Source organism: Natrinema thermotolerans (assembly GCF_031165565.1).
Classification (GTDB): Archaea; Halobacteriota; Halobacteria; order Halobacteriales; family Natrialbaceae; genus Natrinema; species Natrinema thermotolerans.
Genome location: NZ_CP101873.1, coordinates 2,289,098 through 2,401,889, shown reverse-complemented (window position 1 = coordinate 2,401,889; position 112,792 = coordinate 2,289,098). Strand labels below are relative to the sequence as shown.

The window sequence follows — 112,792 nt, the reverse complement described above, 5'->3', positions numbered from 1 at the left end:
CGCCGACGATCCCGTCCGCCGGTCGGGGGCCCGCCCCGGCGACCGCGTCTGCGTGACCGGCACCCTCGGCCGCAGCGCAGCCGCGCTCGAACTGTTCGGTCGGGGCCACGCCGAGCGGGCGAACGAACTCTTTCGGTTCGAGCCGCGGATCGCCGCCGGACGGGCGCTCGCCCCGCACGCGACGGCGATGATGGACTCGAGCGACGGGCTGGCCCGCTCGCTGCATCAGCTGGCCGAGGCCAGCGACTGCGGGTTCGCGATCGAGTCCGACCGCGTGCCGATCGACGACGCCGTCCGCGAGATCGCCGACGGCGACGACGACGCGCTCGAGCGCGCGACGACCTTCGGCGAGGACTTCGAACTCGTCGCGACCGTCCCCGCGGACGCGCTGTCGGCGGTCCGGTCGGCGACCGACGTCCCGCTGTCGGTCCTCGGGACGGTTCGGGAGCGCGACCACGGGATCAGTATGGACGGCGAACGGCTGGCGGACCGGGGTTACACGCACGGGTAGGCGCCGGCGACTGACGGCGACGGCTCAGCCGATGACCATCACCGGAACCGGCATGAAACAGAGCAAGCCGAGCCCGAACGTGACGACGCCGAGGACGGTCCGGCCGGTACCGAGGCGGTCGTCCCGGATCGGCGTCGCTGCCCCCGCCGACGCGAACACCGTCGTCAGCAGCCCCCAGATGATCCAGACCGAGACCGCGTTCATCGTGTACTCCTGGACGTAGTAGAGATAGCCAGCAAGAACGAACAGCGCGCCGGGGACGAGCGCGGCCACGGTGTCGTGGAACTCGCCGGTCATCGCCCGCAAAATGTGGCCGCCGTCGAGTTGGCCGACCGGGATCAGGTTCAGAAACGTGACGAACATCCCGACCCACGCGCCGATGACGACCGGGTTCACGCCCGTCGTCGGGTCGTCACGATACAGCGGCTGGTCGAACGCCGCCGCGAGCAACTCGAGCAGCGGGGGGTACCCGAGTTCGATCCGGACCGCGTCGGGGTTCTGGAGCAGCGCCGGATCGACGGTCACGGGCGGCAGGTGGAGCCCGATCACGCTCACGACGACCGTCGCGACCAGCCCCGCGAGCGGCCCGGCCACGCCGATATCGAACAGCGCCTTCCGGTCGGGCATCCGGCCTTTCATCCTGATGACTGCGCCCATCGTCCCGATGAGCGTCGGGATCGGAATGAAGTAGGGCAGCGAGGCCTCGACCCGGTGGTACCGACTCATGACGTAATGGCCCATCTCGTGAACCATGAGAACGCCGAGGATCGCCAGCGAGAACGGCCACGCGTGGAGGAGATCGGTCGGGTTCGCGAACGGGTCGAGCGCCGGATACCACCACCACGAGCCGACGAACAGCGTTGAGGCGACCGTCGCCAGCAACAGCACGACGTTCGTCCAGGGGATCCCGTCGATGCCGCGGGTCGCCGGCTCGGCGACGAGAACGTACTCGCCGTGGCGGCGTTCGAACTCGAGGTCGTAGCCCCGGTCGTTGAACGCCGGCCAGAGGTCGCGCATGACCCGCTCGGGGTGGGTCAGCGGGTCGCCGTAGTACACTATCTGATCGTCCTCGCGCCGGACTTCGTAGACTGCAAACACCGACTCGATCCGATCGATCGGCGGTCCGTCCGCGGGGGAACGGCCGTCACGTTCCGTGCCGTCGAAGCCGGACCGGTCGCCGTCGTCCATCATCCGTGGTTCGACTTGGGGCCGTATAAAACGACTGTCGTCGGCAGCCGAGTCCGTTTCTCGTGGGTTGGACGTGGCTATCGGCGAGCGGATAGGGATATGGCTGTCGGCGGGAAAACGAGTACGAACCGCGTCGTCGGTAAACGCGTCAACGTGTTCGGAACGTCGTGCCGGATAGCGTCGGTGGCGCGTCGGCACGCGGGAGCGGACTGCGGGGACGGGCGGACCGGTCGAGCGTCGGTACGGCGTTACGCGGGAGCGACACGCCACGTCGTCGCGCTCGTGTACGACCACTTCTCGATCTCGAGGTCGCTGACCGAGTCGGAGAGCTTGACCATCAACGCGCCGATCTCTTTGGGCGACATCCCGACGTCGTCCGCGATGAACTTGCCTTTGAAGTACAGCTCGCCGTCTTCGGCACGTTCGCGCAGGTAGCGTTTCAGGCGGCGTTCCTTGCTTTCCGTGGAGGGTTGGGCTGTCGTACTCATCGACGATTCTCCCTTGTGGCGGCGACCCGTTATAAAGAAGGGTTGGTTAGCCCCGTTTCGATTGTGTTCAGCTATCCGGAGGGTAATAGACGTTTTATGTTCGGTAATAGAACTATTATCGAGCCGCTCAGATCCCGTTAGACGTTTTAAAACCGATTCTAACATATTATCTTCGGCTCGATAGACATGGTGAGTTCAATGTCGTCTTTCCCGACCGTTTCGCCCGTTCAGCCCGGTCGGTGAACGACGGGAACGATCACGATCGCTCGTGGACCCAGAACTCGTCCTCGACCGTGACCTCCTTCTTGAACAGCGGGACTTCGTCTTTCAACCGGTTGATCCCGTCCTCGACGGTCCGGAACGCCTCCCCGCGGTGACCGGCCAGCACGACGACGAACACGATGTCCTCGCCGTCCTCGACGATCCCGGTTCGGTGGTAGAGTTCGACCGCGAAGACGCCGTCCCGCGACTCGAGGTCGGCCTCGAGGGCGGCCAAGCGCTCGTCGGCGACGCCCTCGTACTTCTCGAACTCGAGGTACTGCGTGCGCGCGTCGTCCGCACTGTCTTTCGCTCGGACGCGGCCGGTAAACGTCGCGATCGCGCCCGCGCGGTCGGCCGCCGACGATCCCTTGACTCGGGCCACCAGCGACTCGAGGGTCCGGTGGGGCTCGGCCGCCTCGAGGTCGTCGACCAGCGCCGCGAGGTCGAGACCGGCGGGCCCCTCGACGGTCGCCAGCACCTCGCCGGCGGCCTCGCGGTCGGACTCGTCGCCGCCGACGAGGACCGAGGGGTACTGCAGCGAGGGGACGCCGACGACGACCGCGTACTCGCAGTCGGTCGCCAGCCGGTCGAGGGCGTCGCGGACGCCCATCCCCGTCCCCGAAGCGGTCCAGTCGCCGTCGACGCCGAGGTCGTAGGTGACGTCGCCGCCGCGCGTCGCCGACTCGCGCACCTGCGTCCCGTCGGCGATCGTCGCGTCGTATCTGACGACCCCGACTCGCCCCCGCTCGGAGAGCCGGTCGACGGTCCGGTCGACGACCGCCTCGAGCGCGTCGCCGTCGGCTCCCGCGTCTCGAACACCGAGTACGTGCATGGCTAGACTGTGGGCAGGTCGGGCTTTGTAGCTGTCGACGAAATCCCCGCGGCCGGGGGGTCATCGCGGTCCGGACACGGAGCCTCGAGCCGTCGAACGCTGGTCCGGAATTTTGGGTCTCGATCGCGAACGGTCCGTATGGCGCTCCGAATCGGCTTCACCGGTGACGTCATGCTCGGGCGGCTCGTCGACGAGCGCCAGCGGAGCCGCTCGGTCGACGCGGTCTGGGGAACCACCCTCGAGCGGCTCCGCGGACTGGACGGGCTGGTGTGCAACCTCGAGTGCGTCCTCTCGACGCGGGGCCGGGAGTGGCAGCGCACTCACCGTCCGTTTCACTTTCGGGCCGACCCCGACTGGGCGATTCCGGCCCTCGAGCGCGCGGGTGTCGACGTCTGTGCGCTGGCGAACAACCACGTCCTCGACTACGAGGAGACGGCGTTACGGGACACGCTCGCCGCGCTCGACGACGCCGGGATCGGCCGCACGGGTGCGGGGGAGACGCTCGACGAGGCGCTCGAGCCGGCAGTACTGACCATCTCCGACCCCGGGGCGAACGGCGAGGTTGGAAACGGGCTCGACCTCGCGGTCGTCTCGGTGACCGACAACACGCCCGAATACGCCGCCGACGCGGACTCGCCGGGAACGGCCCGGGTCGAGATAGACGCCGACGATCCGGAGACGCGACGGCTCGTCCGGGACGCCCTCGAGCGGGCGCGCGAAACGGACCCCGATCTGGTGGTGGCCTCGCTGCACTGGGGGCCGAACATGGTGACGGAACCGCCGGACGCCTTCCGCGAGTTCGGCCGCTGGCTGGCCGAGGCGGGCGTCGACTTCGTCCACGGCCACAGCGCCCACGTCTTGCAGGGAATCGAGGTCTACGAGGGGACGCCGATCTGTTACGATACGGGCGATTTCGTCGACGATTACAGGGTCGACGAGGAGTTGCGCAACGACCGCAGTTTCCTGTTCGTCCTGCGTGCGACGCCCGAGGGCCGGCTCCGCGACCTCCGATTGTCTCCCACCGAGATCGACGGCTGTGCGGTCCACGAGGCGAGTCCGGACGCGGCCGCGTGGGCCCGGGATCGGATGCGCGAGTTGTCCGCCCCGTTCGGGACCGAGTTCGAGCGCGAGGGCGACGGGCTCGTCCTGTCGCTCGAGGGGTGAGACGGTTTCCTGTCAGTCAATACCGGTGTACCCGCGACCGTCCTGCGGGTACACCGGTAAACAGTGACAATACTCCGTATGAGTCGCGACGGCCGCCGGCGTCGGCGACCGGCTCGAGCGGTGTGTCACCACGCCGTCCGGGCAGTTGACAACCCTTAAGATAGCAACTCCGCTACACCGGGGTAGTATGAAAGTGGTCGTCTCCATCGGCGGGAGCGTACTCGTCCCCGAGCCGGGCGCGGATCGGGTGGCCGAGCACGCCGCCGTCATCGAGGATCTCATCAGCGAAGGCTGTCGGATCGGGGCCGTCGTCGGGGGTGGCGGCGTCGCCCGCGAATACATCGGAGCCGCTCGCGACCTCGGGGCCAACGAGATCGAACTCGACCAGCTCGGGATCGACGTTACCCGACTCAACGCACGCCTGCTCATCGCCGCACTCAGCGAAGAGTCGGTGACAGCGCCCGCACTTGACTACGAGGAGGCAAGCGAGGCGCTTCGCCGGGACGACATCTGTATCATGGGCGGGGTCGCGCCGGCCCAGACGACCGACGCGGTCGGGGCCGCCCTCGCGGAGTACATCGACGCCGATCTGCTGATCTACGCCACGAGCGTCCCCGGTGTCTACAGCGCCGACCCCAACGAGGACGATGACGCGACCAAACACGATCGGCTCTCCGCGACGGAACTGGTCGACGCCATCGCCGGCCTCGAGATGAACGCCGGTGCCTCCGCGCCCGTAGACCTGCTGGCGGCGAAGATCATCGAGCGCTCGGGGATGCGGACGATCGTCCTCGACGGCACCGACCCGGACCGGATCGCCCGCGCCGTTCGGGACGGCGATCACGAGGGGACCGACATCGTCCCCGACGGTGCCGGCGCGGAACCGACCTACTGGGCGGCCGACGAGCAATGAGTGCCGACGGCGACGCCGACGAGGAGACCGGCGACGCGGCGGCGTCGGACGCGATCAGTCCCTACACGCTCCAGAGCGAGGAGGCAAGCGAGACGCGCCACGCGTTCTGGGCCGACACGGTCGCGGACCGCATCGAAGCGCGCGATCCCGACGAGCCGATCGTCGTCAAAGGCGGCATCTCACCGTCCGGCGTTCCTCATCTGGGCAACGTCAACGAGATCATGCGGGGCTACTTCGTCGCCGAGGTGCTTCGGGACCGCGGCCACGAGGTCCGACAGGTCTTCACCGCCGACGACCGCGACCCGCTCCGGGGGCTGCCCCGGACCCTCTGTGACCTCGAGGGCAACCTCGTCGATCTCGGCGAGGTCGACGCCGGCGCGCTCGGCCGGAACCTCGGCGCGCCCTACACCGATATCCCGGACCCCTTCGGCTGCTGTGACTCCTACGGCGACCACTTCGCGACGATCATCCAAGACAGCGCCGACGCACTCGACGTCCCGATCGAACTGGTCTCGAACACCGAGCTGTACGAGTCCGGCGAGTTCGAGGCCGTGACCCGGTTCGTCCTCGAACACCGCGAGCGGGCGAGCGAGGTCCTCTCGACGTACCAGGACAAAGTCGACGCGGACGGCGACTACGTCCCCTTCAACCCGATCTGCGAGGCGTGTGGGAAAGTCACCGAGACGGTGACGAGCGTCGATCTGGCCGGTGACGAACCGACCGTCGACTACCGCTGTACCGACATGGAGGCCGGCGACCAGACGATCGACGGCTGCGGCCACGAGGGTACCGCCACGCTGCGGGAGGGGAAGCTCCCGTGGCGCTTCGAGTGGCCCGGCCAGTGGCAGCTGCTGGGCGTCGACTTCGAGCCCTTCGGAAAGGACCACGCCGAAGGCTCGTGGCCGAGTGGCCAAGACGTCGCCCGCAACGTCCTCGAAATCGAGCCCCCTGTGCCGATGGTCTACGAGTGGTTTACCCTCGACGGCGAGCCCTTCTCCTCCTCGGCCGGCAACGTCATTCTCGTCTCGGACGTCTTGGAACTGCTCGAGCCCGAAGTCCTGCGGTACTTCTTCGTGAAGGATCCCGTGAAGGCACGCGACTTCAGCATCGAACACCTCGACCAGCTGGTCGACGAGTTCGACCGGCTCGAGGCGATCTACTTCGGCGAGATCGAGGCCGACGAGGACGAGCGGGCATTCGCCGAGCGGGTCTACCCCTTCATTGTCGAAGAGCCCCGCGAGGAGCGAATCCGGCTGCCCTACACCTTCGCCGCGGTACTCGGGATGTTCGACGATCCCGACCTGCGCGAGGACGTCGCTCGCAAAGAAGGCCACATTCCCGACGATGCGCCCGAGTGGGCCGTCGAGGAAGCCCTGGATCGGGTCGAGCAGGCCCGCAACTGGGCACGGCGTACCGGCAACGAGTTCGACTACGAACTCAAACGGACGGCGATCCCGGACCACGACTTCGACGCGGCGACCGAGGACGCGCTGGCGGAGTTGGCCGACTTCATCGAAGCGGGCCACGAGCCCGACGAGATCCAGGGCGAGATCTACGAGACCGCAAAGCGCCACGACGTCGATGTCGGCGACTTCTTCGCGGCGGGGTACCGGCTGTTCTTCGACGAGGACCAGGGGCCGAAGCTCGGTCCGTTCCTCGCGAAGGTCGACCGGGAGTTCGTCGTCGCGCGGCTCCGGCGGGAGCGCTAGGACAGACAAAAGCCATTTGAGAACGCCCGCCCGAGATAGTACCGATGGATCACGGTTCCCTCGGTTTCGTCTCGCCCCCTGCAATATACGGCTCCGAACTCCTCACGTGGGTCCTGATCGGTCTCCTCTGCTACTGGGCCGCGATCGTCGGCCTGCGAAACGCGGGCCGGCTGCCGGACTACGTCGGCACGCAGGGACCGATCCTCACCCTCCATACCAAACGCGGTCGTGCCCTCCTCGACCGCCTCGCTCGCCCCAAACGGTTCTGGCGGGCGTGGTCGAACCTCGGCGTCGGCATCGCGCTGGTCGTGATGATCGGGATGTTCGTGTTCCTCCTGCAGGCGGCGATCACCGCGCTCTCGACGCCGGAGATGGCGACATCCGCCGTTCGACAGCCGCGAAACGTCCTCGTGATTCCCGGCGTCAACGACTTCCTCCCGCTGTCTGCCACGCCCGGGATCGTCTTCGGGCTGCTCGTCGGCCTCGTCGTCCACGAGGGCGGCCACGGCCTGCTCTGTCGCGTCGAGGACATCGACATCGACTCGATGGGGATCGCGATGCTTGCCGTCCTGCCGGTCAGCGCGTTCGTCGAGCCCGATCAGGAGAGCAGCAAGTCTGCCTCCCGCGGCGGCCAGACCCGGATGTTCGCCGCCGGCGTCACGAACAACTTCGCGATCACGCTGCTTGCCTTCGCCCTGCTTTTCGGCCCCGTCGTCGGCTCGATCGGGGTCGCCTCCGGTGCCGCCGTCGGCGGCGTCGCATCCGACTCCCCCGCCGCCGACGCCGGGATCGAACCCAACGACCGCATCACGGCGATCAACGGCACCGCCGTCGAGGGCAACGACGACCTCGCGGACCGCCTCGAGGCGACAAGCGGCGAGCAGATCGCGATCGAACTCAACGGCGAGGAGACGGAGACCGTCGACCGATCCCTGCTCGTGACCGCGGCGATCGACGACGGCCCGACCGGCCTCTCGACCGGCGACGAGATCCGCGCCGTCGACGGGCAAACGATCGCGACCGAACGCGGCTTCTTCGACGCCGTCGGCGAGAACGAGCGCGTGAACCTGACGATCGATCCCGCCGACGGCGGCGACCGAATCGAGCGCGAGGTGACCGTCGGAGCCGCCGTCTCGGTCGTCGAAGACGAACCGCTCGAGGCCGAGACCGGACCGACCGACGAGACGATGGTCATCACCCGGTTCGATGGCGAACGCGTCCACAGCTACGCGGAGTTGGCCGACCTGCTCGAGGACACCGAGCCCGGACAGGAGGTCGCGGTCGCGGGCTACATCGGCGACGAACGGGGAAGCTACGAGGTGACCCTCGACGAGCATCCGCGATCCGACAGCGGGTTCCTCGGCATTCAGCCGTACCAGGGAACGTCCGGCGTGGCGGTCAGCGACATCGGGGTCCAGCTCTATCCCGCCGACGAGTACCTGGGGCTGCTCGGCGGCGATGGCGACACGCGGTTCGGACCGATTACCGACACGTTCCTCGGGAAGGTGGGGCTGGCAATCCTACTGCCGGTGATGGGCGTCAGCGGCGCGCTGCCGTTCAACTTCGCCGGCTTCACCGGCGGGATTCAGAACTTCTACGAGGCACAGGGGCTCCTGGGCGCGTTCGGCGACGGGACCGTCTTCCTGCTGGCGAATCTGCTGTTCTGGACCGGCTGGATCAACCTCCAGCTTGGCTTTTTCAACTGCATTCCGGCGTTCCCGCTGGACGGTGGCCACATCCTCCGGACGAGTACCGAGGCGATCATCTCGCGGCTCCCGATCGAGGCGACCCGTGGGATGGTCCGGGTCGTGACGACGACGGTCGGCGTGACGATGCTCGTGAGCTTCCTCCTGTTGCTGTTCGGGCCGCAGTTGGTCTCGGGGTAGCGAACGACCGTCAGGCCCGCGACGTCACTCCTCGTACTCGACGCCGTGGCGCTCGTAGAACTCCTCGGGCGTCGCCTCGAGGCGTTCGAAATCGGTATCGAAGTAGTGTTCGTAGTGGCGGACGACCTGTTCGACGACCCAGCGGCTGAACGCCTCGTCGAAGTGCCACTCACCCTCCATTGGGGGGATGTCGAACCGATCGTCCGTCGAGAAGGCGGCATAGACGTGGAAAAAGCCAAGAATGACGTCCGCGAAGTCGCGGGCCTTCTCCGCGCCCGTTTCGCGCCGCTCCTCGAGTTCCGCCCGGCCCTCGGCGGTCAGTTCGAAGTACTTTCGGTCGGGTTCGTCCTCGCGTTCGATGCGCTCGGCCCAGCCCTTGTCCTCGAACTTATAGAGGATGGGGTAGACCGAGCCGTAGGATGGCTCCCAGTGACCGCCGCTGATCTCACAGATCTCCTTCAAGATCTCGTATCCGTACCGTGGTTTCTCCGCGAGAAGCTCGAGGACGAGATAGGCGATGAGTCCTTTCGGCGGGCCACTTTTCCGCATGTGTCTCGGGGATAAAACGGACGGCGCTAAAGGGTTTCGGTCACGCCGAGTTCCGACGGTGCAGGTTCGGTACCGGTTGATCTGGCGGCGGCGGTCGGGGCCGAAACTGTCAACCGAAATCCGGTCCTTCTTGAGCGCCCGGTTCCAACCCGCAACTATGGAACGACGGCGACCACCGCAGACCGAAGAAGGCTGGTACGTTCTCCACGATTTCCGGTCGATCGACTGGGACGCCTGGCGGGCCGCCCCGGAGCGGCGACGCGAACGGGCCATCGAGGAAGGCATCGACTACCTCGAGGCCAGCGAGGCCGTCGACGACGCCGACGAGGGCGATTCGGCGACGTTCGCCGTCCTCGGCCACAAGGCCGACCTGCTCGTCCTCCATCTCCGTCCCACCCTCGGCGACATCGACGCGCTCGAGCGGCGGTTCGAACACACTGCGCTCGCGGAGTTCACCGAGCGAGCCGACTCCTACGTGTCGGTCACGGAGGTCTCGGGCTACATGTCCGAGGACTACTTCGACGAGGACAGCGAGGTCGAAGACGCCGGCCTCGAGCGCTACATCGAGTCCCGGCTCAAACCCGAGATTCCCGACAGCGAGTTCCTGAGTTTCTACCCGATGAGCAAGCGCCGCGGGCCGGACCACAACTGGTACGAACTGCCCTTCGACGAGCGGGCGGACTACCTCGCGAACCACGGCGAGATCGGCAAGGACTACGCCGGCCGCGTCACCCAGATCATCACCGGTAGCGTCGGGCTCGACGACTTCGAGTGGGGCGTGACCCTGTTCGGTGACGACCCGACCGACGTCAAGGAACTGCTCTACGAGATGCGCTTCGATCCCTCGAGTTCCCGCTTCGCCGAGTTCGGGCGGTTCCTCTCGGCACGGCGGTTCCCACCGGCGGACCTCGGGGCCTTCCTCGCCGGCGACCGCGTGCCGGCCGAGGGCGAGACGTCCCACCCTCACGCCAGCGGTGACGCCGAGGGACACCACGGCGGCTCCGACGGACATCATCACGGCGACGAGTCGGGATCGGGCCACGGCGACGAGAGCGGCGGCGTCCGCGATGAACTCGAGGACGAGGGCATCTACGCGGGCCAGCCCCACGGCGAGGACGTCCACGCAGTCGTCCTCTACTCGGCGGCCGACTCCGACGAGCTGTTCGCGGAGGTCGACGGCTACCGGGAGAACTTCGACCACTACGACACCCACGTGAAGACGGCGGTCTACGAGCCCCAGGATACGGACAGCGAAACCGCCGTCGTCAGCCTCTGGGACACCGAACGGGCCGCGAACACGGCCGCCGGATTCCTCGCCGAGTTACCCGAAGTCGTCCGACAGGCCGGTGACGACGAGGACGACTCGTGGGGGACGATGGGGATGTTCTACACCGTCAAACCGGACCACCGCGGGGACTTCGTCGAAACCTTCGACGACGTCGGTGGCGTCCTCGCCGACATGGACGGCCACCGCAAGACCGACCTGCTGGTCAACCGCGAGGACGAAAACGACATGTTCATCGCCAGCCGCTGGGACTCCCGGGACGACGCCATGACGTTCTTCCGGAGCGACGCCTTCTCCGAGACCGTCGAGTTCGGGCGGGACGTCCTCGCGGACCGGCCGCGACACGTCTTCCTGGCCTGAGACGGACCCCAGTCGTCTCCGCCAGGACGGCCCGTCATAGGTGTGGGACAGTCTCACCGGTACCGACACGGGTTGATCGGTCCCGTTCATAAGGCGGATCGATGAGTACGACGCAGGAGTCGTTGCCACGACGAACGTGGGAGCAGTATCGCTCGATTCCGATCATCTACCGTATTGCGGTCGCGTTCGTCCTCGGGACCGCACTCGGGGCCATCGCCGGCGAACGCGCTGCCGTTCTCAGTCCGCTTGGCGATCTCTTCTTGCGGCTGCTCGAGATGCTGATCATCCCGTTGATCGTCTTTACGCTGCTTGGCGGGATGCGCAAGCTAACGCCGTCGAAGCTCGGGAAGGTCGGCGGGCTGACCGTCGCACTCTATGCCGCGACGACGACGATCGCGGCCCTGATCGGGCTCGCAGTCGCGAACCTGTTCGATCCCGGAACGGCCGTGGAGTTCACCGGTGGCGAGGCCCAGCAGGCCGAACCGCCGTCGGTCTCCGAGGTCGCCCTCGGTATCGTCCCCGAGAATCCGCTGGCCGCGATGGTCAACGGCGAGATTCTGGCGACGATCTTCGTCGTCATCGTCTTCGGGTTGGCGTTGACGATCGTCCGCGAATCGACGACCGAGGAGCCGATCGCGGACGCGATCGACGGCTTCTTCGCGTTTATCGACGCCGGCACGCAGGCGCTGTTCACGATCGTCTGGGGCGTCATGGAGTACGGCGTCGTCGGCGTCTTCGCGCTCATGGCCGCCGCGATCGGGACCGAAGGCCTGGGCGCGATCGTGCAACTGGGCGCGCTCGTCGGCGTCATCGCGATCGGCATCGCGATCCACATGACCGTCACCTACCTGGGCGTGATGACCGTCGGTATCCTCGGCCAGTCGCCGCTTTCGTTTCTCAACGGCGCGAAAGACGCGATGGTGACGGCCTTTACGATCCGTTCCTCGAGCGGGACGCTGCCGGTGACGATCACCGACGCGGAAACGAACCTGCGCATCGACGAGTCGGTCTACGGCTTCGGCCTCCCGCTCGGGGCGACGATCAACATGGACGGGGCGGCGATCAGACAGGCCGTCACGGTGGTCTTCGCCGCGAACATGGTCGGCGTGTCGCTCGGTCTCGGCGATCAGTTGATCGTCCTCGCGACCGTGATCCTGATCAGTATCGGCACCGCCGGGGTCCCCGGGGCCGGGCTCATCATGCTGACCGTCATTCTGAACGCCGTTGGACTCCCCCTCGAGATCGTCGGCTTCGTCGCGGGCGTCGACCCGATCCTCGGCCGGATCGCGACGACGAACAACGTCACCGGCGACCTCGCGGTCGCGTCGGTCGTCGGCAAGTGGACCGACGGGATCGATCTCACGGAGGGTGTCTGGGCCGACGGCTCGCAAGCCAGTGGCGACGGCGAGGACAGCGTCGCAGCCGGTGACTGATCAGGGACTCGAGTCCGCCGACTCGTCGTAGAAGAAGTAGGCGGCGATCCCGGCCAGGCCGAACGCGAGGGTCACGAAGGGCCACTTGCCGGGGTCGCGCCCGGTCAGATAGCCGTGGGCGGTTACGAAGATCGCGAAGCCGACGTGAGCAGCCAGCGTCGCCGCGAGAAACGCCTGTGGTTCCATTACCGGGTACTTCGACGCGGCGGTCAAAGCCGTTACGAAGCAACAGGAACGGCCACGTCAAGGGCGGTACCGTGGCCGGGAGGGCGGCTCACCGCACTCGCGGTGAGTCGCCCGACTCGGGGGAGGGCAGGCCGCCGCCCGATACCGACCGCGAGTGAGTGTCGACGGCACGAACGAGCGGACCGACGACTGATGTGAGCGAGGACTGGAAGGACGAGCGAACGGAAAGAGGAGTGTTTTTGATCGAAATTTTACCGAGGGACATCGCGAGCGAGGCGCTGTTCGCCTCGCTCGCGATAGACCGCAGCGTAAAATTTCGTTAGTCGAAATCGTGATCCGGGTCGTCCTCGACTTTCCGCTTCATCGAGTCGCGTCGTGCCTTGGCGTCACGGCCGGTCGCCTCGAGCAGGAAGTCGTTCTTGATGTCGACGGCGTCGGCCGCGGCCTCGAGTTCGTCGGGGCCGAGTTCGGTGGGGTCGCGCTCGTTGAACTCGACGCCGAGTTTGTCCTTCTTGCCGGAGTACTCGACGGCACCGACGACGATCTTCTCGAAGACCGGGTTGTCCGGCTCGTCGATGAGGTAGAGGTCGCTGCCCTTGTACTCCTCGGTGCCGGTGATCGGGCCGAAGTAGTCCTCGACCGTCGACTCCATATCCGGAATGCGCTCCTCGAGATATTCACCGCGACGCATCTTGTACTCCTTCATGGATTGGGAGAAACACGGCGGCGCGTTTACCTCTTTTCATAGCCAACGATTCGATCCGCTGACCTGTCAGGGATCGCTCGAACGGCGGTATCACGGACACGAGACCCGTGACCGTCGCGGTTGCACCGGGAAATCGGGATACCGGTCGTATCAACGCCGCTCGCGTTCGCTGAGATATCCCTTCCGGCAGTCGGGACAGATGTCGCCGGCCCGCAACGAGCCCCGATCGCCGGCGGCGACGTACTCACACCGGGGGCAGTAGAACTCGGTCGGCACGTCCTCGCCGGGACCGCTGTCGCCCTCGGCGGGCGTCGGGACCGACTCGGCTCGCTCGATGCCGGTCCCCGGTTCCGACGCGACGTCGGCGGCAGCCTCGGTCGCGTCCTGCGTCGGCGGCTCGGCAGTCACGGAGCGGGCGTCGGCAGGGGCCTCGGCGGCGTCAGCACCGCCGACGGGGTCGTCCGGCTCGTCGTCGAGGAGGACGGCGTCGTCCTCGATCGCGGCCGGATCGACCTCGGCACCGGCGTCGGCCGCGTCGTCGGCACCTGCAGGGCCGTCGTCGGGCCAGTCGGTCGGTTCGCCGGTCTCGTCCGCCGGCGGACCGACGTCGTCGGAGTCGGGCCACTCGCCGCGTTCGCGGTCACGGTCGGGATCGGCGGCCGGCTCGTCGTCCTCGAGGATCTCGCCGTCGTCGGTGACTGGATTGCCGTTCTCGTCGGTCGGGAGATCGATCTCGTCGTCGACTCCGGCCGGGTCGGGCTCGGCCGCCTCGAGGTCAGGGGCGGCCGGGTCGGCCGTAGTCGGGCCGGCGTCGTCCGTGTCGGCCGGACCGGCGGTTGCGGGGCCGGCGGCCGCCGTCGCGGGTTCGTCGGCATCGATGAACTCGGCGTCCTCCTCGCCGTCGATCGGGTCGGAGTCGGACGCGAGTGCTGGTTCGGGCGGTTCGGTATCGGGCTCGGCGGGGGGCGAGTCGGCGTCCGTCCCGGCGGAGAGGCTCGTTACTTCGGTGTTCTCGCTGATGACGTTGCGCTCGCCACAGCGGGCACACTCCTCGTACTCCTGGACGGTTACGACGACCTCGCTGCCCCGTTCTTCGCGCTCGCGTTCGACCTCGTCCTCGCCGAAGTCGTGTCCGAGCAGCGAACATCGCAGGACCATTGTCCCACCGTACCGACCGGTCCCATAAAAAACGTACTGGTGAACTACCCTACTCGCTCATGGCTGCCGCTGTTCGCTCCTTGAGGGGAAGGCTTCCTGCTTCCACGACGCGCTTTGCAGATACAGGCGTATCCACAGGGAGCGCAGTCTCCACAGGCGTTGATTCGGAGTGTCCCACTCCTACTTTTTCGAGGCCGCGAGAAAGAATGTTCCACGCCGCGTTCGCGTCCCTGTCCGCCTCGAAACCGCAGGCAGGACAGGAATGTTTACGAACCCACAACGGCTTTCCCGTCGAGACGCCGCACGACGCGCACTCCTTGGTCGTCCCTCTCGGGTTAACCGCTACGAAGTGCGTTCCTTCGTGTTCGCACTTATATTCGAGCAACGAGAAGAACATTCGCCACGCGGCGGAGGCTGTGTTGCGGCTGTTCGACGGCGATTCCATCATCCCTTTCACGTTCAGGTCTTCAACGGCTATGAGGTCGTACTCCCGTGCGTAGTAGTTCGAGAGTTTGTGCAAGAAGTCACGGCGCTTTCGTCGCAGATCGGCGTGACACTCCGCGACCCGCCGCCGTTGTTTCTCCCAGTTGTTCGACCCGTGTTGCTTTTGCGAGAGTTTCCGTTGCTCACGTTCCAAGCGGTCACGCTCATCGGAGAGGTTGAGGGACCCGACCGCCATGCCGTCGGTGTCGTGGGCATACTTGAGAATTCCCACGTCGATCCCGACGCACTCTTCGGGATTCTCGGGCGGTTCGGGTGGCTCACAGTCCATTTCGACACCGAACGTGGCAAACCACTCGCCCGTCGGTTCCTTCTTGATTGTGACCTGCTTGAGTGTCGCGTCGTCGGGGATGGATCGGTGGAGTTTGATAGGAATGTCCGCGAGTTTCGAGAGTGACAGCACAGCCTGACCACCCTTCTTGTCGAGTTTGAAGCCAGACTGACTGTACGTGAAACTGCGAAACTCCCGTGGAGGCTTCCACTTGAGTTGACCGACGCCGTAGCCGTTCTCCTTGAGTTTGGAGAGTCCTTTGAGGTTGTCGAACAGGCGTTCCACGACGGTTTGGAGAACCTTCGAGTACACGTCTGAGAGGCCGTCCCACCATTTCTTGAGATCGGGAACCTCCGACCGCAGGGTGGTCATGGACGGCAGTTCGCCGTGGTTCTCTTGGTACTCGTTGAGGCGGTATAGCGTGTGGTTATACAGTTGCCTACAAATGTCTCGGTGGCGGTCCAACTCCTTACGGTGGGCATCGGACGGCTTGAGATGGTACTTGTAGGCGTAGTACATGGCGTTACTCGCGTTGGTTCTCGACGTACTGTTTCAGCATATCCAGCGACACTTGCTCCGTCGAGATGAGGCAGTACGAGTCGTCCCAGAACGAGTCTCGCCACAGTTCGGTTTTCAGTTCGTCCGCGTACTCGTTGCGGATACGGCAGGCGATCGCACCTTTGACCGTGTTGATGAACTTCACGAGGTCTGTGATTGGTTTCGCTCGGAACAGGATGTGTGCGTGGTCGTCTTCGCCGTCGAGGTTCGTCAGTTCGACGCTGTAGTTGTCCGTGAACCCGCTGATGACCTCGTGGATAAATTGGGTTCGCTCCTCGGTTAGCACTCCGCGCCGATACTTCGTGGTGAGTATCGGGTGGTAGCGTAGGGAATACGTCAAGTGCGCTCCCAAGTCGAGGTCATAGCTCATTGGTCCCAGTTAATACTATATAACATCCTACTGAAAAATATTTCGGCTGCGTGGGCCTGTGGGCCTGCTACCGAATCGTGTATGAAAACCGTGCGGCGTTGACGAGACGCTTCGCGTCTCGTTCGCGCACGAGAGCTTCGCTCTCGTGAACGCTGTATCCCCTCCCTGCTCGCGCCTTCTTTCGGTTGGCGCACGCTGAGGAAGGGGATTTAGCGCCTACTTTGAGCTAAGCGAGTTTTTCGGTCGTGACAGCGGTCTGAATTCCGGCCGACTGGCAGGCGGATCGGACCGTGGGCTCGAGGAGGCGGGTTCGGCGGCGGCGTTCGTCGCTGTCGGAACGACAAACGTCAAATCCCGGGTCGTCGAATAGACACACGGATGAGAGCAAAGCGGGAGTACCGGAACCGGGAGAGGACGGAGGTGGCGGTACTCGACGCCTTGGTCGACCGCGCCGAGGACGGAATGACGGTCTTCGAACTCCGGGCGGCCGTCGAGGTCGACATCGACGAACTCGAGGACGCCCTGGCGACGCTCAAAGAGGACGACCTGATCGCTGTCGACTCGGGCTCGGAGACGGTGATCAAACCCGCCGACCGCGTCGTCCCCGACGAGCCGACCGACGAGGACGACGACGAGTCGTTCGGCGAGTGGCTTCGCGACCGGCTGCCTTTTTGAATCGAAACGCCTGATACGGTCAGGCCCCAGGGAGTATCCATGAGCGTCATCGAGTCCATCCACGAGGATCACGGGGCCACGTTCGGGGAGCGCGCCGACCGGACGATCGTCGACCACTTCGGGCGGCCCGAGCGGACCCACCGGGCGGTCCGCAACGGCGTCGGACTGTTCGAACCGGCCTACGGCGTGATCGTCGTGGACGGCGACGATCGCGTCGAGTACGTCGACAACGTGGTCTCGAACCGGGTCCCCGCCGAGGACGGCGAGGGCTGTTACGCGCTCGTCCTCGACCCGCAGGGCGGGATCGAGGTCGAACTCTACGTCTACAACGCGGGCGAGCGGCTGCTGCTTTTCACCCAGCCCGAGGCCGCCGAACCGCTGGCCGAGGAGTGGTCGGAGAAAGTGTTCATTCAGGACGTCGGCATCCGGGTTGCGACCGACGAGTACGGAATCTTTGGCATCCACGGCCCGCAAGCCACCGAGAAGATCGCCAGCGTTCTCAACGGGGCCGCCTCGCCCGACCGCCCGCTTTCGTTCGTCCGCGGGACGATGGGCGACGAGGGCGTCACGGTCGTCCGAACCGACGCGCTGACCGGCGAGGAGAGTTTCGACGTGATCTGTGCGGCCGACGACGCCGAAGCGGTCTACGACACGCTGCTCAACCACGGCCTCAACGCCGCCCCCTTCGGCTACCGGACCTTCGAGAGCCTCGCGCTCGAGGCCGGGACCCCCCTGTTCCACACCGAACTCGAGGGGGAGCTGCCGAACGTCCTCGGCCTCCGCAACGCCCTGGACTTCGAGAAGGGCTGTTACGTCGGTCAAGAGGTCGTCTCCCGCGTCGAGAACCGCGGTCAGCCGAGTCGACGGCTCGTGGGGCTGACGCTCGAGGGCGAGACCGTCCCCGAGGGCGGCGCGGCCGTCTTCGACGGCGATGCCTCGGTCGGCGAGGTGACCCGCGCGGGCGAAAGCCCGATGCTCGAGGATGTCATCGCGCTCGCCGTCATCGACTACGGCCTCGAGAGCGACGAGCTGACGGTCCGCGTCGGCGGCGAGGAAGTCGCCGCGACGCGGACCGAGCTGCCGTTCGTCGAGGGCTCGAATCGGTCGGCTCGGCTCCCCGAGTACCAGTAGGCGGGACGACGGATCCCGCGTTCGGAGCCACTGTTATATACCGCGGACTCGAGGAACGACGCATGTCCGGAGACGCCCTCGAGCGGGATCTGCTGGACCGGGAGCCGGACGATCGGATCCGCGTCCTCGACCCGGACGGCGCCGTTGTCGCACCCGAACTCGAGCCGGCCCTCGAGGCCGAGACGCTGCGGTCGATGTACCGGGACATGCGGTTTTCCCGCCGGTTCGACGAACGGATGATCAGCCTCCAGCGGCAGGGACGGCTGGGGACCTACTCCTCGCTGGCCGGCCAGGAGGGGTCCCAGATCGGGGCGACCTACGCGCTGGCTGACGACGACATGCTCTCCTTTCAGTACCGGGAACACGGGGCGCTGGTCGTGCGGGGTCTGCCATGGGAGTACCTGCTGTACTGGATGGGCCACGAGGACGGCAACGCCGCGCTGGCCGAGATCGACGTCTTCCCATTGAACATCTCGATCGCCGCCCACCTGCCCCACATCGTGGGCTGGTCGTGGGCCGCGAAGCTGAACGGTGACGACCGGGTTGGCGTCGCTCACTTCGGGGACGGTTCGACCTCCGAGGGGGACTTCCACGAGGCGCTGAACTTCGCCGGCGTGTTCGACACGCCGACGGTCTTTTTCTGTAACAACAACCAGTGGGCCATCTCGGTCCCGCGGGAGCGCCAGACCGCGAGCGCGACCATCGCACAGAAGGCGACGGCCTACGGGTTCGCGGGCGTCCAGGTCGACGGCATGGACCCGCTCGCGACCTACGTCGTCACGAAGGCCGCCCGGGAAAAAGCCCTCGAGTCCGGCGACGAGCGGCGACGCCCGACGCTGATCGAAGCGGTCCAGTACCGCTACGGCGCGCACACGACGGCCGACGATCCCGATGTCTACCGCGACGAGTCGGAGGTCGAAGAGTGGCGTGAGAAGGATCCGATCGACCGGTTCGAAGCCTACCTGCGGGATGCGGGCGTCCTCGACGACGACCAGATCGAGGCGATCGAGAGCGAGATCGAGGAGACGCTGGCCACGCTGGTCGACCGCGCCGAAGACGTGGCGGGCGATCCCGGCGAGATGTTCGAGTACACCTACGCGGAGCCGACGCCGCGACTCGAGGCCCAGCGCGAGTACCTCGCCGACCTGCGGGACCGCCACGGCGACGATGCGTTACTCGAAGACGAGTGAACATCTGGGGCAGCGTATAAAGGCCGCAGTGGGACAGGCAAACGGCTACCCGGACGTCGTCGCAACCCCCAGTCGATATGGGACTCGAGCAGCCGTCCCGGGAGGCAAGCTGGGAGGGTACGGTGCCGAACGCGGTCGACGGGCGGGTCGTCGGACTGGTCGTCGTGACGGCTGGCCTCGCGGCGTCGATCAACGTTCCCTACGGCGGCCTCGCGATGGCGGCCGCGGCGTTCGCGATCGTGACCGGCCTCGGCCTCGCCTGTCACCTGCTCGGCGAACGAAAGCTCCGCCGGATCACTGACGACCTGGTCGAGCGGTGGGTCGCTGCCGGCGGCGAGATCGAGGGCGTCACCCGCGCCGCGACGGGAACGAGGACCGAGTGGCGCGTTCACACACCCGAGGGCGACATCGTCATCGGCGGGGTCGCGCTGGTGCCGATCGCCCGCCTCTCCGTGGAGTGGCGGGGCATCGCCGACACGATGGCCGCCAGCGAGGCCGAGGAACGGATCGACAGCCTCGCCGAGAGTCTCTACAGGGAGATCTTCGAACTCGGGTCCGCGAGCCAGCGGTCGTAGCGCGATCCCGTACGACCGCTCGAGGGGGCGCCGGCCGGGTTTTCAGTCGAACAGTTCCTCGTGGCGCTGGGCCAGGTTCGTGTACTCGCCCGACGAGTAGTCGTCGAGGATCGCCGCCGCATCGATCCCGGTGTCCTCAAGCGGCGTGATCTCCGCGGGGACACCGCGGACGAACGAGTCAGGCGGGATCGTATACTCGTCGGGGACGACGGTGCCGGCGGCGACGATGCTGCCGGTGCCGATCGTCACGCCGGTGTTTATCGTCGCGTTGAACCCGATCAGCGATCGCTTCTCGACGGACGTCTCGTTGAGGACGGCCCCGTGGCCGACCATGACTTCGCTCGCGAGTCGCGAGGCGTGGATCGTCGCGTTGTCCCCGACGTGCGTTTCCCGGCCGATCCGGACGGGACCGACGTCGCCACGTAGCACGACGCCGGGCCAGACGCTCGCGTCCGCCGCAACCTCGACGTCGCCGACGAGGGTCGCCTCGCTGCTAACGCGGGCCGTGTCGTCGATCATCGGCCGGTCGTCCTCGAACGCGTAGGTCCTGCTGTCGACCATGTGTAATAGTATCACTATCGCACCCATAATACCGAATCACGATCACCGTGACAGTCGTCGATGCGTTGTCGACGGGACTCGAGCGGCGGAGCGAGCGTCCGGGACCCGCTCGAGCGACGGGCAAGCGAGCCGAAACGGAGGCGGATCCGTGGCCTCGCCTGCCGCGATGACTCGATCAGGACTCGATTTTCTCGACGATCTCTCGAGCCTGGTCTTTCGCTTTGTCCTCGCCGACGTGTTTGTCGATCAAGACGCTGGTGACCTCCCAGTCGTCTTCGCCTTCGATCTTTCCAGTTCTGACCTCGCTGCCCTCGGAGACCGATTCCGCCGGCTGTGTCGCCCAATCGGGTGTCCTGATTTCGTCGTACCGGTCGGGATCACGGAACCGAACGTGAATGTACTCGTCCGCCGTTTCGACCTCGGTGATCGCCGGCGCGTCAGCCATACTCGGCGCTCCGTCGCCACCGTGCCTACGTATTGCCCCTGAATGTGCGCCGTAAAGACCGCGCGGTCGGCGCGTCCCTCGGTCGGCCGGCAGCGACGTGGTCCGTCGCGAGAACGCGGATCGCTGGTCTCGCACCGGCATAGTCGAGATTACACGCGCGACGCCGAGATGCTCACACTCGAGTCACGACCGCGAGCGAGGCTGCTGACCGACGCGGAGAAGAAAAGGCCGGACCGATCGGCGGCGTTCAGAACGTCTCGAGGTAGCGGTCGAGTTCCCAGTCGGAGACGTCGACGAGGTAGTCCTCGAACTCCTGTCGCTTCGCTTCGACGAACTTGGGCGCGACGTGGTCGCCCAGCGCGTTGTAGATGGCCTCGTCCTCCTCGAGGGCGTCGACGGCCTCGCCGAGGTTCGAGGGCAGCGTATCGATGCCGTACTCCTCGCGTTTTGCCTCGTCGAACTCGTAGATGTTCTCGCGGACCGGGTCGGGACAGTCGAGGTCGTTCTCGATGCCGTCGAGGCCGGCGTGGATCATGACGGCGAGCGCGAGATAGGGGTTACAGGACGGGTCGGGCGAGCGCAGTTCGACGCGCGAGGCCGCCGGCGTTCGGGCCGCCGGTTTGCGGATCAGGGCAGAGCGGTTGCGGTCCGACCAGGCGACGTAGACGGGCGCCTCGTAGCCGGGCACCAGGCGCTTGTAGCTGTTGACGGTCGGGTTCGCGATCGCCGTAATCGCCGGCGCGTGTTCGAGGATCCCGGCGGTGAAGGCGTGGGCCTCGTCGCTCAGGTTGAACTCGTCGTCCTCGTCGTGGAAGGCGTTCTCGCCGTCCTCGGTGAACAACGAGAGGTGGGTGTGCATCCCCGAGCCGTTGATGCGCGGGATCGGCTTGGGCATGAACGTCGCGTGCAGGTCGTGCTGGGCGGCGATCGCACGAACGACGGTCCGGAAGGTGCCGACGTTGTCGGCCGTCGCGAGCGCGTCGTCGTAGGTGAAGTTGATCTCGTGTTGGCCCTCGGCGACCTCGTGGTGGCTGGCCTCGACCTCGAAGCCCATCTCCTCGAGCCCGTAGATAATGTCGCGGCGGACGTCGCTGGCGAGGTCCTTCGGTGCGAGGTCGAAGTAGCCGCCGGCGTCGTTCGTCTTGGTCGTGGCGCGGCCGTCCTCGTCCTCCTCGAACAGGAAGAACTCCGGTTCGGGCGCGGCGTTGACCATGTAGCCCATCTCCTCGGCGCGGTCGAGTGCGTTCTTGAGAACGCGGCGCGGATCGCCCTCGAAGGGTTCGCCCGTGGTCGTGTCGTAGACGTCACAGATCATTCGGGCGGCGGCGCTGTCGTCCTTCTGGCGCCATGGGAGGATCGCGAACGTCTCGGGGTCGGGCTTGAGTCGCATGTCCGACTCCTGAATGCGAACGAAGCCTTCGATAGAAGAACCGTCGAAGTAGATCCCCTCGGTGAAGGCCTTCTCGGCCTGGCGGGCCGGCACGGAGACGTTCTTGACCGTGCCCAGAATGTCGGTAAACTGTAGTCGGAGGAAGTCGACGTCTTGCTCCTCGATCTCGTCCAATACCGCTTGTTCGGTGTCAGAGAGGTTTCCGCTTGTCATCTTTCTCGTCGTATCCTCGTAACCAGTATACTAAAGCACTACCGTTCCGTGCAAATCTTCGCTCTCCCTCTCGAAACTGCATATTCGTAAATTTCTAAAGGGCACAGTGAGTGGGTGTACCTGATGACGTACGAAAATCTCGATGCAAAACTAGTGAATGCACTTCTCGGCGACGGCCGGGCGAGCCTGCGAAGCCTCGCGGAGGAACTCGACGTGTCCGTGACCACCGTCTCGAACCACCTCTCCGATCTCGAGGAGCAAGGCGTGATCGAGGGCTACACCCCGCGGGTGGATTACGACGCGGTCGGCTACGACGTGACCGCCGTGATCCAACTGCAGGTCGAGGGGAACGCCCTCCCGGACGTCACCGACACGCTGCGCGATCACCGCCAGATGACCAGCGTCTACGAGGTCACCGGCGACTACGACGTGATCGCCATCGGCAAGTTCGAGGACACCGACGGGATGAACGACCAGATCAAGCAACTGCTGACCGATCCCGATATCAAGGCCTCGAACACGAGCGTCGTTCTCAACGCCGTGAGCGAGAACGAACAGTTCGAACTCGAGGTCGAGGACGAGGAGTAATCGGACGGGTCTTTTTGAACACTCCACAACCGGGGCAGTGGCGACACTAAACGACGGGCAAGATCGGCGAGTGAGCGGTTCGAAGAACCCGAACGACGCCTTTACCGCGAGCGAACGCAGTGAGCGAGCGGGCCGACGACTGATGTGGAGACCCGCGTAGCGGGTCGGAACGGAAGGAGGAGTGTTTTTATACTAAATTTTGCCGAGAGCGCGGCTTCGCCGCGCTCGCAGAGCAAAATTTAGGTTCACATCATGCCGCCCATGCCGCCGCCCATGCCGCCCATGCCGCCGGCACCGCCGGGGCCACCCTCTTCGTCGTCGCCCTTGTCGGTGGAGAGGTCGCCGGCGGAGATGATGTCGTCGATCTTGAGAACGAGGTTCGCGGCCTCTGCGGCGGAGGTCACGGCCTGTTCCTTGGCGTGGGCCGGTTCGACGACACCGGCCTCGAAGGTGTCCTCGACGTCGCCCGAGAAGACGTTCAGGCCGGCCGTGATCTGGCCGTCGTCGTGGGCCGCACGCAGGTCGACGAGCGTGTCGATCGAGTCCAGTCCCGCGTTCCCGGCGAGGACGCGCGGGACGAGTTCGAGCGAGTCGGCGAAGGCCTCGACGGCCAGCTGTTCGCGACCGGAGACGGAGTCGGCGTAGTCGCGCAGACGGCCGGCGAGTTCGACCTCGATGGCACCGCCGCCCGCGAGGACGCGGCCGTCGGAGACGGTCTGTGCGACGACGTCGAGCGCGTCGTTGACGCCGCGCTCGAGTTCGTCGACGACGTGGTCGGTCGAGCCGCGCAGCAGGAGGGTGACGCCGTGGGCGTCCTCGCCCTCGACGTAGAAGAGTTCGTCTTCCTCGTCGCGGGTGACGTCGCCGAAGCCGAGGTCATCGGCGGTCGCGCTCTCGAGGTCGGAGACGATCGCCGCGCCGACGACTTCCTGGAGGAACTCGAGGTCGGACTTCTTGGCGCGTCGCACCGCGAGGATGCCTTCCTTGGCGAGGTAGTGCTGGGCGAGGTCGTCGATGCCTTTCTGGCAGAAGACGACGTCAGCGCCGATGTCGGCGATTTTGTCGACTTTCTCCTGCAGCTGTTTCTCCTCGCGGTCGAGGAACTTCTGGAGCTGGTCGGGGTCGGTGACCGAGACCTCGGTGTCGACGTCGGTCTCCTCGACTTCGATCGCCTCGTCGAGCAGGAGGATGTCGGCGTCCTCGACCGAGTTGGGCATGTTGTCGTGGACGGGGTCCTTGTCGACGATGCCGCCCTCGAGGAGGTCGGACTCGCCGGCGCTGCGACCCGTCTGGGTCTCGATGTTGAGGAACTCGAGGTCGACGACGTTGTCGCCGTTCTCGTCCTCGACGGTGACCTGCCGGATGGCCTCGACGATGAGTTCGGCGAGATACTCCTTGTTGACCTCGGTGCCCTTGCCGGTCATCGAGGTCTCGGCGGTCTTTCGGAGGAGTTCCTCGTCGCTCGTGTCGATATCGGTCGCGATGTCGTCGATCTCCTGGCGGGCCTGCTCGGAAGCGAGGTGGAAGCCCTTGATGATCGCCGTCGGGTGGATGTCCTGCTCGAGGAGGTCCTCGGCGTTCTTGAGGAGTTCGCCGGCGATCGCGACGGCGGTCGTGGTGCCGTCGCCGGCCTCGTCTTCCTGCGTTTCGGCGACCTCGATGATCATCTCGGCCGTCGGGTTGTCGATGTCCATCTCCTTGAGGATGGTGACGCCGTCGTTGGTGATCGTCACCGATCCCATGGAGTCGACGAGCATCTTGTCCATGCCCTTCGGGCCGAGTGTGGATCGAACGGCTTCAGCGACCGCACGGGCGGCGCTGATGTTGTAATCCTGCGCGTCCTTGTCCTTGACGCGCTGGGAGTCCTCGCTCATTACGATCATCGGCTGCCCCTGCTGCATTCGCTGACTCATAGTCACTCGATCGATTGATTGTGATTCTACATAAAGCTTTCTCAATCGTCGCAGTCGACCGTACCAGTCCGGCGGCCGATTTGCCGACGAAAACCGCCACAGTGTACGGGATTGACGACCGATTTCGCCAATCGGATCGGCTCGTGAATCGTTCCCAGCCGGGGGTCGGCACGGTGCTTTTATATTAGATAGTGTGTGGCGACGGGATCCTCGTTCGGACCAGCCGATGCCACCCCTCACGACGACGTCGAAAACCCGTCTCACGACCCTCGTTTGGGACCGACGACTGAACCGCTGATCCACCGGTCCGGAAAGCCGTGGTTTTACGGCCGAAACGATACCCGACCCGGCGTCGGTTGGCGAATAAATACTGACTCAGCATCGAGTCAACACAACGGAAGGGTTATGCCGGTAGTCACGTATTACCACTCGAGCATGGACGAGTCCCCGTCCTTTCCCGAATCGTTCGACGACCCCCGGATCACCCCCCAGTTCTGCCGCCGGCTCCCCGGACCGGACGGCGACCTCGTACTCGTCGGGGTCGTCCACGACCACCCTGCAAGCGTCGCGCGCGTCGAGCGGGTCCTCGAGCGGATCGAGCCCGAGACGGTCGCCCTCGAGTTACCGGCCATCGCCGTCCCGCTGTATCGCGTCTACGCCCGTGATCGCGCCGACGACGCGGCGTCGCCGCGGTTCGGCGGTGAGATGAGCGCCGCGATTCGGGCCGCACCCGAGGCCGATCCCGTCGGGATTGACGCGCCGAACTGGTCGTTTCTCAGACTGCTCGTCCGGCGGCTGGTCGCCGACCGCGTCTCGGCCGGGACCGCCCGGCGCGTCCTCGCGAGCGTCGGCGGCGCGACCCGCGAGGCACTCGCCTGTCGGGTCGCCGCGACGCTGACTCACGCGACCTCGATGACGGTCGTCCCCGGCACGAAGGCCGAATACGACTGCGACCGCGACGACTCGCCAGAGCGACAGGCCGACCACGAGCGTGCCCACGTGGCCGGCGTGCAGGCGCTACTGGGCGGCGTCGATACCGACGGAACGGCGCTGTCCTATCGCGACGACACGCGCGAGCAGTGTATGATCGATCGCCTCGAGGATCTCCGGGCCGAGTCGGGCGACGTCGTCGCCGTCGTCGGCGTCGATCACCTCGAGCGGCTCGCGACCGACCTCTCGAGCTGACGAAGAAACGGTTGTTTTCAGCGCCGGGTCGGCGGTTCGATCAGGATTTCACCGTCGCCCCTGACCGTGACGTGGTAGCCATCGACGACGAACGAGAGCGCGCCGCCGGTCCGGGGACTGCCGTTGTGACGCGGTCGGAAGAGCCTGTCCAGCGCGGCGGGATCGACGGTATCGTACAGCGCGACGCGGCCGTCGGTGACGTCAACGCCCATGCAGTCGGCCAGCGCGTGGATCACGGTCGTGCTGAGCGTCGCCGGGCCGGCGGGATCGTGCGAGACGCGATACAGGGGCGGAGAGCGAGACCGGGCGGCGGCGGAAGCGTAATCGTTCATTGCGGTTCGTCTGCGTCCAGTCCTCACTTGAGAACCAAAAACGTAATCGTTTATTACTGCACCAATCTGGAAGAGTGACGGAGGAACAGTAGTTAGAACTCGAGAGTATCCACGAACTAGAAACGAAGTGTGCAGTCGAGTTGCGACGGGGCACCGAACGGCGACAGTGAGTGCCGATGCCGGATCGTCGAACGGGTCCCGGATCGATCCGCGTTCGAGAAGGGCACCAGTCCGTGCCGGCGTTTATCGGCGCAGTGCGGACACGCAGTTCCAGCAGTACGTAAACGCCTGATCGCCCTCGTTGGGCGCACCGCAGTGGGGACAGCGGGTCGGTTCGCCGTCGACCACCGCCCGGTCGTCGGGGACCGGCTCGGCGTCGACGTCGTCGGACGCGTGCGGATACCGGTCGGAGCCCGGCGAGGAACGGACGCTCGCGCGGTTCGGATCGGCCAGCGACGGCGTCCGCTCACCGTCGCCGTCGTCGCGCCGGGCGTAGAGATAGTACAGTAACAGGTGTAACAGGGCAAACAGCGCGATGTATCCGATGAGCCAGCCCCACAGCTCCATCACCGTGACATATGTTCTCGAGGCACTTGGCTATTCCCCGCCGTCCGAATCGAAGACAGTTCGAGAAACGGGACCTACTCGGGTGGCTGAAGGTCCCGGCCGAACTCGTCGAAGACCTCGAGGTCGTCCGGGATATCGTACTCGATCCGCCGTTGTGCCTGACGGCTCGTGCCGGCCTCGTCGACGGGCGTGGCGACGTCCTCCCAGCCGGGCTTGATCTTGACGCTCGTGGCGGGCATCCCGATCGCGATGTGGTGGGCGGGGACGTCGTTCTGGACGATGCCGCGCGCGCCGACGATGGCGTTTTCGCCGACCTTGCAGCCGGCCCGGATCATCGCGTCGTAGGTGAGCCGAACGTCGTCCTCGACGATGGTGTGGTAGTTGCGGACCTCGGTCTGGTCGACGACGTCGTGGTCGTGGCTGTAGACGTGGACGCCGTCGGAGATCGAGACGCGGTCGCCGATGGTGAGTTTCCCGCGGTCGTCCAGGTGGACGTCGTCGTGGACGACCGTGTTGTCCCCGATCGTGATGTTGTGGCCGTAGGTGAAGGTGATACCCTTGAAAAACCGGCAGTTGTCGCCACACTCCTCGAAGAGGTGGTCCGCGAGCATCCGCCGGAATCGCAGCGCGAACTCGACGTTGTCCGCGATCGGGAGGCTGTCGAACTGCCGCCAGAGCCACTGGAGGTGCTTCGAGCGGCGGAACCGCTCCTCGTCCTTCTCGGCGTAGTACTCGCTCTCGAGCGTGGTGTTGCAGGGATCGTAGCTCTGCAGGCGGACGCGTTCGGCCGCCGACACCGACTCGCCGCGCTGCCAGCGCTCGTAGGCCTGGCGGTCGCCCGAGAGGTCGATCAGGACGTCTTCGACGATCGAGCAGGTGTCCTCGTCGCTCGCAAGCCGTCGATCGACCTCGTCGATGAACTCGCGCATCCCCGATTCGGCCTCGTCGGGGAGCGACACGTACCGCTTTGTCATACCCCGAAGTATTGCCCGCCGAGTTGATAGGGGTTCGGTTGTCCGGTCCCGGTTGCCGGACCCACTGGCACGCGTGTCACCGCGATTCGTTCTCGGCCTGCCAGCTAGCGAGCAACAGGACGGGGATCGCGAGCGCGACGACGACCAAGACGACGCCGACGACGACGCCGCTGATCGTCAGCCGATCGGTCGCGAACTCGAGGGAGCGACCGGCAAGCAGTCCGATCGGAAGCAGTGCGAGGACGACCCCGAACAGGATCAGTCGGGGATTGCGGCTGCGAGCGGCGGCCATACCGTAGCTGCCGGCCGCGGGCAAATAACGATTCGCCTCGCCGACGCGGTCCCGCCCGAACCCGTTCGGACCGAACCCTCGAGCGTTCCGTTCACCATAAGTTCCCCCACTACGAAGGGGTCGATATGCAACACAGCGAACTGGGCGACTCCGGCGTCGAGGTCAGCGAGGTCGGCTTCGGTGCGTGGGTCGTCGGGACCGACTGGTGGGGCGACCGCTCCGCGGACGACGCCATCGAGATGGTCCAGTACGCCGTCGATCAGGGGATCACCTACTTCGACACGGGCGACGTCTACGGCCACGGCGACAGCGAGGAACTGCTCGGCGAGGCACTGGCCGAGGTCCGCGACGAGGTCACCGTCGCCACCAAGGTCGGCTACGACTTTTACAACAACCCACAGGCCGGCCACGGGGAACTCCCCAAGGAGATGGATCCGGAGTACCTTCGGGACGCCGTCGAGGGGAGCCTCGAGCGGCTCGACATGGACTCCGTCGATGTCCTCCAACTCCACAACGCCGACGTCGACGAGATCACCCCCGACGTCCTCGAGCTACTGGACGAACTCGAGGAGGAGGGCCTGATCGACGCGACCGGCCTCGCGCTCGGCCCCTCGATCGGCTGGCTCGCCGAGGGCGACCTCGCTATCGAGGAGGAGTTCGACTCCGTCCAACTGGTCTGGAACGTCCTCGAGCAGGAGGTCGGGAACCACTTCCTCGAGACGATCGAGCGGACGGGGTCGTCGACCAGCCTCATCCCCCGGGTGCCACACTCCTCGGGCATTCTCAACGAGCAGGTCACGCCCGACACCGAACTCGGCGAGGGCGACCATCGGGGCTTCCGCCCCGACGAGTGGTACGAGACCGGCTGGGAGAAACTCGAGCAGCTGCGCTTCCTGGAACGGGACGGCGAACGCACGATGGGCCAGGCCGCGATCGCGTGGCTGCTTTCCCACGACCCCGTCGCGACCGTGACGCCGACGTTCCGTACGAAAGGCGACATCGACGAGTGGGCGGCCGCCAGCGACGTACCCAAGCTCACCGACGAGGAGATGACCCGCGTCGACGAACGCTACGCGAACGACTTCGACATCGACCGCGACGACGGGATGGACGCGCTGCGGTCGTCGGTCGACGGGGCAGACATCGAGTCGGCCGGGCTGGACAAGCTCGCCGCCGACTGATCGGGCACAACGGCGTTTTTCGAACCCAGACCGGCACGTTCAGGCCGGCATCCGGAGCGCGTACAGGATCGCGAGCAGCCCCGAGAGCTGGCTCGCCTGACTGCAGACCGCAAGCAGCGTCTCCGAGAGGAACGGGAGTATCGCGTAGAGGATCACGAGTAGGAACGGGACCGCGAGCGCGAACAGGAACCCGACGGCGATCACCAGCATCGGCCGGCTGTCGTTTCGCCGGTAGCCCCGATAGGCCTGATACGCGATGAACAGCCCGATGACCGCGCTCAGGATATCGGTCGCCTGCACGAACGTGGCAACCCACTCGGCGGGCGAGGCCTCCCAGAGCTGCAGCGGGAGCGAGCGCACGTCAGATCCCCTCTATCAGGTCCGTGAACCGGTCGGCCATGTCCTCGCGACGCTCGATACGGAGGGTCAGTTCGCCGCCCTCGAGATCGACCGTGATCCGCTCGAGGTTCGTCGAGTAGACGGTCCGATGGTGGCCGCCGTCGGGGTCGGGCCTAGTCCGTTCGACGAGGAGACCGCACTCCCGGAGGTCCTCGAGCCGTCGATACACCGTCGGTTGGGACGCGTCGCAGTGGGTACTCAGAGTAGTCGCTGACATGGGTTCCTGGCTCGTTTGGGTGAGGATCGTGCGCACTGTCGGGTCCTCCAGCAGGGTCCCGACCGTCTCGACGTCCGGCTCCTCACTCACGGTACGGGTCTGTACCGAGAACGAACATAAAGGGATTTTCACGACTGCAGCCGCTGCAGTCGTGCGAGACGGGCTTTCCGTCCGGCCCCCGTCCGTGAGCATACGATGTCATCGACCCGAACTACCGGACGGCTCGAGCGGTTCCGTGATCGATTCCGCCGCGTCGCGACGCGGCTGGCGACGCTGTGTGCGAGTCCCGTCGGCGGCCGGCTCCGGCCGACCGCGGCCGGCGGGCTCCTCGTCGTCCTCGCGAGCGTCGCGGTGAGCCTCGCGTCCGCGCCGATCCTCGGAGACAGCGTTCGGATTCGCTGGTCGGTCGGGACGTACTACGGCCCGGAATACGCGCCGACGGTTCTCGCGCTGACCGCCGCGTCCGGCCTCGTGGCGGCCGCCTATCTCGGACTGCGTGCGCTCGGGACGGCCCTCGAGGGCACCGAGGCGTTCGATCGCCGGCGCGGGTACTACGAACTGTGTGTGCTGACGGTCCTCCTGACCCTCGTCCTCGGCCAGATCGCGTTCGTTACGGCGAACGTCCTGTAGCGGCTCGAGTCGACCGATCGGGCAGTGTCTCGAGTACGGGTACCGAACACCGCCGAACGGTCGAATCCGAACTCCTGCGATCGGCCGTCGGGCCGTGATCGTGGGGATCGGCGGACCCACGTATATACGACCCTCTATATCTGGGTCGTCTCCCTATCGGGGATGGAGCCGAAGGTCTAGTCGTCGAGGACACCACCCACCATGACACCGTACGAATTCACCTGCCCCGACTGTCGCCAGGAGATGGCGGTGACCGAGCCCGTGCGAGAGGCGACGTTGGCCAACGGCTGTCCCGTCTGTGGCCGGCCCGTCGCCGACGATCACTTCACACCGGTCGCCGGCAGCACCGAACGCGCGGATCCGGCATAGATCGCTCACCGATGCGACGACCCGCGTCTCGAGCCCCGTTCCTATCTCACCGACCCGGCCCCGTCACGGCGGTCACGGGTACTCGCCCGAAGCCGGCCGTCGAATAGCTCCCGATCGGTAGCCGCTCGTCACCGCGTCCCGACTCGAGTCTCACGGGGTGGCAAACGTACACGTAAGCCGTAGTATTAATGTAGCAGACTCACAGACGGCTGTGCATGTTTCACAGTGCGGTGAGAGCCGAATGAGTTTGCAGCGTGTTCTGGAACGAGTCGGATCGGTGACGAGCAAGTATTTCGTCGTCTGGGTACTGGTCGTCTCCCCGCTCGCGCTCTACTCCCCCGAGACGTTCACAGGCGGTACGAGGCGGATGCCCCGACCCTTGAGGTCGGGGAGGAAGCCGACACTCGATGAAACTCACCACGCTCGATAGCAGGACCAACCCCTATCCATACGTAAAATTTTATTAGGCAATAGGAGTAAATTTGAACCACGGATGGACGACGCTCCACGACGCACCGTGCCCATCAAGCTCGACGTGCCCGAAGAGCGTCGTGGCGACCTCCATCAAACCAAGAAGCAATTCCTGCACTGCGCCAATCGCACCAGCGAGTGGGCGTGGCGCTACGACGACTACTGTGTCACCAGCAAGAGCAAAGCCGAAAACGCCCTGTACGACGAGTTGCGCGAGGAGACCGACCTCACCGCGAACCTCGTCCAAAAAGGCATCCGCCGCGCCATCGAAGCCGTCGATGCAGGCGTTGAGAAACTCAAGGACAGCGAGAAGACGAGTCAACCCGAGTTCGACTCGTGGAGTGTCGTCTACGACAAGCGGAGTGCGACGTTCAACGACGACCACGCCACGCTGTCCACGCCGAACGGCAGAGTCACCGCTGAATACGCCCTCCCACCAAAAGAGGAGCGAGAGGGGACGCCATTTGGACGGTACTACGAGAGTGACGACTGGGATGCCTCAAGCGCCACGCTCCAGTACGACGAGCAGGACGACACGTTTTACCTGCACATCACGCTGAAGAACCCCGACTACGTGGTTGACGGAACAGAACGCCAAGAAGCCAGTCACGATGATGACGCCCCCGAGAACGGAGTGGTTCTCGGCGTGGACTTGAACGTGACTGGCGCGTTCGCCGTCACCTCAACTGGAGAGTTCATCGGCAGTGCGGACTACCTCACCCACAAGCGCGACCAGTACGAGCAACGCCGCGCCAAACTGCAACAGGCTGGCACTCGCTCCGCGCACCTCACGATTCAGTCCATTGGCAGTCGGTTCTCGGATTGGTCGTTGGACTGGTTGCACAACAGAGCGAACGACCTCATCGCGGAAGCCCACGACGCGGATGTGGACGGCATTATTTTCGAGAACCTTGACCATATCCGCGAGAACATCGCTAATGGGTCGAAGTTCCAGCAGTGGGCCTACAGCAAGTTCGTGGAACTCGTGGAGTACAAGGTTGAATCCACGGCGTTGTTCGTGGATACGGTGAATCCTGCGTACACGAGTCAGCGGTGTAGTCACTGTGGGTTTACCCACGAGGACAACCGCGACGACAAGCAGTTTGCGTGTCAGTCGTGTGGGTATGAGGTGAACGCGGATTACAACGCGGCGAAGAACATCGCCAACCGATACTGCGGGTATATCCATCGCGGGCAGAAGTCTCGCGGTGGATGGGCCACTAGTCAACTGACCCTCAAGTCAGGGGCGCTGAACGTGAACGGTGATTACACGCCTGCCGAATTACTCGGTTAGAACGGGAGTCCACCGACAAGCCTCGGGGCTTGACCCCGAGGCGGTTGACCCCGATCGCACCCTACATCACACCGCTGCTGGGCATCATCATGCTCGGGATGGGGTTGACGCTGACCCCCACGGACTTCCGTCGCATCCTCGAGCGGCCGCGGGACGTCTTCATCGGCGCAATGAGCCAATGGCTCCTGATGCCGACGATCGCCTACGTCCTCGTCGGCGCGCTTGGGTTGCCGGAGGAGATCGGTCTCGGCCTGATACTCGTCGGCGCGGCCCCGGGCGGGACCGCCTCGAACGTGATGACCTATCTCGGGCGCGGCGACGTCGCGCTCTCGGTGTCGATCACGTCGGTGACGACGATCGCCGCGCCGCTCGTGATGCCGGCGTGGATCGTCCTGTTGGCCGGCGAGTCGATCACCGTCACGTTCATGGATATGGCGACGTCGATCGTGCAGGTCGTTTTGCTCCCGGTCGTCGGGGGCCTGGTGCTGCGCTACGTCCTCGACGAGTACGCGCCGGCGCTTGCACAGGCCGGACTCTCTATCTTCCCGGCGATCAGCGTGATCGCCATCGTCGCCATCGTGGCGGCGGTCGTCGGCCTCAACGTCGAGACGATCCTCGGCGCGAGCGCACTGGTCTTCCTCGCGGTCGTGTTGCACAACGGCCTCGGGCTCGGGGCCGGCTACGCGGTCGGTCACGCGGCCGACATGGCGGAGGATCGAGCGCGAGCGTGTGCGTTCGAGGTCGGCCTCCAGAACAGCGGCCTGGCCGTCGCGCTCGCGACGGCCCACTTCAGCGCGGGTGCCGCACTGATCCCGGCGCTCTTTAGCGTCTGGCACAACGTCTCCGGCCCGGCGCTGGCGACGCTGTTTACCTACCTCGACGGGGACGCGCCGGTCGGGGACGAGGAACCGGTCGCTGCCGACTGATACGGATTGCTGTACCGATTTCCCGACACAACCGACGCCAGGTCGCGGTTGCGCCGGCAACGACCGACAGGAAACCGTATGAAGCCGCCGAGATTCGTCCGCGATCCGACCGAGAAATCCCCTTAAGCTCCTTGAATTGCATCCATGACAGATTTTTATAGTGGCACGGTATGCTATACTGTACCATGGCCGACGTCACGTACGTCCGGAAGGCGTGTGCCTACATCACGCGCGGCTCGAGCGAGCTACTGGTCTTCGAGGGGCCGGGCCACGACGGGCTCCAGATTCCCAAAGGCACCCTCGAGCCGGGAGAATCCCCGCAGGAAGCGCTGTTCCGGGAAGTCCGTGAGGAGAGCGGACTGGGAACGCTGAACGGCGCGCAGCATCTGACGACCGACGTCTGGACCCGACGCGAGGAACCGCCGAAGCGCTACGTTCGGCACTTCTTCCACGCCACGGTCTACGAACCGCGAGATCGGTGGACCCACACCGTCACCGACGGCGGCGGCGAACACGGCTCGGAGTTCGAGTTCCGCTGGGTCCGGCCGGCGACGGCGGGGGAGTTCGCGCTCGATCTCGACGAGTACGTCGATCTGCTCCCGGTCGCCGCGGGGGCCGAACCGGCCTCGAGCGCCTCGGACTGATCGCCGGTCGCGGATCGCGTTCCGGGCGGACGCTCCCAGTCGCGCCGCTCTCGAGCGCGAGCGCACCGAAAACGCGGACCCTATTTCGAGAGTGCCCGCTCGACGGCTTCCGCCACGTTCATCGCCTTTGCAGCGAGATCCTCGGCGACGAGTCCGTCGTCGACGGCCGCCTCGAGGTCGTCCGCGTCGACGATCTCGACGGTCCCGTCACGCTGCCGGATCACGTCGACGTAGAGGTCGACGTACCGCGCGGTATCCGGAAAGAGTTCGACCGGCGTACAGACGTTGACGTAGGTCCCTTTCGGCGTGCCGTCGGCCGCCTTGTAGGTCGTCGGATACCACCACCGACCCTCGCGGAACTTCGTCACGGCCACGTCGCCCGACTCCTTGGGCACCCCGAGCGCGTCGTAACTGCCGCCGCCGCTCATCGACCGCTCGAGGGTGAGCTTGCCCTCGGGGTCCCAGTCGGTGACCTCGCCACGACCTAACGAGATGAGCCGGCCATCGGGTTTGCCGTGGCCGATCTCGAGGCGGTCGCCGTTCGTCGGGCCGAACTGGCGGGCGACCGCGGCGAAGGGGAAGGCGTCGTCGTCGGTCGTATCGGCACCCAGCGAGCCACAGACCGCCTCCGCGAAGTCGACCGCGGCGCTGGCGGCCCGATCGGCGGCCTTCGACCGGTGATGGCCCGGCATCGTCGTCTCGACCCGCCGGCGGACGCCGTCCAGTTCGAATCGGGTCTCGCGGCCGAACCAACACCACTCGGTCCGCCGGGGTGTGGCGAGCAGTCCCGGCTCGCCGGGCTCGGCCGGCGCGTCGGCGAGCGCATCCTCGAGCGCCCGGGCCAGGCTCGCGGCGTCCTCGAGGGCAGCCCCCATCGCCTCGAGGTCGGCGTCGGCCGCGGCGTGTTGCCAGCGCAGTCCCCACCCCTCGGGGATCTCGACCGAGAGCAGGTCGGTCATGCCGACCAGTTCCTCGGCGCGCTCGCCGCGCAGCGCCGCCGAGACGCCGCTGCGATCCTGCGAGAGCGTACAGAGCCCGCCAGCGACCTCGAGAGTCGGTTCCACGAGCGGGCGGTCGTCGTCCCACGGCGGCGCAGGCTCGCTGACCTGCACGCGATAGCGGTCGCCCGCGTCGACGTAGCCGTCGACGGCGTCGTACGCGAGATAGCCCCGCCGGCCCTCGCCCAGATCGACGACCGCGCCGCCTCCGCCGCCGGCCTCGAGGACCTCGGCGTCGAAGACCGCGCCGCGGGGGATCTCGTCGTCCCAGCGGAAGGCGTCGATCGCGAGGGCCGTGAGTTCGTCGGCGACCGTCTCGACCGCGTCGGGGTCGCCGGAAATCTCGACGCCCTGCCGATCGCGGGTCGTCTCGACCGTCGCGTCGGCCGGCGCGGCGTCGAACGACTGGTCGAAGCGCTCCCGAATCGGCTCGGAGGCCTGCACGACCTCGCAGTCGGCCTCGCTCAGCAGTTGCGTGACGGCCGTCGTGTAGATGCCGCGGACTCGAGCCGTCGTCATCGCAGCCTGTCGCGGTCGGCGGCGAACCGCACCCGGTCGTTGATCGTCGGGCCGAGGGAGAGTTCGACGACGTCCTCGTCCAGAAGTCGGCCGCCCTCGACGTAGACGCCCCACGTCTCGAACCGGAGCCAGCCCCGCATCTCGTCGCCGTGGGTCGTGATGTCGGCGTAATCGACCGCGTGTTCCGGATACGCCGAACTCGAGTGGGCCATGTCCATATCGGAGTAGACGGTGTCGTGGTCGTCGAAGAACGCCTCGAGCGCCGCCGCGTCGTCCGCGACGGCCTCGACGACCGCCTCGGAGGCGGCCCGGAGGTCGTCGGTCTCGAGGCCGGCGTCCCGAAGCGCCCGCTGGGTTCGCTGGTCGAAGTGCATGGGCGTCGGTTCGGACGGGAGGCCTTTGTGGATTCCGAGTCCGAGCGATCGGCGTTTTCGGGACCCGGCACGTCGGACTGGCCAGGACAGGTCATCGTTCTGACGACGGGGAGAGACAATGCTGGCAGGGGTTCCGATCGAGGCAACCGACCGATACCTGCTCGTTCGTACACCCTTTCCCCATCCATTAGTAATTATTTGTAGTGAATTTTCATCCGGGAAGAATGATACACCATCACTGGAAAATAAATATCCGAGCGCGACGGACCCAGACCGTATGTTCAGGATCGATGATTTTATTGTGTAAGTATTGCCAGGGTGGGTATGGCGATCACACTCAGGCAGCTCTACGATCGATATCGATCCGTTCCGATCATCTACCGCATCGGCGTCGCGTTCGTCCTCGGCTCGCTCGTCGGCCTGACGGTCGGCGAACCGGCAACTCGGCTCGAGCCGCTCGGTGATCTCTTCGTCCGACTGCTCCAGATGATCGTGATTCCGATCATCGTCTTCACGCTGCTTATGGGTGCCAGACGGCTCTCGCCGTCGAACCTCGGGAAGATCGGCGGGCAGGTCGTCGCGCTGTATCTGGTCACGACCGCGATCGCGATCGGTATCGGGCTGTTCGTCGCGAACCTGATCAATCCCGGGACCGGGCTCGAGGTGGCCGACGCGACTGTCGAGACCAAAGAGGCCCCCGACATCGTCGAGGTGTTCATGAACATCGTGCCGACGAACCCGGTCGGAGCGATGGCCGCGGGCGACGTTCTCCCGACGATTTTCTTCACGATCGTGTTCGGGCTCGCGCTGGCCTATCTGCAAGACGAGTACGACGTCAACTCGGCCGTTCACGAGGGTGCCGAAACGGTGTTCGAACTCGCGGAAACCGGCGCGGAAGCGATGTTCAAGATCGTCTGGGGCGTCATGGAGTACGGCGTGATCGGCGTCTTCGCCCTGATGGCGACGACGTTCGGGAACGCCGGAGTCGACGCGATCGCCCCGTTTGCCAAGCTCATCGGCGCGCTCGCGATCGCGGTCGGCCTCCACATCGGCGTCACCTACCTGCTGATCATCCAGTGGGGACTGCTCCGGGAATCACCGCTGGATTTCCTCCGGGGCAGCAAGGAAGCGATGGTAACCGCGCTCTCGATCCGCTCCTCGAGCGGAACGCTGCCGGTCACGATGAACGACGCCGACGAGAACTTCGGCGTCGACGAGGAGGTCTACAGCTTCTCGCTACCGCTGGGCGCGACGATCAACATGGACGGGACGGCGATGTATCAGGGCGTCGCGGCAGTCTTCGCCGCTAACATGGTCGGCCAGACCCTGACCATCGGCGAACAGTTCACCGTCGTCGCGACGGCCCTCCTCGCGAGCGTCGGTACTGCCGGCGTCCCCGGGAGCGGCCTGATCATGCTCACCATGGTCCTCACGCAACTCGGCCTCCCGCTCGAGGTCGTCGGCATGGTCGCGGGCGTCGATCCGATCCTCGACCGCCTGCGGACGATGAACAACGTGACCGGCGACTTGGCAGTCACGACGCTCGTCGCCGGCTGGAACGACAAGATCGACCGCACGGCCACCGTCTGGTCGGAGACGGACGTCCCGGACTCGACGCCGGGCACGACCGACGACTGAGACGGCCGTCGGGACACTGGACGACGGGGCGCCGCCGGTTGCCGAACCTATACCCGGCCGGCAGCCATACCGTCGCTCATGCAACGCAGGCGAGACCCGGTCGAACGCGCCGAGGAGCGGTCCGGAGACGGGTCACTCGACCTCTACGATGTCTCGACGTGGAACCCGCGATCCGTCCCGGATCTGATCGCGTATACACTCTACAACGCGGTCAGCTACGGGTTTCGGGCGATCGTGTTGCTAACCGCGATCGTGATCACTCTCTCCTTGCTCGTCTCGCCGGCCGCGCTCGTCGTCGAGGACCCGTATCTCGCGGGCTTTTTCGCGCTTTCGCTCGTCCCCGCGGGACTGCTCGCGGCGTATATCTGGTACGCCGATATCACGACGGCGGAACCGCTACGGCTGCTCGTCGCGACCTTTCTGCTGGCGATCCTGTTCGCGACGTTCGCCGCAGTCGTAAACTCAGTGACGCGGCCGCTGTTCGGCGTCGGGGCCGTCGGGAGCCTCCTCTTTTTCTACCTGATCGTCGGCCCCGTCGAGGAGACGGTCAAACTGCTCGCCGTAAAGGTCTTCGCCTACCGGAGCAGCAGTTTCGACGCCGTGATCGACGGCGCGGTCTACGGTGCCGTGGCGGGACTCGGCTTCGCGGCCATCGAGAACGCGATCTACATTGGCCGGGTCGTCGGCGAGGCGGAACCCGAGGCCAGCCTCCTCGCGACGGCGGGCGGGATCGCGACCGTCCGGGCGCTGGCCGGCCCCGGCCACGTCATCTACTCGGCGATCGCGGGCTACTACCTCGGGCTGGCGAAGTTCAACCGCGAGTACGCCGGCCCGATCGTCCTCAAAGGGCTGCTCGTCGCCGCGTTCGTCCACGGCACGTACAACGTGACCGTCGGCATCGTGCCCGGGCAGGTGGCCAGCGCGCTCCCGATCGGCTACGGGGTCGCCTTCGTCGGCTACGTCGTGTGCTACGATCTGGCGGTCGGCTACTACCTCTACCGAAAGCTCGCACGCTACCGCCGGACCTACCAGACCGTCACGAACGACGCCGTCGCCGACTCGCGGCCGGAACTGACCGAGTTCGACCCGCCCCAGCGCTGACCGGGCCGGGGCGGGGCGACGAGAACCGTCTCGAGAGCCCCGCTCAGTCGAACCGCGCTTCCAGCAGCCGTTCGACGTACTTCGCGAGGACGTCGACCTCGAGATGGACGGGATCGCCGGGCTCCTTCTCAGCAAGCGTCGTCAGGTCGTAGGTCGTCGGGATGATCGCGACGGTGACCCGGCCGTGTTCCTCGTCCAGGTCCGCGACGGTCAGGCTGATGCCATCGAGCGTGATCGACCCCTTCTCGACGACGTATCGGTCGAAAGCCGCCGGGAGGTCGAACTCGAAGAACCAGTCCTCTTCGACGGACTCGATATCGGTGACGGTGGCGACCGCGTCGACGTGCCCCTGGACGACGTGGCCGTCGAACCGGCCGTCGGCCGGCATCGCCCGCTCGAGGTTGACCGTCTCGCCGGTCTCGAGGTCGCCCAGATAGGTCCGCTCGACCGTCTCGGTCGCGAGGAAGACCTCGAACCACTCGCGCTCGCGGAACTCTTCGACGGTGAGACACGCGCCGCTGACGCTGATGCTCTGGCCGTGTTCGAGCCCCGTCGCGACCTCGTCGGCACCGATCCGGAGCCGGAGGCCGTCGTCGGTGTGTTCTCGTGCGACGATCTCGCCGGTCTCCTCGACGATCCCCGTGAACATAGCCGCAACTGACGGGCGACGCGTCAAAGCCGTTCCGGGTCCGCCTCGAAGGCGTCGGCGGCGGGAACGGTCCGGACCCCGGTGAACTCGAAGCGCGCGCCGCCGGCCGCGCTTTCGGTCACGTCGATCCCCCAGTCGTGGGCCCGTGCGATCTCGCGGACGATGTTCAGCCCCAGCCCCGTCCCGTTCTCGCCGGTCGTCCACCCCGGCTCGAGGACGCGGTCGCGGTCGGCGAGCGGGATGCCCGGCCCGTCGTCGGCCACGGCAAACCCCCCTTCCGAGAGCGCGACCGTGACCGTGACGTCCGGACCGCCGTGTTCCACCGCGTTGCGAAAGAGGTTCTCGAACAGGTTGCGGATCCGACTCGAGTCGGCATAGAGGAGGCCGTCGGATTCGACCCGCAGCGTCGCATCGGCGGTCGCCACGCAGTCCCAACAGTCGGCGACGATCGTATCGAACTCGAGCGGCTCCGCGTCGTCGACCTCGTACCCGTCCCGGACCATCGTCAACACGTCGTCGACGATCCCTTCCATCCGGTCGAGGGCGGCTGCGATCTCGTCGCCATGGGTGGCCACGACACCGGTCCGCTCGCCCTCGAGCAGTCCCTGGGCGACGTTGAGCGGGTTCCGGAGGTCGTGGGCTACGACGCTCGCGAACTCGTCCAACCGCTCGTTCTGGCGCTCGAGATCCCGCTCGTAGGACAGTCGGTTGAGTGCGATCTCGGCGTTGACCGACAGCACCGAGGCGAGTTCCTCGTCGGACGGATCGAACGTCCCCACCGCGGGATCGACGACGCTGATCACGCCGTGGTCGCCCATCGGGTGGTACATCGCGGATCGCGCGTCGCCGCGGTCGTACCCATCCTCGAGGGCCCGAACGTCATCGAACCGGAGCGACTCGCCGCTGTCGTAGACGCGACTGACCGGAGCCGACCCGTCGATCGGGTACATCGGACGGTCGCCCATCTCCGTTTCGGCCCCGTCGGTCACAGCGGCCGGCCGCAATCGGTCGTCGTCGGCGAGCCGGACCACGTTGTACTCGTAACCGAGGATCGTCCGCGCGGCATCGGCGACGAGGGCGGCGATCTCCTCACGACCGTCGGCGGCGATCAGCTGCCGCGTCGCCGAATGGAGCGTTCGAAGCTGTCGCTGGTACTCTTTCCGGTCGGTCACGTCGCGGAAGACGCCGGCGATCAATCGGCGGTCGTACAGGTCGAAGACGTGAGCGTTGATCTCGACGGGGATCCGCTCGCCACCGCTGGTCTCGACGTGGATGTCGGCACCATCCGGAAACGCATGTAAGATCGATCGATCGGAACTGGGGCCGGCGACGTATTCTTCGAAAAGCGCCCGATAGCGGTCGGCCTCCCCGGACGGGTGGAGGACGGTCTGTGGCCGCCCCACGAGGTCACAGGGCTCGTACCCGAGCAGATCACCGGCCCGTTCGTTCACCTCGACGATATCGCCCGTCGCCGCGTCCGCGACGACGACAGCGTCCGGGACTGCCTCGAGGATCGTCTGGTACTTCGCGCGGAGCGTTTCCCGGTCGCGAACGTCCCGGACGGCGGCCATGACCTCGCATCGGCCGCCGCTCTCGATCGGGCTCAGGCTGATGTCGATGGGAATCTCCGAGCCGTCCTTCCGCCGGCCCGAGAGGTCCAGTCCGGCACCCATCGGGCGGGTCTCGGGATCGGCGATGTAGGCGTCGCGTTTGGCGACGTGGCCCGCTCGAGCGGCCTCGGGAACGAGGGTCTCGATCGGTTCGCCGACGAGTTCGGACGGATCGTAGCCGAACAGATCGGTGACGCGGCCGTTCGCGTAGGTGATACGTCCGTCGCGGTCGGCGACGACGATCGCGTCGGGCGAGGCTTCACAGATGGCTTCGTATCGCTGTCGCGGGTCCTGATCCATGGGTGGCGGTCGGTTTCGGAGCCGATACCGAAACCACGATTCCCGACAGGTTTCAATCTTTTAGTAAATTATCCGAACGTCCAACGGCAAACGAAACGCCCGACGAGAGACGGCCACGGCGATCGGTCAGCGTGCCTCGTCGCCGTGTTTTTACCGGTCGCCGCCCTACCGCGTATCGATGGCCGGTATCATCGAGACGATCAAGTTCGCGGGCACGCTCGTTCTCGCCTTGCCCGCGGCCCTCGCCGGACTCGACCTGCTGTTGCTCCGCGGCCAGACCGCGTTCGGCGTCGCGCTGATCGGGCTCGCCGTCGGCCTCGTAGTCGTCCAACACTGGCTGACGACGCCGACCGACGTGCCCGAACTGCTGGCCGAGCGGGTCGTCGGGACGGTCGCGAAAGAACCCGACTCCGAGACCGACGACGAGCCGTAGGACCGCATCGGGACCTCGGTCGGTCAGTCGAGCAGCGACGCGGGCGACAGCGACTGAGACGGGGCGGCGAGCCACTCGGGCCGCTCGCCCTCGTCGGAGACGACCAGCACGTCGGCGATCCGGATCCGACTGTCCGGACCGACCTGCCCGGCCACGTCGAGTCGGACCACGGAGCCGGGACCGACCTCGTCGCCGCCCGCGAGGGGGCGCTCGCGGGGCTCGAGCCCCGCGCCGGCGACCGCGGTCGCGACCGTCTGCTCGGTATCGAACCCGAACGATCGGACTTCGGCCTCGAGGTCGGCCGCGACGGCCGTCACCGACTCCGGGCCGGCGGTCAGCATCGACCGCGCCGAGCGAAACGACTGCGTGACGGCGACGTGGACCCGACGTTCCCGGCCACCGTCGCCGTCGACGACCAGCGTCCGGACGAGCCCGCCGTAGTAGCCGGCCGGTTCGCGGGGTGCGGCCGCGAGGACGATCGGCTCGCCGGGCCGGAGCGGTTCGTCGGGGGCGCGACTCGAGTCCGGATCGACTGCGGTATTGCCGGCCGGAAACCCGCCCGCACCGACGATCGCCTCGTCGATGGCGGTCCGCAGGTGGGTGGCCGTCAGCGGTTCGGGGTCGGCTCCGTCGCCGCCGTTCTCGCCCGCTGCGAGCCGGCCGTCGACGACCGCCGACTCGGCCAGCAGCGACGCCGCCTGCCGAATCCCGGCCGCGGCCGCCCGCTGGGCGGCGGCGATGCGCTCGCGCTCGCCGGCCGTTTTCGTCGCTCGCGCCCGCTCGAGGACGTCCGTCGAGGCGAGGTCGAACCCCGCCCGCTCGAGATAGAGCGCGGCGTCGTGTGGGACTCGCGGCGGCGTCAGGATCGTTCCCTCGAGTCCGCGGTTGGCCAATGCCGACGCCAGCCGCTCAGCGGGGTGGCCGCCGCCCTCGGCGCTCGAGCGGACGAGCCACTCGTCGGCGGTGCCGTCGTAGGCCACGGCCGTCGTGTCGGCCGGCCGGTCGCAGGCGTAGCGAATCCCGGGATCGCGGTCGACGCCGGCGTGAACGAACGCGGCGCCGTCGCGGTCGACGAGGGCAGTCGAGAGGACGTCGGCCGCGTGGCGCCGGCGCTCGCGGCCGAGTTCCGTGCCGTCGTCGAACCCGGGCCTGTCCGTCGCGCCGTCGGCGTTCCCACCGGTCACGGCGCTTCGGCTTCGGCCTCGAGATCGTCGGCCTCGGCGTCGGGATCGGGCTGTTGGGCCTGCTCGACGAGTTCCTCGAGAGTCATGTCGGTCAGTTCGTTCTCGAGGAGGACGTCGACCGGCAGCGTCGGCGCGCCGTCGACCAGGTTCTCGAGGAGGACGAGTCGCTCGCGGGCCCGCGACATGCCGACGTAGAAGACGCGGCGTTCGTTGTCGGTCAGCACGGGCACGGGCGAGGTGGTCTTGGTGAACTCCTCGCAGCCGGGGATGTCGGTGGGGTCGTCGACGGTGGCGACCATCTGCTCGACGACTTTCTCGGTGAGGTCGGTGCCGACGAAGACGTGGTCGGCCTCGCGGCCCTTCGCGGAGTGGATCGTCCCGACGCGGACGCGGTCGGTGTCCATCCCCTGGTACTCGCCGATGGCGAAGTACGAGCGGACGCTTTTCTTCTGGAAGTTGGTAACCTTCCGGAGCATGTCGGCCGCCGAGCCGGGGCCGGGCATGAACGGCGCGTGGTCCTCGACGACATCGGCGGGAATCATGAGGTCCTCGAGATCGTCGATACCCGCTTCTTCCTGTCGATCGTCGATCTCGTCGAAGAGGTCGTCGCGTTCCGCGGTACCGAAGGCCGACTCCTGGAGCATGTCGGCGAGCCGGCGGGCCTGCAGGCCGGTGACGTCCTCGCCGGCGTCGATGGCCTCGACCGCCCGGACGTACTGGGTGAGTCGGTCAGTCCACATCCGCTGGTCGGTCAGCGAGGTGAAGGGGACCCCTTCGGTGATGAACTCATCGATGAATTGGAACATCTGGTAGCGGGCCCGGAACAGGACCATGATGGTACCGTCGCCCTCGACGAGGGTTCGGCGGACGTTCCGGACGACGTCGAGCATCGAGGCGTTGGTACGGGCCTCGACGGCACCGCCTTCCTTGCGGGGCTTGAGGTCCTTGTCCTGTCGGGTCTCGATGTGACGGATCTCCTTGTTGACCGCGTTGAGGACGTTCGAGGGCAACCGATAGGAGTTCGGCAGAATGATGTCCTCGTCGACTTCTTCCTCGAGCAAGAGCGCGGGGTCGGCACCCTGCCAGGAGTAAACGACCTGGTCGTCGTCGCCGGCGATCAGGACCTGCTCCATGTGTGGTTTCCACTCCTCGTAGACGTCGTACTGCAGGGTCGTGATGTCCTGGAACTCGTCGATGACGAGGTAGTCGACGTTCGGGAGCAGGGAGCGCTGTTTGACCCGCTCTAACATGTCCGCGAAGCCGATCTTGCCCTCTTCGCCCTTGTAGGAGCGCCAGCCACGGATCGCCTCGGGAACATCGATCCGGTCGTCGTCGCTGGGCCAGGTCGGGGTGTACTTGTTACCCTCCTGAGCGTTCGGGTCGATTTCGGGCGGGAGCCGGACCTCCTCGTCGTCCCACTGGAAGGGGACGTCGTACCAGTCCGAGACGTCGCGGCTGGTCCGCTGGAGCCACTGGCTCGTCGCGATGACCTTGTTCCCGATCGTCGTCGAACGGGCGGTGCGTCGCCCCGCGCCGGAGTACTCGTCCTCGTACTCGATGCCGTACTGCTCGCAGAACCCCTCCTTGTCGGATTCGCCGATGACGTCGCTCCGGGAGAGATCAAGCAGTTCGTAAGCTTTCGCGTGCATCGTACAGACGTTGCCCTGCAGCGCACGCGGACTCTCGTCGAGGCGCTCGGCTAACCGCTCGCGAACCTCTTGGGCCGCCGCTCGCGTATACGAGACGACCAGAATATCCCGAAAAGTGACCCCGTCCTGCTCGAGGATCTCCTCGACGTGGTCCAGCAAGGCGGTCGTCTTCCCGCTTCCCGGACCGCCGAACAGGCGGGTAACCGTCGTGTCCGTCGTAGTCATTGTAGCTGTACAGGAGCGCGACACCCATAAGTGACGTGGGTTTTCGGCGACAGAAGCCGACGACGACGCGACGATCAGGGATCGCGTGGGGAACGGGCGTCTCGAACCTCGGCACCGTCGCGTATCTTGTCCTGACAGTCCGGACAGACGCGGGGATCCTCAACGCCGCGGGGCGTAAACACCCGGGCGTACGTCTCCGTGACGAACGCACCGCAGTTCTGGCATTCCGGCATAGTTCTCCTCAATACGCTATCATCTGTAACCCATTATAATTGTGTCGAATACGCACTGATAAAAACACTACACGGAACGCGAATTTATCGACGGGACGGTCGCAACGGGCTCGAGTCAGCGGTCGATCCTACGGCGTTGGCTCCCACCCACAGACGCTACAGGAGTTGGCGGACGTCTCGTGAAGGCCACCGCAGTCGGGACACTGCTTCTTGTTATACTCCTGCTCCCACCCTACTCGTTCGACCGAGTGACCGCGGTCGGACAGGAATTGGTCGATGACGTCGTCACCGGCGTCATTGGGTGAGGTTGCCATATCCATGTGAACACAACCCACAGTATTAAATCGAATGGTGGCTGCTAATCCTGCCTCCTTCGCGATCCCACACGTCGGCCCCGCGGCCACGGAACCGACCGCGACCGACTCGGCCAGCCGTCGCCCCCTCTCGAGTCGACCCGCGGACTTTTCTCGCTCTCGAGCCTACGACGACGTATGAGCGACCTGCGTCTGGACGCGACCCAACTCGATCGCTACTCGAGACACGTCATCATGGACGAGATCGGCCCTGAGGGCCAACAGCGGCTGCTCGAGGGGTCGGTGCTGATCGTCGGCGCGGGCGGGCTGGGATCGCCGGCGATTCAGTATCTCGCGGCCGCCGGCGTCGGCCGATTGGGGATCGTCGACGACGACGTCGTCGAGCGCTCGAACCTGCAACGCCAGATCGTCCACGGCGACGACGACGTGGGGCGACCGAAGGTCGACAGCGCGGCCGACTACGTCGCGGCGCTGAATCCCGATATCACCGTCGAGACCCACGAGACTCGCGTCACGGCCGACACCGTCGCGGACCTCGTTGCCGACTACGACATCGTGTTAGACGCCAGCGACAACTTCGCTACCCGGTACCTGCTGAACGACCACTGCGTCCTCACCGAAACACCGCTGTTTCACGGCGCGATCTACCGCTTCGAGGGCCAGCTCACCTCCTTCACGAACGAACGCGGCGGCGACGAGCCGCGGCCGTGTTACCGGTGTATCTTCTCCGAAGCCCCCGAACCCGGTACCGTCCCCGACTGCGCGACGACCGGCGTCCTCGGCGTCCTCCCCGGGACCGTCGGCTGCATTCAGGCCACCGAGGTCGTCAAATACCTGCTCGGGAAAGGCGACCTGCTCGAGGGACGGCTCCTGCTGTACGACGCGATGGACATGAGCTTCGAGGAAGTCCCCGTCCAGCCGAACCCGGCGTGTCCAGTCTGTGGCGACGACCCCGAGATCGAGTCGGTCTCGGACGTGGCCTACGAGGGGACCTGCGAGATTTCGGCCGACTGAGTTCTGACGGCCATTCAACGTACTCCTCGAGTCGGCACGCAGTCCGGTCGCAAAGGTGAAACCTGCTCCGCCGTCACCCGCTCGAGGCGGTGCGGCCGAGTCTCGATCGGACGACGGCGGGCAGTCGCAACGTGCCGGCGACGGCGAGACAGGAGGCGAACGCGGTGGTCCCGAGCTTGCCGCCCGCCCCGGACAGGGACGGTGCGACCGCGAAGTAGACGAGGCCACAGAGGCAGCCGGCGGCGGCGACCTGTCCGGTGGTCGCCAGCCGCTCGTCGCCCGACATCCCGGCGAACGAGGCACAGAAGGCGACCACGGCCAGCGTCGACCCGAGCGACGGAAAGAGCGAGGGGAACGCGATGCCAGCGACGAGCCCGACCGCGGCAGAGGCGACGACGGAGCTGGCCCCACCGCGGGTCCGGAGCGCGACGGTCGCGACCGCCGCGACGCCAGCGACGAGGACGACTGCCGGAGCGAGTCGCGGCTCGAGTGCGCTGGCGGCGGCGTAGTCAACGTCGAGCAGGGCAACCGTCGTGATGCAGCCAAAGAGCGCGATCGTCCCGTACTTGCCGCCGAAGCCGTCGAACGAGCCGGCCGTCGCGACGAACGCGAGCCCGGCGATCACGCCCGCGACCGCGACCGGCTCGAGGGAGGGAAACACCGCCGGCGAGGCCATTCCGACGAACGTCCCGCAGTAGGCCGGGCCGTCGATCCGGGGGAGGCCGACCCCGACGAGCAACCCGACCGCGGCGGCGGCCACGACCGGGCCGAGGCCAGCGCGAACGCTCAGGACGTACGTGACGACCGCTGCGGCTGCGACCGCGAGCGCATCGACGGCGTCCGCGCGAGCGAGCCCGCTCCCCTCGAGTCTCGAGAGTCGCCGTCGCTCCGTCGCGGCGACGACGGTCCCGGCGAGCCCGACGCCGAGCGGCACCCAGACCGCTCCGGCGTGGAGGTCGGGCGGCGCACGGACGGCACCGAGGAGCAACGCGGCCGGCGTCACGAGCAGCGCGAGGTAGCCGGCGAGTCGAATCGGACCGTACACACTCCCACTCTCCCGAGGGGGTCCGAGAGGGTTACGGTTCGGAAAATCGGGGTCCGGCTGTCGGGTCGCGGGCGCGACGGTCGACCGATCCGGCCCCGCGAGTCGCCCTCAACTCCGCAACAATCCGCCGTCGATCGGGACCTCGGCCCCGTTGACGAAACTCGCCCGCGGGCTCGAGAGGAAGGCGACGACGTCGCCGAGTTCCCGCGGGTCGCCGATGCGATCCGCCGGGATGTCGTCGGCCATCGCCGCCAGCCCCTCCTCGTAGTCGTCGTAGGTGCCGCGCTCGACGCCGGCCTCGATGAGTTCCTCGATCCGGGGCGTCTCGATCGTCCCCGGCAGGACGGCATTGGCCCGGATCTCGGGCGCGAACTCCCGCGAAATCGTCTTGACGAGGCCGATCACGCCCCGGCGGACCGAGTTCGAGAGCAGGAGGCCGTCCGCGACCTCCCGGACGGTCCGGGAGGTGATGCAGGTGATCGATCCGTACTCGGACTCGAGCAGGGGCTCGTAGGCCTCCTCGAGCGTCCAGACGACGCTCATCACGAGCAGGTCGTAGGCCTGGTACCAATCCTGTTCGTCGGTCTCGCGGAAGGTCGTACTCGGCGGGCCGCCCGAGGAGGTAACGAGGTGATCGAGCCCGCCGAAGGCGTCGACCGTCTCGCCCACGAGCCGGGAGACGTCATCGGGGTCCGTGAGATCGGTCTGGACGGCGAGGACGTCGCCCGTTCCCGCCGCTTCGAGGTCCTCGCGGGCCGCGTCGAGTCGCTCGGCGTCGCGGCCACAGATCGCCACGTTCGCACCCTCCTCGGCGAGTGCCTGCGCGCTCGCGAAGCCGAGGCCGCTCGAGGAGGCTGTCACCAGCGCCGAATTGCCGTCGAGGTCGAAGTCCATACCCGACGACACGGGAGCGGCCTACAAATGGGTCGGGGAGCCGGCAGCTATAGTAGCCGCTGAAACGATTCACACACTGATCGCAACGCCGTCGTTCGATCAGGTGTGCAATGACTTTCAGTGGCTACTATAGCAACGCCGTCACTCCTGATGGCGAACGCGGACCATCCCCTCCGACGTGACGCCGACGATCAGCGGCGTCGAGATCTGCCGACCCGAAACGGCCGAGCCCGCGGCGTCGCTGACGATCTTCATCAGGTCCGGCGCAGTGTGGTCGACCTTGACGCCGGCCTCGTCGCAGGCGTCGTAGACCATCTGGGGAACGTCGTAGAGGTCCGTCCCGGCGGCGACGCGAACCCGGACCGGTGCCCGAAGCGCCTCCGCGAACGCGACCGTCTCGCGGGCCTTCTCGACGTTCTCGCGGGCGCTCGATTCGATCGAGGAGACGTTCGCCCGCGAGGTTCCGAGTTCCGCGGCGATGTCGGCCTGCGAGACGCCCCGCTCGCGCAACGCGAGTACCTGTGCCTGCCGATAGGTCAACACGCTGGTCTCGGGGTCGAAGCCGATCTCCGCGAGGAGTTCCTCGACGTCGTCGATCACGGCCATCCCCTCCCGCGGGAGCCGCAGGCTCGCGTGGACATACCGGGAACTAATCGGCGGTGGGATCAAAGCTTCCACGGTCCCAGCGCGGGTTCCGGATCGCCGGGGAGAACGAGCGGGGAATCAGTCGGCCGATCGTCCGGACGCGACGCGGTCGTCGTCGGTCGGCGTCCCGGTGACGGTACCGTGGGCCCGACGGGCCAGCGAGCGGGCGAACCGGAAGACGTTCGCGGGGCCGTCGCGGGGGCCGGGCGAGCGATAGCAGACGATCAGCGACCACATCGTCGCGACGCCGAGCGAACCGAGCGCGGAGAAGCGCATCCCCATCGTCGCGTAGGTCACCGCGTAGATCGCCCCGATGGTCATCGAGGGAACGCTCGAGCCGAGCGGAATGTTCGCCGTCACGTCCCGAACGGTCGGCGCGAGAAAGACGATCGAGAGGACGCTACCGGCGAGGAACACGAGATCTTGCCACATCATACGCATTCCTAACTCGGTGTCGAGTAAATACTTCTCGGTATTGCAGCGGCGACCGTACGGGGAAAACAGGGACAGCAAACCGTCTCAGTACTCGAGGTCCCAGCGCTCCGCATCGGCCGCTGCGAGGCGTTCGCTCACGCCGTCGGCGAGTCGGTACTCCCCGCCCTCGCGGACGACGGTTCCCGCCCGTTCTACGTGTTCCAGATGCGCGTAGGACTCGCCGGGGCCGTGGAGGATGTGGATCCCCTCGAGGTCGCCGAACAGGTCGGCGCTGACCGTCCAGGCGTCGCAGGGCCCCTTCCGGTCGAGGGCGTCGAGGACCCGCCAGGAGCGCTCCTCGTGGTGATCGATGATATGCCGAGCGCGGTCGGCGGGGTCGTCGATCGGATCGCGATGGCCCGGCCACGCGCGGTCGTAATCCGCGTCGACGATCCCCTGCAGCGCCCGGAGGTAGCGCTCGAGCGGCCGGTCGACGCGGACGTCCGCGCCGCCGACGTTCGGGGTATAGACCGGCAGCAAGGCGTCGCCGGAGAAGACCTCGTGGCCGCCCTCGAGATCGGCCTCGAACATGCTGAGCCCGGCCGCGTGGCCGGAGGTGTGGACCGCCGTGAGTTCGGTGCCGTTAATCGAGAACGTGTCCCCGTCCTCGAACGCCGTGACGGTCGGCGTCTCGACCGTCGTCTCGCCGTCGGCCATCCGCTCGAGCAATACCTCCTGTCGGTCCTCGGGCATCCCCCACTCCTCGAAGTACCCCCGCTGGCGGTCGTACATCGTGTCCCAGGCGTCCTCGTCGCCCTCGACCAGCGCCGCGTCGTTCTCGTGAACGTATACGTCGGCCCCGCTCTCGGCCTGAATCTCGCCGGCCAGCCCGCAGTGATCGTGGTGCCAGTGAGTCAGGAAGATCCGGTCGATGTCGGAAAAGGCGAGCCCGCGGTCGGCAAGCGCCGCCTCGAGTTGCTCGCGCGTGGTCGCCATCCAGTCGCCGGTGTCGATCAGGGCCGTTTCGGGGCCGTCCGCGAAGAGGTACGCGTTGTTGTCGCCTTCGAACGCCGAGTTCGATAACGAGATGCGTTCCATGGGGTCATATCGCACGGGGGCCGAGAAAACGTTATCTGAAGCGGCACATCGGAAGGCCGGGGCTCAGCTATCGTCTCTGAAGCGGCAAAACCGCCGTCTCGGATCGACTGTCCACTCGCGGGGCTTACGAGCCCCAGAAGTTGTCGCGGCTGCCGAGTCGCTCGCGCTCGGGACCGCCGTCGGCGTCGTCGGCTGCGGCTTCGTCGGCAGCATCGCCGTCAGCGGCATCGCCATCAGTGGACGCGTCGTCGTCCACGTCGTCCTCGTCGGGTTCCATCGGCAGCAACTCGAGTTCCTCCGCACGGGCGTGATTGCTGTGAACGCGGGTGATCTCGACGCGAGCGCGAGCCTCCGGCAGGACGCCGTCGACCATGACGATGAAGCCGTCCTCGGTCCGCCCGACACCGGCACCGCTTTCGTGCATGTCGACGACGTCGATGACGACTTCCTGGCCCGCCTTGACCGGCTGGGTCTTGAGGTCCTCTATCGGCTGATTGTAGTGGTTACACCACTCCTTGCCACCCCGGTCACCGTAGTGTTGACACCCCATCCCCGAGATCCGTTCGGAGAACTCCGGGCAGTCGTCGGCGAGTGGACAGTCTGCCATGCACGCCACTACCAGCGGTGGCGTTAAACCGTTTCCGTCTCGTGGATCGACGGCGGGGCGAAACGTTGGAAGTAAAGAGCGGGGGGCGAGGCTGCACCACTAACAGTCACCGACGGAAAGTGAAAACATGGTAACGAAACGACGCCTGGGTGACGTGCGGTTTCGAAAAGGTTTACGGTATGGACGTAGCAGTGACAAACGATGAAAATTCTCGTAACGGTCAAAGAGGTGGCGACCGTCGAAGACGAGTTCGAAATCGAGGGAACTGAAATCGCACAGCAGTACCTCGGTGCCGACTTGAACGAGTGGGACGACTACGCGATCGAGGAAGCCGTCCAGCTCCAGGAGGACGGAATCGCCGACGAGGTCGTGACTGTCACGATCGGGCCGGAAGACTGCGAACAGACCATCCGACAGGCGCTCGCGAAGGGCGCCGACCGCGCCGTCCGCGTCTGGGACGACGCGCTGGAAGACGTCGACCTGCTCGACGTCAACGCCAAGACGGAGATTCTGAGCGCCGTCATCGAGGAGGAAGACCCCGACCTCGTCCTCTCGGGCGTCCAGGCCGGCGACGACAGCTTCGCCGCGACCGGCGTCTCCGTCGCCGAGAACATCGGCTTCCAGTGGGGTGCCGTCGTCAACCACCTCGAACACGATCTCGACGACGGGATCGCCTCCGTGCGGCGCGAACTCGAGGGCGGCGTCGAGGAGCTGACCGACATCGAACTCCCCGCGGTGCTGACGATCCAGACCGGGATCAACGAGCCCCGCTACGCCAGCCTCCGTGGCATCCGACAGGCACAGCAGAAACCGATGGACGTCAAGGCGCTCGCCGACATCGGCGTCGACGAGAGCACGATCGAGACCGAACTCGAGCTGACGGACATGTACGAGCCCGAGAGCGAGAGCGACGTGACGACCTGGGAGGGAAGCGCCGACGAGACCGCCTCGGAGCTGGGTGAACTGCTCCGCGACAAGGGGGTGGCACAATGACGGACGTCCTCGCAGTCGCGGACCACCGCCGCGGCGAACTGCGCGACGTCAGCTACGAGATCATCACCGCCGGTCGCCAGCTCGCCGACGAGACCGGTGGCGACCTCCACCTCGCGGTCATCAGCGGCACCGTCGACGAGTTCGCCGACAAGCTCAACCGCGAGGGCGTCGACGCCATCCACACCGTTTCCCACGGTGAGGAGTTCAACCACGACGTCTACTCGCAGGCGATCACGCAGCTCTACGACGACCTCGCACCCCAGTTCGTCGTGACGCCCAACAGCGTCAACGGGCTCGACTACGCGCCGGCCATCGCCAACGAACTCGACCTGCCGATCGTTACCGACACGGTCGATCTCGAGACCGACGGCGAGACCCTGATCGCGACCCGCGAGATGTACGGCGGGAAAGTCGAGACGACCAACGAACTCGAGGGCGACGCGATCGTCACGATCCGCGGCGCCGAGTGGCCCGCCGCCGAGGGCACCGGCGACGCCGCCATCGAAGCGTTCGACGCCGACATCGACGAGGACGCGATCGGCTCCACCGTGAGCGGCTTCGAGGAAGTCGGCGGCGGAGACGTCGACATCAGCGAGGCCGAACTGCTGGTCTCAATCGGCCGCGGGATCGAGGAAGAGGAGAACCTCGACCTCATCCGCGATCTGGCCGACGCGCTCGGCGCGACGCTGTCCTCCTCGCGACCGATCGTCGACAACGGCTGGCTACCCAAGAACCGACAGGTCGGCCAGTCCGGGAAGGTCGTCACCCCCGACGTCTACATCGCCATCGGGATCTCCGGCGCGGTCCAGCACGTCGCCGGGATGAAGGGCTCCGATACGATCGTCGCGATCAACACGGACCCCAACGCGCCGATCATGGACATCGCCGACTACGCGATCGTCGACGACCTCTTCGACGTCGTCCCCGAACTCATCGAAGAGTTCGAAGGCTGAGCAGGCATCAACCACGGTTTAGTTGATTTTTTGCGAGTGGGCGGAACACGCTGAACGGCTCTAACGGAGACTGTAGACTTTACCGGGGCAAGAAGTAGTACCGCGAGCGAACGCAGTGAGCGAGCGGCCTTTTTTGGTCGAGATTTTTTGCGCGAGTGGTGAGCGAAGCGAACCCGAGCGGAAAAAAGGTCGGTACAAAAGGTCGGTGTTGATCCGTTAGCTACTTTTTCACCCCATCCTAAGCGCGGGTGATGGAACTGCTGGAGCGGCGACGGGCGCTGATCGAAGAGCGTCTCGTCGAGGTCGTCGAGGGGCTCGAGCCCGAGACGCTCAGCGATGAGGTCCGCCACGTCGCGCTCTCCGGGGGGAAGCGCGTTCGACCGATGGTGACCCTGCTGGCCTGCGAGACGGTCGGCGGGCGGGCCGAGGACGCGGTCGAGTTCGGCGTCGGAATCGAACTCGTCCACACGGCCTCGCTGGTCGTCGACGACATCATCGATCGATCGGAACTCCGACGCGGGACGACCAGTGCGTGGGCCGAGTTCGGCCACGGACCGGCGATCATCACGAGTGACGGCCTGCTCGGGGAGGCGTTCGCACTGTTTTCGGCGGATCCCGACGCCACTCGCGTCGTCGCCGATGCGATGGTCGAACTCGGCGTCGGCGAGGCGACCGAACTCTCGGCCCAGCCGGAAAACGAGGACGAGTACATGACGCTGGCCCGCCGCAAGACCGGCGCGCTCTTTCGGGCCGCAGCCGAACTCGGCGCGATCGCCGCCGACTCCGATCCCGTCACCGTCGAGGCGCTCGGCGAGTACGCCGAACGCGTCGGGGTCGCCTTCCAGATCAGAGACGACGTGTTAGACGCCGTCGCCGATCCGGAGGAACTCGGCAAGCCGACCGGCCACGACGCCGCTTTGGAGCGGCCGTCGGTCGTCCAAGTGACCGACCTCACGCCCGAAGCAGCCAATGCCCGCGCCCGGACCGAGGCCGATCGAGCGATCGATGCCCTCGAGCGGGTCGAGGTCGCCGATCCGGAGGCCCGAGAGTATCTGCTCGAGCTGGCGGAGTTCGTCGTCGAACGCGAGCGGTAAGGCGGTCAGACTCGCTCCGCGCCTCGCCTGTCTTCCTCCCGCTCTGAGTCCGAAAAGCGCGATTCCGCGACGGCGAAGGTGAGCGTACTGACGATACCCAGCAGTGTCCCTGCCGTCAGCGCCGTCGCGAGGAAGGTGAGTTCGACCCGGTCGAGGAAGAAGGCACTCACCGCCTGGAGAACGACGGCGATCGAGAGGACGTAGAAGGGGGCGTTGAGGTAGCGCCACTCGAGCGAGCCGGCGATGTACTCGTCGGTGATCTGGCCGAGGCTGGTCGTCAGCCCCGCGACGGCGAACCAGCGGATCGAGCCGTTGAGAAGCGCGGCCAGCATGACCGGGACCCCGAGGTCGCCGGCGGTCGATTCCCGGACCGCCTCGAGGGTGTCGAGTCCGTTGACGCCCCCGAGGACGAACAGGGCGGCGGCGACGACGTAGGCGAGCAGGGTCGTCCGGCCGGCGTACAGCGACCGGCGGGCGCGTTCGACGCTCGCGTCGAGGCGATCGCCCAGCCCCAGCCCCCGCGAGATGAGATAGAGCCCGAGCAGGGCGGAGGTCGTCCCGAGGACGAACCCCGGCATATCGAGGACGGAGCCGAACAGGGCAAGGGGGTAGATCAACAGGAGGATACCAAGCGGAATGAGGACCGTCCCGCGGGTCTCGGGGTCGTCCAGCACTTGCTTGATCGTGTAGTACATCGACTCGAGGTTCTGTGCCTGCCGGACGACGACGCGGCGGACGCCGTCGATCGGGACTCGCGAGCGGATGATCGGAATGACGGACTCGTCCTGTGCGCCGTCGGTAACGACCAAGGCGGTGACGTCTTCCCCGGTCGAGAGGCTCGCGAGAACGGTGTCGACCTCGTCCCCGACCTCGCGGTTGGCGCTGACGTCGCCCTCGTCGTTGCCGGTGACGACGGCGACCTCGACGCTCTCGTCGCGGTCGGCCAGATCGTCGTAGACGTGTAACCCCTGAAAGATCACGTTGACGTCCGAGTCCTCCGGGTCCGCGGTCGCGAGAGCGACGGCCGCCTCCTCGACGGGCTCGCGACCGATAACCGGCGTCGAAAAGCCGGTCTTGCGCCCGAGGTCATCGTCGAGGTCGACACAGAGGACCAGCAGCATCAGTCGGACGTTCGAGGGCGGGGTATTTCCATCTTCTGGGGACGGAAGAATACGCTCGAGGGGCTCGAGGGCGGCACGGGTGTCGTGGTCCGCGACTCCGCTCGAGGATCGGCGACCGACGCCCGTCGACCACCGACCCTACGTCGATCGGGCCGATGTCGTCCCGCCGGTCGGCACGGTGATGTCCCGGAACTCGAACCGCGCACCGCCGTCGTCGCCGTCGCACGCGGCGACGGTCCAGCCGTGGGCCTCGGCGATCCCCTCGACGATCGCCAGTCCGAACCCGGTCCCCCCCGCCGCGGTCGTGTGGCCGAACTCGAACAACGACTCGCGATCGGCCGGCAGCCCCGGTCCCGTATCCTCGACGTAGAAGCCGTCGGGACGGTCGCCGCTGCCGGCAGACTGGGGCTCGCGCTCGAGCGGGCCGACGGTGACTGTCAGCCGATCGGCGTCGTCGCCGCCGTGTTCGACGGCGTCCTGACGAGGGCGGGAGTCAGGGCTCGTCGAGCCGTGTTCGACAGCGTTTCGAAAGAGGTTCTCGAGCAGCGATCGAACACGGGTCTCGTCGCCGTACAGCATCGGATCGGTTTCGATCTCGAGGCGGGCATCACCGGTGTCGACGGTCGCCCAGGCCGCTTGGGCCGTGTCAGCGAGCGAAAACCGCTCCTCGTCGCCGATCGCTTTTCCCTGTCGGGCCAGCTGGAGGAGTCCGTCGATGAGTTCCTCGATCCGGGCGAGCGACCGCTGTAGTTTCTCGACGTGGCGGTCGTCGGCCCCTTCCGCGATGAAATCGAGGTGCCCCTGCGCGACGTTCAGTGGGTTCCGCAGGTCGTGGCTAACGAGGCTCGCGAACTCCGACAACCGTTCGTTCTGGCGCTCGAGTTCGCGTCGGTAGCGTCGCCGGCGCGTGACGTCCCGAATCGCGTGTACCGTTCCGGTGAACTCCCCGTTCTCGAGCGGCAGGAGTCTGGTGTGGACGTCGTGGATTCGTTCCTCACCGTCCGGCGACTGAAACCGAACCTGATACTTCGCCCGCTCGCGATCGGTCGTCGAGGAGAGCAGGTCACGGACTTCCTCGATGTACTTGGTCGTCACCTGCCCGTCGTAGTAGCCGCGATCGATGAGATCCGGGAACGGCGTTCCGATCAGTTCCGTCCGTCCCTCGACGAAAGGGTCGGCGAACTCGTCGTTACACCAGTTGATGACGGCGTCAGCGTCGAGGGTAAACAGCGCGGTCGGCACGAGCTCGAGGATTCGATCGTTCTCGACGAGGGCCCGGTATCGCTCGAGTTGCCGTTCGCTCTCGCGGCGGGCCCGTTCGGCGCGGCGTTTCGCGACGGCGTTCTCGATCCGGTTTGCAAGCACGGTGTACTGGGCGGTTCCCGACCCCTTCCGGAGGTAGTCGGTAACGCCGGCCGAGATCGCCTCGCTCGCGATCTCGTCGGGAGCTGTGCCAGTAAAGAGAACGAACGGGACCGCCGGATCGCGCTCCCGTATCGCCGCGAACAGCTCGAGGCCATCCATCCCCGGCAGCTCGTAGTCACTGACGACGCAGTCGATCGGTCGGTCGGCCCCGTCGCTCGCGCCGTCGAAGACCGCCAGCGCGTCGCGACCGTTCGCCGCGGTCGTCACGTCGATCTGGTCGTTCCGTCGCTCGAGAACGGTGGCGGTCAGCTCGCGCAGTTGGGGGTCGTCATCGACAGAGAGAACGCGGATCCCCGGGGACATTGGTTACGTTACGTACAGTCTCATCGCATAATAATATATGGCTGTGTGGTGCCACGACACATGGGTCGGCGGTTTCGCACGGCTTTTGAGGCTCGGGAGGGTACGTACCCTCGAATGATCTCGAAGGGCTGTGAGCAGTGCGCGAAAGGCGGCAAGATGGTGCTGTTCGTCTACGGTTACTGCGACCAGCGCGACTGCTTTTACTGCCCGCTCGGCGAAAATCGGAAAAACGTCACCGACGTCTACGCCAACGAGCGACTCGTCGAAAGCGACGAGGACGTCCTGACCGAGGCCCACCGCATGGATGCGCTGGGCACCTCGATCACCGGCGGCGAACCCCAAGAGGCCTTGGGCCGGACCTGCCACTATCTCGAACTGCTGAAAGACGAGTTCGGCGAGGACCACCACACTCACCTCTACACCGGCATCACCGGCGGCCGCGAGAACATGCGCCGCCTCTCGGAGGCCGGACTCGACGAGATCCGGTTCCACCCACCCTACGAACAGTGGGGCGATCTCCACGGCACCGAGTGGGAGGAAATCCTCTACATCGCCCGCGAAGAGGGGCTGACCCCCGCGTTCGAAATCCCCGGTATCCGCCCCGAGGAGGAGTTCCTCGAACTCATCGACGAGGGCGCGGCCGAGTTCTGCAACGTCAACGAGTTCGAGATGAGCGACGGGAACTACCGCCGGATGCAGGAACAGGGGTACGAACTCAAGGAAGACCACATGAGCGCCGTTGACGGCGACCGCGAGGAGATCCTCGACGTGATGGGCGACCACGAGAAGGTCTACTTCTGTACCTCCGTGTTCAAAGACGCCGCCCAACATCGCCGCCGCCTGAAACGCATGGCCCGCAACATCCGCCGCGAGTTCGACGACGTCACCGACGACGGGACGCTCGTCTACGGCAAGACGTACGCCGACCCCGACCGCTTCGAGGCACTGGGTGTCCCCGAGGAGTTCTACACCGTCAAGAGCGACCACGTCGAGGTCGCCTGGTGGCTTCTCGAGGAGATGATCGAGGAGGGAGACCTCGAGGACGGTGAAATCGTCGAGCAGTATCCGACCTACGACGGACAGGTCGTCGAACGGACGCCACTAGCGTAAGGGCCGCGAGCGAAGCGAGCGGTCTTTTTGGTGCAGATTTTTCGAGGAGTGGTGAGCATCGCGAACCCGACGAGAAAAAGGTGCGCGCAGATCGTCGAGCAGTATCCGACCTATGACGGACAGGTCGTCGAGCGGACGCCACTGGCGTAAAGACCGTGAACGAGCGACGCGAGTGAGCGGCTTTTTGGTGCAGATTTTTCGAGGAGTGGTGAGCATCGCGAACCCGACGAGAAAAAGGTGCGCGCAGATCGTTGAGCAGTATCCGACCTATGACGGACAGGTCGTCGAACGGACGCCACTAGCGTAAGGACCGCGAGGCTGCGCGGTTCGGAACGGGCGAAGCGAGTGAGAGCCGGGAACGAAGTAGCCCGCGAGCGATCGGCCGTCCTGATGCAGGTTTTTGCATGAGATAAGGATCGTTTCGCATCGTTCAACACCACGGGATCACCGACCTCGGGACCGTACTGACGCGTCGGTCGTCGAATGAGTCACCGACGCTTATCCGGGCTGTAATAATGGTCTCCCCGTCGGAAGCGGGAGCCACGATGGAACTTCGAAACGTCGCCGTCGTCGCGGTTGCGCTGCTCGTGGCCCTCTCAGGATGCAGCGCCCTCGGGGGATCGCAAGCGGAGCCGTCGAACGACACCGAGACGGACACGAACGGCATAGCAGACGATGAATCCGAGCCCCCCGGCGATGACGTCGAGTCGAGCGGAAGCGAGAACGAAACGGACCCGGACGGCGGAGACGATACCGGGGACACAGACACCACCGCAGAGTGGTCCCCGCCGGAAGAACCGAACCGACCCCTCGAGGACAAACGCGAGGACCGAATCGAGAGCGTCGAGTTCGTCGACAAAGAGCCGGCGGAGAACGGGGACGGCTACTCGAACTTCAACCTCGAGGTCGTCGCCAACACCAGCATGGAGAACGTCGATCCACCGGAACACGGTGACGTAGAGGGCGAGCCGTACTTCTTCGTCAAGATCAACGAGGACGAACAGAAGCTCGTCGAGCGGACGGGCGAGGTTCGGATGGAAGAAAACGGCACGTTCCACATCGAGGTTCGCCCGGCCGGACTCGAGGAGTTCGACTCGGGGTCGCTAACCGTCGAAGTCTTCCTGATGGATGAGGACAAGGACTGGGACGACATCTACGACGCCGTCGGCAAGGACGTTCAGTTCAATCCGGAGACGGGCGACGGCGACTCGAGTTCGACCGACGGTGACTCGGAATCGGGCGAGAACTACTCGGTAGCCGTGCGGTAGCCGCGGATCGGCTACTTCGGGCCGAACGATCAGTCGACTTCGGTCGGATCGACGCCCGGCAGCGTGATGAGATTCTCCCGGCCGATCCGGAGTTTCTCGATCTCGTCGTCGTCGTCCATCTGCGAGAGCAGTTGCGACACCTTGGCGTTGGACCAGCCGGTCTCCGAGACGATCGAGGCCTGTTTCATCCGGCCGCCGTTTTGCTTGAGCATTCGAAGGACACGCTCCTCGTCGCTCAGCAGTTCCGGATCGACCGCGTCCCCGACCGGTTCCTCGAACTCGAGACTGGTTCCAGCGTCGCGATCGTCGTCGGTGCCGGTACCGGCCGAAGGGGCCGAATCAGTCGGGTTCCGGCCTGTCGACCCCGGGCCATCGGACTCGGCTGCTTCGGTACCGTTCCCGTCGCTGGCAGTACTGGTGCCGATCCCGACCGCTTCGATCGATGGCAATCTATCGGTCGGAACTGACAGGCTGGTCCGGCCGTCCCGCCGTACCACGAGGTATCCACCACCGATGAACCCGATGACGAGGAGGCCGCCAATCAGCCACCCCCACATCGGTACGATCGAATCACTGGTTTGGATAAACACGATCTCGAGTTCAGTCTCATCAAACTCGTAAGGACCGTCCCAGGAGAGTTGCGTCGGCGTCTCGAGGGCGTACTGTGGTGGTGTTTCGACGACGAGGCGCTGTCCATCGTACAGTTGAAGCCAGACTCCGCCCTCCGTTCGGAACGCGTCGCCGAAGTGAATCCGATCGCCGTCGACAGTGGCGAAGTTAGTCCAAGTGAATGAGTAGGAAATGACACCGATTTTGACATCGTCTGTCGCCGTGTCGTCACGCACGGCAGTGTCGTTTGGCGACTCGATGACCGTCGGATCATCCCACTGAGGCTCCTCGATTGACATTTCACGTCCGGTCTCCTGTTCAGCAGTTCGACGGAAACCTTCGAATACGTCGAGATCGTATCCGACGTTACGCTGGTTATTCGTGACTTCCGTGGCGTACTCTCGAAACACCGTCTCGTCGCTCTCGTTCGTTATGAGAAAGCGACTCTCGATCGTCCACCTGACATCGCCGTTGTCGCGAACGGTAAGTCGAAATACCTGCCGAGTAGCGGGTCGCTCGAGTGGCTCCGTCGATTGGGCAGTGACGGCCGACGGTGGTGAACCAGCCGTTCGGAATCGGGAGTCGGCCACGCGATAGTCAGTTGGCGACCGTTCTATCGTCGTTGGGGACCGATCACCGATCGTATCGGCCCGCTCCGACGCCGGTGTCGAAGCGGACACGGTCGGTGTCACGGCCACCGCCCCCAGAAGAGTCGTGATGAGGAGGATTGTGAGGGCGACTGTGACGGCGGTGGATACCCGCATGCGTACCATCGGGTGGTCGCCCGGGGGAAAAAACCCTTTCCATCGAAAATAAAACGTCACTACCGGTCCTAAAGCGTTTCCGAGCCGGAGAACATCTCTGATAGGGGCGGTAAAACGTCGGTAGCACGAATTCAATCCGGTATTCGATTGAACTGAAGTGCGACCAGTTTTTGTATCAGGGGAACGTACGGTCGCTCGATGAACCGCGCGATTCCGCCCCTCCTCGCAGTACTTCTGGTTCTATCGCTGCTGGCGATTCCAGCGATGGCAACCCCTACAACGGGAGCGAACGACGCTACCGAGAATCTCCACCAGGAGAGTTTACTGCGCAGTAATAGCATGGTTCCACAGACAGTCAATAATACGACGAACCGCCTCTCACTCGATGAAACGTCCAGAAGCGAGTACGCCGACTACGGCTCCGACCTCGGTGCAGCGCTCGCGAGTGCGGACGACGAAATTCGGGTCGATCACGCCCAATACACGACCGTGGATCAGGGGTTCGACGATGCGACCGCGGCCGAACGACGAGAACTGCTCCAAAACGGCTACGAGCGGTTGGTAGCGCAATCGGAGACACTCGAAGAACGTGAGCGACGCGCCGTCCGTGCCCACGCCAGCAACGAACTATCGAACGCACAGTTACTGCAGGTCTTGCTTCGAAATCACCGGGAAGCAGCAGTTCTCTCCGAGGCGTTCGCCGAACTCAATGAGCGATCGGAGCAGGTTCAGGATTTCTCACTCTCGGTCAGTGACGAGCGGGACAAACTCGAGATGCACCGAACGAAAATTCGCTCTCAACTCGACTCGGCATACAGGTACGGCGACTCCGTCAACGGCAACGTAATTCTCATCGAGACGTCACAGAACGGATTCGTTCTCTCCCTACTCGGGGACAGTTACGTCCGCGAAGCGGTCCGCTTCGATAACCGGAACGCGTCACAGTCGACACAGTTCGAGGACATTCTGGATGCATACGATCATGCCCGCGGACTGTACCCCTGGGCGTACGAAACGGTCCAGTCCCCATCGTTCAATGAATACACAACGGTAAAGCTGTACAAGATAAACAATAACCACGATCAAGGGGATCTCGAGGCATACCTCGACGGTGGGACGGGTGATATTTATCGAGAAGTTCAGATTCTTGATCGGACTTCGTTACCCAACGAAAACAACACAACTGCAGTCAAAAACGGACTCAAACTCTCGATCATGGAAACGAAAGCGAACGGGCCAGCTACCGTCGTGGTGAATGATTCGGAAACAGGCGATCCCGTTTCCGCGACGATTACCATCGACGGCTTCGCGGTCGGAACGACCGACGATGACGGCGGTCTCTGGTATGTGCCGCCCGGAGACGAATACGAACTGCGAGCGGAAACAGCGGACGGAGCTAGTGCTTCCGTCATACTCTCGAGTTCCTAACCACGAATCGCGATCCGGGACTCGAGAGTGGCTGCTCTTTTCCCGGTTGGCCGACCGACCATCGATACGTGGTCAAGCATTTATAAGACAAGCCGCAGCCAGAAGGTGTCGTGACCGAGGAGACGGATCGAATCGCGACTGTCGACACACGGGCCGTGAGTCCAGTTATTGGCGTACTCGCACTGGTTGCACTCACCGTCTGTCTGGCAGCCGTCGTCGCAGTCGGTGTTGGCACGTGGTCGCTCGAGGACGCTAGCGCGACGGCGACGTTCGAACTTTCGGCTGACGGAGACCGCTCCGCGATCGCGATCACCCACGTCACAGGGGATGCCATCGACGTCGAGACGCTGTCAGTAACGATTGCCGTAAACGGGACGGCGATTGCCGAACAACCGCCGATTCCGTTCGTCGGTGCAAGCGGATTCGACGGCGCGCCCGACGGTCCGTTCAACGCCAAAAGCGATTCGGAGTGGACAGCGGGGGAGCGCGCTGGCGTTGCGCTCGCGTCGACCAACAGTCCAACGCTTGCAGCAGGCGATTCGGTTACGGTCACGCTCGCGACGGACGGAAAGCGGATCGCGACCCTCGAGACGACGGCGACCTGAATCGGGATCGGACTACTCGGGCGCGCGACCGATCGTCGTGATCGCGACGTCGGGCTCGTAGGACGGCCCCATGAAGGCGTGTTTCACGTCCTCGAAGCCGGCAGCCTTGAACATCCGGTCGGCTTCATACTCGTCGTAAAAGAGCATGATCGAGTCGGCAAGCAGCTGGCTGACGACGTTGTCGGGATAGTTCGGGCCGACGACCAGTACCTGCCCGCCGGGTTTGAGGACGCGGCGGAACTCCCGGAGCGCGAGGATCGGGTTCGGCCAGTACTCGATCGAGCCCGACGACCAGACGACATCGAACGTGTCCGTCGCGAAGGGCAGCCGTTCGGCGTCGCCGCGGTGGAAGTGGACCGGCGGCCCGCGTTTGCCGAACTTCTCGTAGGCCTGTTCGAGTTGGTGTTCGCTCTGGTCGAGCGCGTAGACCTCGTCGACGTGTTCGAGCAGTCCCTCGGTGGCGAACCCGGTGCCACAGCCGACGTCGAGTACCGTCATGTCCGCTTCTAACTCGAGCAGGGACAGGGCCTCGGTGCGCATCTCTTCGGTCCAGACGAACGGATTGACCTGGTCGTAGACCCGCGAGAGGTACTTATAGAACAGTCGAGCGCGGGCCTTGTTCTCGAGAAGTCCCATTAGGAGCGAGTTTCGGTCGGATCGGCATATGTCTGCCGTTCCCGGGGGCTCGCGGCTGGAACGTAAGCCGTCATTATCCGCGATCGGTCCGGTTCCCGCTGAGGGACTTTCGCAACTACCATATACGCGCTCTGGCAAACGTCCGGTTGCTTAGAGTATGCCGAGGCCAGAGGTTCTCGAACGAATTAAGTCGGCGGAAGAGGAGGCCGACGAGATCGTCGCATTGGCAGAGAACGACCGCGACGAGCGAATAGCCGAGGCCCGGGAACGTGCCGAGGAGATTCGCACGGAAGCGGAACAGGAGGCCCAGGAGTTGCGGGAGCGCCGCCTGGAGGAAGCTCGCGAGGAGATCGATGCGGAATGTGAGCAGGTCCTCGAAGAAGGCGAACAGAAGCGCGAGGAACTCGCCGAGCGCGCCCGGGAGCGGGTCGACGAAGTGACCGACCACGTCGTCGAACTGTTCCAGGAGGACGTCCATGCTCAGACCTGAGCAGATGAGCAAGGTCTCGGTGACCGGATCCAGAACCGTCATGGCTCCGGTCATCGAGACGATCCACGAGCTGAACCTGGTCCATCTCTCGGACTACGACGGCTCGTGGGAGGGGTTCGATAACGGCAACCCCATCGAAGGGGCCGATCAGGCGTCGGAAAAGCTCGTGACCGTCCGAGCCCTCGAAAACACCCTCGAGCTGTCGGCCGACGAGGCCGAGCCGGGGCGACTCGAGACAGGCTGGGAGGATCGACTCGAGGAGATCCGCACGCGGGTCAACGAACTCGACGACCAACGCGGTGAGGTCACCGACGAACTGCGACAGGTTAACGAGAAGATCGACCGCGTCGCGCCCTTCGCGGAACTCGGGATCGACCTCGACCTGCTGTCGGGGTACGAGTCGGTCGACGTGGCCGTCGTCGAAGGTCCCGTCGGTGCGATCGAGGACGCCGTCGCGGCGTCCGACGACGTGCGGGCGTTCGAGACGTTCACCGGCGGAGACGTCGTGGCGATCGTCGCCGCGCCGACCGCGGACGCCGACGACGCGCCGATCGACGACGCCCTGGTCGGCGTCGACGTTACGCGCCACTCGGTGCCCGAGACCGAACAGAGTCCGGAGGCGTACGTCGCCGACCTCGAGGACGAGAAGGCGGACCTCGAGAGCAGACGCGAGGAGATCGACGCGGAACTCGCGGAGATCAAGCGGGAGGAAGCCGGCTTCCTCCTGCGGGTCGAAGAGGAACTGACGGTCGAGGTCCAGCAGGCGGAAGCGCCGCTGCAGTTCGCGACGACCGATCGCGCCTTCATCGCAGAGGGCTGGATCCCGACCGACGACTACGATCGACTCGTCGCCGCGCTGGACGACGCCGTCGGCGACAGCGTCGAGATCGAAGAACTCGAGCGGGCGGACTACGACCGCCACGGCGCACACAGCCACACCGAAGACGTCCAGGAGGGTGCGCCGTCGGCAGCGGACGGAGACGACGCAGCCGCCGACGCGGACGACCAACAACAGAAGGCGGTCACGGACGGCGGCTCGACGGTCACGATGGGCGACGAGCCGCCGACGATACAGGACAACCCGGGTCCGGCCAAGCCGTTCGAACTGCTCGTGCAGGCGGTCAACCGACCGAAGTACAGCGAGCTGGATCCGACGGTCTTCCTGTTCCTGACGTTCCCGGCGTTCTTCGGGTTCATGATCGGAGACGCCGGCTACGGAATCCTGTACATCGCCATCGGTGCGTACATGGCGACTCAGTTCGACAGCAAGGGGATCACCAGTCTCGGCGGCGTCGCCATCTGGGCGGGGCTGTTCACGACCCTCTTCGGGTTCGTGTACGGCGAGATATTCGGCCTGCACATCCTCGGCGAGGTCGTCTGGCACGACCTGTTCAACGTCGAGCTGTTGCCGCTGAACAAGGGCCTCGAGCCGGCCGCGGCTGACTTCGCGCTCGGCTGGATGGTCGTGAGCGTGCTGGCCGGGATCGTCCACCTGAACATCGGGTACATCCTGGACTTCTACGAGAATCTCAGCCACGGATTCAAGGACGCCCTCTTCCACAGCGGCTCGTGGATCCTGATGATCAACGGGATCTGGATCTGGATCTTCTCGGCCCAGGCCGAGGGCTCGAAGCCCGACTTCCTGTTCACGACGTTCGCCAGCGACGGGCCGTTCCCGATCGGCTTCACCGGGTTCCCGGAGTGGGTACTCGTTACCGTTCCCGGGATCGAGTTCCCGCTGTCGGCTCCGCTGCTGGTCTTCCTGATCGGGCTCGTCATGCTCGCGGTCAGTGAACCGGTCGAGATCGTCGAATCGCTCGACGTCGTCGTGAACGTCTTCTCGTACACCCGGATGGGGGCAGTGTTGCTCGCGAAGGCCGGCATGGCCTTCGTCGTCAACCTGCTGTTCTTCGGGGCCTACGAGGACCCCGACGGCGAGTTCCACTTCCTTCGGAACCACGAACCGAGCTACGTCGCCGAACACTACGGCGAGGGTGCCGAGGTCATCTTCAACGGCCTCATGCACTCGGGCACCGCGGCCCTGCTCGGTGGACTTGTTATCCTCGTACTCGGACACATCGTCGTGTTAGTTCTTGGCGTGACAAGCGCCGGCTTACAGGGCGTACGCCTCGAGTACGTCGAATTCTTTAACAAGTTTTATGAAGGCGGTGGGGAGAACTACGAACCGTTCGGAACCGATCGAGATCACATCGAGGACTAAGTAAACCATGACTGAAATCGCACTCACAGAACTGCCGGCGTTCGTCGAGACGGCAAGTATCGCACTTCAGAACAACGGATCTGCCGCAATGGGCCCGGAGGCAGCCCAGAACATGGCAGACGGGTACGGAGCCGCCGCAGCAGGGATCGCTGTCGGTCTGGCTGCGCTCGCAGCGGGGTATGCAGAGCGAGGTATCGGTGCCGCCGCAGTCGGCGCGATCGCCGAGGACGACGACATGTTCGTCCCGGGTCTGATCATGACCGTCCTTCCTGAGACGCTCGTGATCCTGGCCCTGGTCGTCGTCTTCATCCTCGGATAACCACTTCCCCCTTCTCCCACAATGAGTTTGGACACAGTCGTCAAAGACATTCGAGAAGAGGCCAACGCGCGTGCGGAGGACATCCGCAGTGAGGGCGAGACGCGCGCCGAGGAGATCGAATCGGCGGCCGAGGCCGACGCCGAGGAGATCCGCGCCGATGCGGAAGCCGAGGTCGACCGCGAGATCGACCAGCTCCGCGAACAGCGCCTCTCCAGTGCGAAGCTGGAGGCGAAACAGAAGCGTCTGGAGGCCCGCCGCGACGTCCTCGGGGAGGTCCGTGAGGCCGTCGAGGACGAACTCGCCGCCCTCGAGGGAGACGTCCGCGAGGAACTCACTCGCGACCTGCTCGAGGCCGCGAGCGAGGAGTTCGACGAGGGCGACGACGTCAACGTCTACGGTCGCGCCGACGACGAGGAGCTGCTCGAGTCGATCGTCGCGGACTACGACGGCTACGCCTACGCCGGCGAGGTCGACTGTCTCGGCGGCGTCGTCGTCGAGAGCGACCAGTCCCGGGTCCGGGTCAACAACACGTTCGACTCGGTGCTGGAAGACGTCTGGGAAGACAACCTCCAGGGGATCAGCAACCGACTCTTCGAGCAATGAGCGCAGGTGCCTCGAATCCGGAATACGTGAACGCTCGCGTTCGGTCGCGCCGAGCCTCGCTGTTCTCGGACGAAGACTACCGCAAGCTGATCCGGATGGGGCCGAGCGAGATCGCGCGGTTCATGGAGGAGACCGAGTACGAACGCGAGATCAACGAACTCGGCGCGCGGTTCTCGGGCGTCGACCTGATCGAGTACGCGCTGAACCGCAACCTCGCGAAGCACTTCGAAGACCTGATCGACTGGGCCGACGGTCGCCTCTACGACCTCATCGCCCGCTACCTGCGGAAGTTCGACGTCTGGAACCTGAAGACGATCATCCGCGGGATCTACACCGATACCGCCCCCGATGACATCCGGACCGACCTCATCCGAGCCGGCGAACTCGAGGAGCGGACGATCGATCGGCTCCTCGAGACCGACGACATCGAGGACGCGATCGAAGTGCTGTACGGGACGATCTACTACGAGCCGCTGACTGTCGCCTACGAGGAGTTCGAGGAGACCGGCGCGCTCGTCCCCCTCGAGAACGCCCTCGACCGGGAGTTCTACGAGAACCTGCTGGCGGACGTCTCGGGCGGCCCGGGCAACGAGCCACAGGAGGGCCCAGAAGCGAAATACATCGAGTTCCTGCAGGCCGAGATCGACTTCCGGAACGCCCGGAACGCGCTGCGGCTCGCCCGCAGTGGGGCCGATCTCGATCCCGCGACCTACTACATCGACGGCGGCGTCCTGTTCGACGAGTCGGAACTGAGCCGACTGGTCGGCGATTACGATGCGCTGGTCGATCACATCGCCGAGAACCGTCGGTACGGTGACCGACTTTCCGAGGCACTCGGTCGGCTCCGCGAGGCTGACAGCCTTATCCAGTTCGAACACGCACTAGACGCTGCGTTGCTCGAGTACGCCGATACGCTCTCGAGCATCTATCCGGCCTCGGTGTCGGCCGTGTTGTCGTACATCCTCGCGAAGGAACGGGAGGTCGAGAACATCCGCGCGATCGCGCGTGGTCGCGAGGTCGGACTCGACGAGAACGAGATCGAAGAGGAGCTGGTGATCCTATGAGCCAGGAGATCGCAGTCGTCGGCAGCCCGGAATTCACGACCGGCTTCCGCCTCGCTGGCGTCCGCCGGTTCGAGAACGTCCCGGACGACGAGAAAGACGAGCGACTCGACGACGCTGCAACGGCAGCCCTCGAGGACGAGGGCGTCGGCATCGTCGTCATGCACGACGACGACCTCGAGTACCTGTCGCGCAACGTACGCCAGGAGGTCGAGACGAGCGTCGAGCCGGTCGTCGTCACCATCGGCAGCGGCACCGGTGGCGGCGGGCTGCGCGACCAGATCAAGCGTGCGATCGGTATCGACCTGATGGACGAGGACGAAGACAGCTAAACTATGAGCCAGGCAGAACAAACCGAGACCGTCGACGAAGACGGTGTAATCGAAAGCGTGAGCGGTCCCGTCGTGACCGCCACGGACCTCGACGCCCGGATGAACGACGTCGTCTACGTCGGCGACGAAGGACTGATGGGCGAGGTCATCGAGATCGAAGGGAACCTGACCACGATTCAGGTCTACGAGGAAACCTCCGGCGTCGGCCCGGGCGAACCCGTCGAGAACACGGGCGAGCCCCTGAGCGTCGACCTCGGACCCGGCATGATGGACTCCATCTACGACGGCGTCCAGCGTCCGCTGGACGTCCTCGAGGACAAGATGGGGACCGCGTTCCTCGACCGCGGGGTCGACGCCCCCGGTATCGACCTCGAGAAGGAGTGGGAGTTCGAACCCACCGTCGAGGAGGGCGACGCGGTCGAGCCCGGCGACGTCGTCGGCGTTGTCGAAGAGACGGTCACCATCGACCACAAGGTCATGGTGCCGCCGGACTACGAGGGCGGCGAAGTCACGTCGGTCGAGAGCGGCGAGTTCACGGTCGAGGAGACCGTCGTCGAACTCGACAACGGCGAAGAGATCCAGATGCACCAGGAGTGGCCGGTTCGTGAAGCCCGGCCCGCCGGTGAGAAGGAGACGCCGACCGAGCCGCTGGTGACCGGCCAGCGCGTCCAGGACGGCCTGTTCCCGCTCGCGAAGGGCGGGACGGCGGCGATTCCGGGCCCCTTCGGCTCCGGGAAGACCGTCACCCAGCAGCAACTCGCCAAGTGGTCCGACGCGGACATCGTCGTCTACATCGGCTGTGGCGAGCGCGGCAACGAGATGACCGAGGTCATCGAGGACTTCCCGGAACTGCCGGACCCACAGACCGGGAACCCGCTGATGGCCCGGACCTGCCTCATCGCCAATACGTCGAACATGCCAGTCGCAGCCCGTGAGTCCTGTATCTACACGGGGATCACGATCGCGGAGTACTACCGCGACATGGGCTACGACGTCGCACTGATGGCCGACTCCACCTCCCGGTGGGCAGAGGCCATGCGGGAGATCTCGAGCCGACTCGAGGAGATGCCCGGCGAAGAGGGCTATCCCGCGTATCTGGCGGCCGCGCTCTCGGAGTTCTACGAGCGCGCCGGCAAGTTCCAGCTGATGAACGGCGGCGAGGGATCGATCTCGGTCGTCGGGGCGGTCTCGCCGCCGGGCGGTGACTTCTCCGAGCCGGTCACCCAGAACACGCTGCGTATCGTCAAGACGTTCTGGGCGCTGGACGCCGACCTCGCGGAGCGTCGGCACTTCCCCTCGATCAACTGGAACGAGTCCTACTCGCTGTACAAGGATCAGCTCGACCCGTGGTGGACGGACAACGTCGCCGGCGACTGGGCGGAAACCCGCCAGTGGGCCGTCGACGTCTTAGACGAGGAAGACGAACTCCAGGAGATCGTCCAGCTCGTCGGCAAGGACGCGCTGCCGGAGGACCAGCAGCTCACGCTCGAGGTCGCCCGCTACCTGCGTGAGGCGTGGCTCCAGCAGAACGCGCTCCACGACGTCGACACCTACTGCGAACCCGAGAAGACCTACCGGATGCTCGGCGCGATCCAGACGTTCAACGACGAGGCCTTCGAGGCACTCGACGCTGGCGTGCCGCCGGAGGAGATCACGGACGTCGACGCCGCGCCGAAGCTCAACCGGATGGGCACGGCCGAGGAGTGGGAGGAGTTCATCGACGAGATCGAGAACGACCTCAAAGAACAACTACGAGCACTGTACTAACGATGAAAGAGTACCAGACTATCACGGAAATCAGCGGTCCGCTGGTGTTCGCCGAGGTCGACGAGCCCGTCGGGTACGACGAGATCGTCGAGATCGAGACCGAGGACGGACGGACGCTGCGCGGCCAGGTGCTGGAATCGAGCGAGGGTATCGTCTCGATCCAGGTGTTCGAAGGGACGGGCGGGATCGACCGCAACGCCTCCGTTCGCTTCCTGGGCGAGACGATGAAGATGCCCGTCACCGAGGACCTCCTCGGGCGGGTGCTGGACGGTTCCGGGAACCCGATCGACGGCGGTCCGGAAATCGTCCCCGATAAGCGACAGGACATCGTCGGCAAGGCGATCAACCCATACTCCCGGGAGTACCCCGAGGAGTTCATCCAGACCGGCGTCTCCGCCATCGACGGCATGAACACGCTGGTCCGAGGTCAGAAGCTGCCGATCTTCTCCGGGTCGGGGCTGCCCCACAACGAACTCGCCCTGCAGATCGCCCGTCAGGCGACGGTGCCCGAGGAAGACGAAGAAGGCGAGGGCTCGGAGTTCGCCGTCATCTTCGGCGCGATGGGGATCACCCAGGAAGAGGCAAACGAGTTCATGGACGACTTCGAGCGCACCGGCGCGCTCGAGCGGTCGGTCGTCTTCATGAACCTCGCGGACGACCCGGCGGTCGAGCGTCAGGTCACGCCGCGACTCGCCTTGACCACGGCCGAGTACCTGGCCTTCGAGAAGGACTACCACGTGCTGGTCATCCTGACGGACATGACCAACTACTGTGAGGCACTGCGCGAGATCGGTGCCGCACGTGAGGAGGTCCCGGGCCGTCGTGGCTACCCCGGCTACATGTACACCGACCTGGCACAGCTCTACGAGCGCGCCGGTCGAATCGAGGGTAAAGAGGGCTCGGTCACGCAGATCCCGATCCTGACGATGCCCGGCGACGACGACACGCACCCGATTCCGGACCTGACTGGCTACATTACCGAGGGCCAGATCATGATGGATCGGGACTTAAACAGTCAGGGGATCGAACCGCCGGTCAACGTCCTCCCCAGCCTCTCGCGGCTGATGGACGACGGGATCGGCGAGGGCCTGACTCGCGAGGACCACGGCGACGTCTCCGACCAGATGTACGCCGCCTACGCGGAGGGTGAGGACCTGCGCGACCTCGTGAACATCGTCGGTCGCGAGGCGCTGTCCGAGCGTGACAACAAGTTCCTCGACTTCGCCGACCGCTTCGAGGCGGAGTTCGTCCAGCAGGGGTACGACACCAACCGCTCGATCGACGACACCCTCGAACTCGGCTGGGACCTCCTCTCGGACCTCCCGAAGGAGGAACTCAACCGGATCGACGAGGACCTCATCGCGGAACACTACCGCGAAGACGAATCGGCCGAAGCCGTGCAGGCCGACTGACGACCACCTGCGTTTCACCGCCGCCTCCGTTTCTTCGACTCGAGCCACCGGGGAGTCGCTGGTACTCGAGCAATACACCAGTTTCCGCGCACGCGGGCAACACGCTCGAACAGGCAACGGAACAGACAACGCCGTCGTCGACGGGTCGATGAACGCGCCCGCAGCCGTGGCTGCCACAGGGGCCGTGAATCGCGCCGGTCAGCCCCAACGGCGGGATCGATTCGACGGTCGACCTCGAGCGGGCGAAACCGATTCCGATTAGTCAGATTCCTTGACTATCACTGCGTGCAACAGGGGGAAAGGATCGTATGGATCGTCGGTAAAGCGTGTTATGTATGCACAAACCACTGCTCGTTCCGGAGTTCCTCGACCGGGCGCGGTCCCATTACGGCGACGACGAGGCCGTCGTGGCGACGACGGGCGAACGGTTCACCTACGACGACCTCGGCGAGCGTGCCGATCGGTTCGCGGCGGCGCTGCAAGCACGGGGGATCGAGAAGGGCGACCGCGTGGCCGTGCTGGATCCGAACACCCACTACCACCTCGAGGCGGCGTACGGAAGCATGCAGATCGGGGCGGTCCACACGCCGCTGAACTATCGGCTCACGCCCGATGACTTCGAGTACATCCTCTCGGACGCGGGCGTGGATGCGATCTACGCCGACTACGAGTACGCCGACAGAATCGAGGCGATCCGTGAGACCGTGCCGACCGAGACGTTCATTACGAACGATGCCGCCGAAGTGGAGGGAGATTGGGAGGACTTCGACGCCGTCCTTGAAGACACCGCCCCCGAGTACGACCGCCCCGAGATGAGCGAGGACGAGATCATCACGATCAACTACACGTCAGGGACGACGGGGGATCCGAAGGGGGTCTGCCGAACGCATCGCTGCGAGACGATCCACGCCTACTTGCTGGTCGGCCATCAGGAGATCACCGACGACGACACCTATCTGTGGACGCTGCCGATGTTCCACGCGAACGGCTGGGGCCACATCTTCGCGGTAACGGGCATCGGCGCGACCCACGTCTGTACGCGCGGGGTCGACGCCGCAGAGATTTTCGAGACGGTCCGAGCCGAGGACGTCTCCTACATGTGCGGCGCGCCGACGGTGTTGAACATGCTGATCGATTACTATCGGGACCACGAACCCGAGACGACCGGCGACACCGACGTCCGGCTCGCGACCGCCGGCTCGGCTCCGCCGGAGGCGACAATCCGGACCGTCGAGGACGAGTTCGGCTGGTACCTGAAACACGTCTACGGCGCGACCGAGACGGGGCCGCTGATCACCACCTCCGACGCGCGCCGCCACTTCGAGGCAGACAGCGACGACCGGTTCCGGATCAAGAAACGCCAGGGACTGGCCTATCTGGGCACCGAGATCCGCGTCGTCGACGAGGACGGCGAGGACGTTCCCCGGGACGACGAGACGCTCGGCGAAGTCGTCGTCCGGGGCAACCAGATCATGGAGAAGTACTGGAACAAGCCCGAGGCGACCGAGGAGGCCTTCACTGACCGCGTCGAGGGCTACTACCACACCGGTGACCTCGCGACCGTCGACGAGAACGGCATGATCGCGATTCAGGACCGCAAGAAGGACATCATCATCTCGGGTGGGGAGAACATCTCGAGCATCGAACTCGAGGACGCCCTGTTCGATCACGAGGCGGTCGCGGACGCGGCCGTAATCCCTGCACCCAGCGACGAGTGGGGCGAGACGCCGAAGGCCTTCGTCGTGCCGTCGAACGGCGATCCGACCGACCCGCCGGTGTCACCCGAGGAACTGACCGAGTTCACCCGCGAGCAGCTCGCGGGCTATAAAGCCGTCCGCCGGGTGGAGTTCGTCGTGGAACTGCCGACGACCGCGACCGGCAAGGTCCAGAAGTACGAACTCCGCCAGGAGGAGTGGGACGACGAAGAACGGATGGTCGGACAGGGATAACCGGGCCGGTAGTCAGGTACGGATCGAACCCGACCGTTTCGTGTCGCTACGGCCCATTATATAGGTCAGTATTCTTAACATAGCAACGGATTAGTAGTTTTTGGCGGATTCTCGGGTATGTCCGACCCGACAGGGACGACACGACGCGCAGTACTTTCGACTGGGGCCGCCGCCGGGACCGCCGCGGTCGCCGGTTGTCTGAGCGACCTCACCGGCGGGGGAAGTGGCGAAACCTACACCGTCGGCTACGGCGAGTATGAAACCGAGGTCGACTCCTCGGCGTTTCCCGACGAACTGCAGATCTACTGCGTCCAGACCGGCTGGTCGAACTGGGGGGCCGTCATGGAGGCGTTCGAAGACGAGTACGACCTCCCGCTATACGACGCGCAGGGCTCCTCCGGCGAGGCCCTCGAGGACATGCGGGCCAACGCCCGGAACCCGACCCACTCGGCGTACAACGGGGGCTACTCGTTCGGTCTCGAAGCGATGAACGACGAACTGACGAGCGACTACAAGCCGGCCAACTGGGACGTCGTTCCCGACGATCTGAAGACCGACAACGGTCACGTGACCGCGACCCGGCAGATGACGAGCGCGGTGACCTATCGGGCCGACATCTACGAGGAGCGGGGACTGGACGCCCCCGAAACGTGGGAGGACCTGAAACACCCCGACATCGCGAAGGACCTGGCGTTCACGCCGCCACACACCGCCAACGGACAGGCCTCCGCGCTGTCGGTCAACCGGGCCTACGGCGGGGATCTGGACGACCTCGATCCGGTCATCGAGTACCACGAGGCGATCGCCGAGCATGGCGCGGACTTCCGGCGCAACGTCGAGGGACCGATGACCGCCGGCGAGATTTCGACCGTCGTCGAGTACGACTACACCGGCCTCAATCTCAAGTACAACAACGACGAGTTCGACGAGGACCAGATCGAGGTCGCGGTCCTCGAGGGACCCGACGGCGAGCCGGGCGCGATGAACGTCCCCTACGGCTACGCCCTCCTGCGGAACGCGCCCAATCCCGAGGCGGCGAAGCTGTTCATGGACTACGTCCTGACCGAGGACTGTCAGGAGCTGTTTTTCGACGCCTACGTCCGCCCGATCCGGGCGAACGAACTCGACCAGCCCGACGAGTTCCCCGACCAGTCGTCCTACGAGGCGGCCGGATTCACCGTCGATCAGCAGAGCCTCGTCGAGAAGCAAGCCGACATTCAGGAGGAACTCGTCGACCGAACCCCGCTGCAGGGAGCGCAGTGATCGCGGATGTCGGTCCGGAAATCGGCGACGGCGTCGGTCCGTCGAATCGCGACGCTCGCGTCGACGACCGCCCGTCCGACGACCGAACGCGAGCGCGAGCGCCGGCGGATCGCGGTCCTCTGTCTCCCCTTCTTCGCGCTGGCGATCGTGGCGGGGTTCGTCCCGCTGGCGATGCTCGTCCGAATCAGCCTCGCGGAGGACACGATCTGGATGGAGGGCTGGTCGCTCGAGGCCTGGGAGACGCTCGCGACGACCCCGGCGTACCGGCGGGTCGCCTGGAACACGCTGTGGTTCGTCGGGCTGGCGACGGGAGTCAGCGTCGCGCTCGGCGTCGCCGTCGCACACGCCCTCGAGAAGTACGACCTGCCCGCGGAGCGGATCGTCGTCGCGGCGGTGTCGTTCCCCATCGCGCTGCCGGGGATCGTCGTCGCCTACCTCATCACGGTCCTGCTCGGCCAACAGGGGCTGGTAACGAACGCGATCGCGGTCGCGACGGGCCAGGGGGCACACGGGCTCGCGAGCGCGACCGCGATCACCGGCCTCTTCCTCGGCTACGTCTACTCACTGCTGCCACGGGCGACGATGGTGCTTCGTGGCACCTACGCCGAGGTCAACGAACAGGCCGAGGAGGCGGCCCGTGCGCTGGGTGCCAGCCGTTGGGAGACGTTCTATCACGTGACGCTCCCCGAGATCAGGCCGGGCATCGCCGCCGCCGCGATCCTCACCTTCCGCTCCGGCCTCGCGATCTTCGGGACGGTACTCATCCTCCAGAGCCACCAGGTGGTCACGCTGCAAATACACAACGAGATCAGCGTCGGCTCGTACGCCCCCGACGTGGCGGCCGCGATCGGGCTCGTCTACGTGGTCTTCATCGTCGCGTTCACGTTCGTCGGGCTGCGGTTCGTCGACGACGACGCGGTGGAGGTCTGAGATGACCGGGAACACGTCACCGCGAGCCGACGACGGCTCGACTGCGGCCGAGAACGCGGACGCCGCATTGACGACTCGTCCCGACGGCGGCTCGGTAACGGCGTCAGGGAACCGCCGGTGGTCGCGGTCCGGCAGGGCCTTCTCGACGCTGCTCGGTCGGCCGATCGTCGCCGGCGTCGTCGCCGTCGTGACCGCGTTCCTGACGGTTCCGGTACTCGTCGCGTTCGTCTCCTCGTTCGCGGAGAGCGGCAGCGGCGTCCTGCCCACGGGGTTCGTCACGTTCGATCACTGGCGGAAGGTACTCGGGTTCGGCGAATACGGCGTCCGAAAGAACGCGATTCCGGGGCTGACGTACAGCCTCCTGATCGCGACCGGGGGGATGGTGTTGAACGTAGTGATCGGCGTCCCGGTCGCGTACGCGCTCGCCCGATACGATTTCTACGCACGGGACTGGGTCAACACGTTCGCGATCTTGCCGCTCGTCCCGGGGCTGATCCTGGGAATCGCCTTCGTCCAGACCTACCCCCAGCACGGCCGATCCGCACTCGGACTGTTGGCCGGCTACTGTCTGCTCAAATCACCGTACATGGTGTTGACCGTCCAGAGTTCGTTCCAGTCGATGGACCTCGTTCGCCTCGAGGAGAGCGCCCGATCGCTCGGCGCTTCGTGGCCACGGACGTTCCTGACGGTCGTCGTCCCGCACGCGAAACGTGGAATCATCGCCGGCGCGATCATCACCTGGACGCTCGCGGCCGCGGAGTTCAACTTCACACACATGGTCGCCAGCGGCAGCCCCGACCCGTTCGCGATGTTTCTCTACGATAACATCGCGAACAACGCCCTCTACCTCCAGTCGGCCGCGGCAGTGTCGGTGTACTTCCTGATCGTCGCCGGCGCGATCATCAGTCTGCAACTGCTCGGCAAACGGGGGTTCTCGACCGCACACCAATGAGACACGCTACGAACGGAGTACGGCGTCGAATCGCTCGCACACCGATCGACCGGAGCGCGCTCGAGGGAGGTGAGCAACCGTGAGCGACGTCACCCTCGAGTCGCTGACCAAGACCTACGGCGACGAGGTGGCCGTCGACGGGATCGACCTGACGATCCGGGACGGCGAAATCCTCGGGGTCGTCGGTCCCTCCGGTTGCGGGAAGACGACCACGTTGCGGACCATCGCCGGCTTCGAGACGCCGACCCACGGCCGGGTGCTGTTCGACGGGGTCGACGTGACACACGTCCCGCCGGAAGAGCGCAACGTCGGCCTGGTCTTCCAGTCGTATGCCCTGTTCGACACCATGACCGTCCGCGAGAACGTCGCGTTCGGGCCGAAGATGCAGGGGGTCCCGAAAGCCAAGCGCCGCGAGCGGGCCGACGACCTGCTCGCCATGCTCGACATCGCCGAACTGGCCGACCGGCGGCCGACAACGCTGTCGGGCGGCCAGCAACAGCGGGTCGGCCTCGCGCGGGCGCTCGCGATCGAACCCCACGTCCTCCTGCTCGACGAGCCGATGACGGGGTTAGACGCCGAACTCAAGACCCGACTGCGCGACGAGATCGGCGATCTACTGGCCGACCTCGAGGTGACCGCCCTCTACGTCACCCACGACCAGGAAGAGGCGATGGCGATGTGCGATCGGATCGCGGTGCTGGCCGACGGCACGCTCGAGCAGGTCGGCTCGCCCGCGGAGATCTACCGCCGGCCCGCCAACCCCTTCGTCGCGAACTTCGTCGGGAGTTCGACCCTCCTCGAGGGCGTCGCCGAGAACGGCCACGTCGATCTGGGCTTTACCGAACTGCCCGTGGCGGCCGAGACGGACGGCTCGGTGCGGGTCGCGGCCCGGCCCGCCGCCTTCGAACTCGGCGAGGGGTCGCTCGAGGCCGACGTGACGGACGTGACCTACCTCGGAGACCGGACCCAGCTGACGGCGACGCTGCCCGACGACACGACGGTGACGCTGCACGCCGACGGGATCGACGGCTACCGGGTGGGCGACTCGGTCCCGCTCTCGATCGACGAACAGCGGGTCCACCTGCTCGAGTGAGCGAGTTCCTGCGGTTCGCCCGAGCGGACCCCGCGGAAAACTGTAAACAGTTATCCGACTGGGGGCGTTACCCCTCGACAAGATGGCCAACGACGTCAAGCCCACCCGCAAGAACTTGATGGCGATCGAGGATCGCATCGAGCTCTCCGAGCGGGGTCACGGCACGCTCGAGAAGAAACGCGACGGGCTGATCATGGAGTTCATGGACATTCTGGACAAGGCCCAGGACGTCCGCGGCGACCTCGCACAGGACTACGAGGACGCCCAGAAGAAGATCAACATGGCCCGGGCGATGGAAGGCGACGTCGCGGTCCGCGGTGCCGCGGCGGCGCTGCAGGAACACCCCGAGATCACCACCGAATCGAAGAACATCATGGGCGTCGTCGTCCCCCAGATCGAGTCCTCCAAGGTGACCAAGAGCCTCGATCAGCGCGGCTACGGGATCATGGGGACCTCCGCCCGCATCGACGAGGCCGCCGAGGCCTACGAGGACCTCTTAGAGAGCATCATCCTCGCCGCCGAGGTCGAGACGGCGATGAAGAAGATGCTCCGCGAGATCGAGACCACCAAGCGCCGCGTCAACGCCCTCGAGTTCAAGCTCCTGCCCGAACTCTACGAGAACCAGGAGTACATCGAGCAGAAACTCGAGGAACAGGAACGCGAGGAGACGTTCCGCCTGAAGAAGATCAAGGAGAAGAAAGAAGCCGAGGAAGCCGCCGAGCGGGAGGCCGAAGCGGCCGCCGAAGCCGAGGCCGAAGCGGACGACGAACTCGAGCAGGCAACCGCGGACGACTGACTCCGCCGGGCCGTCGCGTTTGCAGCCCTCTCTTCCCTGACCGATGAACTGTCCCGAGTGTGACACGCCGACGCTTTCGATGGCCGTCCCCGCCGAGTACCGCGACTATGTTCCCGAGACGGCCGCAACCGTTGCCGTTTGTCCACGCTGTCTGACGCTCGAGCCGATCGACGACGGAGCCGCGGCGGCCGCGGACAACGACACCGACGTCTCGCGGATCAGCGACGCGTTCCCGACCGATCCCGAGGGCGCCGTCCCGCTGGTGCTTGCGATCGGGCTGTGTTCCTCGCTCGCGACGAACCGCGCTGCCATCGAGGAACTCCTCGAGTCGGTCGAACGGGCCGGGACGGACCCGCTGCTCGTCCTCGATCGCCTCGTCGCGGACCCATCGGTCGAGCCCGTGATCGACCTCGAGCGGCGACGCCACCAGCTCGAGGAACTGCTGTACTGACGGCGGCGAAAACGGGCGCGTGCGGATCGACTGACTACTTCCCGGTCGGCGTGACGTTGTTGCTGACGGCCTGTTTGACCTGCAAGGCAGCGCTTGCGGCCAGTCCGCGGGCGACCTCGTCGCGTTCGTCCGCGGTGATGGCCTCCTCGGCGGCGGCCGCGTCCTCTAGATCGGGCGTGAAGCCGGCGGAGACGGCGTGGCCGACCGGCGGGCGAACGGCGACGGTGACCTGCGGGCCGCTCATCCCGCTCGAGATATTCGAATCGACGACGTATTCGTTGGGAAGAAACTCCCGCGTGCGGGCGGCGATCCGCGAGACGTCGCGGTGGAGGAGCCGCTTTTGCGCGTTCGAGAGGTCCGGAACGTCCGCCGCGGCTCGCTGCCCAGCCCCAGTCTCGCCCGGTAGCCCTGCGTACGGCGTGTTTCCGTTCATGAGAAGTGTGTGCCAGTAGCAACGAGCCGACCGGTCAAAAGGGTTCGCTTTGGGACAATCCCGTGGGGCTGGTGTCGCGGTTCCCGGCTACCTACGGGAGTGTCCCGGCACCGACTGACAGTCCGGACTAGATGATCGGCTCGCTGTCACCGTACACGGCGAGGACGACCGCAGTCGTGTGCTGGCCCGAGTCGGCCTGCCGACTCTCGACGGTCACCCGCGGGTCGGCAAACGACCAGTCGCGAAGTTCCTGCCCTGCTGCCAGTCCTTCCCTGACCCCCCGCTCGACGTCTTCACGATCCATCTCGCCGGCGGTCTCGTAGAACAGTCCCGGGCCGTCGTCGGCGGACTGGGCCCACGCGAGCGCCGCACTCACGCGGCCGGGGCCGGCGGTCGTAGCGCGTGCTTCGACGACGGTCAGGCGCTCGCCGGCGGGGCCGAGATCGGGTGCGGTGCCGACGGCCTCGACCTCGGCATCGGCCGGGATCACCGAGGAGACCGAGACGAGGTTGTAGTTCTCGATGCCGGCCTCGGCCAGCGCCGCGTCGTAGGAAGCCATCGCCGTGGGCGCCGACGCGGCACCCCAGACGACTCGGATCGTACTCATACCCGAACTCGGAGACGGGCAGCGTAAGGGCTTGCGATCCGGACCCGAGCGGAAACGGACCGGTTCTGTGGCCACGAGCGGAGCCCGAAGAACCGAGGGCTCCGCGAGTCGGGGGAGGGCAGGCGGTTTACTGACACTCACCGCGAGCGAGGACACAGGCCGAGCGAGCGGGCCGACGACTGACTCGAAGTGAGCAATGCGAACGGAGAGGAAAGAGGAGTGCTTTTAATCGAATTTTTGCCGCGGGCGCGGCGAAGCCGCGCCCGCAGAGCAAAACTTCGCGCTTATTGGTAGAAGTAGCCGGCCGAGGAGACCACGTCGCTCGAGTCGTCTTCCTCGATCTTCTCTAAGGCCTCGGTGAAGTCCTGATGGGAGACCTCGTCGCGGTCGTTGCGGATGGCGAACATGCCGGCCTCGGTGGCGAGACTTTCGATATCGGCTCCGGAGTAGCCGTCGGTGTCGGCCGCCAGCGTGGCGAAGTCGACGTCGTCGGAGACGTTCATGGTCCGCGTGTGGATCTCGAGGATCTGTTCGCGGCCCTCGGCGTCGGGCTCGGGGACCTCGATCAGGCGGTCGAACCGGCCGGGACGAAGGATGGCGCGGTCGAGCATGTCGAAGCGGTTGGTCGCGGCGATGATGCGGACCTCACCGCGGGCCTCGAAGCCGTCCATCTCGCTGAGGAGTTGCATCATCGTCCGCTGGACCTCGGCGTCGCCGGAGGTCTTCGACTCCGTGCGACGCGTGGCGATGGCGTCGATCTCGTCGATGAAGATGATGGCGGGCTGGCGTTCACGGGCCATCTCGAAGAGGTCACGGACGAGCCGCGAGCCCTCGCCGATGAACTTCCGGACGAGTTCCGAGCCGGCCATCTTGATGAAGGTGGCGTCGGTCTCGTTGGCGACGGCCTTCGCGAGCATCGTCTTGCCCGTCCCCGGCGGCCCGTAGAGCAGGACGCCGCTTGGCGGATCGATGCCGACCTCGTCGAAGAGTTCGGGCTCGGCCAGGGGCTGCTCGACGGCTTCCCGGACCTCCCGGACCTGTTCGTCGATGCCGCCGATGTCCGTGTAGGCGACCGCCGGCTTCTCGGTGATCTCCATCGACTGGGCGCGGGCGTCGGTCTCGGCGTTGAGGATGGTCTGGATCGCGAAGGAATCGTTGACCGCGACGCGGTCGCCGGGCTCGAGGTCGTCGACGAGTCGGGAAGAGACCTCGGTCAGCACCTCCTGGTTGTTGCCGTGTTGCTTGACGATGACTTCCTCGTCGTCGAGGACGTCCTCGACGGTGGCGATATACAGCGAGGAGCTTTTCAGCGTCTCGTTTTCGCGTTCGACGCGGTCGACTTTCTCCCGCAGGCGCTCGCGGCGGTCCTCGGCGTCGTCGAGCTGGTCGGACAGTTGCTCGTTGACGTCGACGAGGTCCTCGTAGTGTCCCCGAAGCGCCTCGAGCCGTTCGTCGTCAGGGAGATCCGAGTCGATATCGCGGTGAGGTCGGTCGGGAATAGACGGGCTTCGAGACATCCTGATGTACGCCGATAGGATTTCGACGGTAAATGTGCCTTTGGGTCCCGGAGGGTTTTCTGACGCGACTGGGAAACAGAACCCGCAGTTTGACGGTTTCGGCCCGAGCAGCCTCCGGCGTGAGAAGCGGTGATCGCGCATGGACCGCTGGAAGTCATGCCCGGAACAACCGCAACCGTCCCGCGGGTCGCCGGGAAACCGGTAGAAGGGATCGTCTCAGTCGAGCAGCGATTCGAACTCCTCGAGGCGCTGGCCGTAGGTCTCGAGGGCGCGATCGATCGGGGCCGAGGAACTCATATCGACGCCGGCGATCCGCAGGAGGTCGAGGGGGTACTCCCGGGAGCCGTGCCGGAGGAACTCGAGGTAGTCCTCGGCGGCGGATTGGCCGTTCTCGAGAACGTCGTCGACGATCGCCAGCGCCGCCGAGATGCCGGTGGCGTACTGGTAGACGTAGAAGGCCCGATAGAAGTGGGGGATTCGCATCCACTCGCGGGCGATGCGATCATCGATCTCGGCGGGTTCGTAGTAGTCCGCCTTGAGCCCGCGGTAGAGGTCGTCCAGTCGGTCCGCGGTCAGGGGCTCGCCCGCCTCCTCGAGGCGGTGGGTTTCGTGTTCGAACTCGGCGAAGAGGGTCTGCCGATAGAGGGTCGAGCGAACCCGCTCTAAGAACTCGTTCAGGACGTGCTTGCGGAACTCGGGGTCGTCGACGGTTTCCAGCAGGTGGTTGGTCAACAGGGCCTCGTTGACCGTACTGGCGACCTCGGCCACGAAGATCTCGTAGTTCGAGTAGATGTAGGGCTGTTCGTCCTTCGTGAGTTCCGAGTGCATCGAGTGGCCGAGTTCGTGGGCCAGCGTGTACATCGAGGCGATGTCCTGCTGGTAGTTCAGGAGGATGAACGGCTGGGTGTCGTAGGTGCCGCCGGAGTAGGCACCCGACTGTTTGCCCTCGTTCTCGTAGACGTCGATCCACTGGGAGTCGAGGCCGTCCGCGACGCGGGACTGGTACTCCTCACCGAGCGGCGCGAGCGCGTCGACGACGTACTCGGTGGCCTGGTCGTACTCGAGGTCGGGGCCCTCGTCGCCGGTCAGCGGCATGTAGAGGTCCCACATCTGCAGATCGTCGACGCCGAGCGCCCGCTCTTTGAGTTCGGCGTGGTGGTGGAGCTTGTCGAGGTTGTCGTGGACGGTATCGACGAGCGTGTCGTAGACCTCGACGGGGACGTTCGGCCCGTCGAGGGCAGCCTCACGGGCGGTGTCGTAGTTGCGCGCTCGAGCGGTCTTGACGTCGGCCTTGACGCTGTTCTTGTAGCTGGCCGCAACGGTGTTGCGAACCGACTCCCACTCGTCGAAGTAGCCCTCGTAGACCCGTTTGCGAAAGTCGCGGTCGGGCCGTTTGAGGAGGTTCGTGAAGTTGCTCTGGGTGATCTCGACGGCCTCGCCCTCGGGATCCTCGACGGTCGGGAACGCCATGTCCGCGTTCGAGAGCATGTTGTAGACCTCGCCGGTCGCCCCGGTCACCTCGCTCAGGTCGGCCAACAGCGCCTCGACCTCGGCCGAGCGCGTGTGGGGTTTCATCCGGAGAACGTCGTCGACGTAGTGGTCGTAGGTCTCGAGGGACGGTTCCTCGTCGACCAGCTCGTCGAAGGCCTCGCGAGTCAGGTCCTGGAGTTCGGGTTCGATAAAGGAGGCGGCGGACTGGGCGTCGGCCGCCAGCGACTGGGCACGGGCGGTCAGGGCCTGGTACTGCTGGTTCGTCGTGTCCTCGTCGCGGCGCATCCGGGCGTAGGCCGAGACCGTCGACACCTCGCGCATGATCTCGTCGCGTAACTCGAGGGTCTCGAGGAGGGTCTCGGCGTCGTCGGTGACCTGTCCCTCGTAAGCCTCGAGGTCGTCGACGCGCTCGGCGACGGCCTCGTAGGCCGCCTCCCAGTCGTCGTCGGTCGCGTAGATGCTCTCGAGGTCCCACGTATACTGCTCGTCGACCTCCGAGCGTTCGGGTACGGAACTCATAGCCACGCGTTCGAAGCGGTGGCGGTAAAGCGTGTCGGACCCCTTCAGGGTACGGGAAGCCGGGATCAACCCGATCCTGTCCGCCGAGCGTTCGCGGCGGGTGCCCCGACCGGAAGAACGAACGGCTTTTCACTCTCATTTCCCGAATCGCCAGTATGAACCGGCTCCTCGAGTCGTTAGACGACGCGCCGATCATCGACAAGGACGGGTACGAGTACCTCGTCCATCCGATCAGCAACGGGGTCCCACAGCTCGATCCCGCCCTGTTGCGGGAGGTCGTCGTCGAAGTGATGCGAACCGCGGACCTCGACGTGGACAAGATCGTCGCGCCGGAGGCGATGGGCATCCACCTCGCGACCGCGCTCTCCCTGCAGGCCGACGTGCCGTTGGTCGTCATCCGAAAGCGGGCCTATGGGCTCGACGGTGAGGTCTCCCTGCATCAGGAGACGGGCTACTCGGAGTCGGAGATGTACATCAACGACGTCGAGGCGGACGATCGCGTCCTGATCGTCGACGACATGCTCTCGACCGGCGGCACGCTGGCGGCCATCTGCACCGCGCTGGACGATATCGGTGCCGACATCGTCGACATCGTGGTCGTCCTTCGAAAGGTCGGCGACTCCGCGCTCGATGACACGAAGTTCGATGCGACGAGCCTCCTCGACATCACCGTCGAGGACGGTGAGGTAACGGTTCACTGATCGACCCCGTTGGTTGCCGTCGTTGTCTCCAAGAGTAGTGGGTAGCGGCGGCTCCCCGTCGCCGCTCCCCGAAACATATGCACGATTGTGGGTATAGTCGGCCCCAATCGACCGCTCGATAAGCGCATATACGAGATTTTTTGTACATCGATTCGCTACGGGGTGGGTATAGTATGTCGAACGGAACTGACGGGGGCATTCGGATCGAATACGGCGTCGACGAAAAACCGCCGTTACCGAAGTCCATCCTGCTGGGCTTGCAACACGTCGCGGTCATGATCGTGCCGGCGACGGCAGTGGCGTACGTCGTCGCAAACGGGGTCGGTGCCGAAGCCGACGCGGCCTACCTCGTCCAGATGGTCCTGCTGTTTTCCGGACTGGCAACGATGGTCCAGGCGTACACCGTCGGCCCGGTCGGTGCGCGGCTGCCGATCGTCATGGGCTCGAGTTTTACCTTCGTCGGCGCGACGATCGATATCGGCGCTAGCTTCGGGCTGGCCGCCGTCTTCGGTGCGATCCTCGTGACCGGCTTCGTCGTCGAGGGCCTGATCGGCTGGCAGTTCAAACGTATCAAGCCGTTCTTCCCGCCGCTGGTGACCGGCCTCGTCGTCGTCATCATCGGCCTCTATCTCGTGCCGGTCGCGATGGACTACGCCGCCGGCGGGGTCGGCGCGTCGGACTTCGGTGCTTTGCACCACATCGGACTCGCCGCGCTCGTGCTGGCGATCGCCGTCGGTCTCAACATGTTCACGCGCGGCGTCACACGACTGTTGTCCGTGCTGTTTGCGATCATCGTCGGCTACGTGACCGCCATCGCTCTCACGTTCGCGACCGGGCTCGAACTCGTCGACTTCTCGGACGTCGGGAGCGCCGCGTGGGTCGCGCTCCCGTCGCCGACGCGCTTTGGCTTCGAATTCGAGCCGATCGCGATCGCCACCTTCGCCGTCCTCTTTCTCGTCTCCTCGATGGAGACCGTCGGCGACATGTCCGGCGTCACGGCCGCCGAGGGGCGCAATCCGACGAACGAGGAGTTCCGCGGCGGGCTGTTCAACGACGGCCTGTTGAGTTCGATCGGCGCCGTCTTCAGTGCGTTCCCGATCACGTCGTTCTCCCAGAACGTCGGCATCGTCAACTTCACCGGCGTGATGAGCCGTCACGTCGTCGGCATCGGCGGCGTCTTCCTCGCCGTCCTCGGACTGAGTCCCAAAGTCGGCGCTGCCGTCACGACGATCCCCAGCGCGGTCTTTGGCGGCGCTGTCCTGCTAATGGCCGGGATGGTCGCCGCCAGCGGGTTCCGTCTGGTCGTCACGCACGTCGACCTCGATCGTCGGAACACGGTCATCGTCGCCGTCTCGCTCGGTCTCGGACTCGGCGTCGCGACGACGCCCGAGGCACTGTCGGGACTCCCGAGCGGCGCGGAACTGTTCTTCGGACAGTCGGTCATCGTGACCGCACTGTCGGCGCTGGTCCTCAACACGTTCGTCCCCGGCGCGGCGAGTCCGCTGTTCGACGCCCCAGCGACCGACTCGGAGCCGGCTTCGGAGGCCATAGACGCCGAACCCGCCGGCTCCGTGGACGACTGAGCCACGCGCCGGTCTCGACGGCGTGCTTGCGGCGATCGGGGACGGATCGAAGGCAGGCGGGCGACGAACCCGACCGCCATCAGAACTGATTCGATCGCGTGACTGTCAGGTCTGCGAACTACTTTTGACGGATCGGTCCCGAAACGGGGACGATGCGACCGATATCACGCCGCGGGGTACTCGGAACGTGCGGGGCGGCCCTCGCGTTCGGGGCCGGCTGTCTCGGGGACGGAACGGACGACGAAGCGAACGGGGACGGCAACGGATCGGCGGCCGAAAGCGGGACGTGGCCGTCGTTTCGCGGCGGCCCGTCCAACGCGGCGGTCGCCGACGTGGACGGGTTCGACGAGGAGCCGGCGGAACGCTGGACGGTCGACCTGCCGGCCACTCCGGGAACGGCCGCGATCGCCGACGGCACGGCCTACCTCGCGGCCGGCTCGAGGCTGTCCGCGATCGATCTCTCGAACGGCGACGAGCGCTGGACGGTCGCCCTCGAGGGGGCCCGAACCGGATCGCCGGCCATCGCCGAGGACGCCGTGGTCTGTCCCGACGCCGAGGGGCTACTCGTCGTCGACCACGAGGGGAACGACCGGCGTCACGTCCCGTACGACGGTGCGACGACTGCTCGGCTGACCGCACAGCAACAGGCCGGGCCGTCAGTACCGTCCTCACCGACCGTAGTCGACGGCACGGCGTACGTTGGGACGCCGGCCGGCGACCTCGTCGCGATCGGGCTCGCGGACGGCGCGGTGACGTGGCGCTCGCCGGCGACCGACGGCTGGGCGTCGCTAGCACGGCAGCGCCAGACGGCCGGCGGGGTCACTTCCCCGGCCGTCGCCGACGGCCGCGTCGTCGTCGGAACGGAAGCCGGGATTGCCGCGTTCGACGCCGCCGACGGCTCGAGCGAGTGGACCCACGACACAGAGCGTGCGGTCCGGTCCGCGCCGGCGGTGGTCGACGGAGCCGTCTACGTCGGGGGAGCGACGCCGGTCGCGCTGGCGGCCGACAGCGGCGAGATCCAGTGGGGCGGCAAGGGGACTGCGTCGCTGTCCCTGCAGGCCACCGGGGAGAGCGTTCGCCGACAGGAACTCCCGCCGATGGCCCCCTCAGTGGCTGTCGGCGACGAACGGGTCGTGCGTCATGACTCCGACGAGCGACTGGTCGCGCTGGATCGGAGCGATGGGAGCGAGCGATGGGGAGCCCCGCTCGAGGAAGTCGAGTCGCTCTCGCGATCGGTCGGCAGCGCCGGGACGGCCCAGTACGCGCCGAGTTGGTCGTCACCGGTCATCGCGGGCGATGCGGTCGTCGTCGGAACCACGGCGGGCGTCGTCGCCGTCTCGCTGGCCGACGGGGCGGGGCTGTGGCGGCTCCCGACCGACAGTCGCGTGGTCGCATCGCCGGCGGTCGCGGACGGCGCGATCGTCGTCGGTGACGGGAGCGGGACGGTCCGGGCGCTCGAGGCCTAACTCTCGGCATCGACCGCCGTCCGAACGACGCGGGCGAGCCCGAGCGTGGCGAGATAGGTACCGACGAGGACCAGCAAGACGAACAGGACGACGCCGAGCGCGGACGCGCCGATCTCCGGATGGGTCCGCAGCGGCGCGGTCAGCCGCGTCCCGAAGAAGATCACGAGCGCGCCCGCGGCGACGCGGATCGACGCGCGCCAGTAGGTTCCGTACTCTTCCGGCGAGAGTTCCATGCGCCGAGATGTGCGTTCGGGGGCCAAAAGCACTGGTACGCAGGCTGCGACGAGCAGGGCCACGTGGCCGCCGGTCACCGCATTCCGTCAGTGAGCTGTCCGGCGACCCGCGCGCCCGTTCGCCGGTCGATACGGCGGCGATCGAACACCGAACGAGCGCTCTGGGCCGCCTCATCGTCGATCTCGAACTCGAGGTCGGGATATCGAACGTCGGTCAGGACGAGCGGTTCCGGCGAGGCGGGTGCGATCCCCTCGTGGCCGGGCAGCGGCTCGGGCTCGAGGACGCGGTCGATCTTCTCGCGGGGGGCGTCGCCGGTCCCGACGGTGCGGGCGAGCGAGACGAGCCGACGGACGAGTTCGCGGGAGAACCCGCCCGCGGCGACCGTGAGGACGAGGTAGTCGCCGTCCCGCTCGGCTTCGAGGGCCAGCGAGCGCTCGGTGTTGTGATCGTCCGGCGTCAGATTGCGAACGTCGTGTGTCCCGGACAGCGCCTCGCAGGCCGCGTGGAACCGATCGTCGTCGACGGCGGGCGCGCCGTCCGTTTCGGTGAGCGGCGCGTACAGGTGGTAGGTGTAGGCCCGTCGGGTTGCGTGGTGGGTCGCGTGAAAGTCCGGGGGCGCGTCGGCCGCCGCCCACGCCCGGATGTCGGCCGGGAGCCGGCCGTTCAACGCCCGCGGCGCGAGCCAGTCGGGGGCCTCGAGCGCGATCGTCTGGGCGAGCGCGGAGACGCCCGCGTCGGTCCGCCCGGCCGCGGCGTAGCCCGCCGGTTTGTCGGCGTCGGGCTCGAGGACCGAGAGGTCGCGGAGGGCGTCGAAGATGGCGTCCTCGACGGTCGGCACGTCGGGCTGGGGCTGGCGCTGAAACCCGTGATAGTCGGTCCCGTCGTAGGCGATCCGGAACGCGCGGCGTGGCATTTGCTCGATTCGATCCAGCGGGGCCAGCGTGTTATACGGTTCGCTGTGTCCGGTCGGCGGACCACCGGGGCTACCGCTCGCGCTCGAAAGTCGCCAGCGAACTGTTCCGCGACCGTGATATCGGTTCGGGCCGGCGGCAAAATAGGGGCCGCAAACGGCGACGCCACCGGAGTCGCTCGGGGAGCTATCGGCGAGTTACAGTTCGTCGTCGGTATCGAACCCGCCGCCGTCGACGTCATCGGATTCGGGTTCATCGATGTCGAACGCGTCGGTCTCGAGGGGAGCGCCCGCGGCACTGACGGTACCGTCCTGAATCTCGATGGTGACGCCGTCGTCGCCGTCGGCCATGCCGAGCAGTTGCCCGGTCGCCGACTCCACTTCCCGATTGACCGACCAGACGAACCGCAACACCGACTCGAGTTCGGTGCCGGCCTCGCCGACGCCGCGGCGACGGGAAAGGTCGCCCAGACTCCGTGCGCCTTCGGGGTGGAGATACTGGATCGGGTGGTCGGTCGGCACCTCCCGTAAGTCGACGTCGAACGACCAGAGGTACGGCAGAGCCTGCAGGGCGTACCCCTGGGGTTTCGGCGCGCGGCGGCCGGCGGCGGTCATGGCGACGTTGATCGCCAGCGGTTCCGCATCGGTGTCGAAGTAGACGCCCGGAGCGCCGGGGATGGAGAGTCGCATACTCGAGGGAGGGGGCCGGGGACGGGTGAGTCCCCACCCAGCACTCACAGCCCGGTTTTATACGGGTCGCGGGCGGCTCCGGTCGCCGGCGTTCGGTCAGTGGAAGGTGTCGGCGAACTTGTCCCGGCGGTTGATGTCGAGTTCGCTGATGCTCGAGCCCTCACGGCTCGCGGCGAAGCGGATCGCCTCGGCGACTTCCTCGGGTTCGCTGACCTCGCCTTCCCCGAACCGTTCGGCGAAGCTCTCGCCGTCGGCCGCCCCGAACTCCGAGCGGACCTCGGCGGGGTTGACGATCGAGATGCCGACGCCGTCGTCGCCGACCTGGGCTGCGAGGCTCTTGGCGAAGCCCCGAACCCACCACTTCGTGGCCGCGTAGACCGGGTTGGACGGCCGCGGATGTCGGCCGGCGAAGCTGGCGACGAAAACGAGGTGGCCCTCACGCTCACGGAGGTGCGGCAACGCCGCTCGAGACGCGTAGAAGACGCCGTCGACGTTGGTCTCCTGCATCGTCTCGTATGCCTCGGTCGTCATCGATTCGATGTCGCTGCCTCGGGCCAGTCCCGCGTTGTTCACCAGCACGTCGATCCCGCCGAATCGGTCGACGGCGGCCTCGAGGAGCGCGTCGACGGCGCTCTCCTCGCGGACATCCGTCGGTACGGCGAGGGCTTCGACGCCGTGGTCGGCCTCGAGATCGGCCGCGAGGTCGGACAGCCGGTCCTCGCTGCGGGCCGCGAGAACGACGTTCGCACCGGCGTCGGCGAGTTCGTGACAGGTCGCCGCGCCGATACCGGAACTCGCACCGGTGACGATGGCCGTCTTCGACTCGAGTGTCGCTGACATCGTCCGACGGCTAGACGGGCAGCGACCTAAAATCGAGGGTCGCGGATCGTGAGGGCACGAATCGCCGGGAGCGGAGTCCGGCCGAAGAGGGTCAGTATTCCTCGAGATCGTACAGCTCACCGTACTTCGACTCGACGTACTCGAGGAAGTAGTCGGCGGTCAGGCCCTCGCCGGTGGCCCGCTCGATCAGGTCGGGCGTGACGTATCGCTTGCCGTGCTGATGGACGTTCTCGCGGAGCCAGCCGTTGAGGTCGTCGAACTCGCCCTCACGGATGGCGTCGTCGAACGGGCCGCGGTCGGCCTCGGCGGCGGCGTATAGCTGGGCCGCGAGTACCGAGCCCAGCGAGTACGTCGAGAAGTAGCCGAAGTCGCCGTGAGACCAGTGGATGTCCTGCAGACAGCCCTCCGCGTCCGTCTCCGGCCGGACGCCGAGGTACTCCTCGTACTTGTCGTTCCAGACCTGCGGGACCTCCGCGACCTCGAGGTCGCCCCGGATCAGATCCCGCTCGATCTCGAAGCGGATCACGATGTGGAGGTGGTAGGTGAGTTCGTCCGCCTCGACCCGGATGAGGTTGTCGTCGTGGACCTGGTTGGCCGACTCGTAAGCTTCCGCTGGGGTCACGCCCTCGAGTTCGGGGAAGCGCTCGCGGGCGATCGGCAGGAAGTGCTCCCAGAAGGGCCGCGAGCGGCCGACGTGGTTCTCCCAGAGCCGCGACTGGGACTCGTGGACCGAGAGGTCCCGCGCTTCGCCAAGCGGCGTGCCGTAGCCGTCGTCGGGCAGCCCCTGCGTGTAGTTGGCGTGGCCGAACTCGTGGACCGTCGAGGTGATCGAGCCCAGCAGATCGTCCTCCTCGAAGCGGGTCGTCACGCGGGCGTCGAACTGCGTGCCCGAGGAGAACGGATGCGGCGCGGTGTCGAGCCGGCCGCGGTCCCAGTCGTAGCCCAGCGAGTCCAGCACGTCCCGGGCGAGTGCCTCCTGATCGTCGTCGTCGAACTCCCCAGAAAAAGCGTCCGTCGTCAGCTCGACGTCGCTGTCCTGAACGGCGTCGATCAGCGGGACGAGCGTCTCGCGCAGCCGCTCGAGGACGCGTTCGGCCGTCTCGAGGTCGATGTAGGGCTCGTAGTCCGCGAAGAGGACGGCGTAGGGGTCGGCGTCGGGATCGATGTGATTCGCGTACTCGCGTTTGAGGTCGACCAGTTGCTCGAGCGTCGGCGCGAACTGCTCGAAGTCGTCTTCTTCCTTGGCCCGTTTCCACGTGGGATGGGCGTTCGACGCCGTCGCCGAGATCTCCTCGACGAGGTCCTGTGGGACGCTCGTCTCGCGGTCGTACTGGCGGCGGATCTCGCGGACGACCGCGGCCCGCTCGTCAGCGAGATCGTCGTCTTCGAGTGCCGCGAGCAACTCGCCGGTCTCGTCGGCGGTCAGGAGTTCGTGACTGAGCGAGGACAGCGTCGAGAGCTGCTGTGCCCGGGCCGGGGTGCCCTCGTCGGGCATCACGACTTCCTGGTCCCACCGGAGGATGCCGGCCGCGTTCCCGACGTTCGAAATCCGCTGCACTCGCGTTTCGAACTGCTCGTAGGTGTCGGCCTCGCTCGCGTCGGCCTGGTCGGTCGCCATGGGCGTACCGTTCGCTCGGACGCAGTATCAACGTCGGGGTTCCGGGCATCGCGGGCCGGGGCCGCGCCCGCCGATCAGCGGGACGGGACGGCTCGAGGTGTCGAGTCTCGAGACGGTCCGTACCCGGTATCGATGCCGTCGTCCGGCCTCGTGCGCCGACGTCTGCGAACCGATGCGAACGATGCGGAACGTGCAAGCAGCGAACTGTTCCGCCGACCAGACCTACGTCGAGCCACCATGGCCCTCGCTTCGCCAATCGCGTCAGCCGTCGTGTTCGTCGTGAGCCTGCTGATCGGCGCCCTCGGCATCTACGCCGGGGCGCGGGTCATCGTCGGCCGCGGGGACTACGACCGCGCCATCGTCACCGCGTTGATCGGGGCGATCGTCTGGGCGATCGTCGGCTTCGTCGTCGGCTGGATCCCCCTCCTCGGCCCGCTCCTGGCGCTGATCGCCTATATCGGCGTCATCAACTGGCGGTATCCCGGCGACTGGACCGCCGCGGCGATGATCGGCCTCGTCGCGTGGGTGACCGTCCTGATCGTCCTCTACGCCCTCGCCGCGCTCGGGATCACCGGCTTCGCGGCGGTCGGGGTCCCGGGGCTCTGAGCCGCGGGGTCACTGAGACCCGCCCCGTCACGCTGCAGTCGGCCACGACTCCGCCACCCGCCGGTAGGTGTCCCGACACCGCTCGAGGACGTCGATCGAGACGCTCTCGTCGTCGGTGTGGGCCTCGCCGGGTTCGGAGGGGCCGTAGATCACGCACTCGGTCCCGGCCGCGGAGAGCCACCCCGCGTCCGTCGCGTGGGGCTTCGTCACGAGTGCTGGGTCGCCCGCCTGCGCGCCGTCGGCGGCCGCCAGCACCGCGTCGGCGAAGGCCTCGTCCTCGCAACGCATCGGTGGCAGGTCCTGGTCGACGGTCCACTCGACCCCCTCGAGGTCGGCGACCCGCTCGAGGTCGGCGCGCTCGCCGGGGACCGTCCGCTCGTCGACGGTACACGCACAGCGGGCGGGGACGACGTTCATGGCCGATCCGCCCTCGATCTCCGTGACGGTGAGCCGGCCCTCGAGGGTCTCGCCCGCGACGTCGACGGCGGGGACCGCGAGGTCGCGGACCCGATCGACGGCGGCAGTGGCCCGATAGATGGCGTTCTCGCCGGCGTCGGCCTCGCTGGCGTGGGCGGCGGTGCCGCGGGCGGTAATCGTACTCCCGCGCCGGCCCTTGTGGGCGACCGCCACGTCGGTGACGTCGGGGCCGGAGTAGTTCGTCGAGCCCTCGCCGACCACGGCGTAGTCGGGGGCGAACCCGTCGTCGATCGCGTATCGGGCACCGACGCCGCCGACCTCCTCGCCGACGAAACTCGCGAAGACGAGTTCCCCGGCCGGGTCGGCCTCGCGGAAAGCCAGCAGGGCGGCCGCGAGTGCCCCCTTCATGTCCGCCGTACCGCGGCCGTAGAGCCGGCCGTCGCGTTCCTCGACGACGTACTCGCCCGCGTCGTGGCGGGCTCCGGCGGCGTTCGAGTCCGCATTCGCGACCTGCGACGCCGCCGGCTCCACGACGTCGTGGTGGCCCACCAGCGCCAGCGTCTCCGCACCCGTTCCCGTTCGGGCGATGACGTTCCCGGCCTCGTCTCGAGTCACGGCCGCGTCGGTTTCCGTGCGGAGCCAGTCCTCGAGGAAGTCGCCGGCGGCGGTCGCGTCCTCGTGGCTCGGGATCGCGGCGAGGTCGCGGGTCAGTTCGACGAGCGTCATGGCCGATCCGTCGACGGCGTCGCTGTTCAGTGCATCGGAACCGGCGGGCGAGTCAGTCGGGCGTTAGTCCATCCGCTCGTAGACCGGTTGCTCCGGCTCGGCCTCCTCGTCGGTGAGCCGGGCGACCGACTGCCGCACCTCGCGCAGGCTGGCGGTCTGTTGCTGGCTCGCCGCCGCGACCGATTCCGCGGCGCTGGCGACCTTATCGGCCGACTGCGAGAGATCCGCGAGCGTCTCGGCCGTCGTCTCGACCCCGTGGGCCTGCTGGTCGGCCGCGCTCGCGACGTCTTCCATGCCGGTGGCCGTCGATTCGGCCGCATCGTGGATCTCCTCGAGCGAGTCGATCGTTTCCCGAACGCGATCGGTCCCGGTGTCGACGCGAGCGACGGTTTCCTCCGTCGTCGCGACCGTCGCCGCCGCGTCCTCGCGGACGGCTTCGACGGCGTCTTCGATCTCCGCGAGGTCGTCTTTCGTCTGCTCGGCGAACGACCGCACTTCCCCCGCGATGACGCCCATGGTCTCGCTGGCCTGATCGCCCGACCGGGAGGACTCGATCTTGGCGTTGGCCGCCAGCACCGTCGTTCGCTCGGCGAGGTCGTCGAGCCGATCGACGATCTCGTCGATCTGGTCGGTCCGGGCCGCGAGCCCGTCGACCGCCTCGGCGACGCGGTCGGTCGCGTCCTCGATGGCCTCGAGTTCGTCCAACGCGTCGTCGGCCGCCTCGACGCCCTCGGCCGCGAGGCGCTCGGTCCGGTCGCTCTCGTCGCTGACCTCGTCGGCGACGCTGGCGACTTCCTCGACGGCGGCGCTGACCTCGTCGAGTTCGCGCGCGGCCTGCGTGATGCCAGTCGCCTGAGACTCCGTGTGGTCGCTGATCGCTTCGGCGCGTTTCGCGACGGCCTCACTGGCGTCGTACAGCTCTCCGAGGGGCGTCTGGACGTCCGTTTCGACCTCCTCGGCGAGGCGCTTCCGGCGTTCGATCGACTCCTCGAGTCGCTGGGCGTAGGAGTCGACGTACGTGTCGGTCGCGACCTGCATATCGAGGTTGATGATCCGCAACAGCGAGAGGACGTCCATCATGCCCTCGTCGATGGCGTCCCTGACGGCCCGCTCGAACGACTCCTCGAGGCCGTCGTCATTGTCCCCGTCCTCGCCGCCCAGTCCGAGTGCGCTGACAAACCGGCCGAGGCCGCCCCCGTCCTGTTCGGCCTCGCGCTCGGCGGCCCACTCCTCGATGGCGTCGACGACCTGTGCCTGGACGCGCTCGTTCATCCGCGACAGGAGGAGATCGTAGTAGACGCCGTACTGCCCCACGTAGTGTTTCAGGGGCATATCGAGCATCTCGTGGAGCTTGCCGATCCGGGTCCGGTTCTCGAAGTACGACTGATCGTAGTCGCCGGTCGCCAGCGAGACGAGATACGCCTGCTGGGTCCGTTTGAGCGCGTCGATCCCCTTCGGCGAGCGGTCGACGATCGCTCGGGTCTGCTCGTACTCGAGGACGTTGTCGTAGAAGTCGTCGGCGATCGTCTCCGAATTGGCCCGCAAGAGCGGCTCGAGGTCGGCCAGCCGGCGCTCGTCGGCCTCGTCGAACCCGATAAACTCCTTGCGCCACGCGATTTCGTCTTCGTCGAGCCCGATCCGATCGATGAGGTCGTCGACGTCGAGAAAGCCGTTGAGTCCACCCTGGCCGAACGTCTCCTGCGGTTGCATGGGGGAAACGTGTTCGGTCGATCCATTAAGTTCCGTGAGTGTTCCCGCGGAATAGGAATTAAACGCGAGTTCCGAAGAGAGCGTGGGGAACGGGATCAAACGGCACGGAGCCGCTGTGAACACCCTTATAGGCGTACGTCGACCAGTTTACGTATGAACGTCGTGCCGGATACGAGCGTGGTCATCGACGGCCGCGTCTCGGCGACAATCGAAGACGGGCAGTTCGAGGGAGCGACGATCTGTGTCCCCGAGGCAGTCGTCGCGGAACTCGAGGCGCAGGCAAACGACGGGATCGACAGCGGCTGGGACGGTCTCGAGGAACTCCAGCGGCTGGCCGAGTTGGCCGACGACGGCGTCGTCGACCTCGAGTACGTCGGCGAGCGGCCTAACGCCATCGAGCGGGGCCACGCCTCCGAGGGTGAGATCGACGCCCTCATCCGGGACCTCGCGGAGGAGCTGGAGGCGACCTTCGTCACTAGCGACGTCGTCCAGGCCGAGGTCGCACAGGCCAAAGGGCTCGACGTCGAACACGTCTCCCCCGAGGTACGGGAAGTCGGGACGCTCGCCGTCGAGGAGTTCTTCGACGAGCAGACGATGAGCGTCCACCTCAAGACCGACACCGTCCCCAAAGCAAAGCGGGGCGAACTCGGCGCGATGGTCTACGAGCCGATCGCCGACGAACCCACCGACGAGGCGACGATGGACGAGTACGCCCGCGAGGTCGTCGACGGTGCCAAGGAGTCCCCGGACGGCTTCATCGAACTCTCCGAACCGGGCATGAAGATCGTCCAGTTCCGCGACTACCGGATCGCGATCGGCCGACCGCCGTTCTCGGACGGCATCGAGATCACCGCCGTCCGGCCGATCGCCCAGACCGACATCGAGGACTACGAACACGCCGACGAACTCAAAGAACGACTGCTCGAGCGCCAGCGCGGCGTCCTGATCTCGGGGGCACCCGGGGCGGGGAAGTCGACGTTCGCGCAGGCGGTCGCCCGCTACATCGCGGATCACGACTACTCGGTCAAGACCATGGAGAAGCCGCGTGACCTGCAGGTCGGCCCCGACATCACCCAGTACACGGAACTGGGCGGCGAGATGGCCAAGACCGCCGACGCCCTGCTGATGGTGCGGCCGGACTACACGATCTACGACGAGGTCCGCAAGACCGACGACTTCGAGGTCTTCGCGGACATGCGCCTGGCCGGCGTCGGCATGCTCGGCGTCGTCCACGCGACGCGACCGATCGACGCCCTCCAGCGCCTGGTCGGCCGGGTCGAACTCGGGATGATCCCGCAGGTCGTCGACACCGTCGTCTACATCGAGGCCGGCGAGGTCGAGACCGTCTACGACGTGAAGACGGAGGTCAAGGTCCCCGCGGGGCTCACGGAAGAGGACCTCGCCCGCCCCGTGATTCAGGTGACGAACTTCCAGACGGGCGAGCCCGAGTACGAGATCTACACCTTCAACCGCCAGGTCGTCACCGTCCCGCTCAACGACGAGGACGGCGGCCCCGGCACCGAGTCCGGCGTCGACCGCATCGCGAAACAGGAGATCGAGCGCGAGATCCGCTCGATCGCGCGGGGCTACGTCGACGTCGAACTCAAGAGCCAAGACAAGGCCGTCGTCTACGTCGAGGAGGACGACATCTCGAGCGTCATCGGCAAGGGCGGCGGTCGGATCACCGACGTCGAGAACCGGCTGGGGATCGACATCGACGTCCGGACCCACGACGAGAACCCCAACTACGGCGCAGGCGGCGGTGGCGGCGGTGCCAGCGCGAACGGCGGCGGTGGCGGCTCCCAGGCCGGCCAGATGGTGCAGCCGGAGATCACCTCCCGGCACATCGTCATCCCGGTCGACGGCAACCACGGCGAAACCGTCGAGATTCAGGCCGGCGGCGAGTACCTGTTTACCGCGACGGTGAGCCGCGGCGGCGAGATTCAGGTCTCGAGAGGGAGCGGGATCGCGGAGGAACTCGAGCGGGCGATCGACCGGAAGGATCCAGTGACGGTCGTTCCCTCGTAGGGAACCGACCGTGAACGAGCGGAGCGAGTGAGCGGCTCTTTTTTGGTGGAGATTTTTTGCGCGAGCGGTCGGCCCCGGCGACCCGAGCGGAAAAAAGGTCCGTGTGCGAGATTCAGGTTTCACGGGGCAGTGCGATCGCCGAGGAACTCGAGCGGGCGATCGACCGGAAGGACCCGATTACGGTCGTGCCGTCGTAAGCAGTTGTACCGCGAACGAACGGAGTGAGTGAGCGGCTTTTTGGTCCAGATTTTTCGAGGAGCGGTGAGTGAGCGAAGCGAACGAACCCGACGAAAAAAGTGCGCGCACGAGATTCAGGGCGACCAGATCCCCGCTTCCCGGTCGAGCAGCGCGACCACGACGACGTGCGGAAGCGTCAGCACGGCGATCGCGACCAGATAGACCGCGAGGACGTCGGGGACAGTCGCGGGCGTCCGGGGGACGGCGAACCAGATACCGACGAGGACGCCCAGCGCGGCGACGGTCAGCGGCGTCGCGTCCCTGGCGAAACACCGGAAGGCGGTCCGGGTCGCTCCGCGCTCGAGGGCCGCGCTGGCGACGGGATCGACGAGCATCGTTCTGAGGACGTGCCGGAGCGAGTGCCAGAAACAGAAATAGAACCCGATGGCGAGGATCGGCGGGACGGTGGCGAAGAAGCCGACGAGGCCGATCGTCTCCGCGGCGTCGACGAGCCACGGCCGCCGTTCGCCGGGGCTCGTTCGGCCGAGTCCGAGGAGAAGGGAGAGTGCGATCAGGGATCCGAATCCGACCGCCACGGCCGCCCGAACCGGCGGTTCGAAGAGGGGCTCGAGCGCGGTCGCCGCGCCGGGGTCGAACAGCCCGACGATCGTCTCGGCGACGAACGCGTACTGCGCCGGAAAGGCGACCAGCGGGACGAGCATCGGCAGACCGCCCCTGACGAGGAGGGCAAGCAGTCGACTGGCCCGCGTCTCGAGGTGGTCGGCACCGAGGAACTCGAGAAGCACATAGACGTCACCCTGCCCCCAGTGGACGAGCGTGACGAGGAGAAACAGGACGAACGCGGCGACGGGCGCGAGAACCCAGACGAGGGCGTAGGCGGATCCGAAGAGCAGGTAGAGGACGCCGATGGACGCGAGCGATCGCGGCGTTACTGGGTTGTCTCGAGCCCGCGGTAACACGAGGTGGTCGACGGCACCGTGGGGGAGTCCGAGAACGAGGACGCTGAGCGCCAGCGGCACGTACTGGTAGACGAGCGGCGGCGACCCGAACGCGATCGTCGCTACGGCAGCGACGGCAAGCGACGAACCGAAACCGAGGGTCAGCCGAGCGGCTCGCGATCGGCTCTCGGTACTCGCTCGCACATCGGCCCGCCGACCGATCGTGTCACCGGTCATCGGAACTCGTCGGAAGCCGTGGAGACGCACCGGTCACCGCCGAAACGCCGTCGATTCTGTCGAGGACCCAGATGTACATGGTGATCCCCTGGACGACGAAGAGATTGGTTACGAGGAAAAACAGCGCCTCCTCGATCGGGAGCCCGAGGAGTCCGTACCCGGTAGTGTGGGTATCGGAAATGACCCAGACGCCGAGTTCGATCGCGATCCGGTCGACGACCCAGAGGTACAGCGTCGGGACGGCGATCGCGACCAGCAGCGACCGGCGAACGTCCCACAGGTACGTCAGCCCGAACCCCCACTGGATGGCGAGGACCGGCCCGGCCCAGAGGAACAACCAACCGAGATAGGACGTCGAGATATCGCCGAGCAGCAGCAGCAGGCCGACGACGGCGATCGCCAGCCCGCCGGCGACGCCGAGCAGGCGATGGGGTCGGGGGATCGCCAGCGATCGATCGGCGCTCGGTCGTACCTGAAACAGCCAGAGCGCCGTCAGTATCGGCTGAAGAACGAAAAAGAGGTACTCCTCGATCGGCGTATACCAGACGGTCGCGAGGACGGCACCGTCCCCGTACCACCAGACGCCGGCGGGGATGAGGCGGTTCGTAAACGGTGTCGTATAGACGACGGCGAGGGCGATCATGATCACGAGACCCGAGAGGGGGCGAACGCCCCACCAGGCGCGATCACGCCGAACCGCGAGCCATCCCAGAATCAGGATTGGCGGTAGCAGCAAGGTGAGGTGGATTCCGAAGTACGTAAGCGGGGAGATCATGGGCGTATCGGCGGTCTCTGTCAGTGACCAGCGGGAGCCGGGACCGCCGTGACCGACATTACGGACGGGAGCGGAATACTGCCGCGTCCATACTGGTTAGGGTCGATCGGCCGTCGTCGTACCCGCGGCCGCATAGCTCCGCTCGAGGGCGTCGTCCGGCGGGAACTCGCGTTCGAACCGGCAAACGAAACCGACCGCGGGTCGGCCACGAGACAGCCCCGCGAAGCCGACCATCAGGCGTCGATGCTGTGTTCTCAGGCCGGCGCGGCCGTCGGCGTAACGACCCGCTCGAGGACGGAGCGGCTCCGGAGCAGGACCACGCCGAATCCGACCTTCGCCGAGAGGTCGAGTACCATGAACGCGGCGGTCTCCCAGTACAGCGGGAAGATGCCGAACGTCCCCTCCGTACCGAGGATCCAGACCACCGGGTAGAGGAGCCACAGCACGATGACCAGGTTGCGCAGCCGACCGAACAGCGACGCGACTTCGGGGGACCGACCGCGCGCGTCCTTAGAGAGCGTTCCGACGAGGACGTACAGCAGGGCGAGCAGGGCGCCGGTGCTGATGCCCCACCAGGCGATCCGGGTGCCCGGGGTGGCGGCGAACGCCGCGATCATGCCGGTCCCGATCATGAACACGTCGAGTCCGATCAGCGTCGCGATCGTGTTTCGGTTCGCCCCTGCCAGCAGTCCGAGGTCGAGCAGCAGCAACGGCGTCGTGAACAGCCAGTCGGCGTAGCGCGCCCAGTAGATCGTGAGCGCCTCGTCGCCGACTACGACTTCGGTGACGCCGAAGCCGGTCGCCATCGCGAAGTACATCGCAGCGGCGATGGTCGTAATGAAGGTCGTAATGATGTAGAACTCCTGCATCTTCCGGTCGCGAACGCCACGTCCGCGCCCGACAAAGTACAGGGTTCCGAGGGTCATTCCGATCGTGCCGATCCACAGCCAAATGGATTCTGGGCCAACTGTTGCGGCCATGGTGATTGCTATGAAGGGACAATGCATACCGCTTGAGCCTAACGAAAATAACACCCATCGTAGCGTGTATGTCAAGAAATTCGACGTGGGGAGTGAAACCGCAGCGTATTTTGGGGTGTTCTGTGTCCGATCGCATACCCCGAGCCCGAAACGCCCGCCACAACCGATGACTTCGCCTGATCCGAACGATCCGATCGCGGACGCACTCCTCGGTGAATCAACGTACGAACGACTCAGAGTCGAGCGATACGCGCTTATCAAGCGCCGAATTCCGCAAAAGCTCGTCTATCAGAGCGGCCTGCTGTTTGCGATCGCACTCGTCGTTCCGATCGTCGCCACCTATCCGTCGTCGGTACAAGCGACGTTTCCGGGCGGCGACCCGTTATGGTCGTCGCCGCTGGTCCTCTGGGTCGGTGTCTACGCCGGCGGCATCGAATTGGGGACTGCAGCCTGTCTCGTCGCGGTAGCGATCGCACGTCGGCGGTACGAACCCTCACTCTCGGAGTCGCAGGTACATGCGCTGCTAAACGTCGAGGACGTGGCCTCGATGTTCGGACTGGCAACTGGCGGCTTCGCGATCCTGATCACGGTTGGGTTCTTCCTGCTCGGCCACGCCGGCGCCGAGACCGTCAGCGCGGTCGTCGAATCCGCGCCGCGAAACCCCTACGGACAGACCGGCATCTCGGTCCCCGTGATCGTCGTCGGTACCGCGGCGGCGATCAGTTCCTGTGTCGTCTACGCCGTCGGTCGATATCTCTCCTCGTAGGAAGCGACGACCCTCCCGACCGGTGACCATCGGTCCGGTCGAGTGGGAGACTACGATCGGACGAAACGGAGACGTCTGCGTGGGGAAAGTGGATATATGATCAGCTGATTCCCCAGATACCAGACCATGTGCATCGTCGACACGGATATTGTAACTGAGTGTTTAAGGATTAGATTCATATAGAAGACAATCGTCTGCATTCGGTGTGAACAACGGAGTGATTCCAACGGATGAGTGCAGATAGGACGACGTTCGTCTATTCGGGAATCGAGCGATCGAACGGGCCGTTTCTGACGGATCACCGGTCGCTCGAGGCGATGCACGAGCGGATCGTCGCGGACATCGAGACGAGAGTCGACGAGGCGGATGCAAGCGGCGTCGTCGTGGCGATGAGCGGCGGGATCGATTCGACGGTAACGACGGCACTAGCGGTCGAAGCCGTCGGGGCCGAGAACGTTCTCGGACTGGGACTGCCCTGTCACAAGACCGAGGCGACACACGTCAGTGATGCCCGTACCCTCGCGGAGGGGATGGGCATCGAGTTCGAGGAGATCCAGTTACGGCCGCTGCTCGAGGCCTTCGAGGAAACGGTCGCGGGCGGACTCGGGACCGCCGACGAGGGGGACGACGATCGGCCCCACGATATTGGCAACGCCGTCGCGCGGCTACGGATGGTCACCGCCTACTACGCCGCGAACTGTCAGTCGCGGCTCGTGATCGGGACCGCGAACCGCTCGGAGCGGCTGCTGGGCTATTTCACCAAATACGGCGACGGCGCCGCCGACAGCTATCCGCTCGGCGACTGCTACAAGACGGAGGTTCGCGCGCTCGCGAAACACCTCGGCCTTCCCCGCCGGATCGTCAGCAAGGAGCCGACGGCGGGCTTTTGGGCCACCCAGACCGACGCCGGCGAACTCGGAGCAGGCTACGACGTCATCGATCCCCTGCTCGTCCGGCTGGTCGACGAGGGTCGTCCGCTCGAGGAGGCAATGAAAGGGTTGCGGATCGACCGCGAGACCGCGGCCGACATCGCGTCGCTGTACGTCGCTACCGATCACAAGCGGGCGACGCCGCCGACGCCGGGACTCGCCGGTCGCGGTGACGACCGCTCGGCCGGCTGATCGCGCTCGGCGGGGACACAGTCCGCTGTGGTTCAGCGCTCGTCGTCGGTGCTGTACAGATCCGGATTCCGCCACCAGAACAGCCCCCACGAGAGCAGGAAACCGGCACCCATCGCGAGGACGTCGAGCAGGAACGGCGGCAGCCCCCGATCGACCAGCGCCACGAGGACGATCGCCGACCCGATCGCGGCCCCCGTGACGACGTAGAGGACATCGCCGACGATCCGCGCCCGCGAGTGTCGCCAGTAGCCTTGCCGATCCTCGTCGTACCAGACGCCGACGTAGATCAACACCGGCGACATGGTCGTGATGACCGTGATCGATCGGTACGCCTCGGGGAAGACGGTCGGCACTAACACGACGAGATTGAGTAGGTTGGCGACCAGCGCCGCGAGAAACAGGCCGATCAACAGCCAGCCCCAGCGTGGGAGCCGCTCTTTGTCCATATCGGGGACGGTCACGGCTGGAAAATAAGACTGCCGTTTGACCGATTACTCCGCGCAGCAGGCGTCCTTTTTCGGGGACTCCTCGACGCCGTTACCGTCGGCGGCGACCGGTTCCTCGAGCCGATAGAGGCTCTGACGGGCGTCAGCGAAGTAGATGTCCTCGTCGACGATCCCGATCTCCTCGAGGCGCTCGAGCGCGTACCGTACCGTCCGGGCCGAGAGCATCGATTCCTCGACGATCTGTTTCTGCGTCAGCGGCCCGTCGTACTCGAGAACCTTGAAGACGAGTTTCGCGCTCGGTGGCAAGTCTTCGATTTCCTCCCCGTCGGTCTCTGCCATATTACGATTCGAAAGGCCCCAGCAGTATAAAAGTTGAGCCTTACCCTGGATCGAACCGCGATAGGATTCTATATATATCGCCGAGTAAAGTGCCCCGTGAGTCGCTACAGCGGATGATATGCGTGACGGCACCGATCGATCGAAACGCGTCAAAAAAGACGGGAATCAACGGGACGAGACGTTACCCCTCGCCGATCATTCGGTCCTCGTCGGCCCACTCCTGCTGGCGGAGTTCGTACTTCTGGGTCTTGCCGGTCGCAGTCTTGGGGAGTTCCTTGACGTACTCGACCCGACGAACGACCTTGTAGCCCGCGAGTTGCTCGCGGGTGAACGCGGTCAGTTCTTCAGCCGACACGGGCGGATCGGTCGGATCGCCGTTCGACGGCACGACGAAGGCCTTCGGCGTCTCGCCCCACTCGTCGCTCGGCGCCGGAATGACGGCCGCATCTGCGACCGCCTCGTGATCGAACAGCGTGTCCTCGAGCTCGATGCTCGAGATGTTCTCCCCGCCGGAGATGATGATGTCTTTCTTCCGATCGCGGAGTGCGATCATGCCGTTCTCGTCGATCGTGGCGAGGTCACCGGTGTGGTAGTAGCCCTCGACGCGATCGGTGAAGGCTTCCTCTGTCGCCTCGGGCTTGTTCCAGTAGCGGTCCATGATCTGGTTGCCCCGAACGACGACCTCACCCAGCGTCTGATCGTCGCGGGGGACGTCGTTGCCGTCTTCGTCGACGACGCGGACGTCGGTCCCGAGGACGCCCATCCCCTGCCGTTTCTTGATCTCGAAGCGGTTCCCATCGTCGATCAGCCGCTTCGCGTCGGAGATGGTGATCAGCGGCCCTGTCTCGGTCGCTCCGTAGAGGTGCTTGAGATACCAGCCGAAGCGGTCCTCGACGGCACGGATCGTCGCTTCCGGCGGTGCCGAGCCCGCGGTCGTGACCCGGACCGGATTCGCCCCCGTCATCTCGGGTTCGCCCTCGGTCTCGTAGTAATCGATCAACTGATTGAGTACCGCCGGGGCCGCACAGAGCAGGGAGACGTCCTCATCACGGATCGACGACACGACGTCGTCGGCGTTGACCCCGCGCGTACAGACGTGGGTCGCGCCCATCCCGGTCACCGCGTAAATGTGGCCCCACCCGTTGACGTGGAACATCGGCAGCGTCCACAGGTAGGTGTCGTCGTCGGTGATCTCGTGATAGATCGACATCAGGTAGGCGTGGATCGTCTCCGTCCGATGGGTGCGACAGACCCCCTTCGGATCCCCCGTCGTCCCTGAGGTGTAGTTGATCGTAATGACCTCGTCTTCGGCCATCTCGGGGCGGTCATACTCCGGAGCCGTATCCTCGAGGACGGCGTCGAAGCTCTCCCAGTCGCCCTCGACGGCAGCAGCGTCGTTCGTAATGAACGTCTCGGTCGGCACGTCGTCGCGGATCGCCTCGATCTTCTCGGCGTACTCGTAGTCGGCGTAGATGGCGTCGACCCCCGCGTCTGAGAGGATGTACTCGTAGTCGTCGGGCTCGAGTCGGTAGTTCAGCGGCGTATGCACGGCCCCGATCCCCATCGCTCCGTGGGCCGCCTCGAGGTGGTAGTGGGTGTTCGGGTCCAGCACGGCCACGCGATCACCCTTCTCGATCCCCCGGTCCTGCAACGCCGCCGCAAAGCGGTCGACCCGCTCGCCGAACTCGGCGTAGGTGAACCGTTCGCCGTCGGTCCCGACGATTGCCTCCTCGTCCCCGTAGTGGGAACGGGCCTGGTCGAGAAAGTCCGTGACAATGAGTGGCGTCTCCATACGAACGAAAATTTTGCAGAACGGTCATATATGGATTTCGTTTATGATCAATAAGTAGGGATTCGGTTCTGATACAGAACAGGTAGCAAAACCGACCAGTTCGGTCCGTGAGTACCCGACGATCGGCCCGACGCGACGGCGAGGCGATCGCGGCGACGAAGTCACGGCGAAACCGTGGGATCCTCAGAGCTGTTCCCAGACCTCTTCGTCGTCCTCGAACCCGTCCGGGTCGTCGGGTGCGGCGAACTCGTTGCTCGTGTCGAGTTCCGAGACGTCCGTGGTGGGGAGTTCACCGTCACCGTCGACGACGGCCGTCCCCTCGTCGAGATCCATCTCCGGCCACGCGGTTTCCTCCCAGAGCCCGCGGTCGCTGTAGTAGTAGACGACGCCGTCGTTGACGACCGCGAACAGCCCGCGCTGGGTGTCGTGGACGACGCGCTCGTTGGTGTCGATCGCGACGTCGACGACGTCCTCGAGCGTATCGAGCGAGACGTGGTAGTCGCCGATCCACATCGGGATCGATCCCCGCGAGATCCACTCGGCGTATCGCTGTTCGTGGAGCGCCCGGCGAGCGGCCTCGATGTCGCCCGGCGAGCGGCGCACGACCAGTGCCGCGCCGGCGAGCGACAGCGTCCCCAGCAGCGACAGGCCGCCGATCAGCGCCGGACTTCTGGACGTGGTCGTCCGGTCGGTCCCGCTGCGGTAGCGGTGTGGCGTCGACTCCGACAACTCGCCCTCGAGCCAGTAGGCCTCGTCGGTGATCTCCATCGGCGCGGTGGTCGTGAGCGTCCCCTGATGGGTGCCGGTGTCGTACTCGGTGTGAAGCACCACGGCCAGTTCGACCGTCCCGATCCCGCCGAGTTCGCGCTCGAGTTGGCGCTGTTGGCGGCGGTAGGATTCGACGTCGATCGTCGCGTTCGACGTGGCGACGCCGTTCTCGACCGACGGCGACTCGCGCAGTACCGTCGCGGTGTCGTTCCAGAAGGGCGAACCGTCGCGGGTCGCCCGGAAACGCATCGAGACCTCGTGGGTCACGTCCCCGTCCTCGACGGGCGTCCCGCCGGTCTCGTTTCGCAACCGCGTTTCGGCCTCGACCGTCAGCTCCGGCGTCGCGTTCAGCAGGTAGACGGAACTGTCCGAGAGCCGCTGGCCCTCCGGCCAGAGCGTTCCGCTTTCGGTGACGACGGCACTGGTACTTCCCTCGGTCGTCACGCGTTCCTCGGTGTACTGCGGAGCGGTCGTCGTTTCCGGGTTGGCGACCGCCCACCCCGTCGCGGCGATCGACAGCACGCCGATCGCGATCAGTGCGATCACGATGGTCCGACCGCGCTTGGCCAACAGCAGCTCGAGACGCGGGTTATCGCTCATCCCTGTCCCCCCGGTGTCCCGACCCCTCACCCCTCGGCTCCGGACGAGCCGGTCGGGGTCGAACTAGTTGGGATTCGGGACAATACATGTCTAAGTGAAAGAAACAGACCACTATAAGGGTAGTGGCTTTTCCGTGTTATTTGCGACAACGAAATGTTATTTCCGATCACGGAACCAGCGCCGGGCGCGGCGCTTGAGGCGAGTCGACAGCGGGACGTGACTCCCCGCGGACCGGACCCGGATGTCGCCGCTGCCGAACAGCAGGAGAACGATCGCGACCGCGATCCCGACGATGACGGCGTTGACCGCCCCGATGGCGGCGAGCGGGTGGACGCCGTGGAGCCAGAGCAGTACCGACGGTGGCAACACGGCGAGATACCGGTACTCGCCGAGATGACGCGTGTACTCGCCCGTCTGCTCGGGAGCCGTCAGCGTCACCCTCGCCTCCCCGCTGTCGCGAATCCCGATCGTCTGCGACCGCGGCTCGACGCCGATCCCGCCGCTCTCGGGCTCGTGGGCGACCACGATCGGCAGGTAGCCGGCGTTGTCGACCGTCCGGGTCAGTGCCGTCGTTTCGCCGGGCGCGACGATCTGTGGATCGTCGGTGGGCGACTCGGAACTGATGAGGCCGTACTCGGTGGTGCCCGACGGGACGACCATCGCCGCGGTCGCGAAGGTCACGAACACGAGCAAGACGAGTCCGAGCGCCGTCCAGAACGCGATCACGTTCTCCCGCGAGCGGGACCTGCTCGTCTCGCGGCGGCCCGGGCCGAGTCGCTCGAGGAGGGTCCCGAACCCGAGCATCGCGACCCCGACCCCGACCAGCAAGGCACCGAGCCCGTTCGAGGAGCCGGTCGTCACGCCGAACACCGACGTGACCGTCTCGACGCCGCTCTGGACGGCGCTCTGGAATCCCATGATCGCGGTACCCAGATGCGGGATCGTCACGACCTTCCCGTTGACTTGCCAGGCTTCGGCGACGATCTGTCCCTCCGTGACGTGGGGTTCGCCGCCGTCCTGATCGGTAAAGGGGTTGGCGTCCCCTTTCGTGACGTACCCCTCTTCGGTCTCGTCGACGACGCGGTGGGTCGTCAGCCCGCCGCCGTTGAGATCCCGCGCCTGGAAGACGACCACGTCCCCCTCCTCGACCGGGCCAGTCACGACGCTGGGCACGGCGACGAAGCCGTCGCCGGCGTCGATTTCCGGCTCCATACTGCCGGTCGCGACGTAGCCGAGCAGAATCGGCTGGCCCAGCAGCTGGCCGACCACCAGCAAGATTACGACCAGCGCGAGGAGGGCTCCGAGCCCCCGCGTGACGAGCGTCGAGTTTGTCATCGGTGAGTGACTGTCATCGGTAGCAGACGCCTCGATCCAAGTATATGTCCGGTGAAGTATAAAACTCGCGAGAGTCGTCGAGTCGCGCTCGCGGCAGCTCGAGTTCGCGACCTACCGGACGAACGACCAGCGCCGGTTCGCGGCGATCGCCAGGAACAGCAATCCGGCCGTCGCCGGCGGCGCGAGCGCCGCCGTCGTCATCGGCGACAGTTCGCGGTTCCGGATGTCGAACCCGGCCCGCTCCTCGACGGTTACCGTCCCCGCGTCGACGCCGCTGACTTCAATCGCGTAGGTTCCCGGCTCGTCGAACGATCGCTGAAACGTGACCGCCCGCTCGCCGTTGGCCGGGATCGAAACGGTTCGGGTATCGACGACGATCCCGTCGACCGATAGCTCGAGCGTGCGCTCGATCCGCCTGTCGGACGGGTTTCGAACCGTCGCCCGGACGTCGGCGGTCTCGCCGGCGGTGATCGTGGCGTCGTCGATAGTGGCGCTCGAGACCTCGACCTGCGGGCCCGCGACGGTCACGGACTGGTACCCGACCCCCTCGATCCCTATCTCGTAGGTGCCGGGCCACTCCATGCGCCGCTCGAAGCTGACCGTTTGTTTCTCGCCCGACGAGAGGGCGACCGTCCGCTGGTCGACGACGGTCCCGTCGACCGTCAGCCGGGCCGTTTCCACTCCCCACCCGTCACCGTCGTTTCGGTAGGTCGCGTTGACGGTCACTGTCTCGCCCGCCTCGACGGTCGTCGGCGAGACGGACAGACTCGAGCCGTCGATGTCGGACTCTTGGTCGTCCTCTTCGTCCTCATACTCGACTACGACCGTGAACGTCTCGGTCGTCGATTTGGCGACGTGGGTGTCGACGGTAACGTCTATCGTCTGAGAGTCGCCCGGGGACAGTTCAAGTCGCGATTCCGGAGCGATCTCGCTCCCATCCGCGTAGAAGGCGACGCCCTCGACGTCGTGATCGATCCAGACCGCCTCGATATTGTCGGCATCCTCGCCGACCGAAATCGTGAAGACATCTCGAGTCACGAACGCCGTGTTTCCGTTGAACCCGTCGAAGTCGAGGACCAGTTCGTTCGACCCGTCGAGTTCCGCGTAGCTGCTCGTCGGCTCGAGGACGACGTCGTCCGATGTCTCGTCCTCTCCCACCGTCAGTGCTGCTGTCGGAATCGCGAGCGTAAACAGAAAGCAGACGGCGGCCATGACGAGCAGCGTTCGTGACGATAGCATTGCGGTCCGTTATGAGTGTATACGTGGAGCGAACAACCCGTCCGAATCATCCGATGCTCCAATACCGGCACGGTGTCGGGTTTCGGAGCCTCCATTCGGGAGTCCGATCAGGAGTTCTGCTGCTGAGCTGTGATAGTTATATCCGCAGTACTTCCATCGTCCAGTGTGGCGTCGAATCGGTTGCCGTCTTCTTCGGCCGGATTCGTGTTGATAGCAATACCGGCGGCGACGCTGTCAGTGGAATCATCGTTGTCACTGACAGAAATGGCTCCGAGGTTAACGTCCGTAACATTACTCCCAGTGTCATCACGAGATGCGTTATCGGGGAAACTACCCTTATAGACTGCAACACTGCCAGCATCAGTAGAGATACTAATATCGAACGTCCCACTCACTTTCGCGTCAGTTTCGCTCTGGAGGGAAACCTGCAGAACATCATCGAAAGCGAATACGGATTCGTCGTTGATACCGACGAATTTGACCTGATTCATCTCGGGACCACTGTTTCTCGTCTCGGTTCCGCTTTCGACCCCTTCATACTCACTTGCGTTAACAGAGGGCCGGAGTAACCCGCTCGAGTCACCCTCGAGGGAAACGCTAACCGACCGCTGTGCTTCTGCCTGACTGAACGCGCCCGAGCCGAGCGCAGCGCCACCGCCGGCGACGATCGTTCCGAGTCCGAGCAACACATTTCGTCTGTTCATTGACATTGTATGATCACCGTACGGTCGCTGCCGGTATCCGAAGGCACGGAGTACCGACCGACCTTCTACCTACCTCTCATTACTGTACCCACTTTGTATTGATCGAGCAGAACGGTCGAATAGTCGGCGATACCACCTTCAGGCCGTCATTGAACCCGAATATCGTGTGAGGTCGTGTGACAAATACCCGCCCCAAGGCGGCGGAACGTATCTCTCGTCACCGCCGAGAGAACTGCGATGAACGGCCCCATGAATACAAGGATCGCGTTCGATCCCCGAGTTCGTCACGCCGTCGTCGCTTCGATCAGAACCGTCGGCTCGAAATTAGCGCTGTCGATATCGCCGTTATCGTATGCAGCCACGGTGTCGTTGATTTGATCCGCGCGAAGTTCGATCTCGAGGCCGAACGAGACCGTCTCACCGGGCGCTAACACGGACGTATCACCGTTATCGGGGAAATCACCATCACCGAAACCCGTCGGGTTCGGCGTCAGGAGTTCTCCCTCGCCGTTGTCCCCCTGGATCGTGAGCGTGACACTATTGACGTCATTCGTTCCCTGATTCGTGACCGTGACGAGTGCGTCAAACGATGTGAGGGCGTTCTGGTTGACACCAGTTGCGCCTTCCGAGTTACCGCTGATATCGATTACGATGGTGTCTCCTGTGTCGTCAACGTAATCGCTCGCACCACTCGCGGGAGTGAGTGCGAGAAATGCGTTCGCGTCGCCGGCTGTTTCGACGGTAACCGTCCGTTCGGCTTCCACGCTACTGAACGCGCCCGTTCCGAGCGCGGTACCACCACCCGCAACGATCGTCCCAAGACCGATTACGACGTTTCGTCTTTTCATTACGATTGGGTCGACGCGGTGATCGTCACGGTCACGTCGAGTGACGTACTCGAATCGACGTTGCTTCCACGGGTGTCGATGAGTAGGTCATAAGCAGCAATATCAGTAGATGTCAGTGAGTTGCCGCCACTCGGTTCGTTAGTATTTGATGTAGTGGAACTCCCGTGTTCGAATCCATCGCTATCACCGAAGGTATAATCACTGCGGTGCTGAAACTCTATTCCGATTTCATCAGTATCGGTATCGGGACTTACACTATTGAGCGCAACACGGCTAAAGTCACCACCAATCTCGTACCCGAACGATAGTCCTGTTACGTTTTGCGTCCCGTTGTTTTGGATGGCAAGCATCGGTTGCCATTTTGTTACGGCGTTGATATTGAGACCGTCGCCGCCGGCATCGTTTTCACCGGATCCAAGGTTGAGCTGGACCGTATCACCGCCGACATCGTACGCATTGTCTGCATCGAGGCCGAGGAACGCATTTGCGTCACCGGCAGTCTCAACGGTAACCGTTCGTTCGGCTTCCACGCTGCTAAACGCGCCCGTTCCAAGTGCAGCGCCACCGCCAGCGACAATTGTCCCCAATCCGACTAACACATTGCGTCGATTCATTCTCATGGTTATGATCTCCGTTCCGCTCCTCAGCACCGCCCTGTGAGGGGTGCCAGAAGGCAGTTCCTACTCGAACTCACGAACCGAACCCACTTTGTATTAGGTATCCAGAACGGACGCAAGACCACCATGCGGTCGTTCAACTGACCCCTGAACGCAATTCGCAGCCACTCGAGGCCTACAAGTGCCGCCTGAAACATCACAATCAGCCCCGAATGTGACGTGGCTCGTCACCGATATCGAGACTGCACATCTCCGCCAAGCAGGACCCACTTCGCTCGAGATTACTGAGAGAACGCCCAGTCCCGTTTACTTCGGATTTCAACGATCGGTTGGTGCCGCTCGACAGCACTCAAGATGTACTTGTAACTCTCCCTTGGGTTACGATATTTCAACGACGATGCGTATTTTTATAGTAGGGAAGTAGTAACTGAGTAAGAGATTCAGTAATGGTGGGAGAAAGAAATCGGGATGGTTCCCAGCGGGAGGACTCGGAGGACCGTGGCGCGAGTCCGCTCGTTGGAATCGTCCTGTTGTTCGCACTCGTAATAATGGGTGCGATGCTCGTCTTCGTCGCCGGTTCGGCGATGCTCGATGCAATCAAATCGGAAGCGAACAGTGAACGGACCCAGCAGTTCGCAATGGAAATCGATCACAGGCTAACGACCGTCGCGACGACGGGATCGGACCAGCCACTGCCGATCGATGAGATGCAGGGGAACGAACCGACGATCACCGATGACGGGAATATCTCCGTCAGGTGGTATAACGCGTCGAGCGGGAGTCGTACGTGTGCCCCCGTCGAGGGAGAACTCCGCGCACTCGAGTTCGAACTCGACGATCGAACGATCGCCCATCAGGGTGGCGGTATCTGGGAGAAAACCGATCGCGGCGTCAGCACTGTCTCGGAGCCCAATATCGGATACGACAATGATTCGTTGCAGCTCCAGATCATGGAACTCGAGGAGGACGACTTCGGATCGAGCGGCACGGTTGCGAGAGCGAACCACAGCCGGTCGACGGAGCTAACCGAGACGATCAACAGTCGCGCCAGAGCCTGTAGCGACGCGACCTCGATCGAGTTCAGCATCGAAAACAGTACGTACCACGAGGGCTGGGCGACGTATCTCGAGGACGCAGTCGGCGCGGACGAGTACAGCGAGGTGTCCGTAACCCACAAGCCGGCCACCGAAGCCGTCGTCGTCCAAATCGAGAACGTCAGGACGCCGGTCGATAGCGCATCGCTGCTGATCGAGTCCGACAACGGAGTGAAGGGCACGAACGGAAACACGCAACTGGTCGAATTCGGGGACAAACTCGAGTTCCAAGCAACGCTGAATAACACCGGAAGCGAAACGGTCTCCTCACCGACTATGCGTGTTGCGGTCGATGGTGGCAGAGTCGTCTCGGAAAAAGGAAGTGAGGCTGTTCCCAGCAAGAAAAAGAACGGTGGGCCAGGCAACGATCGGTCAGTCGAAGACGTATCAGTTAAGATCAATTCGAAGGACTACGAAGATCACCTCTCGCCCGGTGAGACATACGAGTATACGATCCAAACACTCGATAAGTCCGGTGAGATCGACGACACGCTCGAGGACCCGGGAGAGTTCTAC

General features: G+C 65.6%; 114 protein-coding genes and 2 pseudogenes (2 of these 116 cut by a window edge). 56 read left to right on the top strand and 60 right to left on the bottom strand.

Annotation, left to right across the window (positions count from 1 at the left end; translation table 11 throughout):
• On the top strand, positions 1–511 hold the 3' portion of the coding sequence (gene thiL / locus NP511_RS12390) for a thiamine-phosphate kinase (RefSeq protein ID WP_049965729.1). The gene continues 368 nt to the left of window position 1, outside the view; the window shows 511 of its 879 coding nt (coding positions 369–879); its start codon lies beyond the left edge, outside the window; it ends in the stop codon at positions 509–511.
• Positions 512–535: 24 nt separating this feature from the next.
• On the opposite strand, the gene NP511_RS12385 is transcribed toward thiL, so the two are convergent.
• The 3 genes from NP511_RS12385 to NP511_RS12375 form a co-directional block, all read right to left on the bottom strand.
• Entirely contained in the window at positions 536–1,699 is a 1,164-nt protein-coding gene (locus NP511_RS12385) for a site-2 protease family protein (protein ID WP_049966882.1), read from the bottom strand.
• Between the two features lie 248 nt (positions 1,700–1,947).
• Positions 1,948–2,187 (bottom strand): DUF7123 family protein, encoded by a 240-nt coding sequence (locus tag NP511_RS12380; RefSeq protein ID WP_006180229.1) that lies wholly within the window; start codon positions 2,185–2,187, stop codon positions 1,948–1,950.
• Positions 2,188–2,443: 256 nt separating this feature from the next.
• Positions 2,444–3,280, bottom strand: coding sequence for a molybdopterin synthase (locus tag NP511_RS12375; RefSeq protein WP_049965728.1), 837 nt, complete (start codon positions 3,278–3,280; stop codon positions 2,444–2,446).
• Positions 3,281–3,418: 138 nt separating this feature from the next.
• On the opposite strand from NP511_RS12375, the gene NP511_RS12370 reads away from it, so the two are divergent.
• The 4 genes from NP511_RS12370 to NP511_RS12355 all read left to right on the top strand — a co-directional run bounded on the left by NP511_RS12370 (position 3,419) and on the right by NP511_RS12355 (position 8,952).
• Positions 3,419–4,444 carry a CapA family protein gene (locus NP511_RS12370; RefSeq protein ID WP_049965727.1) on the top strand — a complete coding sequence of 342 codons (1,026 nt, stop codon included), beginning with the start codon at positions 3,419–3,421 and terminating at the stop codon, positions 4,442–4,444.
• Between the two features lie 187 nt (positions 4,445–4,631).
• Complete coding sequence (gene pyrH, locus NP511_RS12365; protein WP_006647940.1) at positions 4,632–5,357, top strand: UMP kinase; 726 nt, start codon at positions 4,632–4,634, stop codon at positions 5,355–5,357.
• A complete protein-coding gene (gene lysS / locus NP511_RS12360) occupies positions 5,354–7,066 on the top strand; it encodes a lysine--tRNA ligase (RefSeq protein WP_049965726.1) in 1,713 nt (570 codons plus the stop codon). The genes pyrH and lysS overlap by 4 nt, the downstream gene beginning before the upstream one ends.
• Before the next feature lie 44 nt (positions 7,067–7,110).
• Complete coding sequence (locus tag NP511_RS12355; protein WP_049965725.1) at positions 7,111–8,952, top strand: site-2 protease family protein; 1,842 nt, start codon at positions 7,111–7,113, stop codon at positions 8,950–8,952.
• A 24-nt stretch (positions 8,953–8,976) separates the two neighbouring features.
• Here the strand turns inward: NP511_RS12355 and NP511_RS12350 are convergent, their stop codons facing one another.
• Positions 8,977–9,501, bottom strand: a complete 525-nt coding sequence (locus NP511_RS12350; RefSeq protein WP_006647944.1) for a PadR family transcriptional regulator — start codon at positions 9,499–9,501, stop codon at positions 8,977–8,979.
• A gap of 157 nt (positions 9,502–9,658) precedes the next feature.
• Here NP511_RS12350 and NP511_RS12345 point away from each other — a divergent pair, with 157 nt between their 5' ends.
• Complete coding sequence (locus NP511_RS12345; protein ID WP_049965724.1) at positions 9,659–11,146, top strand: heme-binding protein; 1,488 nt, start codon at positions 9,659–9,661, stop codon at positions 11,144–11,146.
• A gap of 101 nt (positions 11,147–11,247) precedes the next feature.
• Positions 11,248–12,579: a dicarboxylate/amino acid:cation symporter gene (locus NP511_RS12340; protein WP_049965723.1), complete on the top strand. Its 1,332-nt coding sequence runs from the start codon at positions 11,248–11,250 to the stop codon at positions 12,577–12,579.
• On the opposite strand, the gene NP511_RS12335 is transcribed toward NP511_RS12340, so the two are convergent.
• The 5 genes from NP511_RS12335 to tnpA all read right to left on the bottom strand — a co-directional run bounded on the left by NP511_RS12335 (position 12,580) and on the right by tnpA (position 16,329).
• The gene (locus NP511_RS12335) at positions 12,580–12,765 is read right to left on the bottom strand and encodes a hypothetical protein (RefSeq protein ID WP_049965722.1); all 186 of its coding nucleotides are present in this window, start codon (positions 12,763–12,765) and stop codon (positions 12,580–12,582) included.
• Between the two features lie 319 nt (positions 12,766–13,084).
• On the bottom strand, positions 13,085–13,471 hold the full coding sequence (locus NP511_RS12330; protein ID WP_006180240.1) for a DUF5611 family protein: 387 nt from the start codon (positions 13,469–13,471) through the stop codon (positions 13,085–13,087).
• 150 nt (positions 13,472–13,621) lie between these two features.
• Positions 13,622–14,629 (bottom strand): DUF7093 family protein, encoded by a 1,008-nt coding sequence (locus NP511_RS12325; protein ID WP_049965721.1) that lies wholly within the window; start codon positions 14,627–14,629, stop codon positions 13,622–13,624.
• 49 nt (positions 14,630–14,678) lie between these two features.
• Positions 14,679–15,920, bottom strand: a complete 1,242-nt coding sequence (locus NP511_RS12320; protein ID WP_049965720.1) for an RNA-guided endonuclease InsQ/TnpB family protein — start codon at positions 15,918–15,920, stop codon at positions 14,679–14,681.
• A gap of 4 nt (positions 15,921–15,924) precedes the next feature.
• Positions 15,925–16,329 carry an IS200/IS605 family transposase gene (tnpA, locus tag NP511_RS12315; RefSeq protein WP_049965719.1) on the bottom strand — a complete coding sequence of 135 codons (405 nt, stop codon included), beginning with the start codon at positions 16,327–16,329 and terminating at the stop codon, positions 15,925–15,927.
• 378 nt (positions 16,330–16,707) lie between these two features.
• Between tnpA and NP511_RS12310 the strand changes: the two genes are divergently transcribed.
• The 4 genes from NP511_RS12310 to NP511_RS12295 all read left to right on the top strand — a co-directional run bounded on the left by NP511_RS12310 (position 16,708) and on the right by NP511_RS12295 (position 19,900).
• On the top strand, positions 16,708–17,004 hold the full coding sequence (locus NP511_RS12310; protein WP_006180242.1) for a DUF6432 family protein: 297 nt from the start codon (positions 16,708–16,710) through the stop codon (positions 17,002–17,004).
• 39 nt (positions 17,005–17,043) lie between these two features.
• The gene (gene ygfZ, locus NP511_RS12305; RefSeq protein ID WP_049965718.1) at positions 17,044–18,135 is read left to right on the top strand and encodes a CAF17-like 4Fe-4S cluster assembly/insertion protein YgfZ; all 1,092 of its coding nucleotides are present in this window, start codon (positions 17,044–17,046) and stop codon (positions 18,133–18,135) included.
• Between the two features lie 62 nt (positions 18,136–18,197).
• Positions 18,198–19,325 (top strand): pyruvate dehydrogenase (acetyl-transferring) E1 component subunit alpha, encoded by a 1,128-nt coding sequence (gene pdhA / locus NP511_RS12300; RefSeq protein ID WP_049965717.1) that lies wholly within the window; start codon positions 18,198–18,200, stop codon positions 19,323–19,325.
• Between the two features lie 77 nt (positions 19,326–19,402).
• Positions 19,403–19,900 (top strand): hypothetical protein, encoded by a 498-nt coding sequence (locus NP511_RS12295; RefSeq protein WP_049965716.1) that lies wholly within the window; start codon positions 19,403–19,405, stop codon positions 19,898–19,900.
• Between the two features lie 42 nt (positions 19,901–19,942).
• Here NP511_RS12295 and NP511_RS12290 read toward each other — a convergent pair whose 3' ends face one another.
• The 3 genes from NP511_RS12290 to glnA all read right to left on the bottom strand — a co-directional run bounded on the left by NP511_RS12290 (position 19,943) and on the right by glnA (position 22,509).
• A complete protein-coding gene (locus NP511_RS12290) occupies positions 19,943–20,461 on the bottom strand; it encodes a gamma carbonic anhydrase family protein (RefSeq protein ID WP_049965715.1) in 519 nt (172 codons plus the stop codon).
• Between the two features lie 175 nt (positions 20,462–20,636).
• Positions 20,637–20,906 carry a hypothetical protein gene (locus NP511_RS12285; protein WP_049965714.1) on the bottom strand — a complete coding sequence of 90 codons (270 nt, stop codon included), beginning with the start codon at positions 20,904–20,906 and terminating at the stop codon, positions 20,637–20,639.
• 247 nt (positions 20,907–21,153) lie between these two features.
• Positions 21,154–22,509, bottom strand: a complete 1,356-nt coding sequence (gene glnA / locus NP511_RS12280) for a type I glutamate--ammonia ligase (protein ID WP_049965713.1) — start codon at positions 22,507–22,509, stop codon at positions 21,154–21,156.
• A 123-nt stretch (positions 22,510–22,632) separates the two neighbouring features.
• On the opposite strand from glnA, the gene lrp reads away from it, so the two are divergent.
• Entirely contained in the window at positions 22,633–23,097 is a 465-nt protein-coding gene (gene lrp, locus NP511_RS12275; RefSeq protein ID WP_006647954.1) for an HTH-type transcriptional regulator Lrp, read from the top strand.
• A gap of 245 nt (positions 23,098–23,342) precedes the next feature.
• Here lrp and thsB read toward each other — a convergent pair whose 3' ends face one another.
• On the bottom strand, positions 23,343–25,010 hold the full coding sequence (gene thsB, locus NP511_RS12270; protein ID WP_049965712.1) for a thermosome subunit beta: 1,668 nt from the start codon (positions 25,008–25,010) through the stop codon (positions 23,343–23,345).
• Between the two features lie 435 nt (positions 25,011–25,445).
• Here thsB and NP511_RS12265 point away from each other — a divergent pair, with 435 nt between their 5' ends.
• Positions 25,446–26,195 carry a hypothetical protein gene (locus tag NP511_RS12265; protein WP_049965711.1) on the top strand — a complete coding sequence of 250 codons (750 nt, stop codon included), beginning with the start codon at positions 25,446–25,448 and terminating at the stop codon, positions 26,193–26,195.
• A gap of 17 nt (positions 26,196–26,212) precedes the next feature.
• Here the strand turns inward: NP511_RS12265 and NP511_RS12260 are convergent, their stop codons facing one another.
• From NP511_RS12260 to NP511_RS12245, 4 genes are all read right to left on the bottom strand, one after another.
• The gene (locus tag NP511_RS12260; RefSeq protein WP_006647957.1) at positions 26,213–26,527 is read right to left on the bottom strand and encodes a HalOD1 output domain-containing protein; all 315 of its coding nucleotides are present in this window, start codon (positions 26,525–26,527) and stop codon (positions 26,213–26,215) included.
• 243 nt (positions 26,528–26,770) lie between these two features.
• The gene (locus NP511_RS12255; protein WP_006180258.1) at positions 26,771–27,094 is read right to left on the bottom strand and encodes a DUF7577 domain-containing protein; all 324 of its coding nucleotides are present in this window, start codon (positions 27,092–27,094) and stop codon (positions 26,771–26,773) included.
• Positions 27,095–27,168: 74 nt separating this feature from the next.
• Positions 27,169–28,068, bottom strand: coding sequence for an acyltransferase (locus tag NP511_RS12250; protein WP_049965710.1), 900 nt, complete (start codon positions 28,066–28,068; stop codon positions 27,169–27,171).
• A gap of 76 nt (positions 28,069–28,144) precedes the next feature.
• Positions 28,145–28,360, bottom strand: coding sequence for a hypothetical protein (locus NP511_RS12245; protein ID WP_006647959.1), 216 nt, complete (start codon positions 28,358–28,360; stop codon positions 28,145–28,147).
• Positions 28,361–28,485: 125 nt separating this feature from the next.
• Between NP511_RS12245 and NP511_RS12240 the strand changes: the two genes are divergently transcribed.
• Positions 28,486–29,541, top strand: a complete 1,056-nt coding sequence (locus NP511_RS12240; RefSeq protein WP_049965709.1) for an aldo/keto reductase — start codon at positions 28,486–28,488, stop codon at positions 29,539–29,541.
• 39 nt (positions 29,542–29,580) lie between these two features.
• Here NP511_RS12240 and NP511_RS12235 read toward each other — a convergent pair whose 3' ends face one another.
• The gene (locus tag NP511_RS12235; protein WP_006647961.1) at positions 29,581–29,901 is read right to left on the bottom strand and encodes a DUF7521 family protein; all 321 of its coding nucleotides are present in this window, start codon (positions 29,899–29,901) and stop codon (positions 29,581–29,583) included.
• 1 nt (position 29,902) lies between these two features.
• Positions 29,903–30,247, bottom strand: a complete 345-nt coding sequence (locus NP511_RS12230) for a helix-turn-helix domain-containing protein (protein WP_049965708.1) — start codon at positions 30,245–30,247, stop codon at positions 29,903–29,905.
• 105 nt (positions 30,248–30,352) lie between these two features.
• On the opposite strand from NP511_RS12230, the gene NP511_RS12225 reads away from it, so the two are divergent.
• The 6 genes and pseudogenes from NP511_RS12225 (at position 30,353) to NP511_RS12200 (ending at position 34,491) form a co-directional block, all read left to right on the top strand.
• The gene (locus NP511_RS12225; protein ID WP_049965707.1) at positions 30,353–30,787 is read left to right on the top strand and encodes a hypothetical protein; all 435 of its coding nucleotides are present in this window, start codon (positions 30,353–30,355) and stop codon (positions 30,785–30,787) included.
• Positions 30,788–30,988: 201 nt separating this feature from the next.
• Positions 30,989–31,156 (top strand): DUF7560 family zinc ribbon protein, encoded by a 168-nt coding sequence (locus tag NP511_RS12220; RefSeq protein WP_006180265.1) that lies wholly within the window; start codon positions 30,989–30,991, stop codon positions 31,154–31,156.
• Positions 31,157–31,397: 241 nt separating this feature from the next.
• A pseudogene (locus tag NP511_RS12215) lies at positions 31,398–31,508 on the top strand (bile acid:sodium symporter family protein); the annotation flags it as partial.
• A 141-nt stretch (positions 31,509–31,649) separates the two neighbouring features.
• Positions 31,650–32,921, top strand: coding sequence for an RNA-guided endonuclease InsQ/TnpB family protein (locus NP511_RS12210; protein ID WP_049965706.1), 1,272 nt, complete (start codon positions 31,650–31,652; stop codon positions 32,919–32,921).
• Positions 32,922–32,956: 35 nt separating this feature from the next.
• Positions 32,957–33,847: pseudogene (locus tag NP511_RS12205) on the top strand (bile acid:sodium symporter family protein); the annotation flags it as partial.
• Positions 33,848–34,032: 185 nt separating this feature from the next.
• Positions 34,033–34,491, top strand: a complete 459-nt coding sequence (locus NP511_RS12200; protein WP_049965704.1) for an NUDIX hydrolase — start codon at positions 34,033–34,035, stop codon at positions 34,489–34,491.
• Positions 34,492–34,571: 80 nt separating this feature from the next.
• Here the strand turns inward: NP511_RS12200 and NP511_RS12195 are convergent, their stop codons facing one another.
• Both NP511_RS12195 and NP511_RS12190 read right to left on the bottom strand, forming a co-directional pair.
• Entirely contained in the window at positions 34,572–36,008 is a 1,437-nt protein-coding gene (locus tag NP511_RS12195; protein ID WP_049965703.1) for a ribonuclease FAU-1 family protein, read from the bottom strand.
• Complete coding sequence (locus NP511_RS12190) at positions 36,005–36,382, bottom strand: DUF7532 family protein (RefSeq protein WP_049965702.1); 378 nt, start codon at positions 36,380–36,382, stop codon at positions 36,005–36,007. The genes NP511_RS12195 and NP511_RS12190 overlap by 4 nt, the downstream gene beginning before the upstream one ends.
• A 324-nt stretch (positions 36,383–36,706) precedes the next feature.
• Between NP511_RS12190 and NP511_RS12185 the strand changes: the two genes are divergently transcribed.
• Positions 36,707–38,020, top strand: coding sequence for a dicarboxylate/amino acid:cation symporter (locus NP511_RS12185; RefSeq protein WP_049965701.1), 1,314 nt, complete (start codon positions 36,707–36,709; stop codon positions 38,018–38,020).
• A gap of 78 nt (positions 38,021–38,098) precedes the next feature.
• Positions 38,099–39,121 carry a PrsW family intramembrane metalloprotease gene (locus NP511_RS12180; RefSeq protein ID WP_049965700.1) on the top strand — a complete coding sequence of 341 codons (1,023 nt, stop codon included), beginning with the start codon at positions 38,099–38,101 and terminating at the stop codon, positions 39,119–39,121.
• A 43-nt stretch (positions 39,122–39,164) separates the two neighbouring features.
• Here NP511_RS12180 and NP511_RS12175 read toward each other — a convergent pair whose 3' ends face one another.
• Complete coding sequence (locus NP511_RS12175) at positions 39,165–39,770, bottom strand: riboflavin synthase (RefSeq protein WP_049965699.1); 606 nt, start codon at positions 39,768–39,770, stop codon at positions 39,165–39,167.
• Positions 39,771–39,793: 23 nt separating this feature from the next.
• Positions 39,794–41,680, bottom strand: a complete 1,887-nt coding sequence (locus NP511_RS12170; RefSeq protein ID WP_049965698.1) for a PAS domain-containing sensor histidine kinase — start codon at positions 41,678–41,680, stop codon at positions 39,794–39,796.
• Positions 41,681–41,858: 178 nt separating this feature from the next.
• Here NP511_RS12170 and NP511_RS12165 point away from each other — a divergent pair, with 178 nt between their 5' ends.
• Positions 41,859–42,113: a DUF7533 family protein gene (locus NP511_RS12165; RefSeq protein WP_049965697.1), complete on the top strand. Its 255-nt coding sequence runs from the start codon at positions 41,859–41,861 to the stop codon at positions 42,111–42,113.
• A gap of 23 nt (positions 42,114–42,136) precedes the next feature.
• Here the strand turns inward: NP511_RS12165 and NP511_RS12160 are convergent, their stop codons facing one another.
• The 4 genes from NP511_RS12160 to NP511_RS12145 all read right to left on the bottom strand — a co-directional run bounded on the left by NP511_RS12160 (position 42,137) and on the right by NP511_RS12145 (position 45,718).
• A complete protein-coding gene (locus NP511_RS12160; RefSeq protein ID WP_049965696.1) occupies positions 42,137–43,297 on the bottom strand; it encodes a M24 family metallopeptidase in 1,161 nt (386 codons plus the stop codon).
• Positions 43,294–45,171 carry a UvrD-helicase domain-containing protein gene (locus tag NP511_RS12155; protein ID WP_006647975.1) on the bottom strand — a complete coding sequence of 626 codons (1,878 nt, stop codon included), beginning with the start codon at positions 45,169–45,171 and terminating at the stop codon, positions 43,294–43,296. The genes NP511_RS12160 and NP511_RS12155 overlap by 4 nt, the downstream gene beginning before the upstream one ends.
• A 74-nt stretch (positions 45,172–45,245) precedes the next feature.
• Positions 45,246–45,404 carry a DUF7563 family protein gene (locus NP511_RS12150; RefSeq protein WP_006180277.1) on the bottom strand — a complete coding sequence of 53 codons (159 nt, stop codon included), beginning with the start codon at positions 45,402–45,404 and terminating at the stop codon, positions 45,246–45,248.
• A 128-nt stretch (positions 45,405–45,532) separates the two neighbouring features.
• Complete coding sequence (locus NP511_RS12145; RefSeq protein ID WP_049905393.1) at positions 45,533–45,718, bottom strand: HVO_0416 family zinc finger protein; 186 nt, start codon at positions 45,716–45,718, stop codon at positions 45,533–45,535.
• Positions 45,719–45,895: 177 nt separating this feature from the next.
• Between NP511_RS12145 and ubaA the strand changes: the two genes are divergently transcribed.
• On the top strand, positions 45,896–46,732 hold the full coding sequence (ubaA, locus tag NP511_RS12140) for an SAMP-activating enzyme E1 (RefSeq protein ID WP_049965695.1): 837 nt from the start codon (positions 45,896–45,898) through the stop codon (positions 46,730–46,732).
• Positions 46,733–46,805: 73 nt separating this feature from the next.
• Here ubaA and NP511_RS12135 read toward each other — a convergent pair whose 3' ends face one another.
• The 6 genes from NP511_RS12135 to NP511_RS12110 form a co-directional block, all read right to left on the bottom strand.
• Positions 46,806–47,777, bottom strand: a complete 972-nt coding sequence (locus tag NP511_RS12135) for a hypothetical protein (RefSeq protein WP_049965694.1) — start codon at positions 47,775–47,777, stop codon at positions 46,806–46,808.
• A gap of 108 nt (positions 47,778–47,885) precedes the next feature.
• Positions 47,886–48,671 carry an SDR family oxidoreductase gene (locus tag NP511_RS12130; RefSeq protein ID WP_049965693.1) on the bottom strand — a complete coding sequence of 262 codons (786 nt, stop codon included), beginning with the start codon at positions 48,669–48,671 and terminating at the stop codon, positions 47,886–47,888.
• A gap of 141 nt (positions 48,672–48,812) precedes the next feature.
• A complete protein-coding gene (locus NP511_RS12125) occupies positions 48,813–49,271 on the bottom strand; it encodes a Tfx family DNA-binding protein (protein WP_006647980.1) in 459 nt (152 codons plus the stop codon).
• A 123-nt stretch (positions 49,272–49,394) separates the two neighbouring features.
• Positions 49,395–49,751, bottom strand: coding sequence for a hypothetical protein (locus NP511_RS12120; protein WP_084158280.1), 357 nt, complete (start codon positions 49,749–49,751; stop codon positions 49,395–49,397).
• An 84-nt stretch (positions 49,752–49,835) separates the two neighbouring features.
• Positions 49,836–50,828 (bottom strand): MBL fold metallo-hydrolase, encoded by a 993-nt coding sequence (locus NP511_RS12115; RefSeq protein WP_049965689.1) that lies wholly within the window; start codon positions 50,826–50,828, stop codon positions 49,836–49,838.
• A 124-nt stretch (positions 50,829–50,952) separates the two neighbouring features.
• Entirely contained in the window at positions 50,953–51,435 is a 483-nt protein-coding gene (locus tag NP511_RS12110; protein WP_006180286.1) for a TRAM domain-containing protein, read from the bottom strand.
• A 201-nt stretch (positions 51,436–51,636) separates the two neighbouring features.
• On the opposite strand from NP511_RS12110, the gene NP511_RS12105 reads away from it, so the two are divergent.
• The 3 genes from NP511_RS12105 to NP511_RS12095 all read left to right on the top strand — a co-directional run bounded on the left by NP511_RS12105 (position 51,637) and on the right by NP511_RS12095 (position 54,475).
• Positions 51,637–52,428 carry an electron transfer flavoprotein subunit beta/FixA family protein gene (locus NP511_RS12105; protein ID WP_006180287.1) on the top strand — a complete coding sequence of 264 codons (792 nt, stop codon included), beginning with the start codon at positions 51,637–51,639 and terminating at the stop codon, positions 52,426–52,428.
• Positions 52,425–53,381, top strand: coding sequence for an electron transfer flavoprotein subunit alpha/FixB family protein (locus NP511_RS12100; RefSeq protein WP_049965687.1), 957 nt, complete (start codon positions 52,425–52,427; stop codon positions 53,379–53,381). Before NP511_RS12105 ends, NP511_RS12100 begins: the two co-directional genes overlap by 4 nt.
• 251 nt (positions 53,382–53,632) lie before the next feature.
• Positions 53,633–54,475, top strand: coding sequence for a polyprenyl synthetase family protein (locus NP511_RS12095; RefSeq protein ID WP_049965686.1), 843 nt, complete (start codon positions 53,633–53,635; stop codon positions 54,473–54,475).
• A gap of 5 nt (positions 54,476–54,480) precedes the next feature.
• Here the strand turns inward: NP511_RS12095 and NP511_RS12090 are convergent, their stop codons facing one another.
• Complete coding sequence (locus NP511_RS12090; protein WP_006647985.1) at positions 54,481–55,596, bottom strand: DUF373 family protein; 1,116 nt, start codon at positions 55,594–55,596, stop codon at positions 54,481–54,483.
• A gap of 138 nt (positions 55,597–55,734) precedes the next feature.
• Positions 55,735–57,324: a response regulator gene (locus NP511_RS12085; protein WP_049965685.1), complete on the bottom strand. Its 1,590-nt coding sequence runs from the start codon at positions 57,322–57,324 to the stop codon at positions 55,735–55,737.
• A gap of 114 nt (positions 57,325–57,438) precedes the next feature.
• Here NP511_RS12085 and NP511_RS12080 point away from each other — a divergent pair, with 114 nt between their 5' ends.
• The 4 genes from NP511_RS12080 (at position 57,439) to NP511_RS12075 (ending at position 59,702) form a co-directional block, all read left to right on the top strand.
• Positions 57,439–58,434 (top strand): radical SAM protein, encoded by a 996-nt coding sequence (locus tag NP511_RS12080; protein ID WP_049965683.1) that lies wholly within the window; start codon positions 57,439–57,441, stop codon positions 58,432–58,434.
• 30 nt (positions 58,435–58,464) lie between these two features.
• On the top strand, positions 58,465–58,584 hold the full coding sequence (locus NP511_RS23045; RefSeq protein ID WP_478212183.1) for a DUF8061 domain-containing protein: 120 nt from the start codon (positions 58,465–58,467) through the stop codon (positions 58,582–58,584).
• A complete protein-coding gene (locus tag NP511_RS23040; RefSeq protein WP_478212182.1) occupies positions 58,547–58,741 on the top strand; it encodes a DUF8061 domain-containing protein in 195 nt (64 codons plus the stop codon). Before NP511_RS23045 ends, NP511_RS23040 begins: the two co-directional genes overlap by 38 nt.
• 238 nt (positions 58,742–58,979) lie before the next feature.
• A complete protein-coding gene (locus NP511_RS12075) occupies positions 58,980–59,702 on the top strand; it encodes a hypothetical protein (RefSeq protein WP_049966881.1) in 723 nt (240 codons plus the stop codon).
• Between the two features lie 29 nt (positions 59,703–59,731).
• On the opposite strand, the gene NP511_RS12070 is transcribed toward NP511_RS12075, so the two are convergent.
• Entirely contained in the window at positions 59,732–60,763 is a 1,032-nt protein-coding gene (locus tag NP511_RS12070; protein ID WP_425608232.1) for a helix-turn-helix transcriptional regulator, read from the bottom strand.
• A 510-nt stretch (positions 60,764–61,273) separates the two neighbouring features.
• Between NP511_RS12070 and NP511_RS12065 the strand changes: the two genes are divergently transcribed.
• Positions 61,274–62,503, top strand: a complete 1,230-nt coding sequence (locus tag NP511_RS12065) for a DUF7096 domain-containing protein (protein WP_049965682.1) — start codon at positions 61,274–61,276, stop codon at positions 62,501–62,503.
• A 110-nt stretch (positions 62,504–62,613) separates the two neighbouring features.
• Positions 62,614–63,108, top strand: coding sequence for a type IV pilin domain-containing protein (locus tag NP511_RS12060; RefSeq protein WP_049965681.1), 495 nt, complete (start codon positions 62,614–62,616; stop codon positions 63,106–63,108).
• Positions 63,109–63,120: 12 nt separating this feature from the next.
• Here the strand turns inward: NP511_RS12060 and NP511_RS12055 are convergent, their stop codons facing one another.
• Positions 63,121–63,744 (bottom strand): methyltransferase domain-containing protein, encoded by a 624-nt coding sequence (locus NP511_RS12055; protein WP_006180302.1) that lies wholly within the window; start codon positions 63,742–63,744, stop codon positions 63,121–63,123.
• Positions 63,745–63,901: 157 nt separating this feature from the next.
• On the opposite strand from NP511_RS12055, the gene ahaH reads away from it, so the two are divergent.
• From ahaH to NP511_RS11980, 15 genes are all read left to right on the top strand, one after another.
• Positions 63,902–64,234: an ATP synthase archaeal subunit H gene (gene ahaH / locus NP511_RS12050; protein ID WP_049965680.1), complete on the top strand. Its 333-nt coding sequence runs from the start codon at positions 63,902–63,904 to the stop codon at positions 64,232–64,234.
• Positions 64,221–66,455, top strand: coding sequence for a V-type ATP synthase subunit I (locus tag NP511_RS12045; RefSeq protein ID WP_049965679.1), 2,235 nt, complete (start codon positions 64,221–64,223; stop codon positions 66,453–66,455). The genes ahaH and NP511_RS12045 overlap by 14 nt, the downstream gene beginning before the upstream one ends.
• Before the next feature lie 88 nt (positions 66,456–66,543).
• The gene (locus NP511_RS12040; RefSeq protein ID WP_049905397.1) at positions 66,544–66,774 is read left to right on the top strand and encodes an ATP synthase subunit K; all 231 of its coding nucleotides are present in this window, start codon (positions 66,544–66,546) and stop codon (positions 66,772–66,774) included.
• 21 nt (positions 66,775–66,795) lie between these two features.
• The gene (locus tag NP511_RS12035; protein ID WP_049965678.1) at positions 66,796–67,377 is read left to right on the top strand and encodes a V-type ATP synthase subunit E; all 582 of its coding nucleotides are present in this window, start codon (positions 66,796–66,798) and stop codon (positions 67,375–67,377) included.
• Positions 67,374–68,441, top strand: a complete 1,068-nt coding sequence (locus NP511_RS12030; protein ID WP_006647996.1) for a V-type ATP synthase subunit C — start codon at positions 67,374–67,376, stop codon at positions 68,439–68,441. The genes NP511_RS12035 and NP511_RS12030 overlap by 4 nt, the downstream gene beginning before the upstream one ends.
• Positions 68,438–68,770 carry a V-type ATP synthase subunit F gene (locus NP511_RS12025; RefSeq protein ID WP_006180308.1) on the top strand — a complete coding sequence of 111 codons (333 nt, stop codon included), beginning with the start codon at positions 68,438–68,440 and terminating at the stop codon, positions 68,768–68,770. Before NP511_RS12030 ends, NP511_RS12025 begins: the two co-directional genes overlap by 4 nt.
• Before the next feature lie 3 nt (positions 68,771–68,773).
• Positions 68,774–70,537, top strand: a complete 1,764-nt coding sequence (locus tag NP511_RS12020; RefSeq protein ID WP_006647997.1) for an ATP synthase subunit A — start codon at positions 68,774–68,776, stop codon at positions 70,535–70,537.
• Positions 70,538–70,539: 2 nt separating this feature from the next.
• Positions 70,540–71,949 carry an ATP synthase subunit B gene (locus tag NP511_RS12015; RefSeq protein WP_006180311.1) on the top strand — a complete coding sequence of 470 codons (1,410 nt, stop codon included), beginning with the start codon at positions 70,540–70,542 and terminating at the stop codon, positions 71,947–71,949.
• Between the two features lie 335 nt (positions 71,950–72,284).
• Complete coding sequence (locus tag NP511_RS12010; protein ID WP_049965677.1) at positions 72,285–73,898, top strand: long-chain-fatty-acid--CoA ligase; 1,614 nt, start codon at positions 72,285–72,287, stop codon at positions 73,896–73,898.
• A 117-nt stretch (positions 73,899–74,015) separates the two neighbouring features.
• Positions 74,016–75,161: an extracellular solute-binding protein gene (locus NP511_RS12005; RefSeq protein ID WP_049965676.1), complete on the top strand. Its 1,146-nt coding sequence runs from the start codon at positions 74,016–74,018 to the stop codon at positions 75,159–75,161.
• Between the two features lie 6 nt (positions 75,162–75,167).
• On the top strand, positions 75,168–76,091 hold the full coding sequence (locus NP511_RS12000) for an ABC transporter permease (RefSeq protein WP_049965675.1): 924 nt from the start codon (positions 75,168–75,170) through the stop codon (positions 76,089–76,091).
• Position 76,092: 1 nt separating this feature from the next.
• A complete protein-coding gene (locus NP511_RS11995) occupies positions 76,093–77,043 on the top strand; it encodes an ABC transporter permease (RefSeq protein WP_006648001.1) in 951 nt (316 codons plus the stop codon).
• 79 nt (positions 77,044–77,122) lie between these two features.
• Positions 77,123–78,136 (top strand): ABC transporter ATP-binding protein, encoded by a 1,014-nt coding sequence (locus NP511_RS11990; protein WP_049965674.1) that lies wholly within the window; start codon positions 77,123–77,125, stop codon positions 78,134–78,136.
• A gap of 82 nt (positions 78,137–78,218) precedes the next feature.
• A complete protein-coding gene (locus NP511_RS11985) occupies positions 78,219–78,932 on the top strand; it encodes a V-type ATP synthase subunit D (RefSeq protein WP_006648005.1) in 714 nt (237 codons plus the stop codon).
• Between the two features lie 43 nt (positions 78,933–78,975).
• A complete protein-coding gene (locus tag NP511_RS11980; RefSeq protein ID WP_049965673.1) occupies positions 78,976–79,383 on the top strand; it encodes a DUF6276 family protein in 408 nt (135 codons plus the stop codon).
• A 34-nt stretch (positions 79,384–79,417) separates the two neighbouring features.
• On the opposite strand, the gene NP511_RS11975 is transcribed toward NP511_RS11980, so the two are convergent.
• The 4 genes from NP511_RS11975 to pepF form a co-directional block, all read right to left on the bottom strand.
• Complete coding sequence (locus tag NP511_RS11975; protein WP_049965672.1) at positions 79,418–79,816, bottom strand: DUF5811 family protein; 399 nt, start codon at positions 79,814–79,816, stop codon at positions 79,418–79,420.
• Positions 79,817–79,943: 127 nt separating this feature from the next.
• Positions 79,944–80,423 (bottom strand): pyruvoyl-dependent arginine decarboxylase, encoded by a 480-nt coding sequence (locus NP511_RS11970; protein WP_049965671.1) that lies wholly within the window; start codon positions 80,421–80,423, stop codon positions 79,944–79,946.
• Positions 80,424–80,707: 284 nt separating this feature from the next.
• Entirely contained in the window at positions 80,708–81,940 is a 1,233-nt protein-coding gene (pan2, locus tag NP511_RS11965) for a proteasome-activating nucleotidase Pan2 (protein WP_049965670.1), read from the bottom strand.
• A 216-nt stretch (positions 81,941–82,156) separates the two neighbouring features.
• Positions 82,157–83,950 (bottom strand): oligoendopeptidase F, encoded by a 1,794-nt coding sequence (pepF, locus tag NP511_RS11960; protein WP_049965669.1) that lies wholly within the window; start codon positions 83,948–83,950, stop codon positions 82,157–82,159.
• Positions 83,951–84,105: 155 nt separating this feature from the next.
• On the opposite strand from pepF, the gene hpt reads away from it, so the two are divergent.
• From hpt to NP511_RS11945, 3 genes are all read left to right on the top strand, one after another.
• On the top strand, positions 84,106–84,651 hold the full coding sequence (gene hpt / locus NP511_RS11955; RefSeq protein WP_049965668.1) for a hypoxanthine/guanine phosphoribosyltransferase: 546 nt from the start codon (positions 84,106–84,108) through the stop codon (positions 84,649–84,651).
• Positions 84,652–84,824: 173 nt separating this feature from the next.
• A complete protein-coding gene (locus NP511_RS11950; RefSeq protein ID WP_049965667.1) occupies positions 84,825–86,234 on the top strand; it encodes a uracil-xanthine permease family protein in 1,410 nt (469 codons plus the stop codon).
• Positions 86,235–86,386: 152 nt separating this feature from the next.
• On the top strand, positions 86,387–87,700 hold the full coding sequence (locus NP511_RS11945) for a PQQ-like beta-propeller repeat protein (protein ID WP_049965666.1): 1,314 nt from the start codon (positions 86,387–86,389) through the stop codon (positions 87,698–87,700).
• Here NP511_RS11945 and NP511_RS11940 read toward each other — a convergent pair.
• The 5 genes from NP511_RS11940 to NP511_RS11920 form a co-directional block, all read right to left on the bottom strand.
• The gene (locus NP511_RS11940) at positions 87,697–87,933 is read right to left on the bottom strand and encodes a hypothetical protein (protein WP_049965664.1); all 237 of its coding nucleotides are present in this window, start codon (positions 87,931–87,933) and stop codon (positions 87,697–87,699) included. The two genes, NP511_RS11945 and NP511_RS11940, sit on opposite strands and share 4 nt — an antisense overlap.
• Positions 87,934–88,007: 74 nt before the next feature.
• Positions 88,008–88,847 (bottom strand): tRNA pseudouridine(38-40) synthase TruA, encoded by an 840-nt coding sequence (truA, locus tag NP511_RS11935; protein WP_049965663.1) that lies wholly within the window; start codon positions 88,845–88,847, stop codon positions 88,008–88,010.
• Between the two features lie 195 nt (positions 88,848–89,042).
• The gene (locus NP511_RS11930) at positions 89,043–89,534 is read right to left on the bottom strand and encodes a hypothetical protein (protein WP_049965662.1); all 492 of its coding nucleotides are present in this window, start codon (positions 89,532–89,534) and stop codon (positions 89,043–89,045) included.
• 96 nt (positions 89,535–89,630) lie between these two features.
• Positions 89,631–90,374, bottom strand: a complete 744-nt coding sequence (locus NP511_RS11925) for an SDR family oxidoreductase (protein ID WP_049965661.1) — start codon at positions 90,372–90,374, stop codon at positions 89,631–89,633.
• 91 nt (positions 90,375–90,465) lie between these two features.
• A complete protein-coding gene (locus tag NP511_RS11920; protein ID WP_049965660.1) occupies positions 90,466–91,992 on the bottom strand; it encodes a carboxypeptidase M32 in 1,527 nt (508 codons plus the stop codon).
• A gap of 237 nt (positions 91,993–92,229) precedes the next feature.
• Here NP511_RS11920 and NP511_RS11915 point away from each other — a divergent pair, with 237 nt between their 5' ends.
• Positions 92,230–92,598, top strand: coding sequence for a hypothetical protein (locus tag NP511_RS11915; RefSeq protein ID WP_049965659.1), 369 nt, complete (start codon positions 92,230–92,232; stop codon positions 92,596–92,598).
• 27 nt (positions 92,599–92,625) lie between these two features.
• Here NP511_RS11915 and NP511_RS11910 read toward each other — a convergent pair whose 3' ends face one another.
• Both NP511_RS11910 and NP511_RS11905 read right to left on the bottom strand, forming a co-directional pair.
• Positions 92,626–93,741: a M20 family metallopeptidase gene (locus tag NP511_RS11910; RefSeq protein ID WP_049965658.1), complete on the bottom strand. Its 1,116-nt coding sequence runs from the start codon at positions 93,739–93,741 to the stop codon at positions 92,626–92,628.
• A gap of 63 nt (positions 93,742–93,804) precedes the next feature.
• Positions 93,805–95,451 carry a globin-coupled sensor protein gene (locus NP511_RS11905; RefSeq protein WP_049965657.1) on the bottom strand — a complete coding sequence of 549 codons (1,647 nt, stop codon included), beginning with the start codon at positions 95,449–95,451 and terminating at the stop codon, positions 93,805–93,807.
• Between the two features lie 153 nt (positions 95,452–95,604).
• Here NP511_RS11905 and NP511_RS11900 point away from each other — a divergent pair, with 153 nt between their 5' ends.
• Positions 95,605–97,479: a PINc/VapC family ATPase gene (locus tag NP511_RS11900; RefSeq protein ID WP_049965656.1), complete on the top strand. Its 1,875-nt coding sequence runs from the start codon at positions 95,605–95,607 to the stop codon at positions 97,477–97,479.
• Between the two features lie 311 nt (positions 97,480–97,790).
• On the opposite strand, the gene NP511_RS11895 is transcribed toward NP511_RS11900, so the two are convergent.
• From NP511_RS11895 to NP511_RS11885, 3 genes are all read right to left on the bottom strand, one after another.
• Positions 97,791–98,852, bottom strand: coding sequence for a Brp/Blh family beta-carotene 15,15'-dioxygenase (locus NP511_RS11895; protein WP_049965655.1), 1,062 nt, complete (start codon positions 98,850–98,852; stop codon positions 97,791–97,793).
• Positions 98,842–99,627 (bottom strand): lycopene cyclase domain-containing protein, encoded by a 786-nt coding sequence (locus NP511_RS11890; RefSeq protein WP_049965654.1) that lies wholly within the window; start codon positions 99,625–99,627, stop codon positions 98,842–98,844. The genes NP511_RS11895 and NP511_RS11890 overlap by 11 nt, the downstream gene beginning before the upstream one ends.
• Before the next feature lie 254 nt (positions 99,628–99,881).
• Positions 99,882–100,553: a bacteriorhodopsin gene (locus NP511_RS11885; protein ID WP_049965653.1), complete on the bottom strand. Its 672-nt coding sequence runs from the start codon at positions 100,551–100,553 to the stop codon at positions 99,882–99,884.
• Between the two features lie 220 nt (positions 100,554–100,773).
• Between NP511_RS11885 and NP511_RS11880 the strand changes: the two genes are divergently transcribed.
• Together NP511_RS11880 and NP511_RS11875 are read left to right on the top strand one after the other, a co-directional pair.
• Positions 100,774–101,373 carry a hypothetical protein gene (locus NP511_RS11880; protein WP_049965652.1) on the top strand — a complete coding sequence of 200 codons (600 nt, stop codon included), beginning with the start codon at positions 100,774–100,776 and terminating at the stop codon, positions 101,371–101,373.
• Positions 101,374–101,603: 230 nt separating this feature from the next.
• Positions 101,604–102,494: an NAD+ synthase gene (locus NP511_RS11875; RefSeq protein ID WP_049965651.1), complete on the top strand. Its 891-nt coding sequence runs from the start codon at positions 101,604–101,606 to the stop codon at positions 102,492–102,494.
• Between the two features lie 32 nt (positions 102,495–102,526).
• Here NP511_RS11875 and NP511_RS11870 read toward each other — a convergent pair whose 3' ends face one another.
• The 9 genes from NP511_RS11870 to NP511_RS11830 all read right to left on the bottom strand — a co-directional run bounded on the left by NP511_RS11870 (position 102,527) and on the right by NP511_RS11830 (position 111,185).
• Complete coding sequence (locus NP511_RS11870; RefSeq protein ID WP_049905377.1) at positions 102,527–102,940, bottom strand: hypothetical protein; 414 nt, start codon at positions 102,938–102,940, stop codon at positions 102,527–102,529.
• 45 nt (positions 102,941–102,985) lie between these two features.
• Complete coding sequence (locus tag NP511_RS11865) at positions 102,986–103,279, bottom strand: MarR family transcriptional regulator (protein ID WP_006180348.1); 294 nt, start codon at positions 103,277–103,279, stop codon at positions 102,986–102,988.
• A 181-nt stretch (positions 103,280–103,460) separates the two neighbouring features.
• Positions 103,461–105,071 carry a long-chain-fatty-acid--CoA ligase gene (locus NP511_RS11860; RefSeq protein WP_049965649.1) on the bottom strand — a complete coding sequence of 537 codons (1,611 nt, stop codon included), beginning with the start codon at positions 105,069–105,071 and terminating at the stop codon, positions 103,461–103,463.
• Between the two features lie 183 nt (positions 105,072–105,254).
• A complete protein-coding gene (locus tag NP511_RS11855) occupies positions 105,255–106,439 on the bottom strand; it encodes a DUF5305 domain-containing protein (protein ID WP_049965648.1) in 1,185 nt (394 codons plus the stop codon).
• A gap of 156 nt (positions 106,440–106,595) precedes the next feature.
• Entirely contained in the window at positions 106,596–107,774 is a 1,179-nt protein-coding gene (locus NP511_RS11850) for a signal peptidase I (RefSeq protein ID WP_049965647.1), read from the bottom strand.
• A 111-nt stretch (positions 107,775–107,885) separates the two neighbouring features.
• Entirely contained in the window at positions 107,886–109,013 is a 1,128-nt protein-coding gene (locus NP511_RS11845) for a CARDB domain-containing protein (protein ID WP_049965646.1), read from the bottom strand.
• A gap of 107 nt (positions 109,014–109,120) precedes the next feature.
• Entirely contained in the window at positions 109,121–109,723 is a 603-nt protein-coding gene (locus NP511_RS11840) for a hypothetical protein (RefSeq protein WP_233274338.1), read from the bottom strand.
• A 278-nt stretch (positions 109,724–110,001) separates the two neighbouring features.
• Positions 110,002–110,565, bottom strand: coding sequence for a hypothetical protein (locus tag NP511_RS11835; protein WP_049965644.1), 564 nt, complete (start codon positions 110,563–110,565; stop codon positions 110,002–110,004).
• Positions 110,565–111,185, bottom strand: coding sequence for a hypothetical protein (locus NP511_RS11830; RefSeq protein WP_136396891.1), 621 nt, complete (start codon positions 111,183–111,185; stop codon positions 110,565–110,567). Before NP511_RS11830 ends, NP511_RS11835 begins: the two co-directional genes overlap by 1 nt.
• 443 nt (positions 111,186–111,628) lie before the next feature.
• On the opposite strand from NP511_RS11830, the gene NP511_RS11825 reads away from it, so the two are divergent.
• On the top strand, positions 111,629–112,792 hold the beginning of the coding sequence (locus NP511_RS11825; RefSeq protein ID WP_233274337.1) for a DUF7289 family protein. Its footprint extends 1,989 nt past the window's final position; 1,164 of the gene's 3,153 nt are visible here — the first part of the coding sequence; its start codon is at positions 111,629–111,631; the stop codon falls past the right edge of the window.

Coding starts and splice junctions, on each gene's coding strand:
- NP511_RS12385 (WP_049966882.1), bottom strand. CDS start 1,699: ATGGACGACGGCGACCGGTCCGGCTTCGACGGCACGGAACGTGACGGC.
- NP511_RS12380 (WP_006180229.1), bottom strand. CDS start 2,187: ATGAGTACGACAGCCCAACCCTCCACGGAAAGCAAGGAACGCCGCCTG.
- NP511_RS12375 (WP_049965728.1), bottom strand. CDS start 3,280: ATGCACGTACTCGGTGTTCGAGACGCGGGAGCCGACGGCGACGCGCTC.
- NP511_RS12370 (WP_049965727.1), top strand. CDS start 3,419: ATGGCGCTCCGAATCGGCTTCACCGGTGACGTCATGCTCGGGCGGCTC.
- pyrH (WP_006647940.1), top strand. CDS start 4,632: ATGAAAGTGGTCGTCTCCATCGGCGGGAGCGTACTCGTCCCCGAGCCG.
- lysS (WP_049965726.1), top strand. CDS start 5,354: ATGAGTGCCGACGGCGACGCCGACGAGGAGACCGGCGACGCGGCGGCG.
- NP511_RS12355 (WP_049965725.1), top strand. CDS start 7,111: ATGGATCACGGTTCCCTCGGTTTCGTCTCGCCCCCTGCAATATACGGC.
- NP511_RS12350 (WP_006647944.1), bottom strand. CDS start 9,501: ATGCGGAAAAGTGGCCCGCCGAAAGGACTCATCGCCTATCTCGTCCTC.
- NP511_RS12345 (WP_049965724.1), top strand. CDS start 9,659: ATGGAACGACGGCGACCACCGCAGACCGAAGAAGGCTGGTACGTTCTC.
- NP511_RS12340 (WP_049965723.1), top strand. CDS start 11,248: ATGAGTACGACGCAGGAGTCGTTGCCACGACGAACGTGGGAGCAGTAT.
- NP511_RS12335 (WP_049965722.1), bottom strand. CDS start 12,765: ATGGAACCACAGGCGTTTCTCGCGGCGACGCTGGCTGCTCACGTCGGC.
- NP511_RS12330 (WP_006180240.1), bottom strand. CDS start 13,471: ATGAAGGAGTACAAGATGCGTCGCGGTGAATATCTCGAGGAGCGCATT.
- NP511_RS12325 (WP_049965721.1), bottom strand. CDS start 14,629: ATGGTCCTGCGATGTTCGCTGCTCGGACACGACTTCGGCGAGGACGAG.
- NP511_RS12320 (WP_049965720.1), bottom strand. CDS start 15,920: ATGTACTACGCCTACAAGTACCATCTCAAGCCGTCCGATGCCCACCGT.
- tnpA (WP_049965719.1), bottom strand. CDS start 16,329: ATGAGCTATGACCTCGACTTGGGAGCGCACTTGACGTATTCCCTACGC.
- NP511_RS12310 (WP_006180242.1), top strand. CDS start 16,708: ATGAGAGCAAAGCGGGAGTACCGGAACCGGGAGAGGACGGAGGTGGCG.
- ygfZ (WP_049965718.1), top strand. CDS start 17,044: ATGAGCGTCATCGAGTCCATCCACGAGGATCACGGGGCCACGTTCGGG.
- pdhA (WP_049965717.1), top strand. CDS start 18,198: ATGTCCGGAGACGCCCTCGAGCGGGATCTGCTGGACCGGGAGCCGGAC.
- NP511_RS12295 (WP_049965716.1), top strand. CDS start 19,403: ATGGGACTCGAGCAGCCGTCCCGGGAGGCAAGCTGGGAGGGTACGGTG.
- NP511_RS12290 (WP_049965715.1), bottom strand. CDS start 20,461: ATGGTCGACAGCAGGACCTACGCGTTCGAGGACGACCGGCCGATGATC.
- NP511_RS12285 (WP_049965714.1), bottom strand. CDS start 20,906: ATGGCTGACGCGCCGGCGATCACCGAGGTCGAAACGGCGGACGAGTAC.
- glnA (WP_049965713.1), bottom strand. CDS start 22,509: ATGACAAGCGGAAACCTCTCTGACACCGAACAAGCGGTATTGGACGAG.
- lrp (WP_006647954.1), top strand. CDS start 22,633: ATGACGTACGAAAATCTCGATGCAAAACTAGTGAATGCACTTCTCGGC.
- thsB (WP_049965712.1), bottom strand. CDS start 25,010: ATGAGTCAGCGAATGCAGCAGGGGCAGCCGATGATCGTAATGAGCGAG.
- NP511_RS12265 (WP_049965711.1), top strand. CDS start 25,446: ATGGACGAGTCCCCGTCCTTTCCCGAATCGTTCGACGACCCCCGGATC.
- NP511_RS12260 (WP_006647957.1), bottom strand. CDS start 26,527: ATGAACGATTACGCTTCCGCCGCCGCCCGGTCTCGCTCTCCGCCCCTG.
- NP511_RS12255 (WP_006180258.1), bottom strand. CDS start 27,094: ATGGAGCTGTGGGGCTGGCTCATCGGATACATCGCGCTGTTTGCCCTG.
- NP511_RS12250 (WP_049965710.1), bottom strand. CDS start 28,068: ATGACAAAGCGGTACGTGTCGCTCCCCGACGAGGCCGAATCGGGGATG.
- NP511_RS12245 (WP_006647959.1), bottom strand. CDS start 28,360: ATGGCCGCCGCTCGCAGCCGCAATCCCCGACTGATCCTGTTCGGGGTC.
- NP511_RS12240 (WP_049965709.1), top strand. CDS start 28,486: ATGCAACACAGCGAACTGGGCGACTCCGGCGTCGAGGTCAGCGAGGTC.
- NP511_RS12225 (WP_049965707.1), top strand. CDS start 30,353: ATGTCATCGACCCGAACTACCGGACGGCTCGAGCGGTTCCGTGATCGA.
- NP511_RS12220 (WP_006180265.1), top strand. CDS start 30,989: ATGACACCGTACGAATTCACCTGCCCCGACTGTCGCCAGGAGATGGCG.
- NP511_RS12210 (WP_049965706.1), top strand. CDS start 31,650: ATGGACGACGCTCCACGACGCACCGTGCCCATCAAGCTCGACGTGCCC.
- NP511_RS12200 (WP_049965704.1), top strand. CDS start 34,033: ATGGCCGACGTCACGTACGTCCGGAAGGCGTGTGCCTACATCACGCGC.
- NP511_RS12195 (WP_049965703.1), bottom strand. CDS start 36,008: ATGACGACGGCTCGAGTCCGCGGCATCTACACGACGGCCGTCACGCAA.
- NP511_RS12190 (WP_049965702.1), bottom strand. CDS start 36,382: ATGCACTTCGACCAGCGAACCCAGCGGGCGCTTCGGGACGCCGGCCTC.
- NP511_RS12185 (WP_049965701.1), top strand. CDS start 36,707: ATGGCGATCACACTCAGGCAGCTCTACGATCGATATCGATCCGTTCCG.
- NP511_RS12180 (WP_049965700.1), top strand. CDS start 38,099: ATGCAACGCAGGCGAGACCCGGTCGAACGCGCCGAGGAGCGGTCCGGA.
- NP511_RS12175 (WP_049965699.1), bottom strand. CDS start 39,770: ATGTTCACGGGGATCGTCGAGGAGACCGGCGAGATCGTCGCACGAGAA.
- NP511_RS12170 (WP_049965698.1), bottom strand. CDS start 41,680: ATGGATCAGGACCCGCGACAGCGATACGAAGCCATCTGTGAAGCCTCG.
- NP511_RS12165 (WP_049965697.1), top strand. CDS start 41,859: ATGGCCGGTATCATCGAGACGATCAAGTTCGCGGGCACGCTCGTTCTC.
- NP511_RS12155 (WP_006647975.1), bottom strand. CDS start 45,171: ATGACTACGACGGACACGACGGTTACCCGCCTGTTCGGCGGTCCGGGA.
- NP511_RS12150 (WP_006180277.1), bottom strand. CDS start 45,404: ATGCCGGAATGCCAGAACTGCGGTGCGTTCGTCACGGAGACGTACGCC.
- NP511_RS12145 (WP_049905393.1), bottom strand. CDS start 45,718: ATGGCAACCTCACCCAATGACGCCGGTGACGACGTCATCGACCAATTC.
- ubaA (WP_049965695.1), top strand. CDS start 45,896: ATGAGCGACCTGCGTCTGGACGCGACCCAACTCGATCGCTACTCGAGA.
- NP511_RS12130 (WP_049965693.1), bottom strand. CDS start 48,671: ATGGACTTCGACCTCGACGGCAATTCGGCGCTGGTGACAGCCTCCTCG.
- NP511_RS12120 (WP_084158280.1), bottom strand. CDS start 49,751: ATGATGTGGCAAGATCTCGTGTTCCTCGCCGGTAGCGTCCTCTCGATC.
- NP511_RS12115 (WP_049965689.1), bottom strand. CDS start 50,828: ATGGAACGCATCTCGTTATCGAACTCGGCGTTCGAAGGCGACAACAAC.
- NP511_RS12110 (WP_006180286.1), bottom strand. CDS start 51,435: ATGGCAGACTGTCCACTCGCCGACGACTGCCCGGAGTTCTCCGAACGG.
- NP511_RS12105 (WP_006180287.1), top strand. CDS start 51,637: ATGAAAATTCTCGTAACGGTCAAAGAGGTGGCGACCGTCGAAGACGAG.
- NP511_RS12100 (WP_049965687.1), top strand. CDS start 52,425: ATGACGGACGTCCTCGCAGTCGCGGACCACCGCCGCGGCGAACTGCGC.
- NP511_RS12095 (WP_049965686.1), top strand. CDS start 53,633: ATGGAACTGCTGGAGCGGCGACGGGCGCTGATCGAAGAGCGTCTCGTC.
- NP511_RS12090 (WP_006647985.1), bottom strand. CDS start 55,596: ATGCTGCTGGTCCTCTGTGTCGACCTCGACGATGACCTCGGGCGCAAG.
- NP511_RS12085 (WP_049965685.1), bottom strand. CDS start 57,324: ATGTCCCCGGGGATCCGCGTTCTCTCTGTCGATGACGACCCCCAACTG.
- NP511_RS12080 (WP_049965683.1), top strand. CDS start 57,439: ATGATCTCGAAGGGCTGTGAGCAGTGCGCGAAAGGCGGCAAGATGGTG.
- NP511_RS23040 (WP_478212182.1), top strand. CDS start 58,547: ATGACGGACAGGTCGTCGAGCGGACGCCACTGGCGTAAAGACCGTGAA.
- NP511_RS12075 (WP_049966881.1), top strand. CDS start 58,980: ATGGAACTTCGAAACGTCGCCGTCGTCGCGGTTGCGCTGCTCGTGGCC.
- NP511_RS12065 (WP_049965682.1), top strand. CDS start 61,274: ATGAACCGCGCGATTCCGCCCCTCCTCGCAGTACTTCTGGTTCTATCG.
- NP511_RS12055 (WP_006180302.1), bottom strand. CDS start 63,744: ATGGGACTTCTCGAGAACAAGGCCCGCGCTCGACTGTTCTATAAGTAC.
- ahaH (WP_049965680.1), top strand. CDS start 63,902: ATGCCGAGGCCAGAGGTTCTCGAACGAATTAAGTCGGCGGAAGAGGAG.
- NP511_RS12045 (WP_049965679.1), top strand. CDS start 64,221: ATGCTCAGACCTGAGCAGATGAGCAAGGTCTCGGTGACCGGATCCAGA.
- NP511_RS12040 (WP_049905397.1), top strand. CDS start 66,544: ATGGGCCCGGAGGCAGCCCAGAACATGGCAGACGGGTACGGAGCCGCC.
- NP511_RS12035 (WP_049965678.1), top strand. CDS start 66,796: ATGAGTTTGGACACAGTCGTCAAAGACATTCGAGAAGAGGCCAACGCG.
- NP511_RS12030 (WP_006647996.1), top strand. CDS start 67,374: ATGAGCGCAGGTGCCTCGAATCCGGAATACGTGAACGCTCGCGTTCGG.
- NP511_RS12025 (WP_006180308.1), top strand. CDS start 68,438: ATGAGCCAGGAGATCGCAGTCGTCGGCAGCCCGGAATTCACGACCGGC.
- NP511_RS12020 (WP_006647997.1), top strand. CDS start 68,774: ATGAGCCAGGCAGAACAAACCGAGACCGTCGACGAAGACGGTGTAATC.
- NP511_RS12015 (WP_006180311.1), top strand. CDS start 70,540: ATGAAAGAGTACCAGACTATCACGGAAATCAGCGGTCCGCTGGTGTTC.
- NP511_RS12010 (WP_049965677.1), top strand. CDS start 72,285: ATGCACAAACCACTGCTCGTTCCGGAGTTCCTCGACCGGGCGCGGTCC.
- NP511_RS12005 (WP_049965676.1), top strand. CDS start 74,016: ATGTCCGACCCGACAGGGACGACACGACGCGCAGTACTTTCGACTGGG.
- NP511_RS12000 (WP_049965675.1), top strand. CDS start 75,168: ATGTCGGTCCGGAAATCGGCGACGGCGTCGGTCCGTCGAATCGCGACG.
- NP511_RS11995 (WP_006648001.1), top strand. CDS start 76,093: ATGACCGGGAACACGTCACCGCGAGCCGACGACGGCTCGACTGCGGCC.
- NP511_RS11985 (WP_006648005.1), top strand. CDS start 78,219: ATGGCCAACGACGTCAAGCCCACCCGCAAGAACTTGATGGCGATCGAG.
- NP511_RS11980 (WP_049965673.1), top strand. CDS start 78,976: ATGAACTGTCCCGAGTGTGACACGCCGACGCTTTCGATGGCCGTCCCC.
- NP511_RS11975 (WP_049965672.1), bottom strand. CDS start 79,816: ATGAACGGAAACACGCCGTACGCAGGGCTACCGGGCGAGACTGGGGCT.
- NP511_RS11970 (WP_049965671.1), bottom strand. CDS start 80,423: ATGAGTACGATCCGAGTCGTCTGGGGTGCCGCGTCGGCGCCCACGGCG.
- pan2 (WP_049965670.1), bottom strand. CDS start 81,940: ATGTCTCGAAGCCCGTCTATTCCCGACCGACCTCACCGCGATATCGAC.
- pepF (WP_049965669.1), bottom strand. CDS start 83,950: ATGAGTTCCGTACCCGAACGCTCGGAGGTCGACGAGCAGTATACGTGG.
- hpt (WP_049965668.1), top strand. CDS start 84,106: ATGAACCGGCTCCTCGAGTCGTTAGACGACGCGCCGATCATCGACAAG.
- NP511_RS11950 (WP_049965667.1), top strand. CDS start 84,825: ATGTCGAACGGAACTGACGGGGGCATTCGGATCGAATACGGCGTCGAC.
- NP511_RS11945 (WP_049965666.1), top strand. CDS start 86,387: ATGCGACCGATATCACGCCGCGGGGTACTCGGAACGTGCGGGGCGGCC.
- NP511_RS11940 (WP_049965664.1), bottom strand. CDS start 87,933: ATGGAACTCTCGCCGGAAGAGTACGGAACCTACTGGCGCGCGTCGATC.
- truA (WP_049965663.1), bottom strand. CDS start 88,847: ATGCCACGCCGCGCGTTCCGGATCGCCTACGACGGGACCGACTATCAC.
- NP511_RS11930 (WP_049965662.1), bottom strand. CDS start 89,534: ATGCGACTCTCCATCCCCGGCGCTCCGGGCGTCTACTTCGACACCGAT.
- NP511_RS11925 (WP_049965661.1), bottom strand. CDS start 90,374: ATGTCAGCGACACTCGAGTCGAAGACGGCCATCGTCACCGGTGCGAGT.
- NP511_RS11920 (WP_049965660.1), bottom strand. CDS start 91,992: ATGGCGACCGACCAGGCCGACGCGAGCGAGGCCGACACCTACGAGCAG.
- NP511_RS11915 (WP_049965659.1), top strand. CDS start 92,230: ATGGCCCTCGCTTCGCCAATCGCGTCAGCCGTCGTGTTCGTCGTGAGC.
- NP511_RS11910 (WP_049965658.1), bottom strand. CDS start 93,741: ATGACGCTCGTCGAACTGACCCGCGACCTCGCCGCGATCCCGAGCCAC.
- NP511_RS11905 (WP_049965657.1), bottom strand. CDS start 95,451: ATGCAACCGCAGGAGACGTTCGGCCAGGGTGGACTCAACGGCTTTCTC.
- NP511_RS11900 (WP_049965656.1), top strand. CDS start 95,605: ATGAACGTCGTGCCGGATACGAGCGTGGTCATCGACGGCCGCGTCTCG.
- NP511_RS11895 (WP_049965655.1), bottom strand. CDS start 98,852: ATGACCGGTGACACGATCGGTCGGCGGGCCGATGTGCGAGCGAGTACC.
- NP511_RS11890 (WP_049965654.1), bottom strand. CDS start 99,627: ATGATCTCCCCGCTTACGTACTTCGGAATCCACCTCACCTTGCTGCTA.
- NP511_RS11885 (WP_049965653.1), bottom strand. CDS start 100,553: ATGACCCTCGGAACCCTGTACTTTGTCGGGCGCGGACGTGGCGTTCGC.
- NP511_RS11880 (WP_049965652.1), top strand. CDS start 100,774: ATGACTTCGCCTGATCCGAACGATCCGATCGCGGACGCACTCCTCGGT.
- NP511_RS11875 (WP_049965651.1), top strand. CDS start 101,604: ATGAGTGCAGATAGGACGACGTTCGTCTATTCGGGAATCGAGCGATCG.
- NP511_RS11870 (WP_049905377.1), bottom strand. CDS start 102,940: ATGGACAAAGAGCGGCTCCCACGCTGGGGCTGGCTGTTGATCGGCCTG.
- NP511_RS11865 (WP_006180348.1), bottom strand. CDS start 103,279: ATGGCAGAGACCGACGGGGAGGAAATCGAAGACTTGCCACCGAGCGCG.
- NP511_RS11860 (WP_049965649.1), bottom strand. CDS start 105,071: ATGGAGACGCCACTCATTGTCACGGACTTTCTCGACCAGGCCCGTTCC.
- NP511_RS11855 (WP_049965648.1), bottom strand. CDS start 106,439: ATGAGCGATAACCCGCGTCTCGAGCTGCTGTTGGCCAAGCGCGGTCGG.
- NP511_RS11850 (WP_049965647.1), bottom strand. CDS start 107,774: ATGACAAACTCGACGCTCGTCACGCGGGGGCTCGGAGCCCTCCTCGCG.
- NP511_RS11845 (WP_049965646.1), bottom strand. CDS start 109,013: ATGCTATCGTCACGAACGCTGCTCGTCATGGCCGCCGTCTGCTTTCTG.
- NP511_RS11840 (WP_233274338.1), bottom strand. CDS start 109,723: ATGTCAATGAACAGACGAAATGTGTTGCTCGGACTCGGAACGATCGTC.
- NP511_RS11835 (WP_049965644.1), bottom strand. CDS start 110,565: ATGAAAAGACGAAACGTCGTAATCGGTCTTGGGACGATCGTTGCGGGT.
- NP511_RS11830 (WP_136396891.1), bottom strand. CDS start 111,185: ATGAGAATGAATCGACGCAATGTGTTAGTCGGATTGGGGACAATTGTC.